Raw genomic sequence first — 111152 nt, 5'->3', positions numbered from 1 at the left:
CCGCGACATCCCGGCCGGCGTCGGCGCCAGCCGGGCGCTGCCGCGCCTCTCCGAGGAGGAGCTCGACGTTGTGCTCCGCGACGGCGCGCGCTGGGGCGTCCGGCGCGGCTTCGCGGCCGCGGCCGACGACGCCGAGCGGTGCGAGGAGGGCGGGCGGCTCCCCGGCGCCGAGCCGGGCGAGGTGAGCGCGCGCGCCCGGCGCCGCGGCGCCGACCAGCTCGGCACGCTGGGGAGCGGGAACCACTTCCTCGAGGTGGACCGGGTGGCCGAGATCTACGACGAAGCGGCGGCCGAGGCGTTCGGGCTCTTCCCGGGCCGCGTGGCGATCCAGATCCACTCCGGCTCGCGCGGCCTCGGCTACCAGGTCTGCGACGAGGCGCTGGCCGGCCTGGCGCAGGCGGGCCCCGACTACGGCGAGGACTACCGCGCGCTCCCGGACCCGCAGCTCGCCTGCGCGCCCGTCGAGAGCGAGGCGGGGCGCGCCTACCTCGGCGCCATGCAGGCCGCGGCCAACTTCGCCTTCGCCAACCGGCAGGTGATGACCGGGCTGGCGGTGCGGGCGCTGCAGCGCGCCCTCGGCGCGTCCGACGCCGAGCTCGCGGCGCGGGTCCTGTACGACGTGTGCCACAACGTGGCGAAGCGCGAGACGCACCTCGTCGACGGGGCGCCGCGCGAGGTGCTCGTCCACCGCAAGGGCGCGACCCGCGCCTTCGGGCCGGGGGACCCGCGCGTCCCGGAGCCCTACCGCCAGGCGGGCCAGCCGGTGCTCATCCCGGGCGACATGGGCCGCTACTCCTACGTCCTCGCCGGCACGGCGCGCGCCATGGAGGACACCTTCGGCTCCTCCTGCCACGGGGCCGGGCGCCTGCTCTCGCGCGGGCGGGCGCTCGCGGCCGCGCGCGGGCGCTCCATCGCGCGCGAGCTCGCCGAGCGCGGCATCGAGGTGCTGTCGCGCGGGCCGAAGACGCTGGGCGAGGAGATGAGCGACGCGTACAAGGACGTGGCCGACGTGGTCGGCGTCATGGCGCGCGCCGGCGTCACCCGGCTCGTCGCGCGGCTCGAGCCCATGGGGGTGGTGAAGGGGTGACGCGGAGCGCCCTCTCGATCAGGTGCCGCCCCAACGGGCGCCCGCTCGCGCCCGAGCCGACCCCGGGGACGACTTAGATTTCGATCCATGGACGCGCCCCGCCTTCCCCTGGTCCTCTTGCCCGGCGGGAGACCCGCCACCGCGCCAAACCACCGGTCCCATGCCGATCTGCGGGTGCACCCGGGCGGCGAGGCCGCCGATCTCGAGGAGGCGCTCGCCGAGGCGGTCGAGACGGCGCGGCTCATGCGGCTCGAGATCGAGCGGCGCATCGCCCGGGCGCTCGACGCCTTCCAGGACCGGGGCTAGCTCCCTCGCCCGCTCCTGCCGGGCTTCCCTGTGCCGCAGCGCGTCCCCATCTTCCAGGACAAGGAGGAGCGAACGCCATGGCGATGGGCGACGACGACAAGCTGGAAGGCAAGTGGGACGAGGCCAAGGGCCGCGTGAAGAACGCCGCCGGCGAGATCACCGGCAATCGCGAGCTCAAGGACGAAGGGACGATGGACAAGCTCAAGGGGAAGCTGAAGGACATCAAGGGCGACATCAAGGGCGCCCTCGACCCCGACAAGCGGCACTGACGTCGGCGCGAACCCGAGGCCCCGACCCTGCGCGCGCACGGCGCGCGGGCCGGGGCCTCCCTATGTACCGGCCGTGATCGAGCCCCTCCCCGGCGCAGCGCCCCACCCTGCCGCGCTCCAGGCCAGCCTCGAGCGGGCGATCGAGCGCCTCGGGCCCGGCTACCGGCCCCGCACCCGCCACCTCGCCGGCGACGGCCGCCCTCGCTTCACCAACCGGCTCGCCCTCGAGTCGAGCCCCTACCTGCTGCAGCACGCCCACAACCCGGTGGCGTGGTGGCCCTGGGGCGACGAGGCGTTCGAGGAGGCGCGCCGCACGGGCCGGCCGATCTTCCTCTCCATCGGCTACTCGACCTGCCACTGGTGCCACGTCATGGAGCGCGAGTCCTTCGAGGACGAGGAGGTCGCGCGCTACCTCAACCAGCGCTACGTGGCCATCAAGGTGGACCGCGAGGAGCGGCCCGACGTCGACGCCATCTACATGACCGCGGTGCAGGCGCTCACCGGCGGCGGCGGCTGGCCGATGACGGTCTTCCTGGACGCCGACCGCGAGCCGTTCTTCGCCGGCACCTACTTCCCGGCGCGCGACGGCGACCGCGGCCCCGCGCGCGGGCTGCTCTCGATCCTGGCCGAGATCGTGGCCGTCTGGGAGCGTGATCCACCCCGGGTGAAGAACGCCGGGCGGGCGCTCGCCGAGGCCATCCGGGTGGCGCTCTCGGGCGCCGGCGCGGCGCCGGGGGACGCGCCGCCGGGCGCGGAGCCCATCCAGCGGGCGGTGCGCTTCTTCGAGGGCGTCTTCGACGCGCAGCACGGGGGCGTGAACCGCGCCCCCAAGTTCCCCTCCAACCTGCCGGTGCGGCTCCTGCTGCGGCACCACCGCCGCACGCACGACCCGAGCTCGCTCCACATGGCGCTCCTCACCCTGGAGCGGATGGCGGCGGGCGGGCTCATGGACCAGGTCGGCGGCGGGTTCCACCGCTACTCCACCGACGAGCGCTGGCTCGTCCCGCACTTCGAGAAGATGCTCTACGACAACGCGCAGCTGGCGGTGGCCTACGCGGAGGCGTGGCAGGTCACCGGCCGGCGCGACCTCGCGCGCGTCGCGCGCCAGACGCTCGACTACGTCCTGCGCGAGCTCGCCTCGCCCGAGGGCGCGCTCTGGTCCGCCACCGACGCCGACTCGGAGGGCGAGGAGGGCCGCTTCTACGTCTGGGAGGAGCGCGAGCTGCGGGAAGTGCTCGGGGCCGGCGCCGACCGCTTCCTCGCCTTCTACGGCGTCACGCCCGGCGGGAACTTCGAGGGCAGGAACATCCTCGCGGTGCCGTCGCCGGACGAGGACGCCTGGGAGGCGCTGGCGCCGGCGCGCGTCGCGCTCTACCAGGCGCGCGCCCGGCGGCCGCCGCCGCTCCTCGACGACAAGGTGGTGGCGGCCTGGAACGGTCTCGGCCTCTCCGCCCTCGCCTTCGGCGGGCGCGTGCTGGACGAGCCGCTCTACGTCGAGGCGGCCGCCCGCGCCGCGCGCTTCGTCCTCGGGACGCTGCGCCCCGCCGGGCGCCTCGCGCGGAGCTGGCGCGCCGGCGCGCTCGGGCCACCGGGCTACCTCTCCGACCACGCCTTCCTGGTCCAGGGCCTGCTCGACCTGCACGAGGCGACGCTCGACCCGACCTGGCTGCGCGAGGCGCTCGCGCTGGCCAGCGCGACCGAGGAGCTGTTCGCCGACCCCCGCGGCGGCTGGTTCGTGACCGGCCACGACCAGGAGGAGCTCCTCGCGCGCGAGAAGCCCACCCACGACGGCGCCGAGCCGTCCGGCGCGGCGGTGGCGCTCCTGAACGCGGTCCGGCTGGAGGCCTACACCGCCGACGCGCGCTGGAGCGAGGTGGTGCAGCGGGCGCTGCGCTGGTACGCGCCCGCGCTGGCCGAGCAGCCGGTCGCGTTGACCGAGCTCCTCCTCGGGCTCGACGCCGCGCTCGACGGGCCGGGAGAGGTGGTCCTCGTCTGGCCGGAGGACGCCGAGGCCCCCGCGGCCATGCTGGAGGTGCTGCGGCGGACGTTCATGCCGGCGCGCGCGCTCACCGGAGCGGCCGAGGGCGCCACGCTGGCGCGGCTGGCCGCGGCGGCGCCGGTGGCCGCCGGCCGCGCCGCGGTGAGTGGCCAGCCCACCGCCTACGTCTGCGAGCGCGGCGCGTGCCGGCTGCCCGCCGTCACGCCCGAGAAGCTCGCCGATCAGCTCCGCCCCGTCCGCCCCTACCGCGGCTGAGGGCGCGGAGGCGGGCCGCGGCGGGCGTTCAGCGCGAGGTCGCTCCAGCGGCCCGGCGCGCCGCCGCCAGCGCCGCGGCCGGGCGGTTCGTGATGAGGGCCGTCACCCCCAGCCGCGCCAGGCGCGCCACCTCGGCCTCCTCGTCCACCGTCCAGGCGCGCACCGCCAGCCCGCGCGCGCGCCAGGCGGCGGCGCGCGCGGCGGTCACGAGGGAGGCCTGGGGGTGGAGGGCGTCCGGCCGCGCCAGGCGCGCGCCCGCCCCCGCGCGGAGCCGCCAGGTCCGCCCCTCCGCCACCAGGAGCCCGCGCGGCACGGCGGGCGCCGCGGCGCGGAAGGCGGCCAGCAGCAGCGCGTCGAACGACGACACGACGCACCGGCCGGCGGCGCCGGCGCGGTGGAGGACGCGCGCCACCGCCGCCGCCAGCGCGAGGTCCGGGAGCCGCTCCGCCTTGAGCTCGACGTTCACGATCGCGCCCGGCAGCGCCTCCAGCACCTCCGCCAGGAGTGGGATGCGCTCGCCGCGGAAGGCCCCGCCGCGCCAGGCGCCGACGTCGAGCGCGCGCAGCTCGCGCAGCGGCGCGCGCCGGAGCCGGAGCGCGGCGCCGGCGGTGCGGCGCGTGTCGGCGTCGTGGTGGACCACCACCTCGCCCGTCGCACAGCGCCACACGTCGAGCTCGACGCCGTCCGCGCCCTGGTCGAGCGCCAGCCGGAAGGCGGCCAGGGTGTTCTCCGGTGCGTCCGCGCTGGCCCCGCGGTGGGCCAGGATGATCGGGCGTCGCTCCGCTGTTGTGGCGCTGTCTCCGGCCATGGCTCTCCTGGCTTTGGCTCCGTGAGGACGCTAGGATACCGGCTCATGGGACTGCGACTGCCTGAAGTGCTCATCATCCTCGTCGTGCTCGTGCTCGTCTTCGGCGCGAACAAGATCCCTCAGCTCGGCGACGCGCTCGGCAAGGGGATCCGCAACTTCAAGAAGGCCTCGAACGAGGACGACTCGATCGACGTGACCCCGAAGGGCGACGCGCAGCAGCAGGGGCAGCTCCCGCAGGGCGCCGCCACCGGCGCCGCCCGCGCTGCGAGCGCCGAGAAGAAGGCCTAGCTCTCCGCGGCGGCCGCCGGCGCCCGGCCGGGCGCCAGGCTGGCCGCCAGCGCGCGCACCATCGCGTGCAGCGCGCCGTCCTCCGCCAGGTCCGACAGCTCGCGCGGCGAGAGCCGCGGCAGGAGCTTCGCGACCAGCGCCGGCTCGGCGTACGGGTTGTGGGCGATCGCCCGCGCCACCGCCGGGCGGGCCCGCCACCTGCGCTCCTCGTGCAGGCAGCGGAGCGTCTCGGGGCGGCAGGGCCGCCGCGCCGCGATGCGCACCACCAGCTCCTCGGTGAGGTGCGGGTTCCGGAGCAGCTCGCGGACGACCGCCGGGTCGCCCTCCGCCGCCAGGCGCGCCAGCAGGTCGGGATCGCCCGGCCGGCGGGCGAGCGCCTTCTTGTGACCGAGGGTGAGCCGCGCCAGCCGGGCGTCCGCGCGGTCGCGCGGCGGCTGCCAGGCGAGCCGCGGCGGCGCCGAGAGCAGGAGCCGGCGCACGTCGTCCAGGCCCGCGTCGGCCGCGGCGGCGTAGAGCGCGGCGAGGGCCTCGTAGCCGAGGTCGGGGCCGGGCACGAGCAGCGCCTGCGCCAGCGCCGCGGCCGGCTCGGGCTCCCCCCCGGCGGCGGCCCGCAGGGCGGCCTCGAGCAGGCCCGCGGCGGCGCCGGGAGCGAGCGCCGCGAGGGCCCGCGCGGCCGCCCGGGCGCGGATCGCGCCCTCCTCCAGCGCCCCCAGCCGGCGCGCCAGGGCCCGCGCGTCGGCGAGCGCCGGCGGATGCCCGGGAGCCGCGGTCACGGCCCGGGCACGCTCTCGGCGGCGGTCCGGACCTGCAGCCCCGCGAGATCCGGGACCGGGGCCGGGAACAGCACCAGGAACGGCGCCGGCTCGCCCGGCGCGAGGCGCCGTACGGCGCGCTCGTCCAGCGCGCGCCGGAGCGAGGCCACCTGGTCGGCGGTCGAGGCGGCGAACACCTCCTCCGGCGAGGCGGCGGCGCCCGCCAGGGCCTCGGCGGTGGCGACCGTGCGCGAGCCCTGGACGAGCGCGACCTTCACCCGCACCGGCCCCGGCGACCCGGCGCGCGCCCGCACCTCGCCGCGCACCACCAGCACGGCGGGCCCGGCGGCGGTGTCGAAGAGGCCCGCCCGGACGTCCGCCGGCTCGACGGCGCGCGCCCCGGAGCGGATCGCCCCGCGGACCCGGCCGCCGAGATCCCCTCGCCAGGCGAGCAGGGCGGCGGTGAGCGCGAGCAGCAGGGCCAGCGAGAGCGAGTTCGCGGCCAGCGCCGCGGCGCCCGTCCGGCGGCGCAGCCGGGGCAAGGAGGCGGTGGCCGTGAGCGCGCCCGGCTCCTCGGGTGCGGCCGCCGGCGCGGGCACCGGGGTGGCCTCCGGCGCCGGGACGGGCGGGGACGCGGGCGCGGGCGCGTCGAGGGCGAGGCTGACCGAGGCCTGGGGCTCGGCCGCGGCCTCCGCGACGCGCTCGCCGGCCCGCGGCTCGACGAGCTGGGTGGCCTCGTCGGCCAGCGACAGGCTCGGGGTCGGCGCCGGTGTCCGGGCGGGCAGCGGCGGCGGGTGAGCGGACCCTCGCGGCGGCGCGGTGGCCTCCTCGAGCGACAGCGCGTCCGGGTCGGGGGCCGGGGGCGGTGGCGAAGGGCGCTCCGCCGGCGGGCCGGCCGCCTCGGCCGCGGCGTGCAGGCCCGCGGCCGGCGCGACCGGCGGCGGCGTGGCGGCGGCGCCCAGGCTGAAGGGATCGGGGCCGAGGTCGGCCGCGAAGGGGTCGGCGGCGGCGAAGGGCTCCCGCCCGGCCGGCGCGAACGGGTCGGCCGGCGCGGCGGCTCCGCGCGCGGCGCGCGCAGGCGCGGCGCCCCCGGGTTGCCCCGGCCCGGACGGGCTCGGCGCCCGCTCCGCCGCTCCGTCGGGCGTGACCGCGCCCGAGGGCAAGAGCCGGAAGACGGCCTTGCAGGCGCTGCAGCGGATGCGGGCGCCCGTCGGACCCAGCCGGTCCGGGTCGAGGCGGAAGCGCGTCTGGCAGGAGGGGCAGGTGATGATCATCGCGCGCCGCTGGCGGCGCCGAGCGTACAACGGTATGTCCTTGACCGGAAGAGAGGCCGCCCAGACAATGCCGCTCTCACCTGCACATCCTCCTCCGGAGGATTCCCACATGACCGAAGAGCAGACCCCGGGCGCGGAACCCTCAGCCTCCGACGCCTCGCGCGAACCGAAGATCATCAAGCGCTACACCAACCGGAAGCTCTACGACACCGTGGAGTCGCGCTACGTCACGCTCGACGAGATCGCGCAGATGGTGAAGGCGGGCACCGAGGTGAAGGTGCTCGACAACCGCACCAAGGAAGACCTCACCAGCGTCACGCTGGCCCAGATCATCTTCGAGGAGGAGAAGAAGACCTCCAAGATGAGCCTGCGCACGCTCAAGGACCTCATCCGCCACGGCGGCGAGCGCGCGGCGCAGATCGTCGAGGACACGCAGGCGGAGCTGCGGGGGCGGGTCGAGGCGGTGCGCCAGGCGGCCGAGCAGCGCGTGCAGACCCTGCTCAAGTCCGGCCAGCAGACGACCGACCGCGCCAAGGAGATGGTGGCCGCCTCCCAGGAGGCCGTCACGCAGTTCCAGCGGCGCGTCGACGACCGCGTCCGCACCGCGGTGGAGGGGATGGGCTCGGTGGGCGACGTCCGCCGCGAGCTCACCGCGCTCTCCGACCGCATCGCCGAGCTGGAGAAGAAGCTGGATCAGCTCAAGTAGGGCGGGGCTCGCCCCCCGCCGCGGGCGACCGCCCCCGCTCACGGGCCCTGCCGCTCACCCCTCCGCCACCCGCCCCGCCGCCGCCGGCGCGCGCTCCAGGAGCTCGTCGGCGAGCGCGGCCAGCGCCTGTGCGCCGCTCGAGCCGGGGGCGTGCTCGAAGACGGTCAGCCCGCGGCTCTGGGCCTCGTCCACCTTCACCGACCAGCCGAGGACGGTCCGCGCCAGCTCGCGCGGGAAGCGCTCCCGGAGCTTCTCCAGGATCTCGTCCGCGAGCTGCGTCTTGCGGTAGAGCGCCGGGACGACGAGCGCGAGCGCCGGCGCCTCCCCGCGCTCGGCCCGGAGGCGGGCGAGGCTGTCCATGATCTCGGCGCAGCCGTCGAGCGCGAGGTAGGTGAGCGCGACGGGCAGCACGACCTCGGTGGCGGCCCGCAGCACGTTGTCGGTGACGAGCGACACCGAGGGCGGGGCGTCGAACAGCACCACGTCCCAGCGCCCCGCCGGCAGCGCGTCGATCACCTCGCGCAGCCGGGCGCTCCGATCGGCGCGGCTCGCCACCTCGAGCGGGAAGTCGGCCAGGCTCTTGTTGGCGGGCAAGAGATCGAGCCCCGGCACCGCCGACGCGCGCACCACCGCGTCGAGCGGGGCGGTGCCGAGCAGGAGCTCCTTCACCGTGGGCGAGATCGTGCGCACGTCCACGCCCAGCGACTTGCCGGCGTGCCCCTGCGTGTCGAGGTCGGCGAGCAGCACGCGCTGCCCCCGCCGGGTGGCGAGCCACGCCCCCAGGTTCACGCACAGCGTCGTCTTGCAGGTGCCGCCCTTCTCGTTGATGAAGGCGATGCGGCGCATGGTCACCCCACGGCGAGCGAAGCGAGCCCGCCGGGGCGCTGCCCGGCGCGCGGCGGATGCCGCGCCGGGCAGCGCACGGGCCCCGGCGAGCGGGGTGGGCCCCCGGTCCAGCTCCGCTGGCCGGGGCGGGGGCGCCAGCCCCCGCTTCGATCGATGAAGGCGATGCGCATGGGCGCTCAGGCGGGGTCGTGCGAGCCGCCGCCCGGCTTGCCGGCCGGGCGGTCCACCTTGGCGGCGATCCCGTCGAGCATCGCCTCGAGCTCGCCCAGCTTGCGGCGCAGCTCCTCCACCTCCTCGGTGGTGGGCAGGCTCACCGCCCCGAGCGCGGTGCGGACGCCCCGGTCGAAGGTGGACTTGGCGGTCAGCGCGGAGGCGAACACCGACTGCACCCCGTGCATGACGCGCTCGCTCGCGAGCAGCTGGGTGACCAGCTTTCCGACGCGCTCCTCGCCCGCCGACATGGCGCGCTTCACCGCCGGGTTCCTGAGCAGCTCGTCGAGGATCATGGGTGGACTTCTCACCTTCCGGTCGCTAGCTTGTCAAGCGCCGTGCCAGGGCTCGCCCTCCTCGACCGCCGCCTGCTCGTCGTCACGGGCAAAGGCGGGGTCGGCAAGTCGACGATCGCGACGGCCCTGGCGCTCCTCGCCGCCCGGCGCGGCCGCCGCGTGCTGGTCTGCGAGGTCAACGCGCAGGAGCGCGTGGCGCCGCTGCTCGGCGCGCCCCCGGCCGGCTTCGAGACGCGCCAGGCGCTCCCGAACCTGTTCACGGCCAACGTGACGCCGGCCGAGGCCATGCGCGAGTACGGCCTCATGACCCTGCGCTTCAAGACCCTCTACGACGCGGTCTTCGAGAACCGGGTGGTGCGCTACTTCCTGCGCGCCGTCCCGTCGCTCTCCGAGCTCGTCATGCTGGGCAAGGTGCTGCACGAGGTCCGGACCGAGGAGCACGGCCGGCCGCGCTGGGACCTGGTCGTGCTCGACGCCCCCGCCACCGGGCACGCGGTGCAGCTCCTCCGCGTCCCCGGCGCGCTCCTCGAGACGGTGCCCCCCGGGCCGCTCCGCCGCGACGCCGAGTGGATGCACGCCCTGCTCGTCGATCCCCGCAAGACCTCCCTGCAGATCGTGACCTTGCCGGAGGAGATGCCGGTCAACGAGGCCATCGAGCTCGAGGCGGCGGTGCGGACCGTCCTCGGCGTCGCGCGCGGGGCGCTGTTCGTGAACGCCATGCCGGAGGCGCGCTTCACGCCCGGCGAGACCTCCGTCCTCTCGGACCTGGTGGCGGCCGCGCCGCCGCTCGGCCCCGCCGCGGCGGCCGCGCGCCTGCAGGCGCTCCGCGCCGAGCAGGCCGGCCGCTACCTGGCGCGCGCCCGGGCCGCGATCGACCTCCCGGCCGTGCTCGTGCCGCTGCTCGCCCGCGAGCGGTGGGACCTGGGCGCGGTCGAGGCGGTGGCCGCCGCCCTCGAGCCGGCGCTGGCCGGGGCCTCCCCGCCACCCGCCGGGAGGCGCTAGATGGGCGAGCTCTCCGCCGCGCTCCAGGCGAAGCGCATCGCGGTGTGCGTCGGCCCCGGCGGCGTGGGGAAGACCACGCTCGCGGCCGCGCTCGGGCTCGGGCGCGCGCTCGCCGGCGGCAAGGTCCTCGTCTGCACCATCGACCCGGCGCGCCGGCTCGCCAACGCGCTCGGGCTCGAGGCGCTCGGCAACGTCGAGAGCCGCGTCCCCGAGGCGCGGCTGGCCGAGGCGGGGCTGCACGCGCGCGGCCAGCTCTTCGCCATGATGCTCGACGTGAAGCGCACCTGGGACGACCTCGTGGCGCGGCACGCGCCCGACCCCGCGCGGCGCGAGCGGATCTACCGGAACCGCCTCTACCAGCAGCTCTCGAGCGCCCTGGCCGGCTCGCAGGAGTACATGGCCATGGAGAAGCTGTACGAGCTCGCCACGGAGCGCGACTACGACCTCATCGTGCTCGACACCCCGCCCACCGCCCACGCGCTCGACTTCCTCGACGCGCCCGACCGCATCCTCGACTTCCTCGGGAACGACACCGCCCGCACCCTGCTCGCGCCGGCCCTCTCGGCCGGGCGGGTGGGCCTGAAGCTGTTCCAGCTCGGCGGGAGCTACGTCGCGAAGACCATGGCCCGCTTCACCGGCGCCGAGGTGCTGGAGGACCTGGCCGAGTTCATGGCCACCTTCCAGGGCATGTACGGAGGGTTCAAGGATCGCGCCGCCGCGGTGCGGGCGCTGCTGGCCGAGCCGCAGGTCGGGTTCGTCCTCACCTCCTCCGCCAGCCCGCGCGCGGTGGACGAGACGCTCTTCTTCCACGAGCGGCTCCGGGCCGAGCGGATGCCGGTGGCGGGGGTGGTGGCGAACCGGGTCACCCGCGAGCTGTGGGGCCCGGGGCCGCTCCCCGACGCCGTGGAGCTCGAGGCCGCGCTGGCGGCGCAGCGGGTGCCCGACGGCACCCTCGCGTCGCGGCTGGCCCGCACGCTGGCCGAGCACGAGCTGCTGGCGCGCGCCGACGCGCGGGAGGTGGCCCGGCTGTTCGCGGAGAGCTCGGGCGCGCGGGTGGAGCTCCCCCGCCTCGACACCGACGTCCACGACCTCGCCCACCTGGCGCGCCTCGCCGCCGCGCTCTGAGCGCGGCGGCCTTAGAATGGAGGGCGCCATGCGCTCCCAGACCCTGGAGATCGCCACCCGCGCCCGCTGCGAGCTCGTCGAGCTCACGGGCCAGGTCCGGGCGGCCGTGGCGCGCGCCGGCCTCGCCGCCGGCGCGGTGCTCGTCTACAGCCCGCACACCACCGCCGGCGTGACCATCCAGGAGAACGCCGACCCGGACGTGCGGCGCGACCTGCTGCTCGCGCTCGAGAACGCCGTGCCGGACGCCGCCCCGCGCGGCGCTTACCGCCACGGCGAGGGCAACTCCCCGGCCCACGTGAAGACCGCCCTGCTCGGCGCCTCGCAGCTCGTGCCGGTCGAGGGCGGCGAGCTGCAGCTCGGCACCTGGCAGGGCGTCTTCCTGGTCGAGCTCGACGGGCCCCGGCGGCGGCAGGTCCTGCTCCGCTTCCTGGCGGACGCGCCGTGAGCGGCGCCCTCCGGGCGCGCCGCCGGCTGGCGCCGCCGCTGCTGGCGCTGGCGCTCGCCGCCTGCGCCCACCGGGGCGCGGGGGCGGGCGCCGCCTCGCCGGAGGAGCGCAGCGACGTGGAGCTCTTCGCGGTGGGCAGCGCCGCGGCGCAGGCGGGCGACGACGCGGCCGCCGCCGAGGCCTTCGGCCGGCTCGCCGACGTCTACCCGGCCTCGCGGCGCGCGCCGGCCGCGCTGCGCGGCGCGGGCCTGGCCGAGCGGCGGCTCGGGCGGCTCGAGCCCGCGCTGGCCCGCTTCCAGGCGCTCGCCGCGCTCGGCGCCGGCGCGGAGGAGGACGAGGGGCGGTTCCTCGCGGCGGAGTGCCTGTGGCGCCTGGGCCGGAGCGGCGAGGCGCGCGCGCTCCTCGACGCCCTGGCCGCGCGCGCCGACCTCGCCCCCGCGCTGCACCTCCGCGCCGTGACCGAGGGCGCCGTGCTCGACCTCGAGGCCGGCGAGGCCGGGCGCGCGCGCCGGGCGCTCCAGGACGGGCTCGCCGCCTTCGAGCGCGCCGGCGAGCGCGAGCGGCTCGAGCCGGCCGACGCCGCGCAGGCGCGCTTCTACCTCGGGGAGGCGGAGCGAGCCCGGTTCCTGGCCGCGCCGCTCGATCCGGCCGGGGTGGCCCCCGACGCGCTGCGCGCCCAGCTCGAGGAGAAGGCTGGGCTCCTGCTCGCGGCGCAGGAGGCGTACCTCGCGGCGATGCGCGCCGGGCACCCCGGCTTCGCGGTGGCCGCCGGGGCGCGGGTGGGCGAGCTGTACGACGACCTGCGCCGGCAGCTGGTCGAGGCGCCGCTGCCGCCCGGCCTCGACGCCCAGGGCGAGGAGGCCTACCGGGAGGCCCTCCGCGGCGAGGTGCGGGTGCTGGCGGAGAAGGCGCTCGTCGCCTACGAGGAGACGCTCTCCGCCGCCCGCGTCGCCGGGGTCGAGAACGAGTTCGTGCCGCGCGCCGAGGAGGCACTGGCGCGCATGCGGCAGGAGCTGGGGATGCGGTAGCGCCCCTCAGGGCGCCCGGAGCTGCTCCCCGTACATCGCGTCGAGCACCTCGTGGTAGCGCTGCTCGATGAGCTTGCGGCGCAGCTTCTGGCTGGGGGTGACCTCGCCGGCGGCCTCGCTGAACTCGGCGGGGAGCACGGTGAAGCGCTTCACGTTCGCGAAGCGCGGCAGGCCGGCGTTGAGCGCGTCGAGCGCCCGCTGCAGGTCGGCGCGCAGCGCCGGGTGCCCGGTGAGCTGGGCCGGGTCGCGGCCGGCGAGGCCCTGCCGATCCACCCACGCCTGCAGCGCGGCCGGGTCGAGGGTGACGAGCGCGGAGACGTAGTTCCTGCGGTCGCCGTGCACGAGCACCTGGGACACGAGCGGCGAGAGCGCCTTCAGCCGTCCCTCGAGCTCCTGGGGCGCCACGTACTTCCCGCCGGAGGTCTTGATGAGGTCCTTCTTCCGGTCGGTGATGGTGAGGTAGCCGTCGGCGTCGAGCACGCCCACGTCCCCGGTGTGGAGCCACCCGTCCTGCAGCGCCTCGGCGGTCGCCTCGTGCAGCCCGTGGTAGCCGCGCATGATCCACGGGCCGCGCATGAGGATCTCGCCGTCCGGGGCCAGCTTCACCTCGACCCCGGGCAGCGCCGGGCCGACGGAGCCGGGGCGGTGGCGGTGCGGCAGGTCGACGTGGGTGGCGGCGGACGACTCGGTGAGGCCGTAGCCCTCCAGGATGAGCAGGCCGGCCGCCTCGAACAGGTCGCTCACCTCGCGCGACAGCGGCGCGCTGCCCGACACGAAGAAGCGCAGCCGCCCGCCGAAGAGCGCGCGCACCCGCTCGAAGACGAGCCGGTCGGCGACCGCCCAGCGCAGCCGCAGGAGCGGGCCCGGCGCGCGGCCCTCGCGCAGCGCGCGCGCCCGCTCCCGCCCGGCCCCGAGCGCCCAGCGGAACACGGCCCGCTTGGCGAGCCCGCCCTCGCGCACCTGCAGGAGGACGCGCTGGTACACCTTCTCGAAGATCCGCGGCACGGCGCAGACGAAGGTCGGGCGCACCACCGCCAGGTTCTCGACCAGCTTCTCCACCCGCCCGTCCACGGCGGTGGGGAAGCCGATCTGCAGCTGGGCGGTGCCGATCATCTTCCCGAAGACGTGCGACAGCGGCAGCCAGAAGTACTGGAGCGGCTCCGGGTGGTCGAGGATGCCGGCGCGCTCCACGCTCTCCGCCTGCGCCACCCAGCCCTGGTGCAGGAGCTCGACGCCCTTCGGGCGCCCGGTGGTGCCGGAGGTGTAGACCAGCGTGGCGAGCGCGTCGGGCCGCACCGCCTCCGCCAGCTCCTCGAACCGCCCGGGGTGGCGCGCGTGCTCCGCCTCGCCGAGCGCCTCGAGCGCCTCGAGCGTGAGCGCCCACCCGTCGCCGCCCGCCAGCCGCGGGTCGAGGCCCGGGGCGAGCACGATCACGTGCCGCAGCGCGGGGAGCTCGGCCCGCCGCCGCGCCAGCTTCTCGAGCTGCGCCCGGTCCTCCACGAACGCGTAGGCGCTCTCGGAGTCCGAGAGGATGAAGGCGCACTCCTCGCGCGTGCTGGAGGGGTAGATGGTGGTGGTGGCCCCGCCGGCGCAGAGGATCCCGAGGTCGCACAGGATCCACTCGATGCGGGTCGAGGAGATGATGGCGCAGCGCTCCTCGCCCTGGAGCCCGAGCGCGCGCAGGCCGCAGGCGATGGCGCGGACGCGGCGCTCCGTGTCGCGCCAGGTGAGGCTCACCCAGGCGTCGCCCACGCGGTGGCGGAACGCCTCCGCCGACGGCGTCTTGCCGACGCGCTGGAGGAAGAGGGCTGGAACGGTGCGTGGTGGTTCGAGGTTCACGTGGTCCCGTTCCTCCGCTTGACAGGAGGAACGTCCGTCATAAAAGATGGTGGGTGAGGGTCGGGCAGGGTGCCCGCCCGGAGCTTACAGCCCCTCCCTCTCAAAGGACGCGCGATCATGGCCCTGCCCCCCCACCGGAAGCCCCGTTTCGAGACGCTGCAGGTCCACGCCGGCCAGGAGCCCGCTCCGGGGACCCACGCTCGGGCGGTGCCCATCTACCAGACCACCTCGTACAGCTTCGAGTCCGCCGACCACGGGGCACGGCTCTTCGCCCTGCAGGAGTTCGGCAACATCTACACCCGCATCATGAACCCGACCACCGACGTGTTCGAGAAGCGGGTGGCCGCGCTCGAGGGCGGGGTGGCGGGGCTGGCGACGTCGTCGGGGATGGCGGCGCAGTTCCTCGCCATCACCAACATCGCCCAGGCCGGCGACCAGATCGTCTCGGCGGCCCAGCTCTACGGCGGCACGTACAACCAGTTCAAGGTCACCCTGCCCCGCCTCGGCATCGGGGTGAAGTTCGTCGAGGGCGACGACCCGAAGGCGTTCCGCGCCGCCATCGACGGACGCACCAAGGCCATCTACGCGGAGTCGATCGCGAACCCCTCCGGCAACCTGCCCGACTTCGCCGGCCTGGCCGAGCTGGCGCACGAGCACCGGATCCCGTTCATCGTCGACAACACCTTCGGCATGGGCGGCTTCCTGGTCCGACCCATCGAGCACGGCGCGGACATCGTGGTCGAGTCGGCCACCAAGTGGCTCGGCGGCCACGGCACCTCGATCGGCGGCGTCATCGTGGACTCGGGCAAGTTCGACTGGGCCGCCTCCGGCAAGTTCCCGGTCTTCACCGAGCCCTCGCCGGGCTACCACGGCCTGGTGTTCAACGACGTCTTCGGTCCGAAGGGCCCCTTCGGCAACATCCAGTTCATCATCCGCGCCCGCGTCGAGGGGCTGCGCGACCTCGGCCCCGCGCTCTCGCCGTTCAACGCGTTCCAGCTGCTGCAGGGGCTCGAGACGCTCTCCCTGCGCGGGCAGCGCCACGTCGACAACGCGCTCGCGCTCGCCAAGTGGCTCAAGGCGCATCGGCAGGTGGCGTGGGTCAACTACACCGGCCTCGAGGACCACCCGCACCACGCGCGCGCCCGGAAGTACCTCCGGAACGGCTTCGGCGCGGTGCTGACCTTCGGCATCCAGGGCGGGCTCGCGGCCGGCAAGAAGTTCATCGACGCCGTGAAGCTCGCCTCGAACCTGGCCAACGTGGGCGACGCGAAGACGCTCGTCATCCACCCCTCCTCCACCACCCACCAGCAGCTCTCCGAGGCGGAGCAGAAGGCCTCGGGCGTCACGCCGGACCAGATCCGCGTCTCGGTGGGCATCGAGCACCTCGACGACATCCAGGAGGACTTCGAGGAGGCGTTCGCCGCGGCCCGGTAGTCGGGCGCGCCGCCGGCGCGCGGACCCAGGCGCCCCGAGGCGTGACCGCCCGCCCCGCGAAGCCGCGGCGGCGGGCGGTGCTTTCCGGGGCTGGCCGCGTCCTACTTCGCGGCCTCCTCGAACAGCCAGGTCGAGAGGTAGCGCTCGCCGGTGTCCGGCAGCACCACCACGATGAGCTTGCCCTTGCTCTCCGGGCGCTTCGCGACCTCGAGCGCCGCCCACACCGCGCCGCCGGAGGAGATCCCGCACAGGATCCCCTCCTCCTTGTTGAGGCGGCGCGCGATGTCGCCCGAGTCCTCGTTCGAGACGGTGATCACCTCGTCGAGGATCTTGGTGTTGAGCACCTTGGGCACGAACCCCGGCCCCCACCCCTGGATCTTGTGCGGCCCCCCGCGGCCCTGCGAGATGGCGGGCGAGTCCTTCGGCTCGGCGGCGACGATGCGGACGCCCGGCTTGCGCTGCTTCAGCACCTCGCCCACGCCGGTGATGGTGCCGCCGGTGCCGGTCCCGCCGACGAAGACGTCGATCTTGCCGTCGGTGTCGCGCCAGATCTCCTCGGCGGTGGTGCGGCGGTGGATCTCGGGGTTGGCCGGGTTGTCGAACTGCTGCAGGACGAGGTAGCGGGGGTCCTCCTTGGCCATCGCCTCGGCGCGCCCGATGGCGCCCTTCATGCCCTCGGCGCCCGGCGTGAGCACGATCTGCGCGCCCAGCGCGGCGAGGAGCTTGCGGCGCTCCATGCTCATGGTCTCGGGCATGGTGAGGACGAGCTTGTAGCCCTTGGCGGCCGCCGCGAACGCGAGGCCGATGCCGGTGTTGCCGCTGGTGGGCTCGAGCAGGATGGTGTCGGGCTTGATCTTCCCGTCGCGCTCGGCCGCCTCGATCATCGCCACGCCGATGCGGTCCTTCACCGAGGAGCACGGGTTGAAGCTCTCCAGCTTGACCACGACCTGCGCCTGGAGACCGGTCGTGAGCCGGTTGAGGCGCACGAGCGGCGTGTTGCCGATGGTCTTCGTGATGTCCTGGTAAATCCGCATTTCGGCTCCTCGGCTCGTCCCGGCGCGCTGCCGGCCGGCCGCGTGAAGGTGAGGCGTCCGTTATAACGGCGGACGCTCCGCCGTGCACGCGCCATCTTCGCGCCCCCGCGACGGGAGGGGCCCCCCTCCGGTTAAGCTCGGGGCCATGCCCGCCCGGATTCCCCCTGCCCGCTCGGCCGCCCTCGTGCTGGGGGGCGCCGCCCTCGCCGCCTGCGCCGCGGCGTTCGCGGAGGGCACGGTGGCGGGGGTGGCGGTGCTGGCCGCCGCCGCGAGCGGCCTCTTCCTCGTGCGCGCCCGCGCTCAGGCCGCGGCGGCGCGGCGCGAGACGGCCGCCGCGCTGACGCGCCTGCAGGCCATCGTGGACTCGATGGTGGAGGGCGTCATCTTCGTCGACGCCGACGACCGGGTGGCGCTCGTGAACGAGGCGGGCAAGGCGTTGAAGAACCTGGCCGGGCCGCCCGGCCGCGCCCTCCAGGACTGCCACCCGCAGGCCACGCGCGAGATGCTGGGCCGGGTCATGGGGTGGCTCCGCGAGGGCCAGAACCCCGGCCCGAGCCACTCGATCATCAAGGAGAAGGAGGGGCGCTACGAGACGACCTACGCGCCGGTCCGGGCGCGCGACGGCAGCCACCTCGGCGTGGTCATGGTCATCCGCGACATCGCCGACCGCCGCCGGCTCGAGCGGCGGCTGCTGGACGCCGAGCGGCTGGCCGCGGTCGGCCAGATGTCGGCCCAGGTGGCCCACGAGCTGCGCAACCCGCTCAACGCCATCGCGGGCGCGGCGCAGTACCTCCGCCGCATCCTCCCCGCGCACGGCGAGGTGAAGGAGTACGCCGAGCTCATCGACGACGAGGTGCGGCGGGTGAACCACTTCGTGGACGAGCTGCTCAAGGTCGCGCGCCCGGCCGACCCGGTCTTCACGCCCTCCTCGGTGAACAAGGTGCTCGCCGAGGCGGCGCGGCGGGCGACGCTGGCGCGCGGGCTCTCCGGCGACGCGCTGCGGCTCGCGCTGGCGCCGCACCTGCCGCCGCTCGACCTCGACCGCGCCATGTTCATGGAGGCGGTGGTCAACCTGCTCGACAACGCCTTCGACGCCGGCGGGGTCGAGCCCCCCGAGCTCGCGAGCCGCTTCGAGGGCGAGGGCGGCGAGGGCGCGGTGGTGGTCGAGGTGAGGGACCGCGGCTGCGGCATCCCGGCGGAGGACCTGGAGGAGGTGACGCGCCCCTTCGTCACCACCAAGGCGCGCGGGACCGGGCTCGGGCTCGTCATCGTGGGCCGCGCCGTCGACCAGCACCGCGCCTCGTTCAGCCTCGCCCGGCGCGAGGGGGGCGGGACCATCGCCACCGTGCGCCTCCCGGTCCGGACCGTGCGCGCGCCCCCCGCGCCCGAGGCGGAGGCGGCGGCCCGATGAGCGCCGACCTCGTGCTCGTCGTCGACGACGACCCCTCCACCCGCAAGGTGGCGCGGGCGAACCTCTCGCTGGAGGGGTTCGAGGTGCTCACCGCCGGCTCCGCGGCGGAGGCGCTGCAGCGGCTCGGCGACTCCGACCCGCTCGCGCTCGTCACCGACCTCAAGATGCCGGACCGCGACGGCATCGCGCTCATGGACGAGGTGCACGCGCTCCGCCCCTCCTTGCCGGTCGTGCTCGTGACCGGCCACGCCACGGTCGAGACGGCGGTGGCCGCCATGAAGCGCGGCGCGATCCACTACCTCACGAAGCCGGTCCGGTACGAGGAGCTGGCGCTCGTGCTCCGCCACGCGGTGACGGGCGAGCGCTCCCGGCGCGAGCTGACGCGCCTGCGCGGCGAGCTGGAGCGCGAGGCGGGCTTCGACGAGCTGGTGGGGACCTCGCCCGAGATGCGCGACGTGCTCGCGCTCGTGGAGCAGGTCGCCGGCGCCGACGCGACCGTGCTGCTCCGCGGCGAGACCGGCACCGGCAAGGAGCTCCTCGCCCGCGCACTGCACCGCCGCTCGCCGCGGCGCGAGCGCCCGTTCGTGGCGGTGAACTGCTCGGCGGTGCCCGCCGGGCTGGTGGAGAGCGAGCTGTTCGGGCACGAGAAGGGCGCCTTCACCGGCGCGGTGGCGCGGCGGGTGGGCCGCTTCGAGCAGGCCGACGGCTCGACGCTCTTCCTCGACGAGATCGGGGAGCTCGACCCCGCCGTGCAGGCCAAGCTCCTGCGCGTGCTGCAGGAGCGCGAGTTCACGCGGGTGGGCGGCACCGCCGCGCTCCAGGTGGACGTCCGCATCGTGGCCGCCACCCACCAGCCCCTCGAGGCGCGCGTGCGGGAGGGGCTGTTCCGGGAGGACCTCTACTACCGGCTCAACGTCATCCCCATCCGGCTCCCCGCGCTGCGGGAGCGCCCGGGCGACGTGCCGCTGCTCATGGAGCACTTCCTGGGCGAGTTCGCCAGGCGGTACGGGCGCGTGGTCGGCCCCCCGCCGCCGGAGGTGCTGGCGGCGGCGCGCGAGCACCTGTGGCCCGGCAACGTGCGCGAGCTCCGGAACCTCTGCGAGCGGGCGGCGGTGCTCGGCTGGCCGGCGGTGGCGCCGCTCCTCACCGGCGATGCCCGCGCGCCCGCCTCCCTGGCCGCCTTCGCCGACCTCGACGCCCCGCTGCTCGAGGCGCGGGCGGCGCTCGTCGAGCGCTTCGAGCGCGAGTACCTGGTCCGCCTGCTCACGCAGCACCGCGGCAAGGTGGGCGAGGTGGCGCGCGCGGCGGGCATCGCCGAGCGGAACCTCTACGAGAAGATGAAGGCGCTCGGGCTCAACCGCGAAGACTACCGGTAGCCAAGCGCTTTCGGATGCACCCATCCGAGAGCATCGGATGCGCGGGTCCGACCGGGATCACGCGGGGTGCGACGTTCTGTCCAGGGCACGCCGTATCTCAGCGTGGTTGAACTGAGGCTCGCAGGTGGCCCCACCTTTGCTCTCGTACCCCTCGCCTGAGGGACCCGCGGATGGACCGCGGAGGGAAGGAACCATGCGCCAACCGCGCGGTGTCGCCGCCATGCCCATCCTCGCCGTCGCCGCGCTCGCCGGCGTGGCGGTGGGTGTCGCCGGCTATGCGTTCGAGTACGCGAGCGGCTCGTCTTACCTCGGGAACGACCCGGCGACCTGCGCCAACTGCCACGTGATGGCGAGCCACTACGCGGGCTGGCAGGCGGCGCCGCACCACCTCGTCGCGACCTGCAACGACTGCCACACGCCCGCGGGCTTCCCGGCGAAGTACATCGTGAAGGCCACCAACGGCTATCACCACTCGATGGCCTTCACGCTCGGCGGTTACCCCGACGTCATCCAGGCGCGCCCGGAGAGCAAGCGGGTCGTCGAGGACAACTGCCGCCGCTGCCACGCCGCCCTGGTCGAGGACATCGCGCACGGGCGCGACGTCTCCTGCGTCCGCTGCCACGCCTCCGTCGGCCACCTCCGCTGAACCCCGACCTCTCACGCCGCATCGCACCGAAGGAGCACCTCATGACCGCCGAAGCAACGCCCCGCCGGAACCGCGGGCTCCTCATCGCCCTGGTGGCCGGCGTCTTCGCGCTGGTGGCCATCGCCGCCGCCGCGCTGCTCGTCAACATCAGCGAGCGCAAGTCCGAGGCGCGCCACGCCTTCGTGAAGGTCGTCGACGTGGGCGAGAACGACACCGACCCGGCCAAGTGGGGCAAGAACTGGCCGCGTGAGTTCGACGACTACAAGCGCACGGCCGAGCGCACCGCCACCAAGTACGGCGGCGGCGCGGGCACGGCCGAGGGCGAGATGCCGCCGGAGAAGGCCGACCGCGACCCGTGGCTGAAGCGCGTGTTCGCCGGCTACCTGTTCGCGGTCGACTACCGCGACCGCCGCGGCCACGCCTACATGCTGAACGACCAGGAGGTCACGAAGCGCAACGTGCCCGCCGAGGGGAAGCAGTCCGGCAACTGCCTGCACTGCCACGCCTCGATCACGCCGCTCTACAAGAAGCTCGGCAAGGAGGCGGCGCCGCAGGCGAGCGAGGCCGATCAGCTCCAGGCCGGGCTCGTGAAGGTGGGCGAGATGGGCTACTGGGACGCCTACAAGCAGCTCGGCGAGCTGGCCGGCCAGGGCGGCAAGCCGCACCCGGTCTCCTGCGTCGACTGCCACGACCCGCAGTCGATGGAGCTGCGCGTGACGCGCCCCGGCTTCATCGCCGGCATCCAGAAGCTCGCCGCCTCGAAGGCCGACGTCCCGCACCTCCCGTCCATCGAGCGCTGGCGCAAGACCGACCGCAAGAAGGCGTACGACCCGAACCTCGACGCGACCCGCCAGGAGAAGCGCGCCTACGTCTGCGGCCAGTGCCACGTCGAGTACTTCTGCGGCAAGGGGCAGACCATCTTCTTCCCGTGGGCCGAGGGGCTCAAGGTGGAGCAGATGGAGCACCTGTACGACAACACGATGGTGAAGGGGCAGCGCTTCAAGGACTGGACGCACGCCGAGACCGGGTTCGAGGTCCTCAAGGCCCAGCACCCCGAGTTCGAGGTCTGGAGCCAGGGCATCCACGCGCGGAGCGGCGTCACCTGCGCCGACTGCCACATGCCCTACAAGCGCGAGGGCGCGCAGAAGTTCTCGGATCACTGGGTGCGCAGCCCGCTGCTCCAGCCGAACCGCGCCTGCGCCAGCTGCCATCCGTACAACGACGACGAGCTGAAGGCGCGCGTGATCGCCATCCAGGACCGCCACTTCGCGCTCCTCACCCGCGCCGGCGAGGCGAACGTCGCGATGATCGACGCCATCGTGGCGGTGCGGAAGCCCTACGACGACCGCGCCCGCGAGGCCGCGGCCGCCAAGGCCAAGGAGACGCTCGCGAAGCAGGAGGCGTTCCAGAAGGCGCCCAAGGAGGAGCAGGACAAGAAGCTCGCCGCCGAGGTGAAGGCGAACCTCCTCACCGCCTGGCGCGCCACGGTCGAGAAGACCCCGGCGCTGAAGGAGCTCGAGGAGCTGCAGCGCGCCGCGCAGTGGCGCCTCGACTACGTCGCGGCGGAGAACTCCATGGGCTTCCACGCGCCGCAGGAGCTCGGCCGGGTGCTCGGCGAGTCCATCGACCTCGCCCGGCAGGCGCAGGTGAAGGCCACGCTGCTCGGCGCCACCACGAGCGCCACGGCCTCGGCGGCCCCGGCCGCCGCCACGCCGACCGCCAAGCGGTAGGAGGATCGCCATGCGGAGACGCGAGACCGTGCTCAGCCTGGGCGCCGCGCTGGTGACGGCGGCGCTCTCCGCGGCGGTGGCGCTCGGGGCCTGCGCCGGCCCGAGGGCCACCCCGCGCCCCGCGGCGGCGGCGCAGGGGGCCCACCCCGAGGTGGACACCGGCCTCGCGACCTGCGCCGAGTGCCACGCGGAGGTGACGCCCGAGGTGGCCGCGCAGTGGCGCGGCGGCCGGCACGGGGTCGCGCTCGTGAAGTGCTTCATCTGCCACGGCTCGACCGGCGCCGACTTCCGGGCCCGGCCCGAGCCGGCCGGCTGCGGCAGCTGCCACCCGGTGCAGGCCGCGGGCGCCGCCCAGGCCCGCTGCTTCGACTGCCACGCCCCTCACGCCCTCGCGGCGAAGGGCACCTCGCCCCACCCCGCGCCCCCCCGGAGCTGACCATGGCGCTCTCCCGCCGAGACTTCCTCAAGACCACCGCCGCCGCCTCCGCGCTCTCCGCGCTGCCGGCGCCGGCCCTCGCCGCCGAGGACGGCGACACCCGCTGGACGAAGAGCGTCTGCCGGTACTGCGGCACCGGCTGCGGCCTGTACGTCGGCGCGCGCGGGGACCAGGTGGTGGCGGTGCGCGGCGACCCGGAGGACCACAACGCCGGGTTCCTGTGCGTGAAGGGCGCCCTGCTGCCGCAGATCCTTTCGGCGCCCGACCGCCTGCTCCACCCGCTCATCCGCAAGGGCAACGGGTTCCAGCGCGCCAGCTGGGACGAGGCGATGGGGCTCGTGGCGGCAAAGTTCCAGGAGGCGATCCAGAAGTTCGGCCCTGACGCGGTCGGCTTCTACGGCTCGGGGCAGGGCCTCACCGAGGAGACCTACGCCGCGAACAAGCTCTTCAAGGCCGGCCTCCGCACCAACAACGTCGACGGCAACCCGCGCCTCTGCATGGCGAGCGCGACCGCCGGCTACGTCGGCACCTACGGCAAGGACGAGCCGATGGGGTGCTACGAGGACCTGGACCACGCCGACGTCTTCCTCATCATCGGGTCGAACACCGCCGAGGCGCATCCGGTCCTCTTCCGCCGCATCGTGCGGCGCAAGGAGGCGGGCCGGAACGTGAAGGTGATCGTGCTCGATCCCCGGCGCACGGCCACCTCGCGCATCGCCGACCTCCACCTCTCCTTCAAGCCCGGCGCCGACCTCGCCATCCTGAACGCGATGGCCCACGTCCTCTTCGCCGAGGGGCTCGTGGACGACGCGTTCATGAAGGACCAGGTCGCGTTCGGCGAGGGCGCCGAGGCGAACAAGACGCGCGCCGACTACGAGAAGTCCCTGGCCGCGTGCACGCCCCAGGCGGCGGCCGCGCTCGCCGGCTGCAACGCCGAGGACATCGTCCGGGCCGCGCGCTGGTTCGGCGAGAAGGGCCGCACCGCCACCTCGCTCTGGTGCATGGGGCTGAACCAGCGCACCCAGGGCGTCTGGGTGAACCAGCTCGTCCACAACCTCCACCTCGTCACCGGGAAGATCGGCGTGCCCGGATCGACGCCGCTCTCGCTCACCGGGCAGCCCAACGCCTGCGGCGGAGTCCGCGACGGCGGCGCGCTCTCGCACCTCCTGCCTTACGGGCGGGTCGTCGCGAACGAGAAGCACCGGGCGGAGATGGAGAAGCTGTGGGGCGTGGCGCCGGGCACCATCAGCCCGAAGCCCGGCCTCCCGACCGTCGACCTCTTCCGGGCGCTCGAGGACGGGAAGCTGAAGTGCCTCTACGTGATGTGCACGAACCCGGGCCAGTCGCTGCCCAACGTCGACCGCTACCGGAAGGCGATGCGGCGCGAGGGCGCCTTCCTGGTGGTCACCGAGGCGTTCCACCCCACCCGCACCAGCGAGCTCGCCGACGTGGTGCTGCCGGCGGCTCTGTGGGCGGAGAAGGAGGGCGTCTACGGCTGCACCGAGCGCCGCTACCACCTGCTCGAGCGCGCGGTCGCTCCGCGGGGCGAGGCGCGGCCCGACCTCGACATCCTGTGCGACCTGGCGGCCCGGCTCGGCCACGGGAAGCTCCTGCCGTTCAAGGCGCCGGCCGAGGCCTGGACCGAGATCCTGGAGACGGCCCGGGGCACCGCCTACGACTTCAGCGGCATGACGCGGGCGCGGCTGCAGCAGTCGCACGGCCTGCTCTGGCCGCTGCCCAGCGCCGGCCACCCCGGCACGAAGCGCCGCTACGTGCGCGGCGAGGACCCGTTCGTCCCGGCCGACCACCCGCTGCGGATGAAGTTCTACGGCCGCCCGGACGGCCGGGCGGTGGTGTGGTTCCGGCCGCAGCGGGATCCCGGCGAGGTGGTGGACGCCGCCTACCCGCTGTGGTTCACGACCGGCCGCGTCCTCGAGCACTGGCACACCGGCACCATGACCCGGAACTGCCGCGAGCTGCGGCACGCCAACGCGGAGGCGCTGGCGGAGCTCCACCCGCAGGACGCCGCCCGGCTGGGCGTGAAGGACGGGGATCGCGTGCGGGTGAGCTCGCGGCGCGGCGCCGAGACCTTCCGCGCCAAGGTGGCGGAGGGCGCGCGGCTCGGGGTCGTGTTCGTGCAGATGCACGACCCCGACCACCTGTGCAACCGGGTCACCCACGACGCGGTGGACCCGGTCTCCCGCCAGCCCGAGTTCAAGATCTGCGCGGTGAAGCTCGAGAAGGCGTGACGCCGGCGGGCGGGCGCCGTCCTCGCGCCCGCCCCCGGACGCCGGGCGCTACCGCTCGGAGTCCACCAGGAAGGCGAGCAGCACCAGCGCCGAGGCGGCGATGAGGAACGCCAGGAAGTGCGTCAGCAGGATCTGCATCTGGAACTCGCGGCGCGCCTCGGCATAGGGCTGGAAGCTGAAGGTCACGCCCACGCCGCCCCGGTTGCTGCCGAGCGTGTACCCCTGCTTGGCGTGGCAGCCGAGGCAGGGCTGATCGGTCTTGAGGGGGGACATGTAGCGGAAGATCTCCTCGCTGCCCTGCTGCCCGGCGCGCGTCTCCACCGTCGACGCCTCGATCGCGCCGTTCTCGAACGAGGTGAGCGCCCCCGTCTCCCACCCGTCCGGCGAGTTGCCCGGGTTGAGCGGGCGCAGGCTGGTGAGGTGGAGCTGGACGCCGTGGCCCTTCTGCAGCGTCTCGGCCACGAGCCGGGTCATGTACGCCGGGTTCACCTTGGTGAGGGCGATGCCCTCCATCGAGGTGAGGTCGCGGACCGGGTCCTCGAGGAACGGGTTCGGGACCGCACCCTTCTCCACCGGGACGTAGACGCCGCCCATGCCCGCGTTCCAGCGGCGGGTGGCGATGACCTGCTCGACGGTGGCCCGCGCCGTGACGAGCGCGAGCCTGCGGAACGCGCTGTCGAGCTGGCGGCTGCGATAGACGCACGACACCGCCATGGCGACCGTGAGGACGACGCCGATGCCGATGACGTAGAGCTGGAACCGCGACTTGCCGGAAGCCATTGGACGTTCTCCTGCGGGTCTGCGGCGGGTCGCGCATCGCTGCGCGGCGCCCGGCCGTCCGTCCGCACTGGTGCCCCTCTCCCGAGGGCTCGCCCGACGATCTCCGAGGGGCCGGCCCTTGTCCACCCGACACGCGCCCAGGTCCGCGCACAAGGAATCCCCGGCTGACGCGGCGGGCCGTGTACAATGCGCTCGGCCGCACGCCCGTGGCCTGGGGGAGGGTTTCGGGATGACGAGCTTCCGGTCACGCGCGGCGCACCTCGCCGCGCTCGCCCTCGCGGCCGGGGCCGCCGCGGGGCCGAGCCCCGCGCGCGCCACCGGCGAGGTGGTCGTCATCCGGAGCACCGACCTGCCGGCCTACCGGGCGGTCGAGCAGAGCTTCCTCGCGTCCGCCGGGATGGCAGGCCGGGCGCTGCAGCTCGCGCCGGGGAACCTGGCCGAGCAGGTGCGCATCACGACCAGCGGCGCGAAGGTGCTCTTCGCCATCGGCCCGGACGTCGCCGTCGCGGCCGCGTCGCTCGGCGCGCCGGTGCTCTACGCCATGGTCCCGAGCGCCGCGGGCGCCGGGCTCGATCCCGCCCTCCCCGGCGTGCCGATGTACGTCTCCCCGGGGCACCAGGTGCGGGCGCTGCACACCGCGCTCCCGCGCGCGCAGCGGGTGGGGATCCTGTACGACCCCGCGATCTCGAGCGGCCAGGTGGCGGAGTGCGAGTCGGCGCTGCTCGGGGCCGGCCTGCGCCTCGTGCGCAAGGAGGTCTCGAGCCGGGCCGAGGTGCCGGGGGCGCTGCGCCAGCTCCTCCCCGGCGTCGACGTGCTGTGGCTCGTGCCGGACACGACGGTGATCGGGGCGGAGACGCTCCGCGTCCTCCTGCAGACGCCGCTCGCCGCCAAGGTCCCGGTGGTCGGCTACACCGAGATCATGGCGCGGGCGGGCGCCCTCCTCACGGTCGAGGCGCGCTGGGACGACGTCGGCCGCAAGGCCGCCGCCGCCGCGAAGAAGATGCTCGCCGGCGGCAAGCCCGCGCTGAGCGCCCCCGACGGCGCCCTCTACCTCAACGCGCGGACCGCGAGCGCCCTGGGCATCGAGCTCTCGCCGCAGCTCCGCGCCGAGGCCGCGCACGTCTTCGAGTAGCCTTCGCGCTCACCCGCCGAGCGCGGCGAGGAAGCTCCGCCCCACCCTCGCCTCGGCGCCGAACAGCTCGGCCACCGTGGCGCCCAGATCGGCGAAGGTCTCGCGGACCCCGAGCGGACCCCCGCCTCTCCCCGGCGCGTGGACCAGCAGCGGGACGTACTCGCGCGAGTGATCGGTGGAGGGCGTCGTCGGATCGCAGCCGTGGTCCGCGGTGACCGCGAGGACGTCGCCCGGCCGGAGCCGCTCGAGGAGCCGCGGCAGGGCCCGGTCCAGCTCCACCAGCGCCCCGGCATAGCCCCGCGCGTCGTTGCGGTGCCCGTACAGCATGTCGAAGTCCACCAGGTTCACGAACAGGAGCCCGCGCTCGAGCGTCCCGAGCAGCCGCTCGGTCTGGCGCAGGCCGTCGGCGTTCCCGGCGGTGTGGACCGCCTCGGTGATGCCCTTGCCGTCGAAGATGTCGGGGATCTTGCCCACCCCCACCACCGGCACGCCGCGCTCGGCGAGCCGCTCCAGCACGGTGACGCCCGGGGTGGCGATGGCGAAGTCGCGGCGGTGGTAGGTGCGGGTGTAGGCGCCGGGGCGGCCCACGAACGGCCGCGCGATGACGCGCGCCACCCGCCAGCGGTCGAGCTGCCGCCGCGCCGCGAGACACCAGGCGTAGAGGGTCTCGAGCGGGACCGTCTCCTCGTGGCAGGCCACCTGGAACACCGAGTCGGCCGAGGTGTAGACGATGGGCCGGCCGGTGCGCTGGTGCTCCTCCCCCAGCCGCTGGATGATCTCGGTGCCGCTCGCCACCTCGTTCCCGAGCACGCCCGGCGCGCCCGTCTCCGCCAGCCAGGGCTCGAGGATCTCGGGCGGGAAGCCGCGCGGGAAGAGCCGCAGCGCCTCCTCGAGGACGATGCCCATCATCTCCCAGTGGCCGGTGATGGTGTCCTTGCCCTGCGACCGCTCCGCCATCTTGCCGTAGAAGCCGGCCGGCGCCGGATCGGGCGGGACGCCCAGCATCGGGGTGAGGTGCCCGAGGCCCAGCCGGCCGAGGTGCGGCAGCGCGAGGCCGCCCACCGCGCGGCTCACGTGGCCGAGGGTGTCGGAGCCCGCGTCGCCGTAGGCGGCGGCGTCGGGGAGCGCGCCGCAGCCGGCGCTGTCGGCCACCAGGATCACGAAGCGACGCCGGTCGGACATGCCCCTGTTCTAGGCCCATTCCGGGCGCGGCGCACGCAGGGCGGCGCCGCCAAGATCGGCGCCATGTGGCCCACCGCGCTCTCCCGCCGCCTCGGGATCGATCACCCCCTCGTCGTCGCCCCCATGGCGGGCGGCCCCACCACGCCGGCGCTGGTGGCGGCCAGCTCCGAGGCGGGCGCGCTCGGCTCGTTCGCGGGCGGCTACCTCGCGCCGGAGGCCATCCGCGCCGCCATCCGCGACGTCCGCGCCCGCACCCGGCGCCCCTTCGCCGTGAACCTGTTCGTACCCGAGCCGGCGGCGGCGCCGCCCGGCGAGGAGGAGCTCCGGGCGGCGGCGGCGGCGCTCGAGCCCATCGGCCGCGAGCTGGGCGTCGCCCTGCGACCGCGCCTCGCGGCGCCGCCCGACTTCGCCGGCCAGCTCGCGGTGGTGAAGGAGGAGCGGGTGCCGGTGTTCAGCTTCACCTTCGGCGCGCTCCCGGCGGAGGAGGTGGCGGCGCTGCACGCGCTCGGCATCGCGGTGCTCGGCTCCGCCACCACCGTCGAGGAGGCGCGCGCGCTGGAGGCCAGCGGCGTCGACGCGGTGGTGGCGCAGGGGGCCGAGGCCGGCGGTCACCGCGGCACCTTCGCCGGGCCGTTCGAGCGCGGGCTGGTCGGCACCCTGGCGCTCGTGCCGCAGGTGGTGGACGCCGTGAAGGTGCCGGTGGTGGCCGCGGGGGGGATCATGGACGGCCGCGGGGTGGTCGCGGCGCTGGCGCTCGGCGCGGCCGCGGCGCAGCTCGGCACCGCCTTCCTCGCCACGCCCGAGAGCGGGGCGAGCGCGCTGCACAAGCGGGAGGTGCTCGCGCCGCGCGGCGGCTCCGATCCGACGCGCCTCACCCGCGCCTACTCCGGGAAGCTCGTGCGCGGCTTCGCCACCCGCTTCATGGTCGACGTGGAGCGGGCGGGCGCCATCCTGCCCTACCCGCACCAGAACGCGCTCACGGGCGAGCTGCGGCAGGCGGCGGCGCGGCAGGAGCGCGCCGATCTCGCCTCGATGTGGGCCGGGCAGGGGGTGGCGCTCGCGCGGGCGCGGCCGGCCGGCGAGCTCGTGCGCGAGCTGATGGCGGAGGCGGAGCGGGTCGCGGCGCGGCTCTGCGAGCGCTAGCCGGGCGGCCCGGCGCGGGTCACCAGCTGCCGGTCACGAGCGCGACGCCCGCGCTCGTCCCGAGCCGGTTCGCGCCGGCGCGCACCATCCGGAGCGCGTCGGCGGCGGTCCGGATGCCGCCCGAGGCCTTCACTCCCGCCGCCGGCCCGGCCAGCGCGCGGAGGAGCGCGACGTCCTCGACGGTGGCCCCGCCGGGTCCGAAGCCGGTGGAGGTCTTCACGAAGGCGGCGCCGGCGGCGAGCGCCAGGGCGCAGGCCGCCGCCTTCTCCGGGCCCGAGAGCGCGCCCGTCTCGAGGATGACCTTCACCGCCGCCGGGGCGGCGGCGCGCACCACCGCGCTCAGGTCGGCCAGGGCGCCCGCGTGGTCGCGGGCGGCGAGCCGGGGGAGCGGGAAGACGACGTCGATCTCCCGCGCGCCCAGGGCGGCCAGCCGGCGCGCCTCCTCGGCGCGCGCCGCGGCCGGCGCCGCCCCGAGGGGAAAATCCGCCACGGCGATCGGGCGGGGCGCCGCCCCCGCCAGCCGGCGCACGACCAGCGCGAGGTGCGCCTCGCGCACGCACACGCCGGCGAAGCCGTGCTGGAGCGCCTCGTCGCAGGCGCGCTCGACCTCGCCCTCGCCCGCGCCGGGGCGCAGGACGGTGTGGTCGACGAGCGGCGCCAGCTCGCGCGGCGACGCGAGCGGGGTACTCACTTGAGGACGATCGGCTTCCGCACGCGGATGGCGTCGCCGCCGAAGGTCGGGAAGCGGATCTTGCCGCTCTCGTTCTTCAGGCACTCGCCCAGGTTCGTGCCGTTGAGCTCCACGTCGTCGAGCGTCGGGTACATCGCGTGGCCGTTCGGGTTGACGGTCATGGTCACGTTGACCGTGCGGCCGTCGAGGGCGACGTTCGGCTCGTTCTTGCGCGCGGTGGAGAGACAGGCGTCGAAGGCCGCGCGGTGGCTGGCGAACGCAGCGTCCACCTTGGCCTGGTCGAGCGACGGCTCGCCGCCGCCCGAGGACGGCGCGCTGGCGGCCGCCGACGCGGCGCGGCCGAGCGCGGGCGGCGGCGTGTAGCGGGCGATGGGCCGCGCCTCCGGGGCGGGCGCGGGCGCGGGCGCCGGGGCCGGCGCGGCGACGGGCGGCGGCGGGGCGGCGCGCGCCGGTGCGGGCGGAGGCGGAGGCGGAGTCGCCTTGGCGACCTCCTTCCGCCGGGGCATCGCCGGCGCGGGCTTCTCGGGCGCCTTGGCGACCTTCGCCGGCCTGGGCGCCGGGGCGGCGGCCTGGGCCGGAGGCGGCACCGGGGCCGGCGCCGCGACGAACGGAGCCGCCGCGGGCGGCTCGACCGGCGCGGCGGCCGCGGCCGGGGGGGGCGCGCGCTTCTCGGGCGCGGCCGCGGGCGCAGGCGCGGGCGGCTGCGGGCGCGTGGCCGCGACGGGCGGCGGCGGCCGGGGCGCAGGCGCGGTGCTGGAGCTCTTGCCTCCCACGAGGGCGTACGCCGCCACGCCGACGAGCACCAGCGCGGCAGCGGCGCCGCCCGCGATGAGCGGCATCGAGGACTTCTTGCCCGGCGCCGGAGCGGCAGGCTTCGCGGACCGGGGCGCGGCCGGGGCGGCGGGCGCGGCGGCGACCACCGGCGCGGGCGTGGGCGGCGAGCGCCGCCCGCGGTCGATCGCCGGGGTGGGATCGGCGGGCTGCCGCACGGGCGCGACCGCGATGTTGTTCGTGACGTCCTGCATCTCCCGCGAGAGGTCCGCGAAGGCCGCCTCCGACTCGTCGGCGGTCGGCTTGGCGGCGCTCGCGGGGCCCTCGGTCGGCACGTCCGCGAACGGGTCGAAGGCGGGGCGCGGTGCCGGAGCCGCCGGCGGCGGCGGGGAGGCGGTGGCGAAGGGATCCGGCGACGGCGCCTTGAACGGATCGGCGGCCGGCGCCGAGAACGGATCCGCCGCCGGCGTGGGCGCGAACGGATCGGAGGGCGGGTCGAGGGAGAACGCTGCCGAGGTGGGCGTGGTCGCCTCGACCGCCGGCAGCGATCCCGGCGTCGGGGTCGGCGCGCTGCGATCGGGCTTCACGACGATGAGCTGCCCGCACTGCTTGCACTTCATCTTGAAGGCGCGCCCGCGCACCTTCTCGTCGGCGACGTAGGATCGCCCGCACTTCTCGCACGTGAACTTCACGAGGCGAATCCTACTCTCCGGCGGAACGTCGGCTCAAGCTGGCGCGCGATCGGATATCGCGCCGTCCCGCGGCGCGGGGGCACTAGCCGCCCGGCGCGCGCTGGCGCGGGGTGGGCCCGAGGGCGACGATGGGCGCGGAGGTGGGCTCGCACCCTCCGTCCTCCTCGTCCAGCCAGGGATCCGCGCCCGTCGCGCCGCCCAGCCGCGCCAGGAGATCGCGGTCGAGGAGGTGCGACGGCACCACCTTGCCGAGGGCGTGCAGGAGGTTCCCCTTCACCGCCGGGTGCTCCGCCGAGAGCGCGGCCAGGAGCTCCTTCACGCGGCGCCGGCGGAGGTTCGGCTGCGAGCCGCACAGGTCGCACGGGACGATGGGGAACCGCATCTCGCTGGAGAACGCGGCGATGTCCTCCTCCGCCGCGTAGCACATCGGGCGCACGACGACGTTGCGGCCGTCGTCGGAGCGGAGCCTGGGCGGCATGCTCTTGAGCGAACCCGCGTAGAGCGCGCTGAGGAGCAGCGTCTCGACGAGATCGTCGCGGTGGTGGCCGAGCGCGATCTTGTTGCAGCCGAGCTCGACCGCGGTGTTGTAGAGGATCCCGCGCCGCAGCCGCGAGCACACCGGGCAGGTGGTCTTCCCCTCCGGCACGAGCCGCTTCACGATGGAGTAGGTGTCCTGGCGGAGCATCCGGTAGCGCACGCCGACGGCCCGGAAGTGCTCCTCCAGGACGTGCGCCGGGAAGCCGGGCTGCCCCTGGTCGAGGTTCACGGCGGTGAGCTCGAAGCGCACCGGGGCGCGCTCGCGCAGGCGCATGAGGAGGTGGAGCAGCGTGTAGCTGTCCTTCCCCCCGGAGACGGCGACCATGAGGTGGTCGCCCTCCTCGATCAGGTCGAAGTCGCGCACCGCCTGGGCGGTGGCGCGGAGCAGGCGGCGCTCCAGCCGGTCGCGTTCCTCCATCATGCGCGACCTATAACACCGCTCTCCCGCTTTTCCTTTGACGCTTCCCGCGGTCCTGCGATAAAGCGCCGGTCCCAGGTCGCACGAGGAGCCCATGCCCGCGAAGGATCTCGGCCAGAAGCACGTCTGCTGGAAGTGCGGCACGAAGTTCTACGATCTCAAGAAGGCCGACCCGGCGTGCCCGAAGTGCGGCAGCGACCCGCGCGCCGCGCCCAGCAGGCCCTCGCCCGCCGCCGAGCGGCGCCGCGCGGCGAAGGAGGAGCCGATCGAGGAGGTCGCCGAGTCGGTCGAAGCGGCCGATCTCGAGGACGCGGCCGAGGACGACGCCGAGGAGCCCGACGAGGCCGAGGAGCCTTGAGCCCGGCGGCCGCGGCGCGCGTCAGCGGCCGTAGCTGAAGTCGGCGCGCGCGGCCCCCTCGGCCGGGACCGTCACGCGCAGGGTCCGCTCGCCCAGGCGCTCGTGCCAGGCGCGCACCGTGTACTCGCCGGGCGGCACCCCGCGCACCGCGAAGGTGCCGTCGTCGCCGGAGACCGCCGCGGGCCCGGCCGTCACCACCACGTAGGCGATCATCCAGGCGTGCACGTCGCACCGCACCTGGATCACCCCCGGCCGCTCGAGCGCGGCCTCGGCGCGGTCCCCGCGCGAGGCGAGCGCCAGCTCGAAGCGCGAGCGCCGTCCGGCCCACCCCCGCACGCTGTGCAGGATGGGGTCGCCGTTCGCCACCTCCAGCGTCGATCCGGCGGGCACCGCCTGGACGTGCGGGGCGAACCGGCACCGGTCCTGCCCGAGCGCCGCCCGGACGGGCGGCGGGCGGGGTGCCCCCTCCACCTCCACCACCGCGAGGGCGACCCGGCCGGCCGGCGACACCTTCAGGGACTCGTCCGGCTGCGACGCGCCGCAGGTGGCGCCGTCCTTCGTCACCGGGGCGGCGGGCAGCGGCGCGGGCGCGCCCTGGAAGGTGACGGTGCCCACCACGTCTCCGGCGCGTGCGGCCGGCCCGAGCGCGGCGAGCGCCAGGGCGAGGGCGGTGCGGATCGTCATGGCGCCCAGCGTTACCCCGCGCCATCCGCGCACGAGAGAGCCCTCTTAGGGCGCTCGCCTCCGAGGGGCCGCCGGCGCGTTGCCGCCCGCTCGCTCCCCCCCTAATAGAAGGGCCGTCCGCAGCCGGCGCGGCCTCCGGGCCGCCCACGCGAGGCCCACCCCGTGATCCAGGTCCCCATCGCCGAGGTCCTCCAGCCGCGCAGCCCGCTCGCCGTCGCGCGCGACGTCGTCGCGCTGGGCAAGCCGCGGCTCGCGTCGCTCGTGCTGTGCACCACCGCCGGCGGGTACTGGCTCGCGCCCGGCCACCGCGACGCGCGCACCGCGGCGGCGCTCCTCGCCGGCACGGCGCTGGTCGTCGGCGCGGCCAACGCGCTCAACGAGTTCCTCGAGCGCGACGTCGACGCGCTCATGCGGCGGACCCGCGATCGGCCGCTGCCTGCCGGGCGCCTCGATCCCTCGGTCGCGCTGGCGGTGGGCCTCGGGCTGCCCTGCCTGGCGCTCCCGGCGCTGGCCCTCCTCACCAACGGGGTCACCGCCAGCCTGGCGGCGCTGGCGCTCTTCTCGTACGTGGTCCTTTACACCCCGATGAAGCAGCGCAGCTCGCTGGCGCTCTTCGTGGGCGCGGTGCCCGGCGCCATCCCGCCGCTCATGGGCTGGACCGCGGTCACCGGCCGGCTCGACGCGGGCGGGCTGGCGCTCTTCGCGCTCCTCTTCTGCTGGCAGCTCCCGCACTTCCTCGCCATCTCGATGTACCTCAAGGAGGACTACGCGCGCGGAGGGCTGCGGGTGTTCGCGGTGGTGCACGGCGACCGCGCGACGCGGACCTGGGCGGCGGCGACGAGCCTGCTCCTCATCCCGGTGTCGCTCCTCCTCTTGCCGCTCGAGCTGGCGGGGCCGCTCTACGGCCTGGCGGCGGCGCTGCTCGGCGGCGGGCTGGCGGGGTACGGGCTCACCGGCCTCTGGCAGCGGGGCGCGGCGAACCGCTGGGCGCGCAACTTCTTCCTCCTCACGCTCGCCTACCTCACGCTCCTCTTCGCGGCGCTGCTCGTGAGCGGGCGCTGAGCGTGAGCGGCTCCTCCCACCCCGCCATGGCCGCGCGGCCGCCCGGGCCCGCCGCCGGCCCGGCCGCCCCGCCCCGGCTGGCCGTGCGCGACCTCGCCTTCCGCTACGGCGACCGCGAGGTGCTGCGCCGCGTCTCGTTCGAGGTCGCGCCGGGCGAGATCCTAGGGCTGCTCGGCCCGAACGGCGCCGGGAAGAGCACCCTCTTCTCCATCCTGACCGGCCTGCTGCTCCCCTCCGGGGGCGCGATCCGCCTCGACGGCCAGGAGGTGCCGCCGGGCGCGCGCGCGCTCCGGGCGCGCCTCGGGGTGGTGTTCCAGGCGCCCAGCCTCGACGCGAAGCTGACCGCCCTCGAGAACCTCACGCTGGGCGGGCTCCTGTTCGGGCTCGGGCGGCGCGAGGCGCGGGACCGGGCGCGGGAGCTGCTCTCCGCCGCCGGCCTCGCCGACCGCGCCTCCGACCAGGCGGGGAAGCTCTCCGGCGGCATGCGGCGCCGGCTGGAGCTCGGGCGCGCGCTGGTGCACCGCCCGGCCATCCTCCTCATGGACGAACCCACCACCGGCCTCGACGCCGCCGCGTTCCGCCAGACCTGGCAGGCGGTGCACGCGCTGCGCGAGCGCGAGGGGCTGACCGTGCTGCTCACCACCCACCGCCCGGACGAGGCCGAGGCCTGCGATCGGCTGGCGGTGCTGGCGCGCGGCCGGGTGGTCGCGACCGGCACGCCCGAGGCGCTCCGGGCGCGCGTGCCCGGCGACGTGGTGACGATCGAGGCCGACGACCCGGCGGCCCTGGCGCGCGACATCCGGGAGCGGCTCGGGCTCGAGGCGCGCCCCGGGCCGCACGGCGTGCAGGTGGAGCGCGAGCGCGGCCACGAGCTCGTCCCGCGCCTGGTGGAGGCGTTCCCGCGCGGGCGGTTCCGGGCCGTGGCGCTGCGGCGCCCCAGCCTCGCCGACGCCTTCCTCGCGCTGACGGGCGAGGCGCTGGAGGACGACGCGTGACGGCCCTCGGCTACGACCTCGCGACCGCGCGCGTGCTCTGGGGGCGCGACCTCACCCGCTTCTTCCGCCAGCCGTCGCGGCTCGCCGGCGCGCTCGGGCAGCCCATCCTGTTCTGGCTCATCATCGGCTCGGGCATGGCGGGCACCTTCCGCATGCCCGGCGCCGCCGTCGGCTACCTCCAGTTCTTCTACCCGGGCGTCGTGCTGATGGTGGTGCTCTTCGCGGCCATCTTCACCACCGTGTCCGTCATCGAGGACCGGCACGCCGGGTTCCTCCAGGCGGTCCTGGCCGGGCCCGGGTCGCGGGCGGCGCTGGTGGCCGGGAAGGCGCTCGGCTCCGCCTCGGTGGCGCTGTCCCAGGCGGCGCTCTTCCTCCTCCTCGCGCCCGCCGCCGGGTTCCACGTCCGGTCGGTGAACTGGCTCCTGCTCGCGGCGGCGCTGGCGCTGTGCGCGGTGGCGCTCTCCGCGCTCGGCTTCGCGGTGGCCTGGGCGGTGGACAACGTGCAGGGGTACCACGCCATCCAGATGACCCTGCTCGTGCCGCTGTGGGTCGTCTCGGGCGCGATGTTCCCGCCGAGCCCCGACCACCCCGGGTTCGCGGCGGTGATGCGGGCGAACCCGGTCGCGTACGCCGTCTCGGCGGCGCGCCGGGCGCTGGGCGGACCGGACGCCCCCGGCGCCCTGCCCGGCTCGGCGGGGCGCGACCTCCTCGTCCTGGCCGGCTTCGCGGCGGCCGCCCTGGCGCTGGCGGTGGCCGCCGCGCGGAGGCGCCGGTGACGGTCGCCGCCGCCCTCCCCACCGTGAACGCCGCGCTGAACGCCACCAGCGCGGCGCTGCTCCTCCTCGGCTGGCGCGCCATCCGCGCCGGGCGGCGCGAGCTGCACCGGGCGCTCATGCTCGGCGCCTGCGGGAGCTCGGTGCTCTTCCTGGCGGGCTACTTCACGCGCATCGCGCTCACCGGGACCCACCGCTTCCCCGGCGGTGGCGCGCTCAAGGCGGTGTACCTGGCGGTGCTGGCGAGCCACACCCTGCTCGCCGCGCTGACCCTCCCGCTGGTGCTCCGGACGCTCCAGCTCTCGCTCGGCGCGCGCTTCCCCGAGCACCGCCGCGTGGCGCGGGTGACCTTCCCGGTCTGGATGTACGTCTCGCTGACCGGGGTCGCCGTGTACGTCATGCTGTACCACCTCGCGCCGCACCATCCGTGAACCACCTCCTCCACCGCGCCGCCGCGCTCGCGCTCGCCCTCGCCGCCTGCGGCCCGGCGCGGATCGACCTCGAGCCGGCCAGCGTGCAGCTGCACGCGCGCGGGCAGCGGGCCACCGTCCACGCCACGCCCCGCGCGGCCAGCGGCGAGCCCCGGCCCCGCGACGCTTGCCGCTGGTCCTCCTCGGACGAGCGGATCGCGACGGTGACGGGGCGGCACAACGAAGGGGAGGTCACCGCCGCCGGGCACGGGCGGGCGGTGATCCGGTGCGAGGTGGGCGGCGTCGCCGCCGAGGCGCCGGTGACGGTGACGCTGGTGGCGCGCCTCGCCGTCGCGCCCGCGCGGCTCGAGCTCGTGCTGCGCGACGAGCCCGCCCCGGCCGCGCTCGCGGTCGAGGCGCTCGACGCCGAGGGCCGGCCGGTCGCCGGCCGCGCCGCGGTGACGCGCTGCCTGGACGAGGCGGTCTGCCGCGGAGACGCGCGCGGCCAGGTCTGGCCGGTGGGCGCGGGGACCTCGCGGGCGACGGTGGAGGTGGACGGCGCCTCGGCCGAGGTGCCGGTGCGCGTCGTCGATGCCCGCAGCGCCGCCGGGCGGCCGCGCCAGGTCCGGGTCAGCCCGGCGGAGCGGCTGGCCGCCCCGCCCGCGCGCGAGCGCCGCTAGGCTAGGCGCGCCCCACCGCGGACTTGAGCCCGCTGGCGAGGTCGTTGAGCGAGCGCGCCTGGACCGCCACCGACTGCGTGGAGGCGATGGCCGCCTCGGTGGCGGCGTAGATCTCGTTCATCGCCTTCAGCACCTCCTCGATGCCGTGGTCCTGCTGCTGCGCCACGCTGGCGATGGCCTTGGCGGCTCCGGACGACTCCTCGAGCGCGCCCGCCAGCTTCCGGATGGCGGCGCCGGTGGAGGAGGCCACCTCCGCGCCCTGCTCGGCCCGGCGCACGCCGACGTCGGCCGCCGCCACGGCGGTCATGACCGCCTTGTGCATCTCGATGAGGATGGTCTTCACCTGCCCGGCGGCGCGCTTCACGTCGTCGGAGTGGTTGCGCATCTGCTTCACGACCGCCGCCAGCGAGTCGCCCTCGCTGCCGAGCCGCTTCGCCTCGCGCTCCACCGCCTCCACCATCTGCTGCGAGCGATCGGCGATGCTGCCCACCACCGAGGCGATCTCGAAGACGTCGCGCATCCGCTTGTCGAGCGCCTGGATGCGCTGCGACAGCCCGCGCACCTCCTCCGAGATCTTGGCCAGCTCGGCCGTCGAGCGCTCCACCGCCGTGAGCCCCTCGTCCGACGCCCGCTTCGACTTCTGCGCCAGCCCCACCACCGTCTCGGCCGTCAGCGCCGCCTGGGTCGCGGTGTGGCCGAGCTGGCCCATGGTGGCGGTCGTCTCCCGCACCGAGGCGGCGGTCTGGACCGTCATGCTGCTGAAGGAGGACACCGCGGAGAGCAGCGTCTGGGCCGATCCGAACAGCTCGCCGGCGGTCTTCTCGAAGCGCTCGCGCCTGGCGGCCTCCAGCGCGATCACGTCGTCCTGGCGCCGGCCAGTGATGGCGGCCATGACGCACAGGACGAGCGGCGCGAAGTCGATGACCCAGAGCAGCGGCTCGCCCTGCGCGAGCAGCAGCGCCGACCCGAACGGCTCGTTCTGGAAGTGCGTCACCGCCTCGATGAGCGTGCCCAGCACCGGGAACAGGATCCCGAAGATCGCACCGAACACGGCGTAGCGGCGGCTGAACATGGGCACCTCGGCGAGGGTCGGTATCGCCACAGGGTGGCGGGGACCTCGCCGTCCCGCCATCCCACGACGCCAGGTCGGCGCCAGCGCGCAGTGGGTGCGCATGCCACCACGCCGCAGGTCCGCCTTCGCGGTGCGTGTAGCCCTCCGCCCAGCGTGAATCCACCTAGAGCGAAGCCACGATCCGCTGCGCCTCGCCGGCCCGGGCGCCCCGCGGGCAGAGCCGCAGGTAGTCCTGCAGCATCTGCTTGGCGAGCGACGGGTCGTACCGGCCCGCGCGGTCGGCCCGGCTGCGGCCCAGCCAGAAGAGCGCCGGGCAGCTCTGCGGGTCGGCCTTGAGGGCGCTGGTGTAGGCCTTCTCCACCGCGTCGCGCGGATCGCCGCGCAGCTCCTCGGTCTCGCCGATCTCGATCCAGGCCGCCGCCGCGCCGCCCGCGGCCGCCTCGCTGGAGTCCTTCACCGCGCGGTCGAGCTCCTCCAGCGCCTTGGGGAAGTCCTTGCGGTCGCGCCACAGCCGGGCGAGCGCGATGCGCGCGTCCGCGTTCTTGGGCTCGAGGGTGAGCGCCCGCTCGTAGGCGGCCCGCGCCTTCTCTCCGTCGCCGGCGGCGCGCCACGCGTCGCCGAGCAGCTTGGCCAGGCGCGCCCCGCCCACGCGCGCGCTCGCCTGCTCCAGCGCCGCCGCGGCCTCGGGCGCGCCGCCTGGCTTCTGGAGCAGCGCCGCCGCGAGATCGGCGTGGAAGCCCACCCGCGTCGGCTCCAGGTCGGCCGCCTTCCGGAACGCGGCCGCCGCGCCCGCCGCGTCGCCGGCCCGGAGCTTGCGGCGCCCGACGAGGTCGTGGATCTCGCCGTCGGCGGGGTCGAGCGCGATGGCCTGCTGCTCCTCCGCGTCGCCGTCGGCGGCCTTGCCCTGCGCGTGCAGCGCCGAGCCGCGCAGCGCGTGCGCCACCGCCACCTGGCGCGGCGAGGCGTTGGGGCCCATCCCGAGCACCCGGTCGATGCGCTTCAGCGCCTCGTCGGCCTGCCCGGCCGCGAGCAGCAGCTGCGCCTTGCCGAGGAGCGAGGGGACGTGGTCGGGGACGAGGCGCGCGAGCGCCGTGTCGTAGAGCGCGCCGGCCTGGATCTCGTGCCCCGGGCCACGCCGCCGCCACTGCTCGGCGAGCAGGGCCGTCACGCGCACGTCGCCGGGCGCGTTCTGGCGCGCCCAGGTGAGGTCGTCGCGCGCGGCGTCGAGCTCGCCCGCCTGCAGCGCCAGCGCGCCCAGCACGCCGTGGAGGAGCGCGCTCCCGCCCTCGGGGCCGGCCATCACCCGGCGCAGCTGCTCGAGCGCCCCGCGGACGTCGCCGCCGTAGGCGCGGAGGTAGGCCTCGGCGGCGTAGGCGTGCGAGTGCGGCTGCCCGAGCCGGCCCACCGCGTCGAGGTGCTTGCGCGCCTCCTCCCGCAGGCTCTCGCTCTCGCCGTGCTCACCCCAGCGCAGGGCGTCGACGTAGGCGAGGTAGGCGTGGCCGCCGAGCGCGTCGGGATCGCGCTCCAGGATGCGCTCGCAGAGCCGGGCCGCCTCGCGATACGAGGCGTACCCGTCCTTCTCGATGAGCTCGCGCGACTGCCGGAGCAGCCGGTCGATCTCGACGGCGCGGGCGCGCCGCACCGACGAGAGGCCGAACCAGACGCCGAGGACGAGGAGCAGCGCCACCCCCAGCCCGACGGTGGCGAGCAGCGGCGCGCGCGAGCGGGGGCGCGCGGCGCGCACCTCGCCGTGGCTCTCCAGGACCCAGTCCTGCGTCGCGTAGCGCGCCGCCAGCTCGTCGGCGTAGGCGGCGCTGCGGGCGGCCTCCGCGGGCGCGTGGCCCTCGGCGGGCCGGGCGGCGGGAGCCGGGGCCGCGTTCCCCTGGCCGGCGGCCCCCTGCGTCGCGTCCCCCTGTCCCCGCGGAGCCGCCGGCCTCCCGGTCCCTTCGGCCCGCGGAGCCGAGGGCCTCCCGTCGCCTTCGGCCCGCGCGCCGGGGAGAGGGCCGGGGAGCGGGGCGCCCGCCCCGCGCGAGACCGGCTGCAGGACCGGCGGCGGCGTCGCCACCGAGGCCGCCCTGGGGGCGGCGGGCGGCGTCGCCGGCGCGCTGAAGTCGAGCCCCCACTGCTGCATCGCCTCGAGCGTGGCGGGGTCGGCCGGCGCCGTCTCCCACGCCTTGCGCAGCGCCGCGGTGCCGCGCTCCTTCTCGCCCAGCTTGAGGTGGAGCAGGCCCGCGGTCCGGTTCGCCTCCGCGTCGCCCGGGCGGACGGCCAGCGCGCCCTCCAGCTCCTCCAGCGCCTTGCGGTCCTTCCCCTGGGCGGCGTAGATGCGCGCGAGCAGCAGGCGCGGCGCGAGGTCGCTCGGGTGCGCCTTCACGCCCTTCTTGCAGACGACCATCGCCTCCATGAACCGCCCCATGGCGAGGTACGCCTCGGTGAGGGGCCGGTAGGCCTCCGACGACGGGTCGGCGGCGAACGCGTGCTCGAAGCCGGCGAGCTCCGCCGGCGTGGGTGGCTTCATGGGGCCTTTCATGGAGAGGGTCCGCATAGCAGGCCGCCGGGGGAGCGTCAAACGCGTTCCCCCTGTGTTTCCAGGTGGTAGAGCGGATCCAGCCCCTGCCGGCCGGAGAGGCGATACCGCCTGGCGGCCCGCCGGCAGCGCGGCCGACCTTCCACCTTGACACCACTTCCCCTGAACCGTTATCTAGGCACCCCCTCGCAGCGAGGGGTGTCGTCCTCGGGGCTGTAGCTCAGCTGGGAGAGCGCTAGAATCGCACTCTAGAGGTCGTCGGTTCGATCCCGATCAGCTCCACCATCTAACAAAACCGCTGCAAGAGAGGCGATTCCGAGAGCACCCGGGGTCGCCTTTCTGCTTGTCCTGCCTCCCCGAAACGCGGGCGCACAGCGAGGGAGCGGCTACTGCCCAGCTCCGCCGCTTCGAGGCAGACCCGGGCGGCCATTCCCCCGGCGGCGCGCCCAGGAGCGCGCCCATCTACCTCAGCGGTGCCGCGAGGGGCGTGCCAACCGTGAGCCACCCTGCCCGGGGGAGCCACTTTCCTTTAGGTGATACTCACCGATGGTGCACCGGCCGGCGCCGAAACCTACCGGCCGCGCGGCTCCACTTGTAGTCACGGCCATCATGGGGACGCAGTCTCCATGCGTCGACGCCACGACGTGAACATCACAATGACTACCATCGCGACCGCGATCAGCAGCGACGATGAGATGCGGCTGAAGGCCAGCCCGCCATCCCGGTGCGGCTTCGTCAGCGTGTCGCCGAGTGTGGCGCCCAGTGGCCGCGTCAGGACGTAGGCCGCCCAGAAGAGCACCGTGCCGGGCGCCCTGGTGAAGTAGTGCGCGGCAGCAACCGCCGCGAGCAAGCCGGCGAATACGAGAGCCCCTCTCTCGAAGCCGAGCCCTGTCGTCGTCGCGACGAAGTCACCGAGCGCCGTCCCGAGCGTGTTCGAGACCAGGATCGTCACCCAGTAGAAGATCTCGTCCTTGCGTCTGGCGACGTGGTCGACCGCGATGGCGCCGGTCGCGAAGTGCCAGATGGTGAGCACCGCCACGACGCCGGCCAGGAGCATCATGGACGATTTCACGTACCCAAGCCCGAGCGTCCGGTCGAAGTAGTCGGATGTCGTGGTTCCGACGGTCGTGGTCGCGACGACGACAGCCCAGTAGAAGACGGGATGGTATCGGCGCGATCCCACCTGCGCACTGACCGTGACCACGAAGAAGCCGAGGAAGATGGCGGTGCTGACCGCGTAACCGAGCTTCAGCGTCATCGAGAGCGCATCACCGCCCGTCTCGCCGACCGTGGTGGCGAGGATCTTCGCGATCCAGAAACCGAGCGTGACCCGCGGCACCTTGCTGATGGCGCCGCGGTCGTCGTGAGCAGCACCGGTGTGTTCCACGCTTCAGCCCTCGGGACGCAGTGAAGCCCGCGACCCTGTCACGATCTCGGCATACCGCCGCCGAGGACGGGCAAGGGGCTGACCGGGCGGCAGGTCGTCCGAGCGTATCCCTTCGCCGGATGCCTCCATGGAAGGTATGGACGGCCCGCCAAGGTGCCACGGCGCGCACGACGGAGTCCTCGTCGGCGTCGTCGAGGGTCTACATTATCGAGGCGTGTCGAGTGCGCTCCTCCTCGCGGTCGTCACTCTAGCCGCCGTTCCCCGGCCGCTGTCTGTCCTGGAGCAGGTGGCGGAGGCGATTGACGACGCGGCAGTCGCCCAGGACTGGGCCAGGGTTGTGGCTTTGGAGGAGCGGGGCGGGCAGGCCCTCGGAGCGAAGGCGCTGGTCACGACGTCACACGCGCACGCCGCGGCGACGAACGCGCTCGCAGAGGCGAAGGCGGCGACCGAACGACGGGATGCGCTCGCCACACGACGCGCGGCCAACCGCCTCGCAGCCGCCGTCGTCGAGTTCTACGACCCACTTCACCCTACGGTCCCGACGAGCGTCATGCGGCTTGACGTGCTGTTGCGCCAGCTGGACCTCGCCTCGGAGGCGGGCGAGGCGAACGGGGCGCGGGCTGCGTTGAAGGCGACCACAAGCATCTGGAAGACCCTGCGCGCCAACGCTCCTGTCCACGGGAAGACCGCGGCAGCCACCTTCGAGCACGACCTAGGCGCGGTACGGCGGGCACTCGACGCCGGCGACTTGCAGGCGACCGCGCAAGCCGCCGTGATGGCTCTTGAGGGCGTCGACGGGCTTGAGAAGCTGTTCGGGGCTGGCACCGCGCGATGAACGGGTTTCGGAGCCCGCGCCAATGAGCGACGGCTCACCCGGGGGCCCGGGTCCTCGGTGATCTCGGCGGAAGGGGGACCTTCGGGCAGTCGGTGGCGACACGGACGTGGCCGGCGACGCTGGCCGCCATCGCAGGCGTCGCGCGCAACCGTCCGCATTACCAGCACCGCTCGCCGCCCGAAGCGGCCGCCCTACGAGGCGGCGGCGCGCGATAGTCCGCGAGCTGCTTCCGGATCGCTGCGATCTGCTCCTCCAGATGGTCCTCGCGGTCCATGCGCTCCATGCAGCCGAGCAAGAGGCGCGTTAGCGACGCGAGCAAGGTCACCTTGCGCTCCGCGCTATGTCGGACTTGTCGACCTGGCCGTAGAGGCCCGCCTTCTCGTGGCTCGCAGAAGAGGAGCGCAGGGTGCTCGTGGAGCGCACCAAGGCGGGCCTGGAGCGCGCGCGGCGGCAGGGGAAGAGGACCGGCAGGCCGCCCGCCTCACCCGTCATGCTGCATGCTGCCCGTGACCTCGTAGCGGCAGGCGTGTCGGTCGCGGCGGCAGCCCGCAGCGCCTCAGCGAAGCGCGCCGCGAGGCGGTTCTGCCGGGCGGAGAGGACGCGACTCGGGTGGACCTGCCAGCGGCGGGGAGCCGGCCTGGGACGTGCCGGGAAGACCGCCCTTCTCGTTTCATCATCCCCCGACAGCGCTCTCCGTGAACGACGCCAGCGCGCGTCGAACCGGCCGCTCGCCGGGCTGTCCGTTCCGCATGCGCGGCGACGTACCGCACCCGCTAGAACCGCACGCCCGACCCGCACCGAAGGTGCACCATCGGCCGCAGGAGGCGACCATGGCTCGGGGACCCGGTGTCGCGTGCTTGTCTGCCACGGCGTTTGCGCTGTTGGCGTGCGGAGGTGGAGGCGGAGGAGGTGGTGGGGGCAGCGATGGAGGCGGCGGAACACCGGTCGCCCTCGCCGTCCAGAAGACCGGGGCGGGGACGGGCACCGTCAGCGGGAGCGGCATCCTCTGCGGATCGACGTGCAGCGCATCCGTCGATCAGGGCGCGAGCGTGACGCTGACTGCCACGCCCGACGGCGGCTCCGCCTTCGCCGGCTGGAGCGGGTGTGACTCCACGATCGGAGCGACGTGCACGTGCACGATGACCGCCGGCAGGACCGTCACGGCGTCCTTCGTCCTGAGCGGCCCCACCACGCACACCCTGACCGTCCAGAAGACCGGGTCGGGGACGGGCACCGTCAGCGGCAGCGGGATCAGCTGCGGAGCCACGTGCAGCGTGTCCGCGGCCGACGGCACGGTGGTGACGTTGACGGCGGCGCCCGACCCGAACGCCACGTTCGCGGGCTGGAGCGGCTGCGACTCCACCTCCGGGACGGCGTGCACGTGCACGGTCTCGGCCGACAGGGCGGTGACGGCTTCGTTCGCGGCGCTGACGCCCAACCAGCACGCTCTCACGCTCGAGAAGCATGGCTCGGGGACGGGCACCGTCAGCGGCGGTGGGATCAGCTGCGGAGCCACGTGCAGCGTGTCCGTCGCCGATGGGACGGCGGTGACGCTCACGGCGACCCCGGACGCCGGGTCCACCTTCGCCGGCTGGAGCGGGTGCGACTCCACGAGCGGCGCGACGTGCACGTGCACGATGACCGCCGGCAGGACCGTCACCGCGTCGTTCACCGCCTGTGGCGTGGCGAGCGTCCGGGTGCAGGACGCGGTCGCCGCGATCGGCGGCACCGCGGCGCTCACGGCCGCGGTCTCGCCGGCCGGCTCGTGCGCTCCCTCGCTGGAGGCCGACTGGACGACGGACGGCTGCCCCGGCGCGTCGGTGTCGCCGGCGCGCGGCGCCAGCACCGTCTTCCACGCGCCGGCGAGCGCGGGGAACTGCCGCGTCGTCGCGAAGAGCGTCGCCGACCCGGGCAAGTTCGACTTCGCGTACGTGATCGTGAGCGCATCGCCGCGGGAGCCGCTGAGCATCTACGTCGGACCTCAGCCCTACGGGATGCTCGTGTGGACGGGTCTGGCCGGCGGCTATCGCCTGAGCGTCGCGAGCACCGGCGCGGGGACGCTCACGACGGTGTCGCTCTCCTATATGACGGTGGGGTCCGAGTACGTCGGCGCGAACCCGCGCGGCGACATGGCGTGGGACCCCGTCATCCACGGCATCTGGATCTCGCTGACCGGCGAGGACAAGGTCGTGAAGAACCATGAGAAGTACGACGCAGGAGCGCAGCCGCACGGCGTCCTCTGGACGGTGTCCGGGCTCTGGGTCGCGGACTACGGTTCGGACAAGGTCACGAAGCTGGACCGGATCTCCGGCGCCGTGCTCGCGACGTACGACATCGGGCAGTGGGGCCACGCCCCGACGGGCATCGCCTACGACGGCAGCACCTACTGGGTCGCGACGACCACGGGCGTCCTGCACCTCCGGGGCGACGGCCAGCTCATCCCGCCCGTGATCCCGGCCGCCGACGCCTACGGGATCACGTACGACGGGACCTACGTCTGGTTCTCGAACCACGCGAGCAACACGGTCGTCCGGGTGACGCCGGGCAGCGGCTCGACCGCCACCTTCAAGGTCGGGAATTCACCGCTCGGCATCTCGCCGGGCGGCGGCGGCACCGTCTGGGTGGCGAACACCGGAGACGACACGGTCTGCGAGCTGCGCGCGACGGACGGGGCGATTCTCGCCACGCTCAAGACCGGCCCCATGCCGTACGGCGTGGTCTTCTTCGACGGGTCACTGTGGGTGACCGACTACGGGGCGGACGACGTCCGCCGGCTGTTCTGACGGCTGGCGGCGGTCCACCCGTCGATGGGAGGCCCGGCTGAAGCGCCGGGCCTCCTCTTCAGCCGCGGGCCGCGTCCAGCGCCGCCTCGATCGCCGGCAGCTCGCGGTCGGCGTCGTTCGGCCAGTGGGGCGCGAAGCGCACGAGCCCGTCCGGCGTCGCGACCGCCACCCCGGCGCGCAGGAGCGCCTCCCGGAGCTGGCGCGGCGAGTGGCCGGGCGGCGGCGCCGCGGAGAGGAACGGCCCGCGCCGCGCGGGATCGCGCGGCCTCCGGCTCGCGAAGCCGCGCGCCGCGAGGAGCGGCTCGAGCCGGTCGAGGTAGCGGTTCACGTGCGCGTGGATGGCGGCCGGGCCGAGCTCGAGGATGAGGCCGAGCGACGCGTCGAGCGCGGCCTGCGACAGCGCGCTCGCCGAGCCGGCCTCGAACAGGCTCGCCTCCCGCCGGATGGGCCGGTCGTACCGGAGCTGTCCCGGCTCGACCAGGAACGAGAACGCCTCCTCGTGCGAGAGCCAGCCGGCCAGCGCCGGCCGGAGCGCGGCCAGCCGCTCCGGGCGCACGTAGAGGAAGCCCGCGCCCTCGGCGCCCATGAGCCACTTGTGCGCGCCGCAGGCGAGGTAGTCGACGCCGAGCGCGGGCAGGTCGAGCGGCACCGCGCCGAGCGCCTGGATCGCGTCGACGAAGAGCTCGGCGCCGTGGCGCGCGCACAGCGCCCCGAGCTCCCGGAGCGGCATGGCGCGCCCGCTCGAGAACTGCACCGCGCTCACCGCGGCGAGGCGGGCGCCGCGGCGCAGCTCCGCCTCGAAGGCGGCCAGGCCCTCCCCGTCGCCGGCCTCGAAGCGCGCCAGCGGCACGAAGCGCACCTCGAGCCCGAACAGCGCCGCCGCCCGCTGCCACGGGGTGACGTTGGCGGGGAACTCCCCCTCGAACAGCACCAGCCGGTCGCCGCGCCGCCACGGGAACGAGAGCGCCACGGCCTGGATCCCGTGGGTGGCGCCGGAGGTGAGCGCCAGGTCCTCGGGCCGCGCGCCGGTGACCCGCGCCAGCCGCTGCCGGAGCCGCGCCCGCATCGCCAGCATGCCCGTCACCGCCTCGCCGCCCCGGCCCGCGTAGGCCTGGAGCTGCTCGGCCACCGCCCGCTGCACCGGCCGCGACGGCGGGGAGATGCCGGCGTGGTTCAGGTAGGCCGGGAGGGTCAGGTCGGGGAAGAGCGCGCGGTCCCCGAGCCGCGGCGCGGGCGCGGCGTCGCTCATGGCGTCATCCTACGCGAGCCGCGCCGCGGCGCCGATCCCGTTGACAGCGCGCGGCGTCGCGCGACATGAAGAGCCCCCTTTGTCCGGTACCGGCCCAGAGCTCACGCCCGAGGAGCGGCTCCTCGTCCGCGAGGAGGAGGACCTGCTCGCGCGCGTGCTGGCCGCGCTCGCCGCGCGCCGGCCCGCGCCCCGGCGCGAGGACCCCGACCTCCTGGGCCGGCTCTCCGAGCTGCGCGAGCAGGCGGTCGAGTCCACCGCCAAGGACCTCCCCACCGTCTTCCAGGAGATGGGGCTCGTCCGCGCCATGATCGAGCGGCCCCGGCTGGACCCGCTCCCCGATCCGGCCGCGCCCTACTTCGCGCACCTGCGGGTGCGCGAAGGCGAGGAGGTGCGGGACTACTGCCTCGGGCGCGCCACCTTCGTCGAGCTCTCCCAGGGCGTCCGGGTGGTGGACTGGCGCTTCGCGCCGGTGGCGCGGATCTTCTACGCCTACCGCGAGGGCGACACGTTCGAGGAGCGCTTCCCCGGGCGCCTGGCGGAGGGCGTGGTCGAGGCGCGCCGGGTGGTGGTGGTGCAGGGCGGGCGGCTCCGCCAGGTCTCCACCGGCGCGGTCACCCTCGCGCTCGGCGCCCAGGGCCGGTGGAGCTCGTCGCGGGGCGATCGCGCCGCGGCGCTGGGCGGCGGCGCCGGCACCGCCGCGCGGCCGGGCGCGCTCGGCGTGGGCGAGGGGGCGCGCGGACGCGCCGCGCCGCCGGAGGTGACGGCGCTCCTCGACCGCGAGCAGTTCGAGGCGCTGTCGATCGAGGCGGAGGAGCCGCTGCTCGTCACCGGCAGCGCCGGCAGCGGCAAGACCACGGTGGCGCTGCACCGGCTGGCCCGCATCGCCTTCGACGATCCGCGGCGCTACCCGCTGTCGAAGCTCCTGGTGGTGGTGCCGGAGCTGGGGCTGTCGCGGCTCGCGGCGCGCCTGCTCGAGCCGCTCGGCCTCGCCAAGGTGGCGGTGCGCACGCTCGAGGGCTGGTCGCGGGGCGCCTTCCAGAGCGCGTTCGGCGTCCCCCCGCCGCGCCTCACCGAGGAGACCCCGCCGCTCGTCTCGCGCCTCAAGCGCCACCCGGCGCTGTACGCGGCGCTGCGCCGCCGCCCGCGGGTGGCGGGCCGCCGCGCGCCGGAGGCCTGGGCGAAGCTGCGCGACGAGCTGGCCGAGCTGCTGACCGATCGCGGCTTCCTGGGCGCCGTGGTGGACGCGGCCGGCGGCGACCTGCCCACCACCGCCATCGAGGAGACGGTCCGCCACACCCGCCTGCAGCTCGCCTCGCCGCTGGCGCTCGCGCTGCGCGGGATCGACGCCGATCGCACCACCGCGCTCGACGGCGAGTCGGTGGACGCGCGCACCCCCGACGCGCTGGCCGGCACGCTCGACCCCGAGGACCTGCCGGTGCTGCTCTTCCTGCGCGCCTGGCGCTCCGGCGGCGCGGGCCGCGCGCTCGCCCACCTCGTGGTGGACGAGGCGGAGGACGTCTCGCTCTTCGAGCTGTTCGTGCTGGGGCGGCAGCTCGGCGAGGCGCGGAGCCTCACGGTGGCCGGCGACGAGGGGCAGCAGACCGCCGCCGGCTTCGGCGGCTGGACGGCCATGCTGGCCGCGCTCGGCGCCGAGCGGGCCGCCACCTGCCGGCTCGCCACCACCTACCGGTGCCCGGCCCCGGTGGCCGCCTTCGCGCGCGAGGTGCTCGGGCCGCTCGCCCCGGCGGAGGCGCTCCAGGCCGGCCGGCCCGGGGTGCCGGTGGGGCGGTTCGACTTCCCCTCCGAGGCGCACGCCCACCTCTTCCTGGCCGGCGCGGTGCGGGACCTCGTCGAGCGCGAGCCCGCCGCCTCGGTGGCGGTGGTCGCGCGCGGGCCGGAGGTGGCGCGCAGCCTGTACCGGCTGCTGGAGGACCTGCCGGAGGCGCGGCTCGTCCTCGACGGCGAGTTCTCCTTCCGGCCCGGGGTGGACCTGACCGACGTGGAGAGCGTGAAGGGGCTCGAGTTCGACTACGTCATCGTGCCCGACGCCTCGGCCGCGACCTACCCCGCCACCGACGAGGCGCGCCGGCGGCTGCACGTGGCGGTCACGCGCGCCTCCCACCAGCTCTGGGTGGCCGCGGTCGGCACCCCCTCCCCCCTCCTGGCCAGCCTCCCCCCGGTCAGCGGCCGCTGACCGCAGGGCGGGAACGGAGCGTCCGGCCACTTCCGGGCTATGCTCCCGGCGTGGCGGTCCGCACCATCGTGGTGGGCGACGTGCACGGCTGCCGCGAGGAGCTGGACGAGCTCCTGCGGCTGGTCGAGCTCCGGCCCGGGTTCGACCGGCTGGTCTTCGTCGGGGACCTCATCGACCGCGGCCCCGACCCGGTGGGCGTGGTGCGGCGCGCGCGGGAGCTCCGGGCCCGCTCGGTGCTCGGCAACCACGAGGAGAAGCACCTGCGCTGGCTGCGGGCCGGAGGGCCGCACGCGGCGCTGCGCGGGCGGCAGGCCCCGCGCCTCTCGCCCGCCGATCTCGCCTGGCTCACCGCGCTCCCGCCCTGGCTGCGCCTCGACGGGGGCTGGGCGGTGGTGCACGGCGGGTTCGCGCCGGCCCGGTCCCTCACCGAGCAGCGCAAGGACGAGGTGGTCCGGCTCCGGCTGGTGGACGCGCGCGGCGAGATGCAGGTGGCGGTGCACGGCCGGGCGCCGGAGGGCTCGGCGCCCTGGGCCACCCGCTGGCGCGGCCCGGAGAGCGTCGTCTACGGTCACCAGGTGCACGACCTCGACACGCCGCGCGTGGACGAGCCGCAGCCGGGCGTGCGGTGCGTCGGCCTCGACACCGGCTGCTGCTACGGCGGCCGCCTCAGCGCGCTGCTCTTGCCCGCGGAGGAGATCGTGAGCGTGGCGGCGCGGCAGCCGTACGCGCACCGGAGCCGCTAGCGCTCCGCGATCGCCTCCGCCAGCGCCAGGCGCCGGCGGGCGGCGGCGACGTGGAGCGCCTCCACCACCCGGCCGTCCAGGACCGCGACGCCGGCGCCGCGCGCCTCCGCCTCGGCGTGGGCGGCGACCACCCGGCGCGCCTCCTCCAGCTCGGCCGGGTCCGGCGCGAAGAGCCGGTTCGCCGCCTCGAGCTGGCGCGGGTGGACGAGCGTCTTGCCGTCGAAGCCGAGCTCGCGGCCCTGGCGGCAGGCCGCCTCGAAGCGCGCGTCGCCGGAGAGGTCGAGGTCGACGCCGTCGAGCGCGCAGAGCCCCTCGGCCCGCGCGGCGAGGAGCAGCCAGTGCAGGCTGGGCAGCACCTCCGCGCGGCCGGCGGTCGGGCGCGCGCCCAGGTCCTTGGTCAGGTCGGAGGTCCCGGCCACCAGGCAGGCGACGCGGGGCGAGGCGGCCGCGATGGCGGGCGCGCCGAGCACGCCGCGCGGCGTCTCGATCATGCACCACAGCGCGAGGCCCTCCGGCGCGCCGGCGGCGACGAGCGCGCGCTCCGCCTCGCGGACCGCCTCCGCGCTCTCCACCTTGGGCAGGAGCACGGCCGCCGCGCCCGAGCGCGCCGCGCCGGCGAGGTCGGCGGCGGCCCACGGGGTGCCGGCGCCGTTCACGCGCAGCACGAGCTCGCGCCGGCCGTAGCCCCCCTCCGCCAGCGCCGCCAGCGCCTGGCGCCGCGCCTGCTCCTTCGCCGCCGGCGCCACCGCGTCCTCGAGGTCGAGGAGGAGCACGTCGGCGGCGAGCCCGCGCGCCTTCTCCAGCGCCCGCGCGTTCGAGGCGGGCACGTACAGGGCGCTGCGGCGGGGTCGCGCGTCTGCGCTCATCGTGGCAGGAAAGCACACCCCCGGGCGCGCCGCCACGGCGGGGTGGGTGGGACCCGCCCGGCGCGCGCCGACCCGCCTCGGGAGCGGCAGCGACCCGCCGCGCCGGGGTCAGCGCCGGCTCGAGCGCGGCGTGAATCCGCGGCGTTGCGCCGCGGCGCGCCGGGGTGGCGCCGCGGCGCCGGCGGGCCCGGACCTTGCGTTGAGCCCCGGTGCGCCCGGGCGGCGGCGACTCACGCCCCCGCCTCGCGCGCCGGAGCGCCCATGGCCCACATCCGCAGCCTCCTCCGCGCCGCGGCCTGCGCCGCGAGCCTCGCCGCCGGCGCCGCCCACGCCGACGACCTCGCCGCCGCGCCCCCCGCCCCGGCGCTCCCGGCCTTGCCCGGCCCGGCGTCCTTCGACCCGGCGGCGCCGGCGCCCACCTCGCCGGCCGCGCCCGCCGTCGCGCTCGGCCGCCGCAGGCACATCCTCGGCCTCCAGCTCGACGGCGGCGTGCCGGACGGCGCGGCCGCGACCGTGATCTACCGGCCGCTCAACTTCCTCCGCCTCGGCGGCGGGCTCCTCTACAACTCCGCCGGATACGGCGTGCGCGGCGGGGTCACCGTCGCCCCGTACTTCCCCATCGCGCCGTCGCTCACGCTGGAGGCGGGCCACTACTTCAACGCCAACGCGGCGAGCGCCGTCGCCAGGTACACTCACGTGTCGGACGCGGTGCGCCCGCTCCTGCAGGACGTCGGCTACACCTTCGCCGAGGCCTCGATCGGGCTCGAGCTCGGGCACCCGGACTGGTTCGTCTTCTTCGTCCGCGGCGGCCTCTCCCACGTCTGGACGTCGGTGAAGAACGCCAACGCGGCGGCGCAGCAGATCACCTCGGGCAGCGCGAAGGTCACCTACTTCGGCGACCCGAACGTCGAGCTCAACATCCCCGACGTGAAGGTCGGGTTCCTCTTCTTCTTCTACTAGGAGCGCCCCGTGACCCTCGCCCGCGCCTCGCTCACGCTCGCCTTCGCGCTCGCCCTCGCCGGCTGCAGCCCCCTCGTCGGCGCCACCATCGACGAGCCCCGCATCTGCCTGCTCATGCAGTCGCAGACGATCCCCGCCGCCCCGGCGCTCCCGGCCGGCGTGGTGATGCCGGATCAGCAGGTGACCTGGCAGGGGGACCTCGACCTCAACTCCGTCCTCCCCGGCCTCGACAAGCCGGGCGCCATCACCGGCGCCATCCACGTGCTCTCGCTCACCGCGACCGCCACCCCGGCCACCACCGATCTCAGCCCCATCACCTACGCCAGCGCGGCCGTCGTCGACGGCGCGGGCACGCCGACGGTCTTCATGCACTACGACCGCCCCTCGCCCGTCACGAAGCCCTACGAGATCGACCTGGCGCTCGATCAGGACCTCAACCTGCTCGACCAGCTCCAGGGCGGCGTGCTGCACTACCAGATCACGTTCAAGGGCCAGCCCCCGTCCAACGCCTGGACGGCGGACATCGAGACCTGCTTCAAGGCGCACCTCACCCTGGACGCGCTCAAGGTGATGTAGAGCCCGGCCGCGCCTCGTCCGGTGGCCGCCAGTCCTTCAGCAGCTCGCGCACCGCGCTCTTCAGGAACTTGCCGGTGGCGGTGCGCGGGATCTGCGGCACGAAGACGAAGCCGTCCGGCAGCCAGAAGCGCGCGAAGCGTGGCTCGAGGTAGGCGCGCAGCTCCTCCGGGCCGGCGTGCGCGCCCTCCCGCAGCGCCACCGCCGCCACCGGCCGCTCCCCCCAGCGCGGGTGCGGCACCGCCACCACCGCCGCCTCGCGCACGGCGGGGTGGCCCATGAGCGCGTTCTCGAGGTCCACCGAGCTGATCCACTCACCGCCCGACTTGATGAGATCCTTCGAGCGGTCGGTGATCCGGACGTAGCCCTCCGGGTCGATGGTGACGATGTCGCCGGTGCGGAACCAGCCGTCCATGGTGAACTTGTCCGCCTCGAGCGGGTTCTCGAAGTAGCTCTTCGCGATCCAGGGGCCGCGCACGTGCAGCTCGCCCATGGTGCGCCCGTCCCACGGCGCCGGGCCGTCCTCGCCCATGGCGCGCACCTCGACCAGCGGGAGCGGCAGGCCCTGCGTGGCGCGGAGGCGCCGCTGCTCGGCCGCGGGCAGGCGCGCCAGCGTGGGCTTGAGCCGGCAGACGGTGCCGATGGGCGTCATCTCGGTCATGCCCCAGGCGTGCACGACCTCGATGCCGTGCCGCTCGCGGTAGGCGTCGATCATGGCCGGCGGCGCCGCCGCCCCGCCGACGAGCAGGCCGCGCAGGGCGGAGAGGTCGCGCGACTTCGGGGCCCGGTCGAGCTCGTCCAGCACCGCCAGCCACACCGTCGGCACGCCGGCGGCGAGCGTCACGCGCTCCTCCGCCATGAGGTGGAGCAGGTTCCTCGCGTCGAGGTGCGGGCCGGGGAAGACCAGCTTCGCGCCGACGAGCGCCGCGGTGAAGGGCGTGCCCCAGGCGTTGACGTGGAACATCGGCACCACCGGCAGGAGCACGTCGCTCATCCCGATGCCGATCACGTCCGGGAGCGCCGAGGCGAGCGAGTGGAGCACGAGCGCGCGGTGCGAGTAGAGCACGCCCTTGGGCCGCCCGGTCGTGCCCGACGAGTAGCAGAGGCCGGCCGCCTGGTGCTCCTCGATCCGCGGGTACTCGAAGGTGGTGAGCTCGTCGGCGATGAGCTGCTCGTAGTCGAGCATGCCCTCCGGCGGCGGCTGCCCGTGCCCGAAGACCACCACGTGCCGGGGCCGGATCTCCGCGCGGAAGCGCTCCAGCACCGGCAGGAGCACGTCGTCGACGAGCAGCACCTGGTCCTGGGCGTGGTTCACGATGTAGGCGAGGTCGGACGGGTGCAGCCGGGGGTTCACGGTGTGCAGCACGCCGCCCATGGCCGGCACCGCGAAGTAGGCCTCGAGGTGGCGGGCGTGGTTCCAGGCGAGCGTGGCCACCCGGTCGCCCGGCTTCACCCCCAGGCGCTGCAGCGCGTTGGCGAGCTTGTGGATGCGGCGGTACAGGTCCGCCCAGGTGGTGCGCGCCAGGCTCTCGTCCGGGAGGCGCGACACGACCTCCTGGTCGCGGTGGAGCTGGCCGGCCCGCTCCAGCACGTGGATGAGGGTGAGCGGGAAGTCCATCATGAGGCCGTCCATGGGGCACCTCGGGGGCGGGGAGCGATCTCCCTAGCACGCCCGGCGGGCGGCCGCGCCCCGCGCCGCCCCTCGACCCCTCCGGGGCACGAGGCCCCAGCGCTCGCGGGCCGGGCGTGCCATGATCGGCGCATGTCGCTCATCGTGGTCGACGTCGAGGCGGACGGGCCGGTCCCGCCGCTCTACTCGATGGTGTCGTTCGGGGCGGTGGTGGTGGAGCCGTCGCTCGAGCTCGCGTTCAAGGGCGAGGTGCGGCCCATCTCCGACCGGTTCCTGCCCGAGGCGCTCGCGATCTCGGGGGTGAGCCGGGAGGCGCACCTGCGCTTCGAGGAGCCGGGGCCGGTGATGGAGCGCTTCGCCGCCTGGATCGCGGAGGTCTCGAAGGGCCGGCCGGTCTTCTGCTCCGACAACCTCGCCTTCGACTGGCAGTTCATCAACTACTACTTCCACGCCTACCTCGGGAAGAACCCGTTCGGCTGGAGCGGCCGGCGCATCGGCGACCTCTACTGCGGGATGGTGAAGGACGGCTACGCGACCTGGAAGCACCTGCGCCGCACGCCACACGACCACGATCCGGTGAACGACGCCCGCGCCAACGCCGGGGTGATGCTGCAGCTCATCGAGCTGGGCCTGAAGCTGCCGGCGAGGTGAGGGCGGCGAGCACCGCCTCGCGCGACGGCGCCCGCAGCGGGACCTCCCGCGGGTCCACCCGCGCCGCGCGGTCGCCGCACACCGGGCAGGCGGGGTCGCGCGACGGCGTGAGCCACACCGCCTGGTAGGCGCCCTGCCCCGGCACCTCGCCGAAGAGCTCCGGGTAGAACCAGTAGCGCGGCACGGTGGAGAGGGTGAGGTACGAGGCGCCGGCGGCGACGGGCTCCTCCGCGAACCCCGCCAGCGCGGCCGGCCCGCCCGGCGGCAGCAGCAGCGAGAGCGCCAGCTTCACGCCCGCGCTCGCCACGTGCTGGATGTCGGCCGCCAGCGCCACCTCGCCCTGCAGCCGCCCGGTCCCGTAGTCGACCGGCCGCGCGACCGCGCCGGCCGCGCGCTCCGCCTGGTGGCGGGTGCGCGTCGCGCACAGGTAACAGGCAGTCCGCTCGGGCACCGTCACGATCACCTCGCCGCCGCGCGCCCCCGCGTAGAGGCCCACGAAGAGCGCGGGCCGCCCCCGCGCGTAGGCGAAGCGGTCGAGCGCGCGCTGCGCGGCCGGGTCGTCGGTCGCGGCCAGCACCACGTCCGCCCCGCCCACGAGCGCGTCGAGCTCCAGGGGCGAGAGATCCTCCACCGCGGTCGCGCGTGCCTCGCACCGGAGCGCGGGCGCGACCCGGAGCAGCCGCCGCGCCAGCGCCTCGACCTTGGGCGCGCCGACGTCGGCCGCCTCGTAGCACGTCCGCGACAGGTTCTCCGGCTCGACCGCCTCCGGGTCCACCAGCGCCACCGCCCCCACCCCCGCCCGCACGAGCTGCTCGGCGAGGTACGAGCCCACCGAGCCCAGGCCCGCGACGAGCGCGCACCGCCCGCGCAGCTCCGCCGAGACGAGCCCCTCGCCCCGGGCCAGGAGCCGCGCCGCCAGCGCGGCGCCGCGGGCGTCCGGATCGCCCGCCTGGTACCGGGGCGTGAACCCGGCCCGGCGCGCGCGCTCCTCGTCTCCGGTGAGGGCGGGGCCGCCGGCCGGCCCGAAGCCGCGCCGGTACGGGCCGGGCGGCGCGAGGTGCTCCCGCAGCGCCGCGGGTAGCCGTTCGCCGTCCGGCAGCGCCAGCGGCCAGCGGAGGTCGAGCTGCTCGGTCGGGCCCCCCTCGCAGGTGGCGAGCAGGACCGGCGGGAGGTGCGGGTACTGCTCGGACGCGACCAGCACGAGCTCCAGGCCGGGCAGCGCCAGCCGGCCGGCCGGCGCCGGCCCGGCGCCGAGGTCCGTCACGAACACCTCCGGCGCCTCGCCGCCCAGCTCGCCCTGGAGGCGCTCCAGATCGCGCAGGAGCGGGAGGGCCCGCGCCGCCACCGGCGCCACGCGGGCGGGGCCCTCGGCGCGCCACCCCGCGTAGAAGCCGAGCTTGGACGCGCCGAGCGGCAGCTCGTGCCGCGCGCCCGCGGACGGCGCGCCCTCGCTCACGATGGGCGCGAGGTAGCTCGCGAGGTGCCCGTTGGCGCGGAGTCCGGCCGCCAGCTCCAGCGCGTCCTGCGCGGACGGCGCGTCGAGGCCGGGCGGGTGCGAGTGGACGAGCCCCTTCAGCTCGAGCCCCTCGGCGCGCTCGACCTCCCGGACGCGCGCCGCCAGCGCGCGCGACGGGGCCCAGCTCCGCGGGGAGGAGGCGGCGTCGGGGTCGGCGAGGTAGCAGGTGACGAGCGGCCGGCCGGGCGGACCGAGCAGCGCGCCCCCGCGCTCGGGCGGCCGCGCGGCGAGGTCGCGCTCCAGGGCGCGCAGCACCCAGTCGCCGATCGCGAAGGCGGCGCCGCTCACGGCGCCGCGAAGACGCCCTGGTGCACCTCGGACAGCTGGCGCGCGCCGTCCGCGTCCACGTCGTCGCCGACGAGCACGCGGCCGCTCGGGTCGACGAAGACCTGGCGGCGCCGCTCCCGCGGCCGCGCGTCGCCGCCGCGGCGGTTGTCGAGCACCACCGCCCGGAGCCGTTCGAGATCGAGCTGGGCCATCGGGCACTGCCTCCTAGAAGGGGAACGCCCCCTCGCGCTGGTAGACGCTGTAGCCGTTGGCCCAGACGACGCTCCGCGCGTAGGCCGACTCCAGCGTCGGCGCGCCGCCGCTCTGCTCCGCGCCGAGGCAGATGCGGCCGCCGGGGAAGAGGTGGCAGGCGTGCGGCCGCTCGACGTCGAGGGCGGGCTGGAGCACCTTCACCTGGTAGGCGCTGCCGTCTGGTAGGCGCTGCCGTCGAACCACAGGAAGAGGGTGAACAGGTCGCCGAGCCGCGAGCGGACCGGGTACACCCACCCGCGCACGCCGTCGGCCTTCACCGAGCGGGTGGCGGCGGGGAGCTGCGCGTCGACGATCGCCTGGTCGCGGAGCGCGCGGGTGAAGCCGGTCTCGACGAGCTCGACTCCCATGGGAAATGGATGCGGCGCTGGAGCCCGCCGGCGCAGTGCCCCGTCAGGGGTGGCTTGCGGAGGCGCTCGCCCGCCGCCGTGTTAGAAGGGCGGCATGATCGAGCGCATCGGCATCTCGCTGGAGCAGGAGCTGCTCGCGCGGTTCGACGAGGTCATCGCGGAGAAGGGGTACGAGAATCGCTCCGAGGCGATCCGCGACCTCATCCGCGACGCGCTCGTGCAGCGCGAGTGGTCGCGCTCGAGCGGCGAGGACGAGAAGGTCGCGGTGGTGACGCTCGTCTACGACCACGACGCCTCGAGCCTGGCGCAGAAGCTCGCGCACATCCAGCACGAGAACCACCGGGCGGTGGTCTCAGCGCTCCACGTCCACATGGACGAGCACAACTGCCTCGAGGTGCTCGTGCTGCGCGGCGGCGCGGGCGAGGTCCTGCGCATGGGCGAAGGGCTCGTCGCGACCAAGGGCGTGAAGTACGGGAAGCTCGTGCCGGCGACGACCGGCCACGACCTCCGCTAGCTCGCCGACCGGCGCGCGGGCATCCGGTCGCCCCCTTTCAGGGCAGCTCGATCGCACGCGATTTCGCCACCCGTGCGGGAGAGCGGTCGCCAGCTTGCGTCACCGATGGTGTCAGCCGATAATGCCGACCCATCTGGTTGACCCACGTCGGGCAGCTCCGGGGATCTCGATCCTCCGAGGGGAGCATGGGCGAGCCGCGACATCGTGTGCTCATCATCGACGACGAGGAGCTGCTCATCCGCTCCTTCGCTCGGATCCTGGGCCGTGACCACGACATCACGGCGCTCTCCTCGGCGGCGGAGGCGCTGCGCCGCGCCGCCTCGGGCGAGACCTGGGACGTCATCCTGTGCGACCTGCAGATGCCGGTGGTCGACGGGGTCGAGTTCTTCGAGCGCCTGAACCGCAGCCGCCCCGACCTCATCGCGCGCGTGGCGTTCGTGACCGGCGGCGCCTTCACGCCTCGTGCGCGGTCGTTCCTCGAGCGCAACACGCGCCCCACCGCCCAGAAGCCGGTGGAGCCGGAGGGGCTGCGCTCGCTCGTGCGCCAGATCGCGGCCGGCTACGCCGCCGCGGCCGGCTGCGCCTTCGCCCGGAGCTGAGCTGAGCGTACGCGTTCCGGTGCGGGTCCTCGTCGACTCGCCCTCCTCACCCAGGCCGTTTACCCGCCCCTGAGACCACAGGTCGCGCGGCCCTCACCTGCCCTCGGCACTTGACCAATGGTGGGGTTCGGAGGACGTTCCGCGCCATGGGGAGCGGGGTGAAATCCCGAGTCATGGACGGAGTCTGTCCATGATCCCGCCGCCGGGGGGCGACGTGGAGAGCACGGCCGAGGAGCCACGGCCGGAGCTCGTCGATCAGCTGCGCCGTCTGGCGCCGCGCGACCACGCCGCGCTCGTCTTCGACTCCCCTGGCGAGGCCGCCGCCGCCGTGGCGGCCTTTCTCCAGGTGGGGCTCGAGCGCGGCGAGCGCTGCGTCCACCTCGCCGAGGCCGAGGGCGCCACGGCGATCCTGCCCCACCTTCGCGGGGCGGGCGTCGACGTCGGCGAGGCGCTGGCTTCGGGGCGGCTCGCGCTCGTCACCGATCGCGACGACTTCCTGCGCCCCGGTCCGCTCCGCCCGGCCGAGGTGGAGCCGCTGCTCGCGGAGAAGGCGGAGCAGTCGGTGAAGGAGGGCGGCGGCGCCCTGCGCGTGAGCGCCGACGCGCGCTGGCTGCTCGACCCGAGCCCTTCCCTGGAGCGCCTCCTCGAGTACGAGCAGATGCTCCAGCGGCTGTGCCGCGATCACCCGTTCGTCGCGCTGTGGCGCTACGACCGCGGCACCTTCGCGCCGGCGGCGCTGCGCGCCCTGGTGCGCGCGCACCCGGTGCTCGTCCGCCGGGGCGAGGCGCACCGCAACCACCTCTTCGCGCCGCCGCTGGCGGCGGGCGGCGACGCGGGCGAGGACCTCGACCAGCTCCTCGAGACCGTCGCCGAGCGCGACCGGGCCGAGTCGTCGTTCGCCGAGAGCGGCGAGCGGCTGCGGCTCGCGCTGGAGGGCGGCGCCCACGCGCTGTGGGACTGGGACCTCCCCGCCCAGCGCCTGGCGGTGAACACGCGCTGGGCGGAGCTCCCGGGGCTGCCGCCCTCGGCCTGGTCGGTGTCCGTGTCGGAGTGGGAGCAGCCCATCCACCCGGACGACCTGGCGGCGACCTGGGGCGCGATCCGCGACCACGTCCAGGGCCGCACGCCCCGGCTCGAGATCGAGTACCGGGCGAAGGGGCCGGGCGGCTGGCGCTGGCTGCGCCTGCGCGGCAAGGTGGCCGGCCGCGACGCCGCCGGGGCCGCCGTGCGCCTGGCGGGCACGATCACGGACGAGACCGAGGTGCGCGCCGCCGCCGAGCGCGCGCTCGGGAGCGAGCGCTTCGCCGCGGTGGGCACCCTGGCGGCCGGCGTGGCGCACGAGATCAACAACCCGCTCGCCTGGATCACCACCAACCTCGGGTTCGTGCAGGACCTCGTGGCGTCGCCGGCGCAGGCGGGCCAGGACGCGGCCGCGCGCCAGCAGGTGCTGGAGGTGCTGGAGGAGACGCGGCAGGGCGTGGCGCGCATCCGCGACACGGTGGACGCGCTGCGGACCGTGGGGCGGCCCGTCCCGGCCGGCGCGCCGGTCCCCTGCGACGTGCGCGAGGAGGTGCTGGCCGCGGTCGCGGTGGCGCGGCACGAGGTCGTGCACCGCGCGCGCCTGACGCTCGAGGTGCCCGACGCGCTGCCGCCCGTCCTCTCCCACCCCGGGGCGCTCCGCAAGGTGTTCCTGCACCTCATCCTGAACGCGGCGCAGGCCATCCCCGAGGGGCCCGTCTCCGAGCACGAGGTGAAGGTGACCGCCGCGGCGGCCGCGGGCGCGGTGTCGGTCGAGGTGTCCGACACCGGCACGGGCATGAGCCCGCACGTGCGCGCGCAGATGTTCGACCCCTTCTTCACCACCAAGGGGCCAGGCCAGGGGATGGGGCTCGGGCTCTCCTTCGCGCGCGCGCAGGTGGAGGCGGCGCGCGGGCGCATCGAGGTCGCGAGCGAGCCGCGCCGGGGGACGACGGTGCGGGTGGTGCTGCCCGAGGCGGCGGCGGCCGAGGCGTCGCCGGCGCCCGCCGCACCGGCCTCAGGACGCCGCCGCGTGCTCCTGGTCGACGACGAGGAGATCCTGGTCCGGGCTTACGGCCGGCTCCTGGAGCGGGACCACGAGGTCACCGCGCTCACCTCCGCCGCCGAGGCGCTGCGCCGCCTCGAGGCGGGCGAGACCTGGGACGCCATCCTGTTCGACCTCCAGATGCCGGACGTCGACGGGGTCGAGCTTTTCGAGAAAATCGAGCTGGCCCGCCCCGAGCTCGTCACCCGGGTCGCGTTCATGACGGGGGGCGCGTTCACGCCGCGCGCGCTTTCCTTTCTGGAGCGGAACACCCGCCCCACGCTCGCCAAGCCCATCGACGCCGCCGCGCTCCGCGAGCTCGTCGCGCAGCTGGCGCGCTGAGCGCCCGTCCAGCGCGAGCCCCAGCCGCGCCAGCTCGCGCTGGGCGCTCGCCAGCTCCCGGGACAGCTCGCTCACCTCGGCGAGGAGACAGGGCGCGAGCACCTGCGCCACCGAGGCGTCCCCGCGCTCGAGCCGCGCCTGCCACTCCTCCACCAGCTCGGGGGTGGCGCGCGGCATGGGCAGGACCTGCCCGCGCTTCGGGTTCTTCCGCGACCGCCGCGGGCGGACCGCCTTCGCCTTCGCGGCCGGAGCCGCCCTGGGCGCGGGCGGGACGGCGGCCGCGCTGGCGGTCGCGGCCGCGGCCGCCGAGGTCGCGGTCCCCGTCGCGCCCCAGTGCCCCCGCGCGCCCAGCCCCGGGAGCGCGCCCTCCCCTCCCGGCGCGCCGGAGGCGGCGGGGGAGCTGGGCGGACACCACGCCGTCGCCGCGCCTCCCGCCAGCGCGGGCGCCCCGCGCAGCGCCGCCACCGCCACCGCCGGGGCGCTCGTCGAGAGCCGGCCCGCCGCGCCGCAGGCGCAGCGGAGCAGGAGGCCCTCCAGATCGCCCTCGTGGATCCCGTCGCAGAGCACGCGCTCGCACGCGCCGCACACGTAGGTGAGCGGGCCGCCGCCGACGAACAGCGGCCCTCCCACGAGCCGCGGGCTCGACGGGAGCGCGTCGGGGCAGGGCCCTTCGACCGGCTGCAGCCGCCGCACGCGGCGCGCGACGCTGGGCGAAGGGCCGGTCGGCGCAGACCATCCCGGCGCGACCGCGCGCCCCAGCGCGGCGTCAGCCCAGGCGGCGCCGTCCGGCCAATGTGGGATTGCCACCGCCGCATGCTACCTTGCGGCCGCGATATCACCAACCACGATGTGGGCTGCTCGCTCACCTGCCGGGGCGCCGCGACGGCGACGTCACCCCCTTTGCGGTCCCGGTGCTTGGAGCGGCCCGGGCTTCGCGCGTAGGTTCTCGCCCATGGACACGCTGGTGCCGGGCACCACCTGGGCGGAGCGGGTGAAGGCGCGCCCTCAGCCGAGCGTCCCGGATCTCGTGCGGTTCGGGCTGTGGACCGGGCTGGTCGGCTTCGGCGGAGGGCTGTCGGTGCTCTCGACCTTGCGCGACGGGGCCGTGCAGCGGCGCGGATGGGTCACCGCGCGGGAGTTCGACAACACCGCCACCGTCGCCCAGATGCTGCCCGGCGGCGCCGCCGCCAACGCGCTGGCGCTCCTGGGCCTCCGCTTCTTCGGGGCCGCCGGCGCCTTCGCCGGCTACGCGGCCTTCATCCTGCCCGGCTTCCTCGCCACGGTGGCGCTCGCGGTCCTCTACGGGAGCGCCGGGTCGACCGAGCACGCCGCCGCGCTCTTCGGGGGCTTCAGCGCGGCGGTGGTGGGGATCATCGGGGCCATCACGCTGCAGATGGTGAGCTCGAGCGTGGGCCGGTTCTGGCAGATGGGGATCGCGGCCATGTCGCTCGCCCTGAGCCTCGCCGGCGGCGCGTCGTCGGGCGAGATCGCGCTGGTCGGGATCGGCGCCGGGCTGGTGCTCGACCTCGGGACGAAGCGCGCCCGCCTGGCGCGCTCGCGCCGCGGCGGCCGGCGCGAGGTCGCGCTGCCGGACGAAGGCGATCCCTTCCCCAAGTCGGACCGCGGCACGCTGCAGGCCGTGGCCGTCCCGGCGCTCGCGGCGGCGCTCCTCACCTACTTCGCGGGCGGCACGCTCGTCTCGCTGGCGCTGCTGTTCCTGCGCACCGGCCTGGGCGCGTACGGCGGAGGGTTCGCCATCGTCCCGCACCTCAAGGCGACGCTGGTCGGCTCGGGCGCTCTCACCGACCGCGAGTTCGCCGACGCGGTCGCCATCGGCAAGATCACGCCCGGCCCGGTGCTGCTCGTCGCCACCTTCATCGGCTACGTGAAGAGCGGGCTGGCCGGCGCGGTGGTGTCGACGGCCGCCATCTTCGCCGCGCCCTTCGTGCTCACGGTCGCGCTCGGGCGCTGGCTCGCGCGCTACCGCTCGCGCCGGGTGGTGCGCGCGGCGCTGCGCGGGCTCACCCCGGCCGTGGTCGGGACCATCGCCGCCGCCGCCATCACCCTGGCCGGCGGCCTGCACGGCACCGGCGAGATCGCCATCGCCGCGGCGGTGGGCCTCACCCTCAGCCGCTTCCGCGTCAACCCGACGATCATGCTGGCGCTGGGCGGCCTGGCAAACGTGCTCGCGGCGCGCCTCCACTAGCGGGACCGGCGGGACCGGCGGGACCGGCCGGGACGCCCCACCGGAACGGCGCACCGGCGCCGCCGGCGGGTGACTCTCACCGCTGAACCCGCACCACGGAGATCCCATGCCCGGCTTCACCCTCAAGAAGGCCACGCAGCGCAACTACGACGCCGTCCTGGCCCAGCTCCCCGAGCTGCTCCAGGCGGAGGGCTTCGGCGTGCTCACGCAGATCGACGTGACGGCCACGATGAAGCAGAAGCTCGGCGTGGACTTCCGGCGCTACCGGATCCTCGGCGCCTGCAACCCGCGCTACGCGCACCAGGCGCTCTCGGCCGACCTCGAGGTCGGCGTGATGCTCCCGTGCAACGTGGTCGTCTACGAGGGCGACGACGGGCACGCGGTGGTGATGGCCATCGACCCCATGCAGACCATCGCCGCCGCGAGCCCCGCCATCCGCGAGGTGGCGCAGCAGGTCCGCGCCGGGCTGGAGCGCGTGGTGGCGCGGGCCGGCTGAGGCCCGCCGCGCGCACCGTTCCCCGTCCCCCCGGCTCTCACCCGGGCGGCGCCGCCCAGGCGCCCGGCACCTCGCGAGGAGGCGACATGGCAGGAGCATCGGAGATCGTGGTGACGCTGCCCGGCGGGCGGCGGGTCGACGCCCAGGTGGGGGCGCACGTCGTCCACACCGACCAGCCGGTCTCGAACGGCGGCGAGGACGCGGCGCCCACCCCCTTCCAGCTCTTCCTGGCCTCGCTCGGCACCTGCGCCGGCATCTTCGTGCAGGGCTTCTGCGCCAGCCGGAAGCTCTCGCCGGAAGGCATCCGCATCGTCGAGCGGCCCGAGCTCGACCCGGAGACCGGGGTGCTGCGCTCGGTCGAGCTGCGCATCGAGGTGCCGGCCTCGTTCCCGGAGAAGTACCGCGAGGCGCTGGTGCGGGTGGCCGACCAGTGCTCGGTGAAGCGCGCCATCCAGGCGCAGCCCACCTTCCGCGTCGAGACCGTGGTCGCGCCGTAGCGCGCGGCGGTCGCGTCAGGCCGGGGGCGCCTCCAGGAACCGGCGCAGCGCGTCGCGCACCGACTGCTCCACCCGCGCCGGCACCTCGGGGCCGGCGCGGCTGCACAGGGAGAGCGTGGCGCGGAGCGAGTCGCAGCGGGCGCGGCAGCGGCCGCAGCGGGCGAGGTGCGCCTCCAGGCTGGCGCAGACGTCGCCGCTGATCTCGCCCTCGAGGTGCCGCGAGAAGAGCTCGACCACGTCCGGGCACCCGGGCTCGGCCGCCGGCGCGGGCGCGCCGAGCACCGGCGCCACGCGCTCGCGCACCGCGAGCCGCGCCCGGTGCAGGCGGCTCTTCACCGCCTCCACCGACAGCCCCAGGATCCCGGCCACCTCGGAGGCCGAGAGCCCCTCCACGTCCCGGAGCACCAGCACCTCCCGGTACATCGGGTCGAGCGCGGAGATGGCGTCCTGCAGCGCCGCCTGCACCTGCCGCCCGGCCAGCTCCTCCTCGGGGCCGCGCGCGGCGTCGGGCACGGCCTGCGCCTCCCCGCCCGGCGTGTCGAGCGACTCGAGCCGCTCCGGCGCGAACTTGCTCGTCCGGCGCTTCTTGATGCAGAAGCTGCGGGCGATCGTGTAGAGCCAGGTCGACACCGCCGACGCGCCGCGGAAGTCGCGGATGTTGCGGGCCGCGGCGAGGAGCGTCTCCTGCAGGACGTCCTTGGCGTCGTCCTCGCCCCCGCACATCTTCATCCCGAACCGGAAGACGCGGCCCTGGTGCCGCTCGAGCAGGCGCTCCAGCGCGGCGCGGTCGCCGGCGCGCGCGGAGGCGAGGAGCTCGGTGTCGCTGGTCGGCATGGCCTGGACTTACCGCGCCGCCGCCGGGCGGGCCAGCGCCATCGCGCGGGCCGCGCCGGCCGCGAAGGTCAGGCCTGGCCGGCCGCGACCAGGATCCACCGGAGCGCGAAGCCGCCGGCCAGGACGAGCACCGGGGCCACCGCGGTCGCGCGGAGCGCGAGCCGGCCCTGGAGCGCGCCCAGCAGGAGCGGCGCCAGGAGCCCGCCCAGCACCACCAGCGTCCAGAACTGGGCCGTGAACCGGCCGCCCAGGAGGAGCGCCGCCGCCTGGCGCGATCCCTCGCCCGCGGTGGAGAGCCCGACGAGGAAGAGCGCGAGCAGCGCCAGCTCGACGCCCATGGCCAGGCGATCCCACCGCTCCACCGCGTGCCGCTCGTCCTCCGCCAGACGGAAGAGGAGGAGGAAGGCCGCGCCCGTGGAGGCGCCCGAGACGAGGAACAGCGGCCCGAGGAGCGCGCTCGCCCACAGCGCCCGCGCGCCGAGGGTGGAGAGGAGGACGCCGGTGTAGACCCCGAGCCCGATCCCCAGCGCGGTGTTCGCCCGGCGCAGGCAGGCCGCCCGGTCCACCGCCAGCGCCCGCGCGGCGCGCGCGACGCCGCCGAGGCGGGCGCGCGCGAGGAGCGCCTCGACCCGGCTCGCCTCCCCGTCCTCGAGCCCAGCCAGCGCGGCCAGGAGCGAGACCGGGTAGACGGCGAGCAGGATCCAGGCGCCCCAGCTCATGGGCGAGGTGGCGCGGAAGGCGAGGTAGAAGCGCCAGACGTGCGCCTTGCGCGACAGGTCGAGGAAGAGCGCCAGCATCCCCAGCGAGAGCAGCGCGGCGGGCGCGAAGAGCAGCCAGCGCGCCGCGGCCGAGCGCGGCCCGGCGCGCGCGGCGAGCAGCGAGCCCACGATCATGGTCCCCGCGGCGAGCCCGCCGAGGAACAGGTAGACGGGGATCTCCCAGCCCCACACGTGCAGCGCGGGGTCGAGGAGGGGGGAGTGTCGGGCGAGGTCGATCTCGTGCATGGCCATGATCTCCGGTTATCCGCCGCAGCCTCCGCCGCCCCCGCCTCCCCCGCCGCCGTCCTGGACCGGCGTGGGGGAGGCGGGAGCCAGCGGGGGCAAGGCCGCCTTCAGGTCCGCCAGCGCGGCGGCGAGGCCGGCGCGCTCGCGGTACGACGCGAGCTCCTCCAGCGAGGCGCCGGGTGCGGGGGGCGCGGGCGGGGTGAGCGCGTACGCCTCCCAGGCCTTCCGTCCGCCCGCCAGGACGAGGACCCGTCCGGGGTACGCCGCGGCGCCGGCGGGCACCGCGCCGAGCTCGCCGTCGGGCACCAGGATGAGGTCCTGCGCGCCGCTCGCCTCGCCGAGGCGGAGCGCGCCCAGCTCGCCCGCCGGTACGCACTCGGCCCCGGGCACGCGCCTCCCGGCGCACGCGCTCGGCGATGCGAGCTCGAGCACGCGCGCCGTCCACGGCCGCTCGAGCACCCGCCGCGCGAGCTCCTCGGGCGCGATCCTCGCCGGCTCGCGCGCTGCCGCGGCGGCCGTGGCGGTGGGGAGCGCGGCGGCGGCGAGGCCGAGCACGGCGCAAGCCGACATGCCGAGGAGCACGAAGCGCCCAGGCGCCCCGCCCGCCGGGACGGCCGACCTGGCGCCGGCCTGCCGCGCCTCGAGCTTCTCGGCCGCGACGAAGCCGCCGATCGCCACCGCCGTGACCGCCAGCGCGGCGACGGGGGCGCCGGCCCGCGCCGGCAGGTGGACGAGGTCGTACAGGAAGAGGTGGCCGCGCGCGCCGCTCCCGTGGAAGCGCGCGAGCCAGCCCTGGTGCTCGAGCCCGGCGTAGGCGACCTGGCCGGCGATCACCCCGAGCACCGTGACCACCCCGTCGAGCTTACCGGAGGCGGCCGCGACATGGCTCGTCCCCGGGCAGTAGCCGGAGAGGACGAAGCCGGCGCCGAGCGCGAGGCCCCCCAGGAGCATGGGCCAGACGAAGGTCTCGCTCGCCGCGCGCTCCGCGAGCGCGCGGTAGTCGAGCGCGCCCAGCCCGCCGAGGATCACGGTCCCGAGCATGGCGGTCACCAGGGCACCGAGCATGACCTTGAAGACGGTGAGATCGCGCCCGTAGAACTGCGCCGCCAGCTTCTGCGCCCGCCCGAAGCCGGCACGCTCCAGCACGAAGCCGAAGCCGAAGCCTAGGGCGACGCCGACGAGGAGCCCGAGCTCGTGCTGCCCGGCGGAGAGCGACGCGACGGGGAACGTCATCGCCACTCCCGCCGCACGAAGGGCGCCAGCGCGTACCCACCCGCGAAGACCGCGATCATGAAGAGCCAGCTCCCGGCGCTGAGGAGCGCCCCGCCGGAGAGCGCCTGACCCGAGGTGCAGCCGCGGGTGGCGCGGGCCGCCGCGCCCATGAGGAAGCCCCCCAGGAGCGCCAGCCCGAGCCGGGCGGCGGGCCGGCAGGCGGGGCCCTTCGCGACCTCGACCTTCAGCCGCCCCGAGGTGTAGGCGGCGACGAGGCCGCCCAGCAGGAGGCCGGCGAGCTCGAACACCAGCCAGAAGTCGAGCGGGTGTCCCCCCGCCTCGGCCCGCAGCAGCGACGGGGCCGCCTCCACCGCCCGCGGCGCGAGCGCGCCGAGCGCCGCCACCCCGAAGCGGAGCGAGGCGCCCGAGGCGCCGAGGCCGTGGCCCATCACCACGAAGGAGGCGAGGAGCACGAGCCCGAGCGCCACGCCGGCGAGGTACGGGTTCCAGAAGCGGTCGGGGTCCGGGGCCCTCGCGCCGGCGCCCTCCCCTCGCCGCGGTGCCGGCCGGGCGCCGCTGTCTGCACGCGCCATGGCGGGCTCCTACGTCAGGAAGAAGACCTGGGGCCGGGTCCCGGCCTCCGGCTGGAGCGTCTTCACGCGCCGTCCGTGCACGAGCCGGGTCACCGCGCTCGCCGGGTCGGCCAGGTCGCCGAAGGTGAGCGCCTTCGTGGGACAGGTCTCGACGCAGGCGGGGAGCCGGGCCTGGGTCACGCGGTGCAGGCAGAAGGTGCACTTGTCGACGTGGCCCTCCGCGTGGACGAACCGGGCGCCGTAGGGGCAGGAGGCCATGCAGGCCTTGCAGCCGGTGCACTTGCGCCGGTCGACGGCCACCGCGCCGCCCTCCGCCACGTAGGAGGCCCCGGTCGGACAGGCCGACACGCACGGTGCATCCGCGCAGTGGTTGCAGCGCTCGCTGCGCGCCTCCAGCGCGAGGTCGGGGAAGGTCCCGCTCGTCTCCTGCACCGTCCAGCAGCGGAACCCGCCGTTCGAGACGCGGTTCTCGGTCTTGCAGGCGATGGCGCAGGCGCCGCAGGCGACGCAGCGCCGCGTGTCCACCACCATGGCATAGCGCTTCTTCACGCGACCCTCCCGGCGGGCTCGAGCCGCACGAAGTTCACGTTCACGCCGGTGCCGCCCATGATCGGGTCGACCTTGTACCGGCTGGTGAGCAGGCTGTCGGAGGCGCCGCGCCCGCGCGCCTGGCGGAGCCCCTTCGCGGTGTGCCCGAAGCCGTGGACGAGGTAGACGCAGTCGCCGCGGATGCGCTCGGTGACGCGCGCGCGCACCGGGCCGCTCCGCACGCCGTCCTGGTTGACGAGCACCACGCGGTCCCCGTTCGCCAGCGGGAACGGCAGCGCCCGCGCGGCCTCGGCGTTCACCCACACCTCGTTCTCGGGGAAGGGCTCGGCGAGGAGCCGGTTGTTGGTGGTGCGGCCGAAGGTGTGGGTCGGGGCGCGGCCGGACAGCATGCGGAACATGCCCGCCGGCGCCTCCTCCTGCGGGTGGAAGTCGGGCAGCGGCTCGAACCCGAGCTGCTGCAGCTCCGCGCTGAAGAGCTTGATCTTGCCGTCGCCGGTCGTGATGTTCGGCGTCGCGCCCTCCTCCTCGCAGGTCGGGATGGGCTTTCCGACCAGGGCCCCCTTCCGCCGGAGCTCGGCCGAGTCGATCTTCGACGCGGCGAGGCGCGTCTCGACGAACTCGCGCGCGTCGGCCCAGGGGAACTGGTCGCCCAGCCCCACCCTGTTCGCGAGCTCCTTCGCGATCCACGAGCCGGGCTTCGACTCGTACATGGGCGGGACCACCGCCTGCCGGATGGCCACGAACGGCTGCTTGTAGGCGGGCGCGGCGAGGTCGTCGTCGCGCTCGAGGTAGGTGCACTCGGGGAGCACCACGTCGGCGAAGCCGCAGATCTCGGCCGGGAGCACGTCGATGGCGACGATGAAGTCGAGGTTCTGGATCGCGGCGGCGGTCTCCTGGGGCGCCGGCAGCGCCTGCATCAGGTTCGTCCCGTAGACGATCCAGGCCTTGAGGTCGTACAGCGCGCGGCCGGGCTTGGTGGCGTCGCACAGGCCGGAGGCGAGCACCTCGTCGGCGACCGGGAAGCCGCCGCCCTTGGGCATGTCGTCCTTCGAGCGCCCGCCCGGGTGCAGCGGCGGCTTCGGCAGCGGGTAGCCGGCGAGCCTGAACTTGTCGGTGACCAGGTACCCGCCGCGCCGCCCCCAGGACCCGAGCAGCGCCGCCAGGATGGCGGTCGCCCGCAGCCGCTGCGTGTCGTCGCCGTACCAGGTGGTGTGGCGGCCGGGGTGGATGAGCGACGCGGGCCGGGCGCTCGCGATGAGCCGCGCCGACTCGCGGATGAGCTCCGGCCGCACGCCGGTGATGGCGCTCGCCCACTCGGGCGTCTTCGTCGCGACGTGGGCGGTGAGCTCGTCGAGGCCGGTGGCGTACTTCGCCAGGTACTCGGCGTCGTGGCGCTTCTCGGTCAGGATGACGTTCATCCAGGCCAGCAGCAGCGCGAGGTCCGTGCCGGGCTTCACCGGCAGCCAGTAGCGCGCCTTGCCCGCCGCCACCGAGAAGCGCGGGTCGACCACGACCAGCTGCGCGCCCTTCCCCACCGCCTCGGCGAGCTCCTGCACCTGGGTGTTGTGCATGTTCTCGCCCAGGTGGCTGCCGATGAGCGTGATGACCCGGGCGTTGGCGAGGTCGATCGGCTCGGGCGAGCCGAGCCCTTCGCCGTAGGTGAGCGTGAAGGCCGCCTCGCGGGGCCCGCGGCACTGGGCGTAGGAGGGGGCGCCGATGTTGGGCGAGCCCCACGCCTTCATGAAGTGCTTCCACCACGAGCCGCCGAAGCCGTGGGTGAAGAGCGCCACCGCCTCGGGCCCGTGGCGCTCGCGCACCTTGAGGAGCTCCTCCGCGACCTTGTTCAGCGCCGCGTCCCAGCTCGCCTCCTGGAAGACGTCCTCGCCCCGCTTCGACGCGCGGATGAGCGGCTTCTTCAGCCGGTCCGGGTCGTAGAGGAGGCCGGTCCCGCCGGCTCCGCGGGGGCAGAGCATGCCGCGCGAGAGCGGGTGCTCGGGGTTGCCGCCGAGCTTCGTGACCTGACCGCCCTTGACGTGGGCGAGCACGCCGCAGTTCCAGAAGCACAGCTCGCAGAAGGTGGGGACGACCCGGTCGCCGTCGGTGCCGGGGTCCTCGGCGCGCGCCGCGTCGAGACCCCAGAAGCGCGTGGCGAGCCCGGAGGCGGCCACCGCCCCGCCCGCCGCGGCCCCGATCTGGATGAACTGCCGCCGCGTGTATCGAGCCATGGCACAGACCGTTGCGCGCGGCGTGCCGAACGGTACTTCGCAGTGATGTCGGGGGCTTGGCAGGCGAACGCGACGTCCGTGCGACGCCGCGTATCACATCGTCGCGTCGCACGTCTCGCCGGCTGAGACGCTTCGTCTCACTCGAGACCGGCGGTGCGCATGCGGCGCCACAGGGTGCTGCGGCTGACGCCGAGCGCCCGGGCGGTCTCGAGGCGATTCCAGCGGTGCGCCTCGAGCGCGTGCTGCAGCAGGATGCGATCGTCGGGCAGCCCGACCCCGGCGTCGGACCTCCAGGGGACGGGCGTCGGCGTCGGCGCCGGCGCGGCCGCCGGCGCGGGCGCCGGGACGCGGGGCGCCGGCGAGACGACCTCGGGGGGCAGGTCCTCGGGCTGGAGCGTCTGCCCGCGGCAGACGGTGGCGCCGAACTCGAGCGCGTTCTCGAGCTCGCGCACGTTCCCAGGCCAGTCGTGGGACATGAGCGCGCGCAGCGCCTCCGGCGAGAAGCGCAGCGCGCGTCCGGTGCGCGCCCCGACGCGCGCGAGCAGGTACGACGCGATGGGCTCGATGTCCTCGCGGCGGGCGCGCAGGGGCGGCAGCTCGATGGGAAAGACCTTGAGCCGGTAGTAGAGGTCCTCGCGGAAGGCGCCCGCCGCCACGGCCCGGCGCAGATCGCGGTTCGTCGCCGCGATGATGCGGGCGTTGGTCTGGCGGGTCGTCCCGTCGCCCACGCGCTCGTAGGTGCGCTCCTGCAGCACGCGCAGGAGCTTCACCTGGAGGTGCAGCGGCACATCCCCCACCTCGTCGAGGAAGAGCGTGCCGTCGGTGGCGAGCTCGAACCGGCCCGGCCGGTCGCGGACCGCCCCCGTGAAGGCGCCGCGCACGTGTCCGAAGAGCTCGCTCTCGAGCAGGTCGCCCGGCAGCGCGGCCGCGTTCACCGCCACGAAGGGCCCGTGCTGGCGGGGCGAGTGGGCGTGGATGGTGCGGGCCATCACCTCCTTGCCGGTGCCGCTCTCGCCGGTGATGAGGATGGACGACTCGCTGTGCTGCAGCGTCTCGACCAGCCGGAAGACGCGCCCCATCGCCTGCGAGCGGCAGATGAGCCCGGGGCCGGCCAGCGGCTCGCGGCTGCCGGCGCACGCCGGGTCGTCCTCGGCCGGGCGCAGCACGAGCAGGTACACGGCGCTCGGGTCGCAGACGCCGTACGGGTCGGACTGCAGCGGCGCCGCGGTGATGGAGAGGAGCCGCGTCGCCCCGGACTCCCCGTGGAGCAGCGCGCGCCACCCCTCGCGCTTCTCGCCCGCGGCGAGCGCCAGCCGCAGCGCGCTGCCGTCGGCGAACAGCTCCGGGCCGAGCAGCTTCTCGATGGGCTCGCCGATCACGCGCTTCGCGGCGCCCGGCCCGAGCAGCAAGTCGAGCTGGCTCGAGACGTGGCGCACGCAGAAGCGGCCGTCGAGCGCCATGCAGACGCGCCCGATGGAGCCGAACGCCGTGCTCACCGCCGCGAAGGCGGCGTCTCGAGCCAGCTCGGTCATGGGTTCGCCCGGCATCCGGGAGCGATCATTCCGGTGCGCACGAGATCGAGCAAGGGGGTGGCCCTCTCCTCTCGGTGAGACCCGAGGGTCCCTCTTGCGGGGGCCGTGCCAGGTAAACCCATGGAACTGCGAGCGACTAGCTGTCGCCCGCCTGAAACGAACTGCGGCGGCACGCGACAACATGTCGCACCGTGAGACACCCCGTCGCGCGAGGGCGCGAGCCGTGAGCAGCGCGAGGGGCTGGCGCTCGCCGGGTTACGCCACCCTGGCGGAGCTGCGGCGTTCGAGCCCGCGCCGCCGGCTCACGCGCCGATGAGACGAATCGTTGCGTCCGCGCGAGGCTCGGATGGTCGTGCAGAGGCCGAAGGCAGCTCCGGGGAGCGACCGCATGGCGACGTGGCGACGGCGTGGGTGGAGGTGGGGTGCGGCGACCGCCGTGCTGGTCGCGGCGAGCGTGCTCGCGCCGCCGGCGGCTCACGCCGCCTCGCTGAGCCTCGAGGAGGCCGTCCGGGCCGCCTGGGCGAGCAACCCCGGGCTCGCCGCCGGGGCGCAGCAGGCGCGCTCGGCGCGCGAGGACGCGGCCGCGGCCCGCGACGCGCGCCTCCCCACCCTCTCCTTCTCGGCCAAGGGCCTCGTCACCGACGAGCCGTTGATGGCCTTCGGCGTCAAGCTCGACCAGCAGAAGATCACCCAGGCCGACTTCGCGCCCCCGCGCCTCAACGCGCCCGATCCGGTGGGCGGGGTGGGGCTCGGGGCCTCGGTCATGCAGCCCATCTACATGGGCGGCCGGCTCACCGCCGGGCGGCGCGCCGCCGAGGCCCAGGCCGAGGCCGAGGGGCACACGCAGGCGCGGCGCCAGGACGAGCTGGCGCTGGCGGTGGTGGAGGCCTACTTCGGCGCGCAGGTGGCCGAGCAGGGCCTCCGCTTCGCCGAGGACACGCTCCAGCACGCCGCCGAGACCGAGCGCTTCACCCAGGCGCGCAACCGGCAGGGCCTCGCCCTCGACGCCGACGTGGCGCGCGCCACGGCCTTCCGCGCCCAGGCCGAGGCGGAGCGGGCCACCGCGCGGCAGCGGGTCGCCTCGGCGCGCTCGGCGCTGGTGCTCCTCGCGGGCGACGTCGCGAGCGGGGCCGAGCTGACGACCCCGGTCGAGCGCGCCCAGCCCGCGCCCGCCGACGGCGCCCCGCCGCCCGGGATCGAGCGCGCGGACCTCCTCGCGGCGCGGCTGCGCGCCACCGCCGCGGAGGAGGCGGGCGCCGCCGCCCGGGGCTCGCTGCTGCCCGAGGTCTTCGCCCAGGCGGGCGTCGAGACCCTGCGCTCCAGCCTCGCCCAGGGCGCCACCTGGTTCCAGCTCCTCCTCGTGGCGCGCTGGCAGCTCTCGCTCGGCGCGCTCGACGGCACGCGCGCCGCCGAGGCGCGGGCCGCCGCCGCCCGCTCCGCCGCCGCGTGGCAGGAGCGGCAGGCGCGGCGCGAGGTGGACGAGGCCCACCGCGCGGTGGAGACCGCCGACGTGCGCGTCGCCTCGGCGCGCGAGGCGATCTCCGCCTCCGAGTCGGCCCGCTCGCTGCGTGAGGCGCGGCACCGCCAGGGCCTCTTGCCCCTCACCGACGTGCTCGACGCGGAGGCAGGGCTCGCCGGAGCGCGCGCGCTGCTCCTGCAGAGCCAGCTGCAGGCCCGGCTCGCCCGGGCCCAGCTCCAGCTCGCGCTGGGCCAGTCCATCGAAGGAGTGAAGTCATGATGCGTCTCTCTCCCCTGAAGCTCGCCCTGGCCGTGGCGGCGCTCGCCGCGGCGCTCGACGGCGCCGCCACCGCCCGGAGCGAGGGCGCCCCCGCGGCCCCGGCCACGGCGCCCATCCAGGTGAGGCTCGTCGACGTCGCGCCCGGCGAGGCCGCCGGCTGGGCGGCCGCCAGCCTCGCGTCGGCGCAGCACGCCACGCTCTCCACCCGCCTCTCCGCCACGGTGCGGGCGGTGGCGGTGGAGGAGGGCGCGCGGGTGAAGCAGGGCGAGCTCCTCATCCGGCTCTCCGACGACGACGTGCGGGCCCAGCTCTCCGCTGCGCAGACCGCGCTCGCGAGCGCGGCCGCCCACGAGCGGCGCATCCGCGAGCTCGCCGCCCAGCGCGCCGCCACCCCGAGCGAGCTGGAGCAGGCCGAGGCGCAGCGGGCGCAGGCGCAGGCCGCGGTCGCCGGCGCGAAGGCGAGCCTCGCCTACGCCGAGCTGCGCGCCCCGTTCAGCGGGACGGTCCAGGCGAAGCGCGTCAACGCCGGCGACCTGGTCGGCCCCGGCCAGCCGCTGCTCGACGTCCAGGGCGCGGGCCTCGAGGTGCAGGCGAGCCTGTCCGAGGCCGAGGCCAGCGGGCTGCGGCTCGGCCAGCGGCTGCGCTTCCAGGCGGGCGACCGGCGCGGCGAGGCGGAGATCACGGCGCTCACGCCGGGCGGCGATCCGCTCTCGCACCGCCGCTTCCTGCGCGGCCGAGTGCTGGGGGGGGCCCAGGGGCTCCGCAGCGGCACGTTCGCCCGCCTCGAGCTGCCGGGCGCCCCCGCGGCGCCCCGGCAGGCGTGGGTGCCGAGGAGCGCGATCGTGGAGCGCGGCGACCTCACCGGCGTCTTCGTGGCCGTCCAGGGGCAGGCGCAGCTGCGCTGGATCTCGCTCGGCGAGCCCGCCGGCGATCGCTTCCCGGTGCGGGCGGGCCTGCGGCCCGGGGAGGCGGTGATCGACGCCCCGGGAGCGCTCCGCGACGGCGAGGCGGTGGAGGTGTCCCGTGGACCTTGAGGCGCGCTTCGGCCTGGCCGGGCGGCTCGCGAAGGGCTTCCTCCGCAGCAAGCTCACCCCGCTCATCGTCCTCGCCTCGCTGGCCCTGGGCCTGGCCGCGGTGGCGCTCACCCCGCGCGAGGAGGAGCCGCAGATCGTCGTGCCGATGGTGGACGTCATCGTCCCCATGCCGGGCTCCACGCCGAAGGAGGTCGAGACGCAGCTCACGACCCCGCTCGAGCGGCGGCTGTGGGGCATCCCCGGCGTCGAGTACCTGTACAGCACGAGCCGCCCCGGCGTCGCCCTGCTCACCGTCCGCTTCAAGGTGAACGAGCCGCTGGTGCCGAGCCTCTCCAAGGTCCACCAGGAGCTCACGGCGCATCCGGAGCTGCTGCCGGCCACGGCCCTGCAGCCCGTCGTCAGGCTCCTCACCATCGACGACGTCCCGTTCCTCACCGTCACGCTGCACGGCCCGCCGCTGCCCGCGGGCGAGCTGCGCAAGATCGGGGAGGAGGTGGGGCGCGAGCTGTCCGACGTGCCGCAGACGGCGCAGGTGCAGGTGCTGGGCGGCGCGCGGCGCGCGGTCCGGATCGAGCCCGACCCCGAGAAGCTGCGGAGCCTGGGCGTCTCGCTGGCCGAGCTCGACCCCGCCCTGCGCGCCGCGCAGGCCCAGCTCCCGGCGGGCGCCCTCGTCGACGCCAACCAGCGCGCCGTGCTGGAGGCGCAGGGGTACGCCCTGTCCGCCTCGGAGCTGCGCCGCGTGGTGGTGGCGGTGCGGGGCGACCGGCCCATCTACCTGGAGGACGTGGCGCGGGTCACCGACGGCCCCGAGCCCGAGCCCGCCGTCGCGCTCCTGGCGACCAAGGGCCGGCCCGGCTTCGAGCAGGCCGTCTCCATCGCCGTCGCCAAGCGGGCCGGCACCAACGCCACCGAGCTGGCGGAGCGGGTGCTCTCGAAGGTCGAGGCGCTGCGCGGCCGCCTCATCCCGGCGGCGGTCGAGGCCACGGTCACCCGCAACTACGGCGAGACCGCGAAGGAGAAGTCGAACGAGCTCATCGAGCACCTGCTCATCGCGACGCTCTCCGTCATCGCCCTCATCCTGCTCGCCATGGGCTGGCGCTCGGCGGTGGTGGTCGCCGTCGCGGTGCCGGTGACGCTCGCCCTGACGCTGCTCCTCACCTACCTCTTCGGCTACACGCTCAACCGCGTCACCCTGTTCGCGCTCATCTTCTCCATCGGCATCCTGGTGGACGACGCGATCGTGGTGGTGGAGAACGTGCACCGCCACCTCCACCTCCCCGGCCCGAGGCGGAGCTTCGCCCGGACGGTGGTCGAGGCGGTGGACGAGGTGGGCAACCCCACCATCCTCGCCACCTTCGCCGTCATCGCCGCCATCCTGCCCATGGCCTTCGTGCGCGGGCTCATGGGTCCGTACATGCGGCCCATCCCCGTCGGCGCGAGCGCGGCGATGCTGTTCTCGCTCGTCATCGCGTTCATCGTGAGCCCGTGGGCGGCGATGAAGGTCTTCCGCCGGGAGGCGCACCTCCCCGACGTGGACGGGACGGGCATGCACCCGGCCGACCCCGACCGCGACGCGGCCGAGCCGGCCGCCCACCCCGAGGCGGTCCCGGAGTCGGCGCCCGAGACCTGGACGGCGCGCGCGCCCCGCAAGGTGACGCGGCTCCTGCTCGGCTCGGGCCTCGCGCGGTGGAGCTTCTTCGGCGGCATGGCGGTCCTGCTCCTCGCCGCCGCGTCGCTGCTCGCGCTCGGGGCCGTCAAGGTCAAGATGTTGCCGTTCGACAACAAGAGCGAGTTCCAGGTGCAGCTCGACCTGCCCGCCGGGACCCCGCGCGAGGACGCGCTGGCGCTCGGCCAGGACCTGGCGCGGCGCGTGCTGCAGGAGCCGGAGGTGCGCGACGTCGAGGTGTACTCGGGGGTGGCGGCGCCCTTCACCTTCGTCGGCCTGGTGCGCCACAGCTTCCTCCGCGACGCGCCCGAGCAGGTCGACCTCCAGGTCAACCTCACGCCGAAGGGCGAGCGCAAGGCGAAGAGCCACGCCATCGTCATGCGGGTGCGGCCGGCGCTGGAGGCGCTCGCGCGGCCCGCCGGCGCGCGGCTCAAGCTGGTGGAGATCCCGCCTGGCCCGCCCGTGCTCGACACGCTGGTCGCCCAGGTCTACGGCCCGACCGCCGCGGAGCGCGAGCGGCTGGCGCGCCAGGTCCTCGAGGCCTTCCGCACCACCGAGGGCGTCGTCGACGTCGACTCGACGCTCAACCCCACCTCGCCCAAGATCTCGCTGGTGGTCGATCGCGAGAAGGCGGCGCTCCACGGCGTCGCCGCCTCGGCGGTCGTGCAGACGCTCGCCGCGGCCGGACAGGGCGCGCCGCTCGGCACGTTCCACGCGGGGCGCGGCGCGCAGCAGGTGCCGGTGGTGCTGCAGCTCGCCCCGGCGCAGCGCTCGCGGCTCGACCAGCTCCTGACGCTCACGGTGCCGGGGCAGCGCGGGGCGGTGCCGCTCTCGGAGCTGGTCCAGGTCCGCCGCGGCCGCGAGGATCCCGACCTCCACCACGAGAACCTGATGCCGGTGGCGTACGTCTTCGCCGATCTGGCCGGCACCATCGAGAGCCCGGTCTACGCGCTGCTGGCGCTGAACCAGAAGCTCGACGCGCTGCGCGGCCAGGGCGGCGAGGTGGTGCCGCGGCTCGGCCTGGCGCACCCGGACCAGACCGAGCGGCCCATCCTGAAGTGGGACGGCGAGTGGCACATCACGCTCGAGGTCTTCCGGGACCTCGGCCTCGCCTTCGCGACGGTGGTGGTGCTCATCTACCTGCTGCTGGTGGGCTGGTTCCAGAGCTTCACGGTGCCGCTCGTCATCCTGGTGCCGATCCCGATCTCGCTCATCGGGATCCTCCCCGCGCACGCGCTCTCGGGCACCTTCTTCACCGCCACCAGCATGATCGGCTTCATCGCCGGCGCCGGCATCATCGTCCGCAACAGCATCATCCTGGTGGACTTCATCGAGCTGAAGCTGCGGGAGGGCATGCCGCTGGGGGCGGCGGTGGAGGAGGCCGGGGTGGTCCGCTTCCGGCCCATGCTCCTCACCGCCTCGGCGGTGCTGGTCGGGAGCGCGGTGATGCTGGCCGACCCCATCTTCCAGGGGCTCGCGCTGTCGCTCATGGCCGGCGAGGTGGCCGCGACGCTGCTCTCGCGCTTCGCGGTCCCGGTGATCTACTTCCTGGTCGCGCGCCACGGCCGCGCCGCCGAGCTCCAGCGGGAGGGCGCGCTGAACGTCCCCGCGCCGGCCGCGCCGCGGCCCGGGCCGGCGTCCCCGGCCCTTCACGGAGGGAGGGCGGTCGGGCTGCCCCGCTGAGGCGGCGCGCGCGGCAGGCGGAGCGTGACCGTCGTCCCCTTCCCCGGGGCGCTCGTGAGCTGCACCGTCCCGCCGTGCGCCTCCACCAGCCGCTTCACGGTGGGCAGGCCGAGCCCGTAGCCGTCGGCCTGCGTGCTCGCCCGGTAGAACGGCTCGAACACGTGCGTCAGCGCGGCGCGCGGGATCCCGGGCCCGTCGTCGGCCACCGAGAGGACGGCCCAGCCACCCTCGGCGCTGGCGCGCACCGCCACCCGGCCGCCCTCGCGCCGGCCGTACTTGATCGCGTTGCCCACCAGGTTCTGCACCACCGCGTGCAGGTGCCCCTCCGCCATCGCCACCTCCAGGTCCGCCTCGGCGTCGGTGGCGAGCGCGAGCCCGGCCTCCGCGGCCTGCGGCCCGAGCTCGGTCACCACGGCGTCGACGGCGGGGCCGATCCGGCAGGACGCGCCCGGCTCGGGCGCGCCGCCCGCGCGCGAGAAGCGCAGGATGTCGTCGATGGTCTGGCCCAGCCGCTTCGCGCTCGCCTCGGCCCGCTCGAGCGCGGTCGCCTGGTTCGGGTTCTTGCGCAGGACGTGCAGCGCCATCCCGATGGTGTGGAGCGGCGTGCGCAGCTCGTGCGCGGCCCGGGAGGCGAAGGCCGCCAGGTCCTCGGCGTGGCGGTCGACCAGGTGCTCGTGCGCCTCGATGGCGTGGAGCGCCTGCCGGAGCAGGATCAGCGCGCCCGCCATCACCAGGAGACCCAGCGCCGAGCTCGTCACCATCGCCCGCAGGAGCGAGGCGTGCACCGTGGAGGTGGCGTCGCGGACCTCCGCCGCGTTGAAGCGGATGATCGCGTCGGTCGCCCGGCTCGCCTCGAGGGCGCGCGTCGAGAGCTCGCGCGCCGCGGCGCGGGCGAGGGCGCGCCGGCCCCCCTCGCGCGCGCGCTCGACCCGCGCCGCCAGGGTCGAGACGCGCAGGAGCTCCTCCCGGAGCCGCTTCAGCGTCGCGCGCTCCTCGTCCTCGCGGCAGAGCGCGTCGAGCTGGCCGGCGCCGGCGTCGATCGCGCGCAGCTCGCCCGCCACGTCGACCGGGCCAGGAGGCGAGCCCTCGTCCCCGCCGCCGAGCTGCTCGACGAGCGCCGCGAGGTGGTCGCGCAGGTGCGCGGTCGCGCCGACCGCCCGCGCGTGCTCGCCGCCGATGCGCGAGAGCTCCGCCAGCTGCGGTCCGATGGTGCCGAGGACGAGCGCGCCCAGCGCGACCAGCCCCGCGATCACGAGCGCGATGGCGCCGAGGAGCGTCTTCCGGACCCTGCGCCGGGAGGCGCGCTCGATCCCCGACCGCCGGTCTTCGGGCAGAAGCGGCACGACGGCACCTGGCTCCCTGCACCATCGCCTGCACCCCGAGGGTAGCCCCGGGCGCGCGGCCCCGAGCGCGCCGAAGCAGGGGCGCGGCGCGGCGCCGCTGGAGCCCGCGTCACACCAGCGTGGAGCGTCGAACCCCTCGCCTCCGCCCGGGCTCTCACGGGGATGAGCGACGTGCTGACCTTCGTGCTCCTGGCGGCCGCCTGGATCGCCTTGCAGACCTTCATCCTGCCCAGGCTGGGCGTGCCCACCTGAGCCGTCCCCAGGCAGCCCCGGTCCGGGGCTGACGACGCCGACCGCGAGCCTCGCTGCTGAGGCTCAGCCAGCCCTCGCCTGGCGCCGCTCCTCGCAGAGGGTGCACAGGCGGAGGCCTTCCACGGGGTGCGCGTACGGGGCGAGGACGCTCTCGCCGCAGTCGGCGCAGGTGACCGTGTCGAAGCTTGGGCGCGGGCACTCGAGGCCGAGCGGGAACACCGGGCTCACGGCGAAGAGCGCTTCCTCGGGCGCGGTGAGGAACGCGTCCGAGGCCTGCGCGGCGAGCGCGCGGGAGTCGCCCGCGAAGCGGCCGCTCTTCGCGCAGGCGCGAAACCAGCCCGTCTCCTCGAGGCGGGCGATCGTCGCGGGGAGCGGGTGGACGCGCACGGCGCGCCCCCGCACGTGGTCGACGAGCCGCACGCCGGCCTTGCCGTGCGGGAACCTGAAGATGAGGTCCTTCCCGAACGTGCAGCCGGTCACGAACTGGACCCCGTCCCCGAACCCCTGCGCGTAGTGGTCGCTCCCGAGCTCCACGAACGCGATCAGCTCCCGCTCGACGGCGCGGCCGACGCCGAGGCGGGCCATCGCGACCGCGCCCGCTCGCACCCCGAGGACCAGCGGCGGGCAGGCGTGGCCGTGGGCCAGCGTCCCACAGCGGACGTACTCCGCGAGATCCATGGTCCCTCTCGAGCCCGGGTGGGGCGACTCAGGCGGCGCGATCCGGCCGCGCGCGGTCCAGCTCGACCGCGTCCTTGACCCCGAGCCCGCGGAGGATCAGCTCGAGCGGGCAGAAGCGGGTGAGCCCGCTCTGGAACAGGTTCAGGCCCACGAACGCGGTGAAGGCGAGCGCCCAGCGCGAGACGAAGAGCGGGCTCCCCTCCACGCCGAGGGCGAGGGACAGCAGGATGAACAGGCCGGCGAAGACGCGGACGTAGCGTTCGGTGGTCATGCGATTCCTCCGGCGCGATCGCCGCGCCTGACGGTCAGAGCCGCGCCGGCCCGTTCGGATTCGCCGCGCCGCCGTCAGTGCCGCCGGGGCGGCTCCTCCCCCGCCGCGATGCCCCGCAGCTGGGAGGCGAGCCCGAGGACGAGCCCGAACACCACGTGGGCCGCGAGCCAGCCGAAGGCCATGTGATCCACCACGTCGGCGAGCGGGCGATCGATCACCCGGATCACCACCCAGGTCATCACGGCCCACACCGCGAGCCCGAACATGAGGCCGGCGGTGACGCTCGCCAGCGGCTCGGCGTTGCGGCGCACGATCGCGGCGAAGAGCACCCCCAGCGCCACGGAGACGGCGAAGTGGAGGACGAGCCCCCAGAACGCGGGCGGGCCCGCGCCCATGGCCGCCCAGCCGTAGAACACGCCGCCGATCCCCTGCAGCACCCCGAGCCACCCGAGCCCGCGCCAGGTGCCGAGGAGCGCGAAGAAGAGGGCCATGGCGGCGCCGGCCAGCGTGCCGGCGACGCCCCCCGCGAACGCGATCTCGGCCGCGAGGCCGCCCGCGCGCCCGCTCCACCCGCGCCCCACCGCTCCGCCGGCTCCCATCGGACCCTCCGCTCCCAACCTGGGCACGGCTTCGGCCCCGGGCAGCGGCGTCGCGGCCGCGCGAGCCCGCGCCGGCCCGCCCGGAGGCCGGGAGGCCTGCCTGGAACGCGCCCGGCCCGGCTTCAGCGCGCGCAGCCCTCCATGCACGCCACGAGCGTCCGCAGGTTCGGCTCGATGAGCCGGTAGCGCGCGAAGCCGTTCTCGCGCTCCGCCTCGACGAGCCCCTGGCTGCGGAGGATGCGGAGCTGCTGGGACACGATGGCCTGCGGGGCCTGGAGCTTCTCGGACAGGGCGGTCACGTTCTCGTCGCCGTCCGCGAGGATGGCCACGATCCGGATGCGCAGCGGGTGCGCGACCGCCTTCAGGACCTCCGAGACGCGCCGGGCGCGCTCGGGGTCCGTGGAGAGGGCGGGTTGAGGCTGACGCTTGACCCCCACGGCCACGTTCTACCTCATCGCCAGCTTCGGGAAGAAGCCGGGGCGGAGCCTGGCGGCGCCGCCCCGGCCCGCGAGGTCACTCCTCCTTCTTCAGCTCCTTGGCCAGCAGCTTGTCGAACCAGAGCTGGGGGCTCTGGAGGCCGCGCTTCGCGATCTCCGCCTTGGAGTACCCGAGCGCCTGGAAGTCGAGCACGCCGGTCGGGACGTGGCAGCGGTCGCAGGTGAGCGCCTTCGCCTTGGTCACGAGGTGGCTGTTCGCGAAGTAGATCGTCTGCCAGCCGGCCACGGGCTCCACCTTGCCCAGCCCCAGCGTCTTCGCCGCCGACGCCACGCCGGCGAGGGCGTCACCGGTCGCCATCGGCTGCGCGAAGTCCATCGAGAGGAGCTGGCCGTTGCGGCGGTCGTAGAACGCCCGGCCCTGGTAGATCTTGAACGGGAAGATCTTGCTCTTGCCGTCGGCGCGGCTGCCGACCGGGCCGATGAAGTGCGGCTTGGCCTCGACCGTGCCGCTGAACCACGCGTAGACCGGCTTCGTGTCCGAGGGGCTCCGCTTGATGGTGCCCGGGTCGTAGAAGCCCGTCTCGAGCTTGGTCCACTTCGTGAAGTCCTTCGCGACCGCGCCGCCGGTGGTGGGGATGTGGCAGGTCTGGCACGCGACCTTCGCGGTGTGGGCGTCGTAGTCGGGGTCGCCGTGCGGCTTGTCGCCGTGGCAGTCGCCGCAGGCGACCCGCACGCCGTCGTTGGCCCAGTTGTTCGGGTCGAAGCCGGTGGGGATCTTGTGGTCCTTGGCCGCGTGGCAGTCGACGCAGGTCATGCCCTTGGCGGCGTGCGCGTCGTGCTCGGCGTCGAAGGCGAAGCCGCGCTTGATGAGCTGCCCGCCGCCCGCGGACTCGTGGCAGGTCATGCAGCTCTTCACGCTCGGCTTGCCCACCGTCAGCGCCGCCTGGACGCTGCGATCCTGGCCCATCACCACCTTGCCGTCCGCGGTCTTGGACGGCTTGCGCTTCGAGTAGTCGTACTTCGAGGCGTGGCAGATGAGGCAGTCGACGGCCTGCTCGGCCTCCGCGCCGGTGGAGCCGACGTCCGAGAGGTGGTTCCCGGGGTGGCAGGTGTTGCAGCCGGCGAGCTTGGTCTTGCCGTCGGCGTTGGCGGGGATCTCCTTCAGGTTGTTGACGATGTCGTTGCCGTTGCAGAACGTGTAGATGCGGTTCTGCATCCCGTACTCGCGCTTGGGATCGAGGCCCTTCACGTTCGGCACCTTCGAGGCGTGCTTCCAGTGGACCGTCTCGAGGAAGGCCTTGGCCGTCCCGGGGTGGCAGACCTCGCAGGTCCTGGGCCCATCGTAGCCGTGCTCCTTGATGTAGTCGTTGTCCGGGTGGGCGGGCTTCTTCGCGGGCTTCGCCGCGGAGTCCGGCGCCGCGGCGGGCGCCGCCAGGGCGGGGCCGGCGGCGAGCGCGGCGAGGAGAGGCAGGATCGAGGAGAGTCTCATGTCGTCACCGTGAGCGAGGGGGGAGGGGTCGGCGAGCCTGCGGCGGCGACTAGCAGCCGCCCGGCTTCTTGAAGAAGGTGACGAGGTTCTTGCCGTCCTTCTTCTCGTACCTGGCCTTGATCTCGTCGCCGACGTTGATGCGCTTGTCCTGGAACTTGTCGAGGGTGAGCTTGTCTGTGACCGTCAGCGCGATGGGCTGACCGCTCGCGCGGTCCTGGAGCGTGGCGACCGCGAGGTCGGGCTTCGTCATCTCGATGTCGGTGACCGTGCCGAGCACCTTCTCCTCGGCGCGGGCCGGGCCGGCGGCGACGAGGGCGAGGGCCGCGGCGACGACGAGTGCGCTGGTGAGCTTCTTGACGTGCTGCATGGGCTTCTCCTTGTTGCGAGGGGCTGGGGGGTCACCGCGCCGTCGAGCCCGGCCGCCCGGGCAGGGCTCGTTCGGTAGCTATATAGCGCTATGACTATGTCGCTAGGTGCAAGCAGAAGGCCAGCGCGCCTCCCCGCGCATCACGCCGAGATCCGGGCGCTGGGTCGCCGGATGCGCGACGTCACGTCTCGCGAGCGTGACGAGACGTCGCGCGACCTGAGACGAACCGTCGCGTAGACCCCACTTTTCGGCCGCTCCGGGCGGGCTCGAATCGTGCAGCACCGCCCCGGATGGGGAGGCACGGCGTGGCCCGCTCGCGCGAATGGGAGGTCGGAGGCGCCCCTGGCGCCAGGTGCTCGCCGCTCTCGCGCAGCGCCCTGGTCGAGCTCGCCGGGCTACGCCCTGGAGACGTGGTCGTGGGGCTCGGCTGCGCCGGATGCCGCGAGGCCGCCGCGGTGAGCCGGCGGGTGGGGCCGGCGGGCCTCGTCGTGATGGTCGTGACGAGCGGCGACGACGCGCTCGAGCTGCCGCCCGCGCCGAGGCCGGCGCTGATCGTCCGCGGCGCCGTCGCGGCGACGGGGCTGCGCGCGGGGCTCGCGGACGTCGTGGTCTCGAGCTGCCCGGCCGGCGGCCGCGCCGACCCCTCCGCCATGTACCGGGAGCTGCACCGGATCCTCAAGCCCGGCGGGCGGCTGGTCGCCTCGGACGTGGTCGCGCCCCACCCGGCGCGCATCGGCGGGTACCGCCCCGGGCGCGCGGACGGCACCATCCCGGAACCGGAGTACCTCGCCGTCGTCCGCGCCGCCGGGTTCGAGCGGCTCCGGGTGCTCCAGGGCACCGCGCCGTACGAGGCGGACGGCCGGCTCGTGCAGAGCCTCACGCTGGAGGCGGTCCGCGGCTGAGCCGCGGCCGCGTCACCACGGCGCTGGCTGGTAGTCCTTGAAGAAGAGGCCGGCCGGGTGCTGGCCGGTGCGGAACCCCTCGAGGATGGGCGCCACGATGCGCGCGGCGCCGTCCACCACGTCGAGGGGCGGCGAGAAGGCGTGCTCCTCGGCCTTTCGCGCCGCCAGGTGGACCGGGTCCTCGTCGGTCACCCAGCCGGTGTCGACCGCGTTGAGGTGGATGCCGTCTCGGGCGTAGTCCGGCGCGCTCGTCCGCACGATCATGTTGAGCGCGGCCTTGGCCATGTTCGTGTGCGGGTGCCGGTCCGTCTTGTGGGCCCGGTAGAACTGCCCCTCCATCGCCGACACGAGCACCACGTGCTTGGCGGGGTCGCCGCTGGTGGCGGTGCCGGGCGGCGCCTGCCGCTGGCGCAGCATGAGGGGCTTGAGCCGGGCCGTCATGACGAAGGGCGCGGTGGCGTTGACCAGCAGCACCTCCAGCAGCTCCAGCGTCGGGACCTCGTGCAGCGCCAGCCGCCACGAGTTGTGGGCGCGCAGATCGACCTGTTGCAGGTCCTGGTCGAGCACGCCGCGGGGGAAGATCTCGACCCCGCCCTGCCCTTCCAGCAGGAGGTCGGCCGCGCTCGCCGCCTGGGACAGGAGCGCCGGGCTCGCCACGCCGGGGGACCCGCGCCCGAGGCCGGCGCGGAGCGCCTCGTAGTCGGCGAGGAGCGCTCGCTCGCGCGCCGGGACCGCCGACGGCGCGAGCTGCTCGCGCTCGACCAGGTGGGCGTAGAACCCGGGCGGCCGCCGCACGGTCTGGCAGGCGTTGTGGAGCTGGAAGTCGAGCCGCGGCAGGGACCGGTCGAGGTGGTGGCAGAGGCGCTCGACGCTGGGCGTGTGCCGCAGGTCGACGCCGTGGATGGTGAGGCGGTCCCGCCAGGCCTCGAAGTCGGGCTCGCGGGCGTAGCGCGCCGCCGCGTCGCGCGGGAAGCGGGTGCAGGCCACCACGGCGCAGCCGGCGCGGAGCAGCAGGATGGCCGCCTGGTAGCCGATCTTGACCCGCGCCCCGGTGACGAGCGCGACGCGGCCGCGCAGGTCGGCGGTGGCGCTCCGGCGCGCGAAGCTCGCGTCGCCGCAGGCCGGGCAGAGCTGGTCGTAGAACGGGTGCAGCGCGCGGTAGGCGGCCTTGCAGACGTAGCACTTGCGGGGCGCGTTCAGCGCGGGGCTCGCCGGGGCCTCGGCGTCCTGGGCGGTGACGCCGGCCGGGGCCGGCGGGAGCGGGGTCGGGAACACCGCCGCGCTCCGCAGCCGCTGGATGCCGGTGGCCCGGCGCAGGGCCGCGTCGGAGGACTTCCGGCCGGCCTTCTCCCGGCGCAGCAGCGCCTTCTGCAGCTTCTTCCGCGCCTTGAGATCGGGGCGCGCCACCTCGCCCGCCAGCCGCTGCAGCGCCACCCGCGCGTCGGCCGGCAGCTCGGCGAGCAGGGTGCGATCGGCCGCGACGCGGGCGAGGACGTCGAGCGTCCGCTCGAGCTCCTCCGGCGCGAGCCGGGCGCTGCGGTCGTGGGCGGCCATGCGGGCGCGGAACATGGCACGAACCGCCGGCCCGGCGCAAAGCGGCCGTCAGCCAGCCCAGGCGGCTCGCCGCGAGAGCGCCTTCCAGGCGGCGCCCGCCCCGATCACCAGCAGCGCCGGGAGGACCACCGGCAGCGACCGGCGCAGGCGGTGCTCCCAGGCGTCCACCCGGTCGGCGAAGAGCAGCACCGTCCAGTGGCGCATCCAGTGGTCCGGGTAGCGATAGGCGGCCCGCCGGAGGAGGCCCGAGAGGCCGCTCGGGGGCACGGCCGTCCCGAACACCGGCGGGAAGTCCTTGTGCGGCCGGCCGTGCATGAAGACGGTCACCTGGCTCTCTTGCCGGGTCGGCGGGCCGTGCGCGTTCGGGAGCGGCCGGGGCGCGTGCAGCCTGGGGACCCCTGGCCGCCGGGCCGGGTCGAGGTCGATGCCGGCGCCCGGGATCGGCTGCCGGGCGCGCTCTCCTGCGAGCGGGTGCTGCGGATTCGAAGGCGTCAGCTCTTCCATGGCGATCCTCAGTGCACGGTGCCCGTGCCCGGCAGCAGCACGGCCTTCACGCAGCCGTCCTCCTTCTGCGCGAACGTGTGGTAGGCGCGCGACGCCTCCTCCAGCGGGTAGCGGTGCGTGATGAGCTCCTCGACCGGCATGCGGCCGGCCTGGACGTGCTCGAGGAGCTGCGGCAGGTAGCGCTTCACGCTGCACTGCCCCGTGCGGATGGTCTGGCACTTGTTCATCGCCGTGCCGAAGTCCACGAGCGCCATGGGCGGGCCGAAGACGCCCAGCACCGACACCGTCCCGCCCTTCTTCGTCGCGTGGAAGCACCAGTTGAGCGCGGTCGCGGAGCCCGCGACGCCCTTGACGTAGACGCCGATCGCCCGCTGCATGGGTGAACCGGCCGCCTCGCACCCGACCGCCTCGATGGTCGCGTCGGCGCCGCGCCCGTCCGTCAGGTCCTTGATGGCGGTGATGACGTCGGCGTCCTCGAAGTCGATCGCCTCCGCCCCCGCCCAGCGGCGCGCGAAGTCGAGCCGGTACCCGACCTTGTCCACCGCGATGACGCGCCCCGCCCCGAGCAGCCAGGCCGAGCGCATGGCGTACAGCCCGACCGGCCCGGCGCCGAAGACGACCACGGTCTCACCTCCCTCGAGGCCGCACATCTCCGCGCCCTGGTAGCCGGTCGGGTAAGCGTCGGCGAGCGGGACCGCCTGCAGGTCGCTCAGCCCGTCGGGCAGCTTCATCGGGTCGACGTCGGCGAAGGGGACGCGCACGTACTCGGCCTGGCCACCGTCGTAGCCGCCCGTCGTGTGCGAGTACCCGTACACGCCGCAGGCGACGTCCGACGAGGGGTTGGTGTTCTCGCAGCAGGCGGTGAGCCCGCGCGAGCAGAAGTAGCAGGCCCCGCAGGAGATGTTGAACGGCACGACCAGCCGGTCGCCGCGCGAGACGGCGGTCACCTCCGGCCCGACCTCCTCCACCACCCCGACGATCTCGTGTCCGAAGGTCGACCCGATGCGCGTGTCGGGCACGCGGCCGTGCAGCAGGTGCAGATCGGACCCGCAGATCCCGGCGCAGGTGACGCGCAGGATCGCGTCCTGCGGGTGCTCGATGCGAGGGTCAGGCTTGTCCTTCACCGCGATGCGGTAAGGACCCTCGTAGCTCGTCGCTCTCATGGCGCAAGGATGCGCACGCCGGCGCCCGCGCGCGTCACGCCGAGAGGACGGTCGCGGCCCGTCCGGCCGGGCAGGGTCCGCGACGCCGGCTACCTGGGCATGTCGTGGAGGCCGCCGGCGTTCACCACCTCGGCATAGCCCGCCCGCCGGAGCAGCATGGCGGCCACGCCGCTGCGCGCTCCCGAGGCGCAGTAGAGGACGACCGGGCGCTGCCTCGGGATCTCGCCCAGCCGGCCGCTCAGCTCGTGCAGCGGGATGTTGAGCGCGCCGGGGTAGGCGCCGCCCCGGAACTCGTCCGGCGAGCGCACGTCCACCACCACCGCGCCGGCGGCGATCCGCTGGCGAATGTCGTCGGGTGACAAGCGTCTTCCTCCCAGCGCGCGGCGGCCGAGGACGAGGGCGAGCGCCGCGGCCGCCGCGGCGATGATCCAGGGGTCGAGGGTCACGATGATGGGAGAGCCCGCCGCGACCGGATCGGTTCGAGCGCCCCGCGGGGCCCATAGCGTGCGCCAGGCCGGGCCGCCATGCGGGCCCTTGACGCCGAGCCACCTTTGGGGGCCTATCTCGCGCGTGCCCGAGCCGGTCCTGATCACCTCGAATCCCGCCTGCATCCGGCACGATACCGGCCCCGAGCACCCCGAGAGCGCGGCGCGGCTCCTGGCGCTCGAGGCGGCGCTGGCGGCGGATCGCGAGCTGTCCGGGACGGTGGTCGAGGAGCGGGCCGCGCCCGCCAGCGAGCAGGACCTGCTGCGCGTCCACGGGGCCGCGCACGTGGAGCGGGTGCGGAGCGCGGCGGCGGAGGCGGCGCGGACGGGCGGGCGGGTCTGGCTCGAGGAGGACACGCCCGTCTCGGCCGGCTCGTGGGAGGCGGCGCTGGCGGCGGCCGGCTGCGCCATCGCCGCCGCCGAGCGGGTGGCCGACGGGCGCCCGCGGCGCGCCTTCGCCCTGGCCCGGCCGCCCGGGCACCACGCCAGCGCCGACCGCGCGATGGGCTTCTGTCTCTTCGACAACGCCGCGGTCGCCGCCCGGCGGCTGGTCGCCTCGGGGCGGGTGCGCCGCGTGCTCGTCGCCGACGCCGACGCGCACCACGGGAACGGGACGCAGGACATCTTCTACGAGGATCCGAGCGTCTACTTCCTCTCGCTCCACCTCAGCCCCGACTACCCGTGGACCGGCGCCGCCGGCGAGCGGGGCGCGGGGGCGGGGCTCGGGAAGACGCGCAACATCCCGCTGCCGCGCGGGGCCGACGGCGGGGCGTACCGCGCCCGCTGGGCGGCCGCGCTCGACGAGGCCCTCGCCGAGTTCTCGCCCGAGCTCGTCATCCTGTCGCTCGGGCTGGACGTGCTCGCCGGCGACCCGGAGGGCGGCTTCGCGCTCGTCCCCCGGGACCTGCACGGGCTCGTCACGGACCTCCTCGACCGGCTGCCGCCGCAGGCGCGCGGCCGCGTCGTCACGGTGCTCGAGGGCGGCTACGCGCTCGACCGGATCGGCGCCGGGTTCGTCGAGGCGCTGCGGGCGCTGGCCGGGCTGCCGCCCAGCTCGCGCGGCGCGCGCTGACCCCCGCGAAACGCGTTCGGCCCTGACCGCGACCCCGGAGAGGGGGCGATCAGGGTCGACGCGGTGGGCTCCTGCGCTAGCAGCCCGCGGTCTTGCGGAAGTACGCGCTGACGTTCTTGCCGCCCTTGACCTCGTACCGGCACTTGATCTCGTCGCCCTCGACGATGCGGTGATCCTTGAACTTGTCGAGGGTGAGGCTGTCGTTGACGGTGATGTCCACCTGCTTCTCGGACTTGTTGTCCTTCAGCGTGGCGGTGGCGGTCTTGGCGTCCTTGCCCGAGATCTCGATGTGGGTGATGACCCCGACCATCTTGATCTCGTCGGCGTAGGCGACGCCGCCGAGCGCCAGGCTGCTCGTCGCCAACCCTACGACGGCGAGCATGATTGCGGCTGCTCTCTTCATGTGGAACCCCTTGGGACCGCGTGCTGCTGGTTCACCTGTGCTGCGCCCCGGGCGATCCGTCGCCCGCCTACAGCTTCACCTCGAACGTCGCGTAGATGTCGTGCGCGGACTTGAGCGGCGCGAACATCTGGGCGTTCATCGGGCTGGCCGACAGGTCGGAGATCTTCACCGGAGCGCCGACCCAGTTGTTGCTGCCGGTGTAGGTGAAGTCGTAGTACTGGTAGCCCAGCCGGAAGAAGGTCTTGCTCGTGAAGGACGCGATCGCGGCCAGCGGCAGCTCCTGGATCAGGTAGACCTCGTAGACGTTGCCGCGGGTGCCGAGCTTGCTCGTCCACATGTCGTCGGCGGCCGGGACGAACGGGATCCAGAACTCCGAGCCGTGGTTGTACTCGCCGCCGATCTTGGTGCCGGACGGTAGGTCGTAGCGGAGGCCGGCGTAGACCGAGTAGCCGGTGTTCGAGCTCTTGTCGGGGCCGTTCACGAGCAGGCCGGCGCCGGAGTCCGGAGAGTTGAGGCCGGCGAGCAGCGCGTGGTTGCCGTTCGGGTGCGTGATGCTCAGGCCGCCGCTGGCGAACATCGTCAGGTTGCCCGGGCCCACCTCCTTGAGCGTGCTGAGCACGCCGGCGCCGAACCAGTCGATGTCGCCGAGCTGGGCCCCGACGTTGTTCGGGTTGTCGAAGATGTTGAACCCGCGGTTCCACTGAAGGTCGACGCGGATCGGATCGATGTCGACCGGGACGAGCGAGACGCCGAGCATGTCGGTGTCCTTGAGGAGGCTCTTGGTGCCCCCGGTCTGGGGCGAGACGTCGTACCCGGCCTCGAAGCCGCGGCCGGCGCAGAGCTTCCCGAACGCGCCGGGGAGCGCGTCGATCTCGGGCGCGAACCCGAGGGTGGCGCCGTCGAAGGCGTAGTCGACGAGGAGCCCGGGGACGCCCGCGCTGCCGGGGCGGTCGTTGTCCTGCCGGAGGTGGGTGGGCGACCCGCCGGTGGACGGGCGGCGCCCGACCGAGAACCAGATCGGCTGGCCGGCGATGTTGTTCCAGGTGGCGTAGACCTGATCCACCCGCAGGGTGTTGTCGAGCGGGATGTGGCCGACGGTGCCGTCCAGGACCGAGGAGCGGTCGGCGAAGAAGCCGGCGTTCGTGGCCTGCGCCGTCTGCATGCCGAACGTCTTGTACATGAGCAGGCGCGACGAGATGGTCACGTCCTGGGTCGCCTTGGCCTTCATGTTGAGGCCGAAGCGGTTGGTCATGAGCGTGTCGTTCGTCGGCTTGTAGCCGGGCACGGCCGCCGGCATCGCCGTGGGACCGAGGTACTGGAAGTAGTTCGGCACCTCGCCGTGCAGCGAGTCGATCCGGAACCGGTAGTCGCCGCCGATGGTGAGCCAGCGGCCGAGGGACTTGTCCTCGGTCCGCTTGACCTCCTTCTTCAGCGCCTCGAGCTCCTTCGCCAGCTTGTCGATCTTCTCCTGCTGCTCCTTCTGGTCCTGCGTTTCGGCGCGGGCGAACGCGGGGAGCGCCAGGCTCACCACCGCCAGGCACGTCGTGAGTGCTGCGACAAGTCTACGCATACGTGACCCCTTCATCGGCGTGTGACGGGTGGTGATGCGACGACGCGCACCGTGAAGCGGCTGGTGCCCGCACCCGGTTGTCCTTCGCTGACTCTTCGATCCGCTCGGAGCGCCCCTTGGACGCCTCTCGCGGATCCCGTCACACACGGGTTTGCAGGCGTCGTGCCCACAGCGATCACCTGCAATCCTGAGGAGTTGCACCGATCGCGGGCGCCGCCGTCGCGACGTCTCGTCTCAGCGCTAGAAACGCGATGTTTCACTCGGAGACGCGACGTTGCCGAGTTGTTTCCATCGCGCCACGGGCTCCGGTCCGAGCCGGAGTTCCCCGGGCCGCGAGCTCCGGTGCGAGCCGGGCCGCCCGCCGTCGAGGAGCTCAGCGCTCCGTCGAGAAATGCGGCGCCCTGGGCGCCTCCGCGGATCCGGCCATCAGGACAGGCTGTTGAGCGTCCGGAGCGCCTCTTCCACCCGATGAGGGCGGAGAAGTTCTCGACGGTGCCGCGCCGCACGCGGCAGCGCGGCGTTTCTCGACATCCCCAAAACATCAGTGGCGGCGGGGCCTTCTCGCCGGCGCGCGGAGGCGGCACGAGCGCTCGAACCTGGCCCGGTCCTTGGAATGGAGAAGAGGCGTCCGGCCACGCAGGGTGGCCATCCACAGGAGAACGTCATGATCCTCGCCCTCCCGCTCGCAATCCTCGGCGCCGCGTTCCTGTCCTACGTCCGTCTCGCCACCCGGTAGAGGTCGTCGCCACCATGGCCAGCTTCCCCGGCGGAACCGCGGTCAAGCGCGGGTACTACATCGACGGCCGCCAGTTCGAATTCGCCACCGTGGAGCGCGACGGTGAGGCGCTCCCCGGTGGCCCGGACCGGCACTGGATCCACCTCCCGGTGATCGCGGTCGTCGCGGCCGCGCCGGCCCTCGGCAGCCTGTTCGTGCTCACGCTGCCGGCGATCACCCTGGGCCTCGCGGCCTACGCGATCGCCCGGAAGGTGGCGCTGGTGCTCGGCGCCGGCGCGCGGGAGGTGGCGGCCACGCTCTCCCCGGAGCTCCGGCCCGGCGAGGCGCACCTGACCGGCAAGCCGAACGCCGGCGAGGCCGCCCCGCCCGCCGCCCCGCCGCCCGACGCGAAGCTCGACGCGCTGGAGAAGGACATCGAGCAGGCGCGCAAGCGCCAGCCGTAGCCGGATCCCCGGCGGCCAGCGCGGTCACGGCGCGCTGGCCGGAGCCGGTCGAGGCGCGAGCGGCCCGGGGCCGAATCCGGCCGCCGTCCTCCCGGTCCCGCCGCGCCGCGAGACCCCCGCCCGGCGCGGACGCGCGGCGGCGACGAGCGCCGCCAGCTCGCGCTCGAACGCCGCGACGAGCCGCTCGGGCCGCGGCAGCACCGCCTGGTCGGCTCGAACCCCGATGCGCACCTCGCCGGCGTAGGTGAGGATGCTCACCCCCACCCCCAGCGTCGCCGGGTGCGGCACCCAGAACATCGCGTGCTCGAGGGCGCGGCCGGCCAGGTGCAGGCGCGTCCGCGGCCCGGGTACGTTCGTCACGACCAGCGACGCCTTGCGCGAGAAGAACGCGGTGGCGGGGCGTCCGAGCGAGCGCGCCATCCCCATGAGCGCGAGCGCGCCGAGCGTGGCCAGCGCGTCCGGGCGGCCCTTCAGCTCGGCCATCCGCGCCCGGACGGCGGCGAGCCGCCCGGCGCGGCGCGGCTCCGCGACCGGCAGGTCCAGGTAGACGAGCCCGAAGCGGTTCCCGAGCTCGCCGCCGCGCGCGTCGGGTGGCCCGGGCCTCAGGTTCACCGGCACGAGCGCGCGCACCGGGTCCCGGCCGAGCTCGCCCGCGCGCGCCATCTCGCGGCGCACCGCGCCCGAGAGCGCCGCCACGAGGAGGTCGTTCACGGTGGCGCCCTGCGCGCGCGCCGCCCGCCGCACCTCCCGCAGCGGAGCGCCCGCCGACCACGCGACGCGGCGCACGCCGGTGAGCGGCCGCTGCCAGGCGGCCCGGGGGCGCCGGAGCGCCGCCATGCGCAGGAGCGCGGCCGCGAGGCCCGCCGCCTGGGCCGCGAGCGCCACCGCGCCGCCCGGCCGGCGCAGCGCCGGTCCGAGCGCGTGCGCCGGGTCGAGCCACGGCGCGAGCCGGAGCCAGCCGGGGGCGGCGTGAGCCGCTCCGTGCGCCGCGGGCGGCTCGTCGGCCAGGGACAGGAGCAGGCTCACCAGCGCGAAGCCGTCGCCGATGCAGTGGTGGAGCTTCACGAGGAGGGCGGCCTCCCCCGGCGCCTCCACCGCCTCCACGCGCCAGAGGGGGTGCGCGGGGTCGAGCCGGGCGCTGGCGAGGGCGGAGAGACGCGCCGCCAGGGCGCCAGGCCCCGCGACGTGCAGCCGCACCAGGTGCCGATCGAGATCGAAGTCCGGGTCCTCCTCCCAGGCGCTCGCGCCGAGCCCGCGCCCGGCGGCGACGCGCTGGCGGAAGCGCGGGCACGTCACCAGCCGCTCCTCGACGAGCGCGCGCAGCCGATCGAAGCGCGGGAGGCGGCGGAAGGCGAGGAGCGCCACCACGTCCGCGGTGTTCTCCGGCCGATCGAGGTGGAACCAAGCGGCGTCGACGGGACCGAGCGGCTCGCGCATGCGGCACCTCGCCGCCATGTTCTCCCGCTGCGCGCGCCGCGTCGCGGGCCCGGGTGGGATGGAGCGCCGGCGCCGCGCCGCCGTTCCGGCCGGGGCGTGATGCCGCGCCGCAGGCCGGCTAGGTCCCTGGCATGCCTTTCCCCATCCCGCCGCCCGTCGAGCCGATGCTGGCCAAGCCGTCGCAGGCGCTGCCGGAGGGCGACGGCTGGCTCTACGAGCCGAAGTGGGACGGCTTCCGGGCGCTCGTGTTCCGCGCCGGCGGGGAGCTCCTCGTCCAGTCGCGCGAGCTGAAGCCGCTCGGCCGGTACTTCCCGGAGCTGGAGGCGCCGCTCCGCGCGCACCTGCCGGAGCGGTGCGTCGTCGACGGCGAGATCGTCGTCGCGGGCGCGGCCGGGCTCGACTTCGAGGCGCTGCTCCTCCGCATCCATCCGGCTGCCTCGCGCGTGCAGCTCCTCGCCGCGGAGCGCCCGGCCAGCTTCGTCGCCTTCGACCTGCTCGCGCTGGGCGACCGCGACCTGCGCGGCGCCCCGCTCGCCGACCGCCGCGCGCTGCTCGAGCGGGCGCTGGCGGCGGCGGCGCCTCCGGTCCACCTGACCCCGGCCACGCGGGATCGCGCGGCGGCCGAGGACTGGTTCGCGCGGTTCGAGGGGGCCGGGCTCGACGGGGTGGTCGCGAAGGAGCTCGCCTCGCCCTACCGCTCGGGCCAGCGCACCATGGTGAAGGTGAAGCACGCCCGCACCGCCGACTGCGCGGTGGGCGGCTTCCGCTGGCACAAGGGCGGGCGGGGCACGGAGGTGGGCTCGCTCCTGCTCGGGCTCTACGACGACGCGGGCCGGCTCCACCACGCCGGGATCTGCAGCAGCTTCACCGCCGCGCGCCGCCGGGAGCTCGCCGCCGAGCTCGCGCCCCTGCGCGAGGGCGCGCTCCAGGGCCACCCGTGGCGCGACTGGGCGGAGGCGGAGGCGGGGGACGCCGGCGCGCCGCGCATGCCGGGCGCGTCGAGCCGCTGGAACCGCGGGAAGGACCTGTCGTGGGAGCCGCTGCGCGTCGAGCGCGCCTGCGAGGTGGCCTACGACCACCTGCAGGGCGACCGCTTCCGGCACGCCACGCGGTTCGTGCGTTGGCGGCCCGACCGCGCGCCCGCGAGCTGCCGCTACGACCAGCTCGAGGTGACGCCCCCCTACGAGCTGTCGCGGATCTTCCGCCGCGAGGGCGGCGCGCGCGGCGGCTCCCCCTCCCCCTTGGCGTAGTGCGGCGGCCACGGGGCGTCGCCCTGCCCGTCCGCGCGCTGCCGCGCCGCGAGCGCCAGGAGCGGCTCGAGCGAGCCCGGCGCCGCGTCGATGCCCGCGCCGGGGTCGCCGCGCTCCGCCAGCCGAGCCGGCACCGTGCGCAAGGTGAACGCCGCCGGGTCGCAACCCGGCACCTCGTCCCAGGAGAGCGGGGTCGAGACGCGCGCGTCGGGGGTTGGCCGCACCGCGTACGCGGAGGCGACGGTCCGGTCCTTCGCGTTCTGGTTGTAGTCGAGGAAGACGCCGTGCCGCTCCTCCTTCCACCACTTGCTGGTGGCGAGCGCCGGCGCGCGCCGCTCCACCTCGCGCGCCAGGGCGAGCGCCGCCGCCCGGACCTCCTGGTAGGTCCAGCGCGGCAGGAGCCGGGCGTAGACGTGCATGCCGCGCGAGCCGCTCGTCTTGGGCCAGCCGGTGAGGCCGTGCTCGGCCAGCACCTCGCGCGCGAGGAGGGCCACCTCCCGCACCTGGCTCCACGGCACGCCCGGCACCGGGTCGAGGTCGACGCGCAGCTCGTCGGGGTGGTCGAGGTCGCCGGCGCGGACGGGGTGCGGGTGCAGGTCGATGCAGCCGAGGTTGACCACCCACGCGAGCTGGGCGGCGTCGCGCACGACGATCTCCTGGGCGCTGCGGCCCGAGGGGAAGCGCAGCTCGACGACGTCCACCCAAGGCGGGCGCGACGCGGGGGCGCGCTTCTGGAAGAAGGCCTCGCCCTCCGCGCCGTCCACGTACCGCTTGAGCGCCATCGGCCGATCGCGCACGCCGCGCAGCGCCCCCTCCTTCACCGCGAGGTAGTAGCGGACGAGCTCGAGCTTGGTGATCCCGGCGGCCGGGAAGTACAGCTTGTCCGGGTTGGAGATGGCGACCTCGCGCCCCTCGAGCTCGAGCACCTCGCGCTTGCGGGCGGCGGCCATCCGCCGGGCCATAGCGCGGGCGCCGGGGCCGCGCCCGATCCGGCCCGACCGGGCGCCGCCGCCCCGCTATGCTGAGGTCGTGCCCCCCGACGCCGAAGCGCCGCCGCCCCCGGAGCCCCGCCTGGCCCGCCTGCGCGCGGCACCCGCGACGAGCGGGCTCCTGGCCGCGCTGGCCGCCGCCTTCCTCGCCTCGCTCGTCCACCCCGAGCTCGTCCAGCGCTTCGCCAAGGTGGACGCGCGGGTGCGGGCGGGTGAGTGGTGGCGGCTCTTCACGGCGAGCTTCCTGCACGGCGGGCTCCTGCACGTGGGGGTGAACGCGTACGCGCTCTACGCCATCGGCCCCACCGTCGAGCGGCTGTACGGGCGCGTCCGCTTCCTGCTGGTGTTCCTGCTGGGCGGCGCGCTCGGGTTCGCCGCCAGCACCGCCTTCGTCCGCCAGCCGTCGCTCGGCGCGTCGGCCGGCCTGTTCGCGCTGCTCGGCGTGCTGCTCGGGTTCGCGGTGCGCGAGCGCAGGCGGCTCGATCCGTCGTCCCGGCGCGCCATGATGCGCGAGATCCTCACCGTGGCGGGCCTCAACCTGGGCCTCGGTCTCATGGTCCCCTTCGTGGACAACGCCGCCCACCTCGGCGGCTTCGCCGGCGGGCTCCTGCTGGGGGTGGTGCTCCGGCCGAGGAGCGCCCGGCGCGCCCCGGCGGCACAGCTCCCGCCCCCGGCGACGCCCCGCGCGTGACCCGGGAGGCGACGGCGCGAGCCAGCGGCGACGGCGCACGGCCCGCCAGGCCGCGTGAACGCCCCGGCGCGACGTGCTCCACTCGAAGTGCAGGTCGCGCCTGCCCGGGAGCGCGCCATGTTCATCCCACAGATGTTGCTGCGCCAGCTCTACACCGCCGGCTCGCTCCGCAACGCCGCCGACGGGCTGCACTTCGAGCTCGCGAACCGCCTGAAGGACGTGCGGATCACGCGCGTCCTGGGCGCGAAGGTGGGCGAGGTCGCGCTCGGCCCCGACGACCTCCAGCTCGAGCTCGGGGACGGACGCTGGCGCCCGGCGACCGAGGTCACGCCGCGGACCCCCGAGGACTTCCCGCTGCGCCGCGTGGCGCGCGTCCGCTCGCCCGGCCGGCGCGCGCCGGAGGGCCCGCTCGAAATCGAGGTCGGCCTCGAGGTCGAGGGGCTCGGCGCGCTGGTCGTGAAGGCACGCGATCGCGTCGCGCAGCCGCGCGAGACGCTGCCCTCCGTCCCGTGCGACCGGGAGGACAACTACACCCCGGCCGTCGTCGCCGAGCGGCTGCGGTTCGTCGAGCGCGTGACCGGCGTCCACCTGGACCACGTCGCCCGGGCCTCGTTCCCGCCGCAGCTCGGTCGCGGCCACATCGAGAACTTCACCGGCGTGGCGCAGGTCCCGCTCGGCTTCGCCGGGCCGCTGCGGGTGAACGGCGAGCACGCGCAGGGCGAGTTCGTCATCCCGCTCGCCACCACCGAGGGGACGCTGGTCGCCTCGTACAACCGCGGCATGAAGGTGCTGAACCTCTCGGGCGGCGTCACCTGCACCATCCAGGCGGATCACATGCAGCGCGCGCCGGTGTTCGTCTTCGACTCCGCCCGCGAGGCGCGCGCGTTCTGCGGCTGGGTGGACGACCACCTCGAGGACCTGCGGCGGGAGGCGGAGGCCACCACCCGGGTGGGCAAGCTGCAGCAGATCGAGCAGTACCTGGCGAGCAAGTTCGCCTACCTGCGGTTCGACTTCACCACCGGCGACGCCGCCGGGCAGAACCTGGTGGGGCGGGCCACCTTCGCCGCCTGCAGCTGGATCCTGGAGCACCACCCGGCGGTGCGCCGGTTCTACCTTGAGTCGAACCTGGCCACGGACAAGAAGGCCTCCCAGGTGAACCTCATGCGCACCCGGGGCAAGCGCGTCACCGCCGAGTGCGTCGTGAAGCGCTCGGTGCTGCTCGAGGTGACGCGGGTCGACCCGGAGAGCCTGGCCTACCACTGGGGGGTCGCGAACGTGGGGGCCTTCCTGTCCGGCGCCAACAACAACGGGCTCCACTCGCCCAACGCCCTCACCGCGCTCTTCATCGCGACCGGCCAGGACGTCGCCAACGTGGCCGAGGGTTCGGCCGGCATCGTCTACTGCGAGCTCACCCCGGAGAAGGACCTCTACCTCTCGATCACCATCCCCTCGCTCATCGTGGCGACCCACGGCGGGGGGACCGGGCTCCCCACCCAGCGCGAGTGCCTGGAGGTGCTGGGCTGCTTCGGCCAGGGGAAGGTGGAGAAGCTCGCCGAGATCGTGGCCGGGGTGGTGCTCGCCGGGGAGATCTCGCTGGCGGCCGCCATCTCGTCGCTGGAGTGGGTCTCCGCGCACGAGGCCTACGGCCGGAACCGCTGAGCCGGGCGCGCGAAAGGGCCGGCCCCCGCGCTGGGAGCCGGCCCGCTCGGGCCCGCGGCGAAGGGTCTACTTGGCGGCGGTCTTCGGCTGGTCCTTCACCGCCTCGAGGTCGAGGGCGATGGCGACCTCGTCGCCCACCGCCGGGCCGGCCTCGACCGCCTTGTTCCAGGTGAGGCCGAACTCCTTGCGGCTGATCTTGGTCGTGGCGGCGAACCCGCGGCGCGTCTCGCCGTACATGCCCTTCACCTCGGGCGTGGTGGCGACGTCGAGCACGACCGGCCTCGTCACGCCGTGGAGGGTGAGGTCGCCCGTCACCTCGAGCTTGTCCGGCCCGGCCTTCCGCACCTTCGTGGACTTGAAGGTCATCGCCGGGTACCTGGCGGCGTCGAAGAAGTCGGGCGACTTGAGGTGCGCGTCCCGGTCGGCGTTCTTGGTGGAGATGCTGCTCACGTCGATCGAGGCCTCGACGGTGGACTTCGCCACGTCGGCCTCGTCCAGGGCGACCTGCCCCTGGTACTTCGTGAACTCGCCGCGGACGTTGGAGATGACGAGGTGCTTCACCGCGAAGCCGACCTGCGAGTGCGAGGGGTCGACGCTCCAGTGGGAGGTCGCGGCCAGCGCGAGGGCCGGGGAGAGGGCGAGGAGCGAGGCGAGGAGCTTCTTCATGGCGGTTCCTTTCGTGGAGAGAGCCGGGAGTCGGCTGGGGCACCGGCCCGGCGAGCGCGCCGGGCCCCTGACGCCCTGGAGCTTGCTTCCGTTGCACCGTTCGCGCAATCATCGCTCGCGCACATCTCCGTTCCACAGGAGGAACGATGGATCTCAACCTGCTCACCATCTTCGAGGCGGTGGCTCGCACCTCGAGCTTCTCGGCCGCCGCGCGGGAGCTCGGCATGCCGAAGTCCTCCGCCAGCCGGGGCGTGGCCAGGCTCGAGAACGAGCTGGGCGTCCAGCTGCTGTTCCGGACCACGCGCCAGGTCTCGCTCTCGGCCGCCGGCACGGCGCTCTACGACCGGGTCACGCCGCTGCTCCGCTCGGTGAAGGCGGTGCTGGGGGAGGTGCCCGAGCGCGAGGAGGCGCCGTCGGGCACGCTCCGGGTGACGGCGCCGGTGGACCTCGGCGTGCTGTTCCTGGCCGCGGTGGCGACGCGCTACACCGCGCGCCACCCGGCGGTGTCGCTCGACCTGCACCTCACCGGCCGGGTGGTGGACCTCGTGGGCGAGGGGTTCGACGTCGCGCTGCGCGTCGCGCCCAAGCTCACCGACTCGACGCTGGTGGTGCGGCGCGCCGCGCCCATCCTGCTGCGCCTCTACGCCTCGCCGCTCTACCTCGCCCGGCGCGGCACCCCGCGCTCGGAGGCGGACCTCGACGCGCACGAGTGGGTGGTCTTCCGCGGCGGGCCCCAGCAGCTGCGGGTCACGGCGCCCCGCCCGGCGCCCGGCCGGGCCGCGCGCATCGTCTGCGACGACCTCCTGTTCGTGCGCGACGCGGTGCGGGCAGGCGCCGGCGTGGGGCTCCTCCCGACCTTCGTGGCGGAGCCCGACCTGGTGGCGGGCCAGCTGGTGCGGGTCGTCCCGCGCTACGAGCGCGCGGCGGGGAGCCTGTTCCTCGTCACCCCGGCGGCGAAGCACGTCGCACCCAAGGTGACGGCGTTCCGCGATCTCGTGCTGGAGATGCTGGCGGCGCGCGCGCCCGCGGGCGCCGCGCTCTGAGCCGCGGACCGCGGCTCAGGGCGTGAGGACCGCCCGGAACCGGACCCGGTTCTGGAGCATCTTCGCGAGCGCCTCCTCGGCCTGCTCCAGCGGGAAGCGCTCGACCCGGGGCCTCACCCCGGTGAGCGCGCTGAACGCCAGCGTCTCCTCGGAGTCGATGGCGCTGCCGCTCGGCCAGCCGGCGACGGTCTTCCCGCTGAGGAGCGCGAAGGCGGAGACCTGCAGCGGTTCGAACGGCGCCGCCACCACGAGCAGCTTGCCGCGCGGCTTGAGCCCGGCGACGGTGGCCGCGATGGCCTCGGCGTGGGGCGCGGTGGCGAGCACCAGGTCGGCGCCGCCCAGCCGCGCGAGACCCTCGGCGGCGGAGGTCCGCTGGGTGTCGACGTAGGCGTGGGCGCCGAGCTGGCGCGCCAGCGCCTCCTTGTCCGCGCCGTGCGAGAGCGCGACGGTCCGGAAGCCCATGCGCGCGGCGTACTGGAGGGCGAGGTGGCCGAGCCCGCCGATCCCCTGCACGGCGACGGTGTCGCCCGCCCGCGCCCCGCTGTTCCGGAGCGCGTTGAAGGTCGTGATCCCGGCGCACAGGAGCGGCGCCGCCTCGACCGCGCCGAGCTCGTCCGGCATCCGCGCCAGCGCCTCCTGCGGCGCCACGGCGTACTCGGCGTAGCCGCCGTCGAAGCTGATCCCGGTGATCCGCGCCCGCTCGCAGTTGATGAACCACCCGTGGCGGCAGGCGGCGCACTGGAAGCAGTGGCCCCCGTGCCACCCCACGCCGGCGCGGTCCCCCGGCTTCCACGCGGTCACCTGCGGGCCGACGGCGTCGACCACCCCGGCGATCTCGTGCCCCGGCACCCGCGGCAGGGTGAGGCCGGGGAAGGCGCCCCCCTTGACCATCGCGTCGCTGTGGCAGACGCCGCACGCCTCCACGCGGAGGCGCACCTGCCCCGGCCCGGGCGCCGGCACCTCGCGCTCGACCAGCTCGAGCGCGCCCCCCGCCTTCGCCACCTGGACCGCGCGCATCCTGGCCATGGCGCCCCTCGCGTGGCGCCGGAGCGGCCCTGCCCGCCGGCGCGCGGCCGATCTAGCCCGGCCCGGGAGCGCGCGCGACCCGCACGCGCTCCCGGCGGGGTCGCGACCCGCACCGGAGCGGGATCCCGTGGCCGATCCGGTACACCGGGTGTCCCGGATCGTACAGGAGAGAGCCCGCCAGGCCCGCGCCTGGCCGTCCCTCCGCGGTCCGGGCGCCGGGAACGCCGGTTGCACCGTGGCCGCGGGACGGGGACGGACCCCGCGCGCACCACGAAAGGATCTCCCGTGAAACTCTCTCGCACGCTGGTCACCGCCTCGCTCGCGCTGCTCGGCGCGGCCTGCGGCGGCGGTCAGACCGGATCCGTCTCGCTGCTCCTGAAGGACGCCCCGGCCGGCTTCTCGAAGGCCGTCGTCACCATCTCCGAGATCGACCTGGTCGGCTCGGGCGGCGACACGGTGCTCACGACCCAGAAGACCACCACCGACCTGCTGACGCTGGCGAACGACACCGCGAAGCTCGTGGACGGCGCGGTGGTGCCGGTCGGCTCCTACTCGCAGCTGCGCTTCGTCATCACCGGCGGCTACGTCGAGGTGAACGGCGTCATCTACGCCTCGTCCGCCACCTACGAGGGCCTGCCGCCCGGCGCGGTGGTCGGCGGCACGCTCCGGATGCCGAGCTACGCGCAGTCCGGCCTCAAGGTGGACCTGCCCGGCGGCTCGGTCTCGGTCGGCACGGGCTCCAAGGTGCTGCTGGTCGACTTCGACGTGTCGCAGAGCTTCGGGCAGGACGCCGGCGCCTCGGGCGCGTGGGTGATGCACCCGGTCTGCCGCGCGACCGAGCTCGAGCTGAGCGGCGGCGTCGACGTCACGCTGGCGCTCGGGCAGGGCGTGACGCTGCCGGCCCCCACCACCCTCGCCAGCTTCAGCGCCGTGCTCACGCCCAGCGCCGGGGGCGACGGCACGACGCTCCCGCTCACCGCCACGAGCACGGGCGCCTACGGCGTCAGCTACAAGTACCTCTTCCCCGGCACCTACACGCTCACCTTCACCGCGCCGGCCGGGGTCACGTTCACCACCGCTCCGCCGGTCCCCGTGACGGTGACGGTCACCTCGGGCCAGGCCACCGCGGCGGCGTTCGTCGTGACGAGCGCCTCCGCGACCGCCGCGCCGTAGGGCCGCGGCGCTCCGCGAGCCGGGCTGCTCCCAGCGCGGGCAGCCCGGCTCGCCTCGTCTCGGCGCGCCTCCGCAGCCGGAACGCGGCGGCGGGCCGCGCCGGGGCGCGAAACCTGTTGCGCGCCCCCGGCCGGCGCTGCACGGTGAAGCCGGAGGCCCACCGCATGCGATTCCTGCACCCTGAGCGCGAGGAAGCGCTCGAGCTCTCGCTCGACGACGTCTTCCTCGTCCCCGGCTACTTCGACGGCAGCTCCCGGCTCGACGTCGACCTGCGCCCCGTCGACTTCCCCGGCGGCGCGCACCCCATCGTCTCGGCCAACATGAACGCGGTCACCGGCAAGCGCATGGCGGAGACCATGGCGCGGCTGGGCGGCCTGGGGGTCCTGCCGCAGGACATGGACCTCGCGACCGCCGCCCGCATCATCGAGCACATCCAGGCGGCCGACCCGCGCTACGACACCCCGCTCTCGGTCTCGCCGCGCGCCACGCTGCGCGACGTCCAGGGCATCATCCGCAAGCGCTCGCACGACATGGTGGTGGTGGTGGACGAGGAGCGGCGCCCGCTCGGCATCGTGACCCACGCCGACCTCCGCGACCGGGACCAGTACTCGCCGGTCGGATCCTTCATGTCCTCCCGCCTGGTCGCCGTCACGGCGGGCACGCCGAACCGCGAGGCGTTCCTGCGGATGGAGGACCTGCGCGTGAAGGCGGCCCCGGTCGTCGACGCGGAGGGCCGCCTGGTGGGCGTGCTCACCCGCGACGACGCGGTGCGGCTCGAGCTGCTCGAGCCGGCGCTCGACCCGCGCGGCCGGCTGATGGTGGCGGCGGCGGTGGGGATCTCGGCCGCCGCGGCCGCCTCCGCGGCGCGGCTGGTCGAGCTCGGCGCCTCGGCGCTCGTGCTCGACACCGCGCACGGGCACCAGCGCCGGATGATCGAGGCCATCCGCGAGGTCCGCCGGGCGGTCGGGACCGCGGTGCCGCTCGTGGCGGGGAACGTCTGCACCCCCGAGGGGACGCGCGACCTGCTCGAGGCGGGCGCCGACGTGGTGAAGGTGAACGTCGGCCCGGGCGCCATGTGCACCACCCGCATGCAGACCGGCGCAGGCCGGCCGACGTTCAGCTCGGTGCTGGCCTGCGCCCGGGAGGCGCACGCCCGCGGGCGGCACGTGTGGGCAGACGGCGGCGTCCGCGACCCGCGCGACGTGGCGCTCTACCTGGCGGCCGGCGCGTCGCGGGTCATGATCGGCACCGCGCTCTCCGGCACCTACGAGAGCCCGGGCGACGTGAAGGAGGACCGCGACGGGCGCCCCTACAAGGAGAACTACGGCATGGCGAGCGCGCGCGCGGTGAGCGATCGCACCGCCGGCCTGGACGCCTTCGAGCGCGCCAAGAAGGGGTTCTTCCGGGAGGGCATCTCCACCTCGCGCATCTACATGCGCGAGGGGCGCGAGAGCGTCGGCTCCATCCTCGTCGACGTGATCACGGGCGTGCAGTCGGCGCTGACCTACGCCGGCGCCACCACGCTGCCTGAGCTGCACCGCAAGGCCGTGATCGGGGTCCAGACGACGGGGGGCTACGTCGAGGGGAAGCCGCGCGGCTGAGCCTGCGGGCTCCCGCCCCGCCCCGGCCGCCGGAGCGCCGCCGCCGATTCTGCCCGCGCGCGCGCGTGTTCGACGCTATCCTGCACCGAGAGCGTAAACACGGCTGCGCTGGAGCCACGGCCGGAGCGTCGCGGGGGCGGCGAGATGGAGACGAGTCGGCGACCGGGCCCGGCGGGCGATCCTCCGGGCCACGCGTCCGAGCTGGAGCGGCTGCGGGACCAGCTCGCGAAGATCGCGGAGAGCGTGCCTGGGGTCATCTGCTCCTACCGCCTCCGGGCGGACGGGAGCGCCTGCTTCCCGTTCGCCACCGCCGCGGGCGAGGACGTGTGGGGGATCTCCCCGTCCGTCGTCGCCGAGGACGCGGCGCCGGTGTTCGACCGCCTCCACCCGGACGACGCCCACCGCGTGGGCGAGCGCATCGCCGAGGCCGCTCGCGCCGGCGCGCGCTGGCACGATCGGTTCCGCTACCAGCACCCGGCGAAGGGGCTGCGCTGGCTCGAGGGCTGGTCCGTCCCGAAGACCGAGCCTGACGGCAGCGTGCTCTGGCACGGGTTCGTGATGGACGTGACCGACCAGGTGGCCGCGGAGCAGGCGCTGCGCGACTCCGACCGGCGGAAGAGCGAGTTCCTGGCGGTGCTGTCGCACGAGCTGCGCAATCCGCTCGCGCCGATCCGGGACGGGCTCTACCTCCTCGACCGGATGCCGCCCGGGAGCCCTCAGGCCGCGCGCGCGCGGGAGGTCATCCACCGGCAGACGGATCACCTGGCGCGGCTGGTCGACGATCTGCTCGACGTCACGCGCATCTCGCGGGGCAAGATGCAGCTCCGGCGCGAGCGCCTGGAGCTGCGCGAGCTCGTCCGGCGGACGTGCGACGACCACCGGCCGGCCTTCGAGCAGCGCGGCATCGAGCTGCGGATCGCCCTGCCCGCCGGCGCCGTCTGGGTGGACGCGGACGCCACCCGCCTGGCGCAGGTCCTCGGGAACCTCCTGCAGAACGCGGCGAAGTTCACCGGCGAGGGCGGCCACGTCGGGGTGAGCGCCTCGACCGGCCCGGGCGAGGTGCAGCTCCGGGTGGCGGACGACGGCATCGGGCTCGCGCCGGAGCTCGTCCCGCGCCTGTTCGAGCCCTTCGTGCAGGCCGAGAACGGCCAGGCGCGCACGCACGGGGGCCTGGGCCTCGGGCTCGCGCTGGTGAAGGGCCTGGTGGAGCTGCACGGCGGCTCGGTGCGCGCGCAGAGCGCCGGGCGGGATCGGGGCGCCACCTTCACCGTGACGTTGCCGCAGGCGAGCGCGCCGGCGCCTCGCGCCAGCCCTCCCGCCGCGCGGCCGGCGGCGGCGCGGACGCTGACCGTGCTCGTCATCGAGGACAACCTGGACGCGGCGCGCACCGTGGCCGACCTGCTGGAGCTGGACGGCCACCGGGTGGTCATCGCCACCGACGGCCGCTCCGGGATCGCGCGGGCGCGCGAGGCGAAGCCGGACTTCGTGCTGTGCGACGTCGGGCTCCCCGACGTGGACGGGTACGAGGTGGCCCGGACGCTGCGCGCCGATCCCGCGCTCGCGTCCACCCGGCTCGTCGCGCTGAGCGGCTACGCCCAGCCGGAGGACAAGGAGCGCGCGAGGGCGGCCGGCTTCGACGCGCACCTCGCCAAGCCGGCGCCCTTCGACGAGCTGCACGCCCTGCTCGCCGGGGCGCCCTGAGCGCCGCGGCGGGCGCGCGCGGCCAGTCAGCCGATCCGGCGCGGGAGCACGTCGCGCAGCGCCAGGCGCGCCTCGCGCAGCACGGCCGCCGTGTCGTCCCAGCCCAGGCAGGGGTCGGTGACCGACTGGCCGTACTTGAGCTTCGCCGGATCGGGCGAGGCGGGCTGGTTCCCCGGCTCGATGAACCCCTCGATCATGAGGCCGACGATCGACCGGTTCCCCTCGCGGATCTGGTGGACCGCGTCGCGGACCACCAGCGGCTGGAGCTCCGGCTTCTTCCACGAGTTCGCGTGCGAGCAGTCGATGACGATGTTCTTCGGCACGCCGGCCTTGGCGAGCGCCTGCTCGGCCATCGACACGGAGACGGTGTCGAAGTTCGGCCGGCCGCCGCCCCCGCGCAGCACGAGGTGCCCGTACCGGTTGCCGCGGGTGCGGATGACCGCCGAGCGCCCCTGGTCGTTGATCCCCAGGAAGGCGTGCGGGCGCGCCGCCGCGACGATCGCGTTCACCGCGCCCTCGATCTCGCCCTCGGTCCCGTTCTTGAATCCGACCGGCGAGGAGAGGCCCGAGGCCAGGTTCCGGTGCGTCTGCGACTCGGAGGTGCGCGCGCCGATGGCGGTCCAGGCGATGAGGTCGCCGCGGTAGTGCGGCGCGATGGGGTCGAGCGCCTCGGTCGCGGCCGGCATCCCGAGCTCGCTCACGTCGACGAGGAACTTGCGGGCGCGCTCCATCCCCTCCTTGATGCGGAAGGAGCCGTTCATGCGGGGATCGTTGGTGAAGCCCTCCCAGCCCACGGTGGTGCGCGGCTTCTCGAAGTAGACGCGCATGACGAGGAGGAGCGTGTCCGAGACCTCGTCGGCGAGGGCGCGGAGGCGCCGCGCGTAGTCGAGGCCCGCCTCGGGGTCGTGGATGGAGCAGGGGCCCACCACCACCAGCAGCCGCGGGTCCCGGTGGTCGAGGATGGCCTCGACGGCGCGGCGGCCCTCCACCACCACGTTCGCGGCGCGCTCGGTGAGCGGCACGCGGTGCTTCATCTCCTCCGGCGGGAGCATCACGTCGAAGCTCTCGACGTGGACGTTCTCCACCACCGGGGCCGCCCGGTGGCCGCCCACGTCCTGCTCCACCCGCACGAAGCCGGCGATCATGTCGCGGTAGAGCGTCTCGACCAGGTCCGGCTCGATGCCGTACTCGGCGGCGAGCGCCCGCACGTTCTCCACCACCTGCTCCTCGCGGCGGGTGTCCTTCACCCCGTCGGCGGCGTCCTTGAAGCGCGCCGCCTGCAGCGCGTAGCTGCGCCGCGACGCCAGCAGCGCGACGATGTCGCGGTCGACCGCGTCGATGGAGGCGCGCACCTCCTCGAGCGACGAGCAGGCTTGCGGCGGCTTGAGCGGCGGGCGGGCGGGCGTCGGCATGGCGTGCCTCTCGGGGGGTGGAGCTCTCGAAGTCATCATGAAGCGGGCGGCGCGTCCAGCACCGCGCCGCTGGCGGCGTTCGTGACGAGGTGGGCGTAACGGCGGAGCCAGCGCGAGGCGATCGCCTTCCGGCGCGGCACGAACCCCTCGGCGCGCCGCCGCAGCTCCGCCGGCGCGACGTCGAGCGTGAGCGTCCGCGCCTCCACGTCGAGGCTGATGGCGTCGCCGTCGCGGACGAGCGCGATCTCGCCGCCCTCGGCCGCCTCCGGGGAGACGTGGCCGATGCAGGCGCCGCGGGTCGCGCCGGAGAAGCGCCCGTCGGTCACGAGCGCCACGCTCGCGCCGAGCCCCATGCCGGCGAGCAGGCTCGTCGGCGACAGCATCTCCTGCATGCCCGGGCCGCCCTTCGGCCCCTCGTAGCGGATGACCACCACGTGCCCGGGCTTCACCGCGCCGGCCATGATCCCGGCGATCGCCTCGTCCTGCGAGTCGAAGCAGAGCGCCCGGCCGGTGAAGCGCCGCATCGCCGGGTCGATCCCGGCCGTCTTCACCACCGCGCCCTCGCGGGCGAGGTTGCCGCGCAGCACGGCCAGGCCGCCCACCTGCGAGTACGCCTGCTCGAGCGGGTGGATGACGGCCGGGTCGAGGATCCGCGCCCCGCCGATGCGGTCCCCGACCGTCTCCCCGGTCACGGTGAGCGCGCCGGTCCGGACCACGCCGCCGCGGCGCGCCACCTCGTGCAGCACGGCCGGGATGCCGCCCGCCGCGTGGACGTCCTCGATGTGCACGGTCGAGAGCGAGGGGGAGATCTTGGCCACGTGGGCGACGGTGCGGGCGATGGCGTCGATCCGCGCCAGGTCGAACGGGACCTCCGCCTCGCGGGCGATGGCGAGCATGTGCAGCACGGTGTTGGTCGAGCCGCCCACCGCCATGTCCACCACGAAGGCGTTGTGGATGGCGTCCTCGTTCAGGATCTTCCGCAGCCGGAAGCGCTCGTCGAGGGCGATCTCGACCACCCGCCGCGCCGCGCGCCGGACCAGCTCCTCCCGCTCCGGCGTCAGCGCGGGCGCGGTGCCGTTGCCGGGCAGCGCGATCCCCATCGCCTCGCACAGCACGTTCATCGAGTTGGCGGTGAACATGCCGGCGCAGGAGCCGGCCCCGGGGCAGGCGGCGCACTCGAGGTCGTGGAGCTGGGCGTCGGTGATCTGGCCGCGGGCGCGCTGGCCGACCGCCTCGAAGGCGGTGGCGAGGTCGACCGAGGTGCCGTCGGCGAGCCGGCCGGCGCGCATCGGCCCCCCCGAGACGAAGACGGTCGGCACGTCCACGCGCAGCGCGCCCATGATCATGCCGGGCACGATCTTGTCGCAGTTGGGGATGCAGAGGAGCGCGTCGAGCTTGTGCGCGTTCATCATCGTCTCGACCGAGTCGGCGATGAGCTCGCGGCTGGGCAGGCTGTAGAGCATGCCGTCGTGGCCCATGGCGATGCCGTCGTCCACGCCGATGGTGTTGAACTCGAACGGCACGCCGCCGGCCTTGCGGATCTCCTCCTTCGCGATGCGCCCGTACTCGTGGAGGTGGATGTGGCCGGGGATGATGTCGATCTGGCTGTTCGCGATCCCGATGAAGGGCTTGTCGAAGTCCTCGTCCCGGAGCCCCGTCGCCCGGAGCAGGCTCCGGTGCGGCGCCCGCTCGAAGCCCTTCTTCACGATGTCGCTGCGCATGCGCTCCGCTCTCCTCGACACGGCGCGGCCCGCCGCGCGAGGGGCGCGGAGGAGCCGGCCGGCCTGGTCCGTTCGCGACACGGTACCGCCCTTTCGCGTCGGGTGGAACCCGGCAGGCCCGCGGCGCGGCGGTGGGGCCATCGTCCGCGCTGGCCGGGCGGAGCGCGCGGGCCGTCGCTAGAAGGACCTCCGACATGTCCGATCCCACCACCCGCATGCCCGCGGTCTTCGTCGGCCACGGGAACCCCATGAACGCCGTCGAGGACAACGCCTGGAGCCGCGGCTTCCGCGTGCTCGGCGAGGCGCTCCCGCGGCCGAAGGCCATCCTGGCGGTCTCCGCGCACTGGTACGTCGCCGGCACCTATGCGACGGCGGACGAGCGCCCCGAGACGATCCACGACTTCGGCGGCTTCCCGGAGGAGCTGTACCGGGTCCAGTACCCGGCGCCCGGCGCGCCGGACCTCGCCCGGCGCGCGGTCCAGCTCGTGGGCGAGGGGCGCGCGTCGCTCAGCCGGGAGTGGGGGCTCGACCACGGCACCTGGAGCGTGCTCGTGCACCTCCGGCCCGCGGCCGACGTCCCGGTGGTCCAGCTCAGCCTGGACGGCCGCCTGGCGCCCGCCGAGCACCTCGCGCTGGGACGCGCGCTCGCGCCGCTCCGCGACGAGGGGGTCCTGCTCCTCGCGAGCGGCAACCTCGTCCACAACCTGCGCCACGCCTTCACGGCCTGGGGGCGCGGCGACCAGGAGACGCCCGCCTGGGCGCGCGAGTTCGACGAGGAGCTCGCCCGCGCCCTCGCCCGCCACGACACCGACGCCCTCGCGCGCGCCCTGGAGGGCGAGGCCGGCCGGCGCGCGCACCCGACGCCCGATCACTACCTCCCCCTGCTCTACGCAGCGGGCGCGGCCGCCCCCGACGACCCCGTGCGCTTCCCCATCACCGGGTTCGACATGGCCTCGCTGTCGATGCGGTCGGTCGTGTTCGGCTGAGGGCGGCGGTCACGCCGCCTCGAGCCAGCGGGTCTTGAAGAGCTTCAGCAGCTCGAACCAGACCAGGCTGAGCACCCCGGCGCCCGCGGCGATGGCGAGGTCGTCGGCGCTCGCCGGCCCGAACCGGAACAGCTGGCGCAGGAGCGGCACCCAGAAGGCGAGCAGGAGGGTGAGCGTCGCGCCCCCCACCACCGCCCAGGAGGCGACGTTCCGCCGGAGCAGGGTGGGCAGCACGCCGTGCCGCCAGGAGCGGTTCACCAGGATGAGCGACACGTTCCCGGCGATGAGGGTGGTGAACGCCAGCGTGCGCCCCGAGTCCGCCGAGCCGGTGTGGGCGAACCCGAGGCGGAAGCAGACCAGCGTCGCCACGAGCAGGGTCGCCCCCTGCAGGAGCGCGACCGTGACGAGCCGCCGCTCGAAGAGGCTCGCCCGGGCCTGGCGCGGCGGGCGCCGCATGAGCCCCGGGTCGCCCGGCTCCGCCTCGAAGGCCATCGAGCAGGCCGGGTCGATGATGAGCTCGAGGAAGACGATGTGCACCGGGTAGAGCACGAGCGGCCAGCCGAGGAGCACCGGGAGGAGCGCGAGGCCCGCGGTGGGCACGTGCACCGCCAGCACGTACGCCATCGCCCGGCGCAGGTTGTCGTAGATGCGCCGGCCGAGGCGCACCGCCGCGACGATCGAGGTGAAGTCGTCGTCGGTCAGCACGAGCGCCGCCGCCTCGCGCGCCACGTCGGTGCCGCGGCCCCCCATGGCGATGCCGATGTGGGCCGCCTTGAGCGCGGGCGCGTCGTTGACGCCGTCCCCGGTCATCGCCACCACCTCGCCCTCGGCGCGGAGCGCCTGCACCAGCCGGAGCTTCTGCTCCGGCACCGCGCGGGCGAAGACCCCGGCGCCGTGAACGCGGCGGCGCAGCTCCTCGGCAGAGAGCGCCTCGAGATCCCGGCCGGTGAGGATCTCCTCGTCCTCGGGCAGGCCCACCTGGCGGGCGATGGCCCGGGCGGTTCCCGGAGAGTCGCCGGTGATCATCACCACGCGCACGCCGGCGCCGGCGCACTCCGCCACCGCCTCGCGCACCCCCGGCCGCACCGGGTCCTCGAGGCCCACCAGGCCGACCAGCTCGAAGTCGAAGTCGTGCTGCCCGGCCGGGAGCGCTCCGCGCCCGAAGCGCGCGCGCGCCACCGCCAGCACGCGGAGGCCGTCGGCCCCCATGTCCGACGCCTGGCGCAGGACCTCCTGCGCCCGGGCGGGCGCGAGGTGGCAGATCTCGACGATCGCCTCCGGCGCGCCCTTGGCCGCCACCACCAGCCGCTCGCCGTCGGGGGAGCGCCAGACCTGCGAGACGGCGAGGAGCTCCGGGGAGAGCGGGTACTCGCGGACGAGCTGCCAGCTCCGGTGGAGGTGCTCGGTGCCCGCCAGCGCCGCCTCTCCCAGCCGCTGGAACGCCTTCTCCATCGGGTCGAAGGGGTCGCGGTGGCTCGCCAGGATGCCGAACTCCAGCACCTCGTGCACCGCCTCCGGCAGCGGCGCCCCGGTCACTGCGTGCAGGGCACCCGCCTGCCACAGGCGCGCCACCGTCATCCGGTTCTCGGTGAGCGTCCCGGTCTTGTCGGTGCAGAGGACGGTGGCCGCGCCCAGCGCCTCCACCGCCGGCAGCCGGCGGGTGAGCACCCGGCTCTTGGAGATGCGCCACGCTCCGAGCGCCATGAAGATG

103 protein-coding genes and 1 tRNA gene (2 of these 104 running past the window's edge) are annotated in these 111152 nt (G+C 75.2%); 54 read left to right on the top strand and 50 right to left on the bottom strand.

Annotation, left to right across the window (positions count from 1 at the left end; genetic code table 11):
• The 4 genes from HWY08_RS04245 to HWY08_RS04230 form a co-directional block, all read left to right on the top strand.
• A protein-coding gene (locus HWY08_RS04245; protein WP_176063272.1) for an RtcB family protein crosses the window boundary here: on the top strand, nt 1-1087 show its 3' portion. Its footprint begins 353 nt before the window's first position; 1087 of the gene's 1440 nt are visible here — the last part of the coding sequence; the start codon falls outside the window, past its left edge; it ends in the stop codon at nt 1085-1087.
• Between the two features lie 87 nt (nt 1088-1174).
• Nucleotides 1175-1393, top strand: a complete 219-nt coding sequence (locus HWY08_RS04240; RefSeq protein ID WP_176063270.1) for a hypothetical protein — start codon at nt 1175-1177, stop codon at nt 1391-1393.
• A gap of 77 nt (nt 1394-1470) precedes the next feature.
• On the top strand, nt 1471-1662 hold the full coding sequence (locus tag HWY08_RS04235) for a CsbD family protein (RefSeq protein WP_176063268.1): 192 nt from the start codon (nt 1471-1473) through the stop codon (nt 1660-1662).
• A 73-nt stretch (nt 1663-1735) separates the two neighbouring features.
• Complete coding sequence (locus HWY08_RS04230) at nt 1736-3916, top strand: thioredoxin domain-containing protein (RefSeq protein ID WP_176063266.1); 2181 nt, start codon at nt 1736-1738, stop codon at nt 3914-3916.
• 28 nt (nt 3917-3944) lie between these two features.
• Here the strand turns inward: HWY08_RS04230 and HWY08_RS04225 are convergent, their stop codons facing one another.
• On the bottom strand, nt 3945-4724 hold the full coding sequence (locus HWY08_RS04225; RefSeq protein ID WP_176063264.1) for a glycerophosphodiester phosphodiesterase: 780 nt from the start codon (nt 4722-4724) through the stop codon (nt 3945-3947).
• Between the two features lie 45 nt (nt 4725-4769).
• Between HWY08_RS04225 and tatA the strand changes: the two genes are divergently transcribed.
• Complete coding sequence (gene tatA / locus HWY08_RS04220) at nt 4770-5012, top strand: twin-arginine translocase TatA/TatE family subunit (RefSeq protein WP_176063262.1); 243 nt, start codon at nt 4770-4772, stop codon at nt 5010-5012.
• Here tatA and HWY08_RS04215 read toward each other — a convergent pair.
• Together HWY08_RS04215 and HWY08_RS04210 are read right to left on the bottom strand one after the other, a co-directional pair.
• Nucleotides 5009-5785, bottom strand: coding sequence for a hypothetical protein (locus HWY08_RS04215; RefSeq protein ID WP_176063260.1), 777 nt, complete (start codon nt 5783-5785; stop codon nt 5009-5011). The genes tatA and HWY08_RS04215 overlap by 4 nt on opposite strands.
• Nucleotides 5782-7068, bottom strand: a complete 1287-nt coding sequence (locus tag HWY08_RS04210) for a zinc-ribbon domain-containing protein (RefSeq protein ID WP_176063258.1) — start codon at nt 7066-7068, stop codon at nt 5782-5784. The genes HWY08_RS04215 and HWY08_RS04210 overlap by 4 nt, the downstream gene beginning before the upstream one ends.
• A gap of 79 nt (nt 7069-7147) precedes the next feature.
• Between HWY08_RS04210 and HWY08_RS04205 the strand changes: the two genes are divergently transcribed.
• A complete protein-coding gene (locus tag HWY08_RS04205; protein WP_176063257.1) occupies nt 7148-7744 on the top strand; it encodes a polyhydroxyalkanoate synthesis regulator DNA-binding domain-containing protein in 597 nt (198 codons plus the stop codon).
• Nucleotides 7745-7798: 54 nt separating this feature from the next.
• Here HWY08_RS04205 and HWY08_RS04200 read toward each other — a convergent pair whose 3' ends face one another.
• Nucleotides 7799-8590 (bottom strand): ParA family protein, encoded by a 792-nt coding sequence (locus HWY08_RS04200; RefSeq protein ID WP_176063932.1) that lies wholly within the window; start codon nt 8588-8590, stop codon nt 7799-7801.
• 176 nt (nt 8591-8766) lie between these two features.
• On the bottom strand, nt 8767-9096 hold the full coding sequence (locus tag HWY08_RS21765; protein WP_235969449.1) for a phasin family protein: 330 nt from the start codon (nt 9094-9096) through the stop codon (nt 8767-8769).
• 42 nt (nt 9097-9138) lie between these two features.
• On the opposite strand from HWY08_RS21765, the gene HWY08_RS04195 reads away from it, so the two are divergent.
• Genes HWY08_RS04195 through HWY08_RS04180 form a run of 4 tightly spaced genes read left to right on the top strand, consistent with a single transcriptional unit; the run spans nt 9139 to nt 12696 of the window.
• The gene (locus HWY08_RS04195) at nt 9139-10098 is read left to right on the top strand and encodes an ArsA family ATPase (RefSeq protein ID WP_235969448.1); all 960 of its coding nucleotides are present in this window, start codon (nt 9139-9141) and stop codon (nt 10096-10098) included.
• Nucleotides 10099-11223, top strand: coding sequence for an ArsA family ATPase (locus tag HWY08_RS04190; RefSeq protein WP_176063253.1), 1125 nt, complete (start codon nt 10099-10101; stop codon nt 11221-11223).
• A 28-nt stretch (nt 11224-11251) separates the two neighbouring features.
• Nucleotides 11252-11668, top strand: a complete 417-nt coding sequence (locus HWY08_RS04185; protein WP_176063251.1) for a secondary thiamine-phosphate synthase enzyme YjbQ — start codon at nt 11252-11254, stop codon at nt 11666-11668.
• A complete protein-coding gene (locus HWY08_RS04180; protein ID WP_176063249.1) occupies nt 11665-12696 on the top strand; it encodes a hypothetical protein in 1032 nt (343 codons plus the stop codon). The genes HWY08_RS04185 and HWY08_RS04180 overlap by 4 nt, the downstream gene beginning before the upstream one ends.
• Before the next feature lie 6 nt (nt 12697-12702).
• Here the strand turns inward: HWY08_RS04180 and HWY08_RS04175 are convergent, their stop codons facing one another.
• The gene (locus tag HWY08_RS04175; protein ID WP_176063246.1) at nt 12703-14535 is read right to left on the bottom strand and encodes an AMP-dependent synthetase/ligase; all 1833 of its coding nucleotides are present in this window, start codon (nt 14533-14535) and stop codon (nt 12703-12705) included.
• Between the two features lie 117 nt (nt 14536-14652).
• Between HWY08_RS04175 and HWY08_RS04170 the strand changes: the two genes are divergently transcribed.
• The gene (locus tag HWY08_RS04170) at nt 14653-15969 is read left to right on the top strand and encodes an O-acetylhomoserine aminocarboxypropyltransferase/cysteine synthase family protein (protein WP_176063244.1); all 1317 of its coding nucleotides are present in this window, start codon (nt 14653-14655) and stop codon (nt 15967-15969) included.
• 101 nt (nt 15970-16070) lie between these two features.
• On the opposite strand, the gene cysK is transcribed toward HWY08_RS04170, so the two are convergent.
• The gene (cysK, locus tag HWY08_RS04165) at nt 16071-17003 is read right to left on the bottom strand and encodes a cysteine synthase A (RefSeq protein WP_176063241.1); all 933 of its coding nucleotides are present in this window, start codon (nt 17001-17003) and stop codon (nt 16071-16073) included.
• Nucleotides 17004-17148: 145 nt separating this feature from the next.
• Between cysK and HWY08_RS04160 the strand changes: the two genes are divergently transcribed.
• The 6 genes from HWY08_RS04160 (at nt 17149) to HWY08_RS04135 (ending at nt 24851) form a co-directional block, all read left to right on the top strand.
• Nucleotides 17149-18414 carry a two-component system sensor histidine kinase NtrB gene (locus HWY08_RS04160; RefSeq protein ID WP_176063239.1) on the top strand — a complete coding sequence of 422 codons (1266 nt, stop codon included), beginning with the start codon at nt 17149-17151 and terminating at the stop codon, nt 18412-18414.
• Nucleotides 18411-19790 carry a sigma-54-dependent transcriptional regulator gene (locus HWY08_RS04155; RefSeq protein ID WP_176063237.1) on the top strand — a complete coding sequence of 460 codons (1380 nt, stop codon included), beginning with the start codon at nt 18411-18413 and terminating at the stop codon, nt 19788-19790. The genes HWY08_RS04160 and HWY08_RS04155 overlap by 4 nt, the downstream gene beginning before the upstream one ends.
• Before the next feature lie 193 nt (nt 19791-19983).
• Nucleotides 19984-20436 carry a cytochrome c nitrite reductase small subunit gene (gene nrfH / locus HWY08_RS04150; RefSeq protein ID WP_176063235.1) on the top strand — a complete coding sequence of 151 codons (453 nt, stop codon included), beginning with the start codon at nt 19984-19986 and terminating at the stop codon, nt 20434-20436.
• Nucleotides 20437-20477: 41 nt separating this feature from the next.
• A complete protein-coding gene (locus tag HWY08_RS04145) occupies nt 20478-22166 on the top strand; it encodes an ammonia-forming cytochrome c nitrite reductase subunit c552 (RefSeq protein ID WP_176063233.1) in 1689 nt (562 codons plus the stop codon).
• Nucleotides 22167-22176: 10 nt separating this feature from the next.
• Nucleotides 22177-22602 (top strand): hypothetical protein, encoded by a 426-nt coding sequence (locus HWY08_RS04140; protein WP_176063231.1) that lies wholly within the window; start codon nt 22177-22179, stop codon nt 22600-22602.
• A 2-nt stretch (nt 22603-22604) separates the two neighbouring features.
• Nucleotides 22605-24851: a molybdopterin oxidoreductase family protein gene (locus HWY08_RS04135; RefSeq protein ID WP_176063229.1), complete on the top strand. Its 2247-nt coding sequence runs from the start codon at nt 22605-22607 to the stop codon at nt 24849-24851.
• 48 nt (nt 24852-24899) lie between these two features.
• Here the strand turns inward: HWY08_RS04135 and HWY08_RS04130 are convergent, their stop codons facing one another.
• Nucleotides 24900-25631: a Tll0287-like domain-containing protein gene (locus HWY08_RS04130; protein ID WP_176063227.1), complete on the bottom strand. Its 732-nt coding sequence runs from the start codon at nt 25629-25631 to the stop codon at nt 24900-24902.
• Between the two features lie 229 nt (nt 25632-25860).
• On the opposite strand from HWY08_RS04130, the gene HWY08_RS04125 reads away from it, so the two are divergent.
• Nucleotides 25861-26763, top strand: coding sequence for an ABC transporter substrate-binding protein (locus HWY08_RS04125; protein ID WP_176063225.1), 903 nt, complete (start codon nt 25861-25863; stop codon nt 26761-26763).
• A 9-nt stretch (nt 26764-26772) separates the two neighbouring features.
• Here the strand turns inward: HWY08_RS04125 and HWY08_RS04120 are convergent, their stop codons facing one another.
• Nucleotides 26773-27945, bottom strand: a complete 1173-nt coding sequence (locus tag HWY08_RS04120) for a phosphopentomutase (protein ID WP_176063223.1) — start codon at nt 27943-27945, stop codon at nt 26773-26775.
• 63 nt (nt 27946-28008) lie between these two features.
• Here HWY08_RS04120 and HWY08_RS04115 point away from each other — a divergent pair, with 63 nt between their 5' ends.
• Entirely contained in the window at nt 28009-29088 is a 1080-nt protein-coding gene (locus HWY08_RS04115) for an NAD(P)H-dependent flavin oxidoreductase (protein WP_176063221.1), read from the top strand.
• Between the two features lie 19 nt (nt 29089-29107).
• Here HWY08_RS04115 and deoC read toward each other — a convergent pair whose 3' ends face one another.
• From deoC to ttcA, 3 genes are all read right to left on the bottom strand, one after another.
• Complete coding sequence (gene deoC / locus HWY08_RS04110; RefSeq protein ID WP_176063219.1) at nt 29108-29779, bottom strand: deoxyribose-phosphate aldolase; 672 nt, start codon at nt 29777-29779, stop codon at nt 29108-29110.
• The gene (locus HWY08_RS04105) at nt 29776-31242 is read right to left on the bottom strand and encodes a hypothetical protein (RefSeq protein WP_176063217.1); all 1467 of its coding nucleotides are present in this window, start codon (nt 31240-31242) and stop codon (nt 29776-29778) included. Before HWY08_RS04105 ends, deoC begins: the two co-directional genes overlap by 4 nt.
• Nucleotides 31243-31324: 82 nt before the next feature.
• The gene (gene ttcA / locus HWY08_RS04100) at nt 31325-32197 is read right to left on the bottom strand and encodes a tRNA 2-thiocytidine(32) synthetase TtcA (protein WP_176063931.1); all 873 of its coding nucleotides are present in this window, start codon (nt 32195-32197) and stop codon (nt 31325-31327) included.
• Nucleotides 32198-32291: 94 nt separating this feature from the next.
• Between ttcA and HWY08_RS04095 the strand changes: the two genes are divergently transcribed.
• The gene (locus tag HWY08_RS04095) at nt 32292-32555 is read left to right on the top strand and encodes a TIGR02300 family protein (RefSeq protein ID WP_176063215.1); all 264 of its coding nucleotides are present in this window, start codon (nt 32292-32294) and stop codon (nt 32553-32555) included.
• Between the two features lie 21 nt (nt 32556-32576).
• On the opposite strand, the gene HWY08_RS04090 is transcribed toward HWY08_RS04095, so the two are convergent.
• Nucleotides 32577-33239, bottom strand: a complete 663-nt coding sequence (locus HWY08_RS04090; RefSeq protein WP_176063213.1) for a carboxypeptidase regulatory-like domain-containing protein — start codon at nt 33237-33239, stop codon at nt 32577-32579.
• 165 nt (nt 33240-33404) lie between these two features.
• Here HWY08_RS04090 and cyoE point away from each other — a divergent pair, with 165 nt between their 5' ends.
• The 5 genes from cyoE to HWY08_RS04065 are packed head-to-tail and all read left to right on the top strand — an operon-like array spanning nt 33405 to nt 37159.
• Nucleotides 33405-34301, top strand: coding sequence for a heme o synthase (gene cyoE, locus HWY08_RS04085; protein ID WP_235969485.1), 897 nt, complete (start codon nt 33405-33407; stop codon nt 34299-34301).
• 26 nt (nt 34302-34327) lie between these two features.
• A complete protein-coding gene (locus HWY08_RS04080) occupies nt 34328-35296 on the top strand; it encodes an ABC transporter ATP-binding protein (RefSeq protein WP_176063929.1) in 969 nt (322 codons plus the stop codon).
• Entirely contained in the window at nt 35293-36072 is a 780-nt protein-coding gene (locus HWY08_RS04075; RefSeq protein ID WP_176063211.1) for an ABC transporter permease, read from the top strand. The genes HWY08_RS04080 and HWY08_RS04075 overlap by 4 nt, the downstream gene beginning before the upstream one ends.
• Complete coding sequence (locus tag HWY08_RS04070) at nt 36069-36500, top strand: DUF420 domain-containing protein (RefSeq protein ID WP_176063209.1); 432 nt, start codon at nt 36069-36071, stop codon at nt 36498-36500. The genes HWY08_RS04075 and HWY08_RS04070 overlap by 4 nt, the downstream gene beginning before the upstream one ends.
• Nucleotides 36497-37159: an Ig-like domain-containing protein gene (locus HWY08_RS04065; protein WP_176063207.1), complete on the top strand. Its 663-nt coding sequence runs from the start codon at nt 36497-36499 to the stop codon at nt 37157-37159. Before HWY08_RS04070 ends, HWY08_RS04065 begins: the two co-directional genes overlap by 4 nt.
• Nucleotide 37160: 1 nt before the next feature.
• Here HWY08_RS04065 and HWY08_RS04060 read toward each other — a convergent pair whose 3' ends face one another.
• Both HWY08_RS04060 and HWY08_RS04055 read right to left on the bottom strand, forming a co-directional pair.
• Nucleotides 37161-38231 (bottom strand): methyl-accepting chemotaxis protein, encoded by a 1071-nt coding sequence (locus tag HWY08_RS04060; protein ID WP_176063205.1) that lies wholly within the window; start codon nt 38229-38231, stop codon nt 37161-37163.
• 163 nt (nt 38232-38394) lie between these two features.
• On the bottom strand, nt 38395-40749 hold the full coding sequence (locus HWY08_RS04055; RefSeq protein ID WP_235969446.1) for a tetratricopeptide repeat protein: 2355 nt from the start codon (nt 40747-40749) through the stop codon (nt 38395-38397).
• A 218-nt stretch (nt 40750-40967) separates the two neighbouring features.
• Between HWY08_RS04055 and HWY08_RS04050 the strand changes: the two genes are divergently transcribed.
• Nucleotides 40968-41043 (top strand) — tRNA-Ala (locus HWY08_RS04050).
• Between the two features lie 322 nt (nt 41044-41365).
• Here HWY08_RS04050 and HWY08_RS04045 read toward each other — a convergent pair.
• Nucleotides 41366-42145, bottom strand: a complete 780-nt coding sequence (locus HWY08_RS04045) for a COG4705 family protein (RefSeq protein WP_176063201.1) — start codon at nt 42143-42145, stop codon at nt 41366-41368.
• Between the two features lie 127 nt (nt 42146-42272).
• Here HWY08_RS04045 and HWY08_RS04040 point away from each other — a divergent pair, with 127 nt between their 5' ends.
• Nucleotides 42273-42980, top strand: coding sequence for a hypothetical protein (locus HWY08_RS04040; RefSeq protein ID WP_176063198.1), 708 nt, complete (start codon nt 42273-42275; stop codon nt 42978-42980).
• Between the two features lie 749 nt (nt 42981-43729).
• On the top strand, nt 43730-45763 hold the full coding sequence (locus tag HWY08_RS04030; protein WP_371869297.1) for an InlB B-repeat-containing protein: 2034 nt from the start codon (nt 43730-43732) through the stop codon (nt 45761-45763).
• A 58-nt stretch (nt 45764-45821) separates the two neighbouring features.
• Here HWY08_RS04030 and HWY08_RS04025 read toward each other — a convergent pair whose 3' ends face one another.
• Complete coding sequence (locus tag HWY08_RS04025; RefSeq protein ID WP_176063192.1) at nt 45822-47012, bottom strand: aminotransferase class V-fold PLP-dependent enzyme; 1191 nt, start codon at nt 47010-47012, stop codon at nt 45822-45824.
• Nucleotides 47013-47091: 79 nt separating this feature from the next.
• Between HWY08_RS04025 and HWY08_RS04020 the strand changes: the two genes are divergently transcribed.
• On the top strand, nt 47092-49206 hold the full coding sequence (locus HWY08_RS04020) for an ATP-binding domain-containing protein (protein ID WP_235969444.1): 2115 nt from the start codon (nt 47092-47094) through the stop codon (nt 49204-49206).
• 50 nt (nt 49207-49256) lie between these two features.
• Nucleotides 49257-49949: a metallophosphoesterase gene (locus HWY08_RS04015; protein ID WP_176063188.1), complete on the top strand. Its 693-nt coding sequence runs from the start codon at nt 49257-49259 to the stop codon at nt 49947-49949.
• On the opposite strand, the gene HWY08_RS04010 is transcribed toward HWY08_RS04015, so the two are convergent.
• A complete protein-coding gene (locus HWY08_RS04010) occupies nt 49946-50815 on the bottom strand; it encodes an HpcH/HpaI aldolase/citrate lyase family protein (protein ID WP_176063186.1) in 870 nt (289 codons plus the stop codon). The genes HWY08_RS04015 and HWY08_RS04010 overlap by 4 nt on opposite strands.
• A gap of 261 nt (nt 50816-51076) precedes the next feature.
• Between HWY08_RS04010 and HWY08_RS04005 the strand changes: the two genes are divergently transcribed.
• Nucleotides 51077-51775: a hypothetical protein gene (locus tag HWY08_RS04005; RefSeq protein WP_176063184.1), complete on the top strand. Its 699-nt coding sequence runs from the start codon at nt 51077-51079 to the stop codon at nt 51773-51775.
• Between the two features lie 9 nt (nt 51776-51784).
• Nucleotides 51785-52351, top strand: coding sequence for a hypothetical protein (locus HWY08_RS04000; RefSeq protein WP_176063182.1), 567 nt, complete (start codon nt 51785-51787; stop codon nt 52349-52351).
• Here the strand turns inward: HWY08_RS04000 and HWY08_RS03995 are convergent.
• The gene (locus HWY08_RS03995) at nt 52338-53981 is read right to left on the bottom strand and encodes a long-chain fatty acid--CoA ligase (RefSeq protein WP_176063180.1); all 1644 of its coding nucleotides are present in this window, start codon (nt 53979-53981) and stop codon (nt 52338-52340) included. The two genes, HWY08_RS04000 and HWY08_RS03995, sit on opposite strands and share 14 nt — an antisense overlap.
• A gap of 129 nt (nt 53982-54110) precedes the next feature.
• On the opposite strand from HWY08_RS03995, the gene HWY08_RS03990 reads away from it, so the two are divergent.
• On the top strand, nt 54111-54629 hold the full coding sequence (locus tag HWY08_RS03990) for a 3'-5' exonuclease family protein (protein WP_176063178.1): 519 nt from the start codon (nt 54111-54113) through the stop codon (nt 54627-54629).
• Here the strand turns inward: HWY08_RS03990 and HWY08_RS03985 are convergent.
• Genes HWY08_RS03985 through HWY08_RS21750 form a run of 4 tightly spaced genes read right to left on the bottom strand, consistent with a single transcriptional unit; the run spans nt 54595 to nt 57032 of the window.
• Nucleotides 54595-56433, bottom strand: a complete 1839-nt coding sequence (locus tag HWY08_RS03985) for a ThiF family adenylyltransferase (protein WP_176063176.1) — start codon at nt 56431-56433, stop codon at nt 54595-54597. The two genes, HWY08_RS03990 and HWY08_RS03985, sit on opposite strands and share 35 nt — an antisense overlap.
• Nucleotides 56430-56624 (bottom strand): hypothetical protein, encoded by a 195-nt coding sequence (locus tag HWY08_RS03980; protein WP_176063174.1) that lies wholly within the window; start codon nt 56622-56624, stop codon nt 56430-56432. Before HWY08_RS03980 ends, HWY08_RS03985 begins: the two co-directional genes overlap by 4 nt.
• A 13-nt stretch (nt 56625-56637) precedes the next feature.
• A complete protein-coding gene (locus HWY08_RS21755; protein ID WP_235969443.1) occupies nt 56638-56820 on the bottom strand; it encodes a hypothetical protein in 183 nt (60 codons plus the stop codon).
• Nucleotides 56821-56822: 2 nt separating this feature from the next.
• Nucleotides 56823-57032 carry a hypothetical protein gene (locus HWY08_RS21750; RefSeq protein WP_235969442.1) on the bottom strand — a complete coding sequence of 70 codons (210 nt, stop codon included), beginning with the start codon at nt 57030-57032 and terminating at the stop codon, nt 56823-56825.
• Nucleotides 57033-57126: 94 nt separating this feature from the next.
• On the opposite strand from HWY08_RS21750, the gene nikR reads away from it, so the two are divergent.
• The 7 genes from nikR to HWY08_RS03940 all read left to right on the top strand — a co-directional run bounded on the left by nikR (nt 57127) and on the right by HWY08_RS03940 (nt 63748).
• Entirely contained in the window at nt 57127-57546 is a 420-nt protein-coding gene (nikR, locus tag HWY08_RS03970; RefSeq protein ID WP_176063172.1) for a nickel-responsive transcriptional regulator NikR, read from the top strand.
• Between the two features lie 185 nt (nt 57547-57731).
• Entirely contained in the window at nt 57732-58145 is a 414-nt protein-coding gene (locus HWY08_RS03965) for a response regulator (protein ID WP_176063170.1), read from the top strand.
• A gap of 190 nt (nt 58146-58335) precedes the next feature.
• Entirely contained in the window at nt 58336-60549 is a 2214-nt protein-coding gene (locus HWY08_RS03960; protein ID WP_176063168.1) for an MEDS domain-containing protein, read from the top strand.
• A 175-nt stretch (nt 60550-60724) separates the two neighbouring features.
• Nucleotides 60725-61141, top strand: coding sequence for a hypothetical protein (locus tag HWY08_RS03955; RefSeq protein ID WP_176063166.1), 417 nt, complete (start codon nt 60725-60727; stop codon nt 61139-61141).
• Between the two features lie 360 nt (nt 61142-61501).
• Complete coding sequence (gene chrA, locus HWY08_RS03950; RefSeq protein WP_176063164.1) at nt 61502-62755, top strand: chromate efflux transporter; 1254 nt, start codon at nt 61502-61504, stop codon at nt 62753-62755.
• 106 nt (nt 62756-62861) lie between these two features.
• On the top strand, nt 62862-63251 hold the full coding sequence (locus tag HWY08_RS03945; protein ID WP_176063162.1) for a DUF302 domain-containing protein: 390 nt from the start codon (nt 62862-62864) through the stop codon (nt 63249-63251).
• A gap of 86 nt (nt 63252-63337) precedes the next feature.
• Nucleotides 63338-63748: an OsmC family protein gene (locus HWY08_RS03940; RefSeq protein WP_176063160.1), complete on the top strand. Its 411-nt coding sequence runs from the start codon at nt 63338-63340 to the stop codon at nt 63746-63748.
• A 15-nt stretch (nt 63749-63763) separates the two neighbouring features.
• Here the strand turns inward: HWY08_RS03940 and HWY08_RS22080 are convergent, their stop codons facing one another.
• From HWY08_RS22080 to HWY08_RS03905, 7 genes are all read right to left on the bottom strand, one after another.
• A complete protein-coding gene (locus tag HWY08_RS22080) occupies nt 63764-64582 on the bottom strand; it encodes a sigma-70 family RNA polymerase sigma factor (protein WP_176063157.1) in 819 nt (272 codons plus the stop codon).
• A 68-nt stretch (nt 64583-64650) separates the two neighbouring features.
• Nucleotides 64651-65586: an NrfD/PsrC family molybdoenzyme membrane anchor subunit gene (nrfD, locus tag HWY08_RS03930; protein WP_176063155.1), complete on the bottom strand. Its 936-nt coding sequence runs from the start codon at nt 65584-65586 to the stop codon at nt 64651-64653.
• Nucleotides 65587-65601: 15 nt separating this feature from the next.
• Complete coding sequence (locus HWY08_RS03925; protein WP_176063153.1) at nt 65602-66819, bottom strand: YeeE/YedE thiosulfate transporter family protein; 1218 nt, start codon at nt 66817-66819, stop codon at nt 65602-65604.
• Nucleotides 66816-67391: a YeeE/YedE thiosulfate transporter family protein gene (locus HWY08_RS03920; RefSeq protein WP_176063151.1), complete on the bottom strand. Its 576-nt coding sequence runs from the start codon at nt 67389-67391 to the stop codon at nt 66816-66818. Before HWY08_RS03920 ends, HWY08_RS03925 begins: the two co-directional genes overlap by 4 nt.
• Nucleotides 67392-67400: 9 nt before the next feature.
• Nucleotides 67401-67940, bottom strand: coding sequence for a 4Fe-4S dicluster domain-containing protein (locus tag HWY08_RS03915; protein WP_209005114.1), 540 nt, complete (start codon nt 67938-67940; stop codon nt 67401-67403).
• The gene (locus tag HWY08_RS03910; protein WP_176063149.1) at nt 67937-70165 is read right to left on the bottom strand and encodes a molybdopterin-containing oxidoreductase family protein; all 2229 of its coding nucleotides are present in this window, start codon (nt 70163-70165) and stop codon (nt 67937-67939) included. Before HWY08_RS03910 ends, HWY08_RS03915 begins: the two co-directional genes overlap by 4 nt.
• A gap of 137 nt (nt 70166-70302) precedes the next feature.
• Nucleotides 70303-71712 (bottom strand): sigma-54 interaction domain-containing protein, encoded by a 1410-nt coding sequence (locus tag HWY08_RS03905; RefSeq protein ID WP_176063147.1) that lies wholly within the window; start codon nt 71710-71712, stop codon nt 70303-70305.
• A 373-nt stretch (nt 71713-72085) separates the two neighbouring features.
• Between HWY08_RS03905 and HWY08_RS03900 the strand changes: the two genes are divergently transcribed.
• From HWY08_RS03900 to HWY08_RS03890, 3 genes are read left to right on the top strand one after another with little or no spacing between them, the layout of a single operon-like run.
• The gene (locus HWY08_RS03900) at nt 72086-73435 is read left to right on the top strand and encodes a TolC family protein (RefSeq protein WP_176063145.1); all 1350 of its coding nucleotides are present in this window, start codon (nt 72086-72088) and stop codon (nt 73433-73435) included.
• Entirely contained in the window at nt 73432-74469 is a 1038-nt protein-coding gene (locus HWY08_RS03895) for an efflux RND transporter periplasmic adaptor subunit (protein ID WP_176063143.1), read from the top strand. The genes HWY08_RS03900 and HWY08_RS03895 overlap by 4 nt, the downstream gene beginning before the upstream one ends.
• Nucleotides 74459-77818 carry an efflux RND transporter permease subunit gene (locus HWY08_RS03890; protein ID WP_176063141.1) on the top strand — a complete coding sequence of 1120 codons (3360 nt, stop codon included), beginning with the start codon at nt 74459-74461 and terminating at the stop codon, nt 77816-77818. Before HWY08_RS03895 ends, HWY08_RS03890 begins: the two co-directional genes overlap by 11 nt.
• Here the strand turns inward: HWY08_RS03890 and HWY08_RS03885 are convergent.
• The 7 genes from HWY08_RS03885 to HWY08_RS03855 form a co-directional block, all read right to left on the bottom strand.
• Nucleotides 77785-79161 carry a sensor histidine kinase gene (locus HWY08_RS03885; RefSeq protein ID WP_176063139.1) on the bottom strand — a complete coding sequence of 459 codons (1377 nt, stop codon included), beginning with the start codon at nt 79159-79161 and terminating at the stop codon, nt 77785-77787. The two genes, HWY08_RS03890 and HWY08_RS03885, sit on opposite strands and share 34 nt — an antisense overlap.
• 315 nt (nt 79162-79476) lie before the next feature.
• On the bottom strand, nt 79477-80091 hold the full coding sequence (locus HWY08_RS03880) for an FmdE family protein (protein WP_176063137.1): 615 nt from the start codon (nt 80089-80091) through the stop codon (nt 79477-79479).
• Between the two features lie 28 nt (nt 80092-80119).
• Entirely contained in the window at nt 80120-80362 is a 243-nt protein-coding gene (locus HWY08_RS03875; protein WP_176063135.1) for a YgaP family membrane protein, read from the bottom strand.
• 74 nt (nt 80363-80436) lie between these two features.
• Complete coding sequence (locus HWY08_RS03870) at nt 80437-80961, bottom strand: hypothetical protein (RefSeq protein WP_176063134.1); 525 nt, start codon at nt 80959-80961, stop codon at nt 80437-80439.
• A gap of 122 nt (nt 80962-81083) precedes the next feature.
• Nucleotides 81084-81398 carry an ArsR/SmtB family transcription factor gene (locus HWY08_RS03865; protein WP_176063132.1) on the bottom strand — a complete coding sequence of 105 codons (315 nt, stop codon included), beginning with the start codon at nt 81396-81398 and terminating at the stop codon, nt 81084-81086.
• Between the two features lie 76 nt (nt 81399-81474).
• A complete protein-coding gene (locus HWY08_RS03860) occupies nt 81475-82887 on the bottom strand; it encodes a cytochrome c3 family protein (RefSeq protein ID WP_176063130.1) in 1413 nt (470 codons plus the stop codon).
• A gap of 49 nt (nt 82888-82936) precedes the next feature.
• Complete coding sequence (locus HWY08_RS03855) at nt 82937-83254, bottom strand: hypothetical protein (protein ID WP_176063127.1); 318 nt, start codon at nt 83252-83254, stop codon at nt 82937-82939.
• 305 nt (nt 83255-83559) lie between these two features.
• On the opposite strand from HWY08_RS03855, the gene HWY08_RS03850 reads away from it, so the two are divergent.
• The gene (locus HWY08_RS03850) at nt 83560-84156 is read left to right on the top strand and encodes a methyltransferase domain-containing protein (RefSeq protein WP_176063125.1); all 597 of its coding nucleotides are present in this window, start codon (nt 83560-83562) and stop codon (nt 84154-84156) included.
• 12 nt (nt 84157-84168) lie between these two features.
• On the opposite strand, the gene HWY08_RS03845 is transcribed toward HWY08_RS03850, so the two are convergent.
• The 4 genes from HWY08_RS03845 to HWY08_RS03830 all read right to left on the bottom strand — a co-directional run bounded on the left by HWY08_RS03845 (nt 84169) and on the right by HWY08_RS03830 (nt 87823).
• Nucleotides 84169-85710 (bottom strand): SDR family NAD(P)-dependent oxidoreductase, encoded by a 1542-nt coding sequence (locus HWY08_RS03845; protein WP_176063123.1) that lies wholly within the window; start codon nt 85708-85710, stop codon nt 84169-84171.
• 48 nt (nt 85711-85758) lie between these two features.
• A complete protein-coding gene (locus tag HWY08_RS03840; protein ID WP_176063121.1) occupies nt 85759-86214 on the bottom strand; it encodes a hypothetical protein in 456 nt (151 codons plus the stop codon).
• 8 nt (nt 86215-86222) lie between these two features.
• Nucleotides 86223-87377 carry a zinc-dependent alcohol dehydrogenase gene (locus HWY08_RS03835; protein WP_176063119.1) on the bottom strand — a complete coding sequence of 385 codons (1155 nt, stop codon included), beginning with the start codon at nt 87375-87377 and terminating at the stop codon, nt 86223-86225.
• An 89-nt stretch (nt 87378-87466) separates the two neighbouring features.
• A complete protein-coding gene (locus tag HWY08_RS03830) occupies nt 87467-87823 on the bottom strand; it encodes a rhodanese-like domain-containing protein (RefSeq protein WP_235969441.1) in 357 nt (118 codons plus the stop codon).
• A 124-nt stretch (nt 87824-87947) separates the two neighbouring features.
• Between HWY08_RS03830 and HWY08_RS03825 the strand changes: the two genes are divergently transcribed.
• Nucleotides 87948-88934, top strand: coding sequence for a histone deacetylase family protein (locus HWY08_RS03825; protein ID WP_176063118.1), 987 nt, complete (start codon nt 87948-87950; stop codon nt 88932-88934).
• 76 nt (nt 88935-89010) lie between these two features.
• Here HWY08_RS03825 and HWY08_RS03820 read toward each other — a convergent pair whose 3' ends face one another.
• Both HWY08_RS03820 and HWY08_RS03815 read right to left on the bottom strand, forming a co-directional pair.
• The gene (locus HWY08_RS03820) at nt 89011-89316 is read right to left on the bottom strand and encodes a hypothetical protein (RefSeq protein WP_235969440.1); all 306 of its coding nucleotides are present in this window, start codon (nt 89314-89316) and stop codon (nt 89011-89013) included.
• Nucleotides 89317-89404: 88 nt separating this feature from the next.
• Nucleotides 89405-90907, bottom strand: a complete 1503-nt coding sequence (locus HWY08_RS03815; protein ID WP_176063115.1) for a DUF3373 domain-containing protein — start codon at nt 90905-90907, stop codon at nt 89405-89407.
• A gap of 750 nt (nt 90908-91657) precedes the next feature.
• On the opposite strand from HWY08_RS03815, the gene HWY08_RS03810 reads away from it, so the two are divergent.
• Entirely contained in the window at nt 91658-92086 is a 429-nt protein-coding gene (locus HWY08_RS03810; protein WP_176063113.1) for a hypothetical protein, read from the top strand.
• Nucleotides 92087-92110: 24 nt separating this feature from the next.
• On the opposite strand, the gene HWY08_RS03805 is transcribed toward HWY08_RS03810, so the two are convergent.
• Complete coding sequence (locus HWY08_RS03805; RefSeq protein WP_176063111.1) at nt 92111-93523, bottom strand: wax ester/triacylglycerol synthase domain-containing protein; 1413 nt, start codon at nt 93521-93523, stop codon at nt 92111-92113.
• 131 nt (nt 93524-93654) lie between these two features.
• On the opposite strand from HWY08_RS03805, the gene HWY08_RS03800 reads away from it, so the two are divergent.
• Nucleotides 93655-94773: an ATP-dependent DNA ligase gene (locus HWY08_RS03800; RefSeq protein WP_176063109.1), complete on the top strand. Its 1119-nt coding sequence runs from the start codon at nt 93655-93657 to the stop codon at nt 94771-94773.
• Here the strand turns inward: HWY08_RS03800 and ligD are convergent.
• Entirely contained in the window at nt 94704-95723 is a 1020-nt protein-coding gene (gene ligD / locus HWY08_RS03795) for a non-homologous end-joining DNA ligase (protein WP_209005113.1), read from the bottom strand. The two genes, HWY08_RS03800 and ligD, sit on opposite strands and share 70 nt — an antisense overlap.
• A 79-nt stretch (nt 95724-95802) precedes the next feature.
• Between ligD and HWY08_RS03790 the strand changes: the two genes are divergently transcribed.
• Both HWY08_RS03790 and HWY08_RS03785 read left to right on the top strand, forming a co-directional pair.
• The gene (locus HWY08_RS03790) at nt 95803-96453 is read left to right on the top strand and encodes a rhomboid family intramembrane serine protease (protein ID WP_176063105.1); all 651 of its coding nucleotides are present in this window, start codon (nt 95803-95805) and stop codon (nt 96451-96453) included.
• Between the two features lie 117 nt (nt 96454-96570).
• Nucleotides 96571-98112, top strand: coding sequence for a hydroxymethylglutaryl-CoA reductase (locus HWY08_RS03785; protein ID WP_176063103.1), 1542 nt, complete (start codon nt 96571-96573; stop codon nt 98110-98112).
• A gap of 66 nt (nt 98113-98178) precedes the next feature.
• Here the strand turns inward: HWY08_RS03785 and HWY08_RS03780 are convergent, their stop codons facing one another.
• Nucleotides 98179-98778 (bottom strand): YceI family protein, encoded by a 600-nt coding sequence (locus tag HWY08_RS03780; RefSeq protein ID WP_176063101.1) that lies wholly within the window; start codon nt 98776-98778, stop codon nt 98179-98181.
• Nucleotides 98779-98924: 146 nt separating this feature from the next.
• On the opposite strand from HWY08_RS03780, the gene HWY08_RS03775 reads away from it, so the two are divergent.
• Nucleotides 98925-99821 carry a LysR family transcriptional regulator gene (locus HWY08_RS03775; protein WP_176063099.1) on the top strand — a complete coding sequence of 299 codons (897 nt, stop codon included), beginning with the start codon at nt 98925-98927 and terminating at the stop codon, nt 99819-99821.
• Between the two features lie 15 nt (nt 99822-99836).
• On the opposite strand, the gene HWY08_RS03770 is transcribed toward HWY08_RS03775, so the two are convergent.
• On the bottom strand, nt 99837-100847 hold the full coding sequence (locus HWY08_RS03770) for an alcohol dehydrogenase (protein WP_176063097.1): 1011 nt from the start codon (nt 100845-100847) through the stop codon (nt 99837-99839).
• 285 nt (nt 100848-101132) lie between these two features.
• Between HWY08_RS03770 and HWY08_RS03765 the strand changes: the two genes are divergently transcribed.
• The 3 genes from HWY08_RS03765 to HWY08_RS03755 all read left to right on the top strand — a co-directional run bounded on the left by HWY08_RS03765 (nt 101133) and on the right by HWY08_RS03755 (nt 105322).
• Nucleotides 101133-102020 carry a DUF4382 domain-containing protein gene (locus HWY08_RS03765; protein WP_176063094.1) on the top strand — a complete coding sequence of 296 codons (888 nt, stop codon included), beginning with the start codon at nt 101133-101135 and terminating at the stop codon, nt 102018-102020.
• Nucleotides 102021-102184: 164 nt separating this feature from the next.
• Nucleotides 102185-103621: a GuaB1 family IMP dehydrogenase-related protein gene (locus HWY08_RS03760; RefSeq protein WP_176063092.1), complete on the top strand. Its 1437-nt coding sequence runs from the start codon at nt 102185-102187 to the stop codon at nt 103619-103621.
• 144 nt (nt 103622-103765) lie between these two features.
• Nucleotides 103766-105322, top strand: a complete 1557-nt coding sequence (locus HWY08_RS03755) for a hybrid sensor histidine kinase/response regulator (protein WP_176063090.1) — start codon at nt 103766-103768, stop codon at nt 105320-105322.
• Nucleotides 105323-105348: 26 nt separating this feature from the next.
• Here HWY08_RS03755 and HWY08_RS03750 read toward each other — a convergent pair whose 3' ends face one another.
• Together HWY08_RS03750 and ilvD are read right to left on the bottom strand one after the other, a co-directional pair.
• Nucleotides 105349-106734 carry a 3-deoxy-7-phosphoheptulonate synthase gene (locus tag HWY08_RS03750; protein ID WP_176063087.1) on the bottom strand — a complete coding sequence of 462 codons (1386 nt, stop codon included), beginning with the start codon at nt 106732-106734 and terminating at the stop codon, nt 105349-105351.
• Between the two features lie 35 nt (nt 106735-106769).
• Nucleotides 106770-108455, bottom strand: coding sequence for a dihydroxy-acid dehydratase (gene ilvD / locus HWY08_RS03745; protein WP_176063084.1), 1686 nt, complete (start codon nt 108453-108455; stop codon nt 106770-106772).
• A gap of 194 nt (nt 108456-108649) precedes the next feature.
• Here ilvD and ygiD point away from each other — a divergent pair, with 194 nt between their 5' ends.
• The gene (ygiD, locus tag HWY08_RS03740) at nt 108650-109441 is read left to right on the top strand and encodes a 4,5-DOPA-extradiol-dioxygenase (protein WP_209005112.1); all 792 of its coding nucleotides are present in this window, start codon (nt 108650-108652) and stop codon (nt 109439-109441) included.
• Nucleotides 109442-109450: 9 nt separating this feature from the next.
• On the opposite strand, the gene HWY08_RS03735 is transcribed toward ygiD, so the two are convergent.
• Nucleotides 109451-111152, bottom strand: partial view of a cation-translocating P-type ATPase gene (locus tag HWY08_RS03735; RefSeq protein ID WP_176063082.1) — the 3' portion only. 839 nt of this gene lie beyond the right edge of the window; 1702 of the gene's 2541 nt are visible here — the last part of the coding sequence; the start codon falls outside the window, past its right edge; its stop codon occupies nt 109451-109453.

This window comes from Anaeromyxobacter diazotrophicus, from assembly GCF_013340205.1.
Taxonomy (GTDB): domain Bacteria; phylum Myxococcota; class Myxococcia; order Myxococcales; family Anaeromyxobacteraceae; genus Anaeromyxobacter_A; species Anaeromyxobacter_A diazotrophicus.
This window is presented reverse-complemented; position numbering and strand designations above follow the sequence as displayed.

What these genes read in the sequence shown, in the direction of transcription:
- HWY08_RS03920 (WP_176063151.1), bottom strand. Translation starts at nt 67,391, where the DNA reads ATGGCGCGTGCAGACAGCGGCGCCCGGCCGGCACCGCGGCGAGGGGAG.
- HWY08_RS03775 (WP_176063099.1), top strand. Translation starts at nt 98,925, where the DNA reads ATGGATCTCAACCTGCTCACCATCTTCGAGGCGGTGGCTCGCACCTCG.
- HWY08_RS03990 (WP_176063178.1), top strand. Translation starts at nt 54,111, where the DNA reads ATGTCGCTCATCGTGGTCGACGTCGAGGCGGACGGGCCGGTCCCGCCG.
- HWY08_RS04240 (WP_176063270.1), top strand. Translation starts at nt 1,175, where the DNA reads ATGGACGCGCCCCGCCTTCCCCTGGTCCTCTTGCCCGGCGGGAGACCC.
- HWY08_RS04160 (WP_176063239.1), top strand. Translation starts at nt 17,149, where the DNA reads ATGCCCGCCCGGATTCCCCCTGCCCGCTCGGCCGCCCTCGTGCTGGGG.
- HWY08_RS04235 (WP_176063268.1), top strand. Translation starts at nt 1,471, where the DNA reads ATGGCGATGGGCGACGACGACAAGCTGGAAGGCAAGTGGGACGAGGCC.
- ygiD (WP_209005112.1), top strand. Translation starts at nt 108,650, where the DNA reads ATGTCCGATCCCACCACCCGCATGCCCGCGGTCTTCGTCGGCCACGGG.
- HWY08_RS22080 (WP_176063157.1), bottom strand. Translation starts at nt 64,582, where the DNA reads ATGCCGACCAGCGACACCGAGCTCCTCGCCTCCGCGCGCGCCGGCGAC.
- HWY08_RS03955 (WP_176063166.1), top strand. Translation starts at nt 60,725, where the DNA reads ATGGGCAGGACCTGCCCGCGCTTCGGGTTCTTCCGCGACCGCCGCGGG.
- HWY08_RS21765 (WP_235969449.1), bottom strand. Translation starts at nt 9,096, where the DNA reads ATGATCCTCGACGAGCTGCTCAGGAACCCGGCGGTGAAGCGCGCCATG.
- HWY08_RS04225 (WP_176063264.1), bottom strand. Translation starts at nt 4,724, where the DNA reads ATGGCCGGAGACAGCGCCACAACAGCGGAGCGACGCCCGATCATCCTG.
- HWY08_RS03855 (WP_176063127.1), bottom strand. Translation starts at nt 83,254, where the DNA reads ATGCAGCACGTCAAGAAGCTCACCAGCGCACTCGTCGTCGCCGCGGCC.
- HWY08_RS03760 (WP_176063092.1), top strand. Translation starts at nt 102,185, where the DNA reads ATGCGATTCCTGCACCCTGAGCGCGAGGAAGCGCTCGAGCTCTCGCTC.
- HWY08_RS03755 (WP_176063090.1), top strand. Translation starts at nt 103,766, where the DNA reads ATGGAGACGAGTCGGCGACCGGGCCCGGCGGGCGATCCTCCGGGCCAC.
- HWY08_RS04040 (WP_176063198.1), top strand. Translation starts at nt 42,273, where the DNA reads ATGGAAGGTATGGACGGCCCGCCAAGGTGCCACGGCGCGCACGACGGA.
- HWY08_RS04170 (WP_176063244.1), top strand. Translation starts at nt 14,653, where the DNA reads ATGGCCCTGCCCCCCCACCGGAAGCCCCGTTTCGAGACGCTGCAGGTC.
- HWY08_RS04130 (WP_176063227.1), bottom strand. Translation starts at nt 25,631, where the DNA reads ATGGCTTCCGGCAAGTCGCGGTTCCAGCTCTACGTCATCGGCATCGGC.
- HWY08_RS03805 (WP_176063111.1), bottom strand. Translation starts at nt 93,523, where the DNA reads ATGCGCGAGCCGCTCGGTCCCGTCGACGCCGCTTGGTTCCACCTCGAT.
- HWY08_RS03880 (WP_176063137.1), bottom strand. Translation starts at nt 80,091, where the DNA reads ATGGATCTCGCGGAGTACGTCCGCTGTGGGACGCTGGCCCACGGCCAC.
- ttcA (WP_176063931.1), bottom strand. Translation starts at nt 32,197, where the DNA reads ATGGAGGAACGCGACCGGCTGGAGCGCCGCCTGCTCCGCGCCACCGCC.
- HWY08_RS04125 (WP_176063225.1), top strand. Translation starts at nt 25,861, where the DNA reads ATGACGAGCTTCCGGTCACGCGCGGCGCACCTCGCCGCGCTCGCCCTC.
- nrfD (WP_176063155.1), bottom strand. Translation starts at nt 65,586, where the DNA reads ATGCACGAGATCGACCTCGCCCGACACTCCCCCCTCCTCGACCCCGCG.
- HWY08_RS03770 (WP_176063097.1), bottom strand. Translation starts at nt 100,847, where the DNA reads ATGGCCAGGATGCGCGCGGTCCAGGTGGCGAAGGCGGGGGGCGCGCTC.
- HWY08_RS04030 (WP_371869297.1), top strand. Translation starts at nt 43,730, where the DNA reads ATGCGCGGCGACGTACCGCACCCGCTAGAACCGCACGCCCGACCCGCA.
- HWY08_RS03870 (WP_176063134.1), bottom strand. Translation starts at nt 80,961, where the DNA reads ATGGGAGCCGGCGGAGCGGTGGGGCGCGGGTGGAGCGGGCGCGCGGGC.
- HWY08_RS04095 (WP_176063215.1), top strand. Translation starts at nt 32,292, where the DNA reads ATGCCCGCGAAGGATCTCGGCCAGAAGCACGTCTGCTGGAAGTGCGGC.
- HWY08_RS03875 (WP_176063135.1), bottom strand. Translation starts at nt 80,362, where the DNA reads ATGACCACCGAACGCTACGTCCGCGTCTTCGCCGGCCTGTTCATCCTG.
- HWY08_RS03835 (WP_176063119.1), bottom strand. Translation starts at nt 87,377, where the DNA reads ATGAGAGCGACGAGCTACGAGGGTCCTTACCGCATCGCGGTGAAGGAC.
- HWY08_RS21750 (WP_235969442.1), bottom strand. Translation starts at nt 57,032, where the DNA reads ATGGGAGTCGAGCTCGTCGAGACCGGCTTCACCCGCGCGCTCCGCGAC.
- ilvD (WP_176063084.1), bottom strand. Translation starts at nt 108,455, where the DNA reads ATGCGCAGCGACATCGTGAAGAAGGGCTTCGAGCGGGCGCCGCACCGG.
- HWY08_RS04055 (WP_235969446.1), bottom strand. Translation starts at nt 40,749, where the DNA reads ATGAAGCCACCCACGCCGGCGGAGCTCGCCGGCTTCGAGCACGCGTTC.
- HWY08_RS03900 (WP_176063145.1), top strand. Translation starts at nt 72,086, where the DNA reads ATGGCGACGTGGCGACGGCGTGGGTGGAGGTGGGGTGCGGCGACCGCC.
- HWY08_RS03810 (WP_176063113.1), top strand. Translation starts at nt 91,658, where the DNA reads ATGGCCAGCTTCCCCGGCGGAACCGCGGTCAAGCGCGGGTACTACATC.
- HWY08_RS03815 (WP_176063115.1), bottom strand. Translation starts at nt 90,907, where the DNA reads ATGCGTAGACTTGTCGCAGCACTCACGACGTGCCTGGCGGTGGTGAGC.
- HWY08_RS03945 (WP_176063162.1), top strand. Translation starts at nt 62,862, where the DNA reads ATGCCCGGCTTCACCCTCAAGAAGGCCACGCAGCGCAACTACGACGCC.
- ligD (WP_209005113.1), bottom strand. Translation starts at nt 95,723, where the DNA reads ATGGCCGCCGCCCGCAAGCGCGAGGTGCTCGAGCTCGAGGGGCGCGAG.
- nrfH (WP_176063235.1), top strand. Translation starts at nt 19,984, where the DNA reads ATGCGCCAACCGCGCGGTGTCGCCGCCATGCCCATCCTCGCCGTCGCC.
- HWY08_RS04120 (WP_176063223.1), bottom strand. Translation starts at nt 27,945, where the DNA reads ATGTCCGACCGGCGTCGCTTCGTGATCCTGGTGGCCGACAGCGCCGGC.
- HWY08_RS04200 (WP_176063932.1), bottom strand. Translation starts at nt 8,590, where the DNA reads ATGCGCCGCATCGCCTTCATCAACGAGAAGGGCGGCACCTGCAAGACG.
- cysK (WP_176063241.1), bottom strand. Translation starts at nt 17,003, where the DNA reads ATGCGGATTTACCAGGACATCACGAAGACCATCGGCAACACGCCGCTC.
- HWY08_RS04115 (WP_176063221.1), top strand. Translation starts at nt 28,009, where the DNA reads ATGTGGCCCACCGCGCTCTCCCGCCGCCTCGGGATCGATCACCCCCTC.
- HWY08_RS03940 (WP_176063160.1), top strand. Translation starts at nt 63,338, where the DNA reads ATGGCAGGAGCATCGGAGATCGTGGTGACGCTGCCCGGCGGGCGGCGG.
- HWY08_RS03860 (WP_176063130.1), bottom strand. Translation starts at nt 82,887, where the DNA reads ATGAGACTCTCCTCGATCCTGCCTCTCCTCGCCGCGCTCGCCGCCGGC.
- HWY08_RS03980 (WP_176063174.1), bottom strand. Translation starts at nt 56,624, where the DNA reads ATGGCCCAGCTCGATCTCGAACGGCTCCGGGCGGTGGTGCTCGACAAC.
- HWY08_RS04140 (WP_176063231.1), top strand. Translation starts at nt 22,177, where the DNA reads ATGCGGAGACGCGAGACCGTGCTCAGCCTGGGCGCCGCGCTGGTGACG.
- HWY08_RS04005 (WP_176063184.1), top strand. Translation starts at nt 51,077, where the DNA reads ATGGCCCACATCCGCAGCCTCCTCCGCGCCGCGGCCTGCGCCGCGAGC.
- HWY08_RS03910 (WP_176063149.1), bottom strand. Translation starts at nt 70,165, where the DNA reads ATGGCTCGATACACGCGGCGGCAGTTCATCCAGATCGGGGCCGCGGCG.
- HWY08_RS03820 (WP_235969440.1), bottom strand. Translation starts at nt 89,316, where the DNA reads ATGCTCGCCGTCGTAGGGTTGGCGACGAGCAGCCTGGCGCTCGGCGGC.
- HWY08_RS04190 (WP_176063253.1), top strand. Translation starts at nt 10,099, where the DNA reads ATGGGCGAGCTCTCCGCCGCGCTCCAGGCGAAGCGCATCGCGGTGTGC.
- HWY08_RS03800 (WP_176063109.1), top strand. Translation starts at nt 93,655, where the DNA reads ATGCCTTTCCCCATCCCGCCGCCCGTCGAGCCGATGCTGGCCAAGCCG.
- HWY08_RS03780 (WP_176063101.1), bottom strand. Translation starts at nt 98,778, where the DNA reads ATGAAGAAGCTCCTCGCCTCGCTCCTCGCCCTCTCCCCGGCCCTCGCG.
- HWY08_RS04080 (WP_176063929.1), top strand. Translation starts at nt 34,328, where the DNA reads ATGGCCGCGCGGCCGCCCGGGCCCGCCGCCGGCCCGGCCGCCCCGCCC.
- HWY08_RS04025 (WP_176063192.1), bottom strand. Translation starts at nt 47,012, where the DNA reads ATGAGCGACGCCGCGCCCGCGCCGCGGCTCGGGGACCGCGCGCTCTTC.
- HWY08_RS03925 (WP_176063153.1), bottom strand. Translation starts at nt 66,819, where the DNA reads ATGACGTTCCCCGTCGCGTCGCTCTCCGCCGGGCAGCACGAGCTCGGG.
- chrA (WP_176063164.1), top strand. Translation starts at nt 61,502, where the DNA reads ATGGACACGCTGGTGCCGGGCACCACCTGGGCGGAGCGGGTGAAGGCG.
- HWY08_RS04205 (WP_176063257.1), top strand. Translation starts at nt 7,148, where the DNA reads ATGACCGAAGAGCAGACCCCGGGCGCGGAACCCTCAGCCTCCGACGCC.
- HWY08_RS03965 (WP_176063170.1), top strand. Translation starts at nt 57,732, where the DNA reads ATGGGCGAGCCGCGACATCGTGTGCTCATCATCGACGACGAGGAGCTG.
- HWY08_RS03905 (WP_176063147.1), bottom strand. Translation starts at nt 71,712, where the DNA reads ATGCCGGGCGAACCCATGACCGAGCTGGCTCGAGACGCCGCCTTCGCG.
- HWY08_RS04145 (WP_176063233.1), top strand. Translation starts at nt 20,478, where the DNA reads ATGACCGCCGAAGCAACGCCCCGCCGGAACCGCGGGCTCCTCATCGCC.
- HWY08_RS04090 (WP_176063213.1), bottom strand. Translation starts at nt 33,239, where the DNA reads ATGACGATCCGCACCGCCCTCGCCCTGGCGCTCGCCGCGCTCGGGCCG.
- HWY08_RS04135 (WP_176063229.1), top strand. Translation starts at nt 22,605, where the DNA reads ATGGCGCTCTCCCGCCGAGACTTCCTCAAGACCACCGCCGCCGCCTCC.
- nikR (WP_176063172.1), top strand. Translation starts at nt 57,127, where the DNA reads ATGATCGAGCGCATCGGCATCTCGCTGGAGCAGGAGCTGCTCGCGCGG.
- HWY08_RS03840 (WP_176063121.1), bottom strand. Translation starts at nt 86,214, where the DNA reads ATGGAAGAGCTGACGCCTTCGAATCCGCAGCACCCGCTCGCAGGAGAG.
- HWY08_RS03785 (WP_176063103.1), top strand. Translation starts at nt 96,571, where the DNA reads ATGTTCATCCCACAGATGTTGCTGCGCCAGCTCTACACCGCCGGCTCG.
- HWY08_RS03960 (WP_176063168.1), top strand. Translation starts at nt 58,336, where the DNA reads ATGATCCCGCCGCCGGGGGGCGACGTGGAGAGCACGGCCGAGGAGCCA.
- HWY08_RS03995 (WP_176063180.1), bottom strand. Translation starts at nt 53,981, where the DNA reads ATGGACGGCCTCATGATGGACTTCCCGCTCACCCTCATCCACGTGCTG.
- HWY08_RS04010 (WP_176063186.1), bottom strand. Translation starts at nt 50,815, where the DNA reads ATGAGCGCAGACGCGCGACCCCGCCGCAGCGCCCTGTACGTGCCCGCC.
- HWY08_RS03750 (WP_176063087.1), bottom strand. Translation starts at nt 106,734, where the DNA reads ATGCCGACGCCCGCCCGCCCGCCGCTCAAGCCGCCGCAAGCCTGCTCG.
- tatA (WP_176063262.1), top strand. Translation starts at nt 4,770, where the DNA reads ATGGGACTGCGACTGCCTGAAGTGCTCATCATCCTCGTCGTGCTCGTG.
- HWY08_RS03895 (WP_176063143.1), top strand. Translation starts at nt 73,432, where the DNA reads ATGATGCGTCTCTCTCCCCTGAAGCTCGCCCTGGCCGTGGCGGCGCTC.
- HWY08_RS03845 (WP_176063123.1), bottom strand. Translation starts at nt 85,710, where the DNA reads ATGGCCGCCCACGACCGCAGCGCCCGGCTCGCGCCGGAGGAGCTCGAG.
- HWY08_RS04185 (WP_176063251.1), top strand. Translation starts at nt 11,252, where the DNA reads ATGCGCTCCCAGACCCTGGAGATCGCCACCCGCGCCCGCTGCGAGCTC.
- HWY08_RS04155 (WP_176063237.1), top strand. Translation starts at nt 18,411, where the DNA reads ATGAGCGCCGACCTCGTGCTCGTCGTCGACGACGACCCCTCCACCCGC.
- HWY08_RS04060 (WP_176063205.1), bottom strand. Translation starts at nt 38,231, where the DNA reads ATGTTCAGCCGCCGCTACGCCGTGTTCGGTGCGATCTTCGGGATCCTG.